Source organism: Pseudorhizobium xiangyangii, assembly GCF_020531965.1.
GTDB lineage: Bacteria > Pseudomonadota > Alphaproteobacteria > Rhizobiales > Rhizobiaceae > Neorhizobium > Neorhizobium xiangyangii.
The window spans coordinates 1-95,621 of the sequence record NZ_JAJAWH010000018.1; the positions used below are offsets into that span (position 1 = coordinate 1).

Genomic DNA, 95,621 nt, shown 5'->3' on the forward strand with positions numbered 1-95,621 from the left:
AACAAATATCGCATAAGATAGATTATGGAACATGTGCGTATCATTTGTATCCCAGCGGCTTGCAGACGGCTTCTCATGCTATGCATCAGATACTGACCGGTACTTCGATCTCGACCTCGAAGCTCATACCGTCATAGGCCGGCTGCACGTGGCTCGGCGTAGCCTCCATGACGGCATCATAGTCCAGCGGAATGTGCATGTGCGTCAGAACCGCCTGTCGTGGCACCAGTCTGCCGATCCACTCAAGCGCCTGATCGAGCGAAAGATGGCTCGGATGATGATGGTGCTGCAGCGCGTCGATGACCAGCACGTCGAGACCTTCAAGACGCGGCAGGCTTTCCGCCGGAAAGTCGCTCACGTCGCTGCAGTACGCGACACCGCCGAAACGGAAGCCGAGCGAATAGATGTCGCCGTGAACCTGGCGATGCGCCAGCACTGATATCGGACCGCCAGCGCCATCGATGATGGTCGGCTCGGCCATCGAACGGATCACGTGCGGCTCGACGATTGGCGGGTAATTGCCGCCGGGCGGCGTTTCCAGGCAATAGGCAAAGCCCTGGCGGATCCGCTCCATGGTCAACGCGTCCGCATAGATCGGTATGCGGTGACGCTGCTGAGTGTAATATCCCCGCAGATCGTCGATCCCGTGGACATGGTCCGCATGCGCATGCGTATAGAGAACCGCATCCACGCGCCGGACTTTTGCGGCGATCATCTGTTCGCGGAAGTCCGGGCCTGTATCGACGACGATGGTCGTGCAGCCGCCATCGGCTGCAAACTGTTCGACGAGGAATGCTGCCCGCGTGCGGCGGTTGCGCGGATTGTCGGGGTTGCAGGCACCCCAGTCTCCGTTGATCCGTGGAACGCCCGGAGATGACGCGCAGCCGACGATCGTGAAGCGGCGGCGATAACGCATGCCGATCAGAGCCTCGGCATCTTGCTGAAGAGCCTAAATGCGTTTTCTGTGGTTATCTGCGCCATCGCCTGGAAGCTCAATCCAAGCGTCTCGGCGAGAACTTCGGCCGTATTGACGACATAGGAAGGCTCGTTGCGCTTTCCGCGCCATGTCTTGGGCGCCAGATACGGCGCGTCGGTTTCCACCAGCAGTCGGTCGTGCGGGACAGTCTTGGCAATGTCGCGCAGTTCTTGCGACTTGGGGAATGTCAGTATCCCGGAGAAGGAAATGTAGCCGCCCAGTTCGACGCCGATGCGGGCCAGCTCAGGCCCCGACGAGAAGCAGTGCAGGATAAAGGGGAAGGCCCCCTTCCCGCTTTCTTCCCTCAGGATGGCCGCCATGTCCTCGTCGGCGCTACGGCTGTGGATCACCAACGGAAGCTGCGTCCGCCGCGATGCCTCAATGTGCCGCCGCAAGCCCGTCTGCTGATCCTCCGGCTTCTGCGTATCATAGAAATAGTCGAGCCCCGCTTCGCCGATCGCCACGATCTTCTCGTGGCTCTGGGCCAGCCTCACAAGCTCGTCGGCCGTGATATCCAGCTCCTCATCGGCATTGTTCGGATGCGTGCCGACGGAGCAGAAGACGGACGGATAGCGCTCGACAAGCGCCAGAAGACCTTCCAGCTTCCGGACGCGCGTCGATATCGTCACCATCTGCATGACGCCGGATCGATGGGCACGGGCGATCAACTCGTCGCGCTCGGCGTCGAAATCGGGGAAATCCAGATGGCAGTGGGTATCGATCAGCATGTCAGTACTTCAGTTTCAGGCGGTTGCCTCGGGGGCGACATAGCGTGGGAAAACCGGCGTCGGCGTCTCAAGCGGCGTTCCCGGCACGAGACGCCCGGCCTCGCCCAGCGCCGCGAAATCACGCTTGTCGGCAGGCGCTGCAACCAGGTCGAGCAGCTTCGCCGTTGACTGCGGCATGTAAGGCTGCAGCAGGATGGCGATCTGGCGGACGACTTCGGCTGTCACGTAGAGCACAGTGCCCATGCGTTCCGGGTCGGTCTTTTTCAGCGCCCAGGGCTCCTGGCCGGCAAAGTAGCGGTCGGTTTCCGACACGACAGCAATGATGGCTGCCAGCGCCTTGTGGATCATCTGCTTGTCCATCTCCTCGCGGGAGATCGCCAGCAGTCCGTCGGCGGCGGCCAGCATGGCCTTGTCCTCGTCGGTGAGTTCACCCGGCTGCGGGATCTGGCCGTCGCAATTCTTGACGATCATCGATAGCGACCGGCTGGCAAGATTGCCGATTCCGTTGGCGAGATCCGCATTGATGCGGATGCCGATACCTTCCTCGCTATAGCTGCCGTCCTGGCCAAACGACACTTCGCGCAGGAAGAAGTAGCGGACCTGGTCGAGCCCGAAATGGTTCACAAGATTGACCGGATCGACGACGTTGCCGAGCGACTTCGACATCTTCTCGCCCTTGTTGAGCAGGAAGCCATGGGCGAAGACGCGCTTGGGCAGCGGCAGTCCGGCTGACATCAGGAATGCAGGCCAGTAGACGGCGTGGAAGCGGATGATGTCCTTGCCGATGATGTGCACGTCGGCTGGCCAGTATTTCGCCCGCGGGCCGGTCTGGTCTTCCAGATAGCCGGTGGCGGTGATGTAGTTGGTCAGGGCGTCGACCCAAACATACATCACGTGCGCCGGATCGTTCGGAACCTTGATGCCCCAGTCGAAAGTGGTGCGGGAAATCGACAGGTCCTTCAAGCCCGACTTCACGAACGAGATCACCTCGTTGCGGCGTTCGGCAGGCCCGATGAAATCCGGCTGCTCTTCGTAGAGCTTGAGGAGCTTGTCCTCATAGGCGGAGAGCTTGAAGAAGTAGCTCTCCTCCTGCACCCACTCGACAGGCGTTCCCTGCGGCCCATAACGCACACCGTCCCCGCGAAGCTCGGTTTCGCCTTCCTGGTAGTAGGCCTCGTCCCGGACCGAATACCATCCGGCATAGCTGTCCTTGTAGACGTCGCCATTGGCGGCCATGCGGTTCCAGATGTCCTTGGACGCCTCATGGTGCCGCGGCTCCGTCGTGCGGATGAAGTCGTCGTTCGATGCATTGAGCAGCTTGCCCATCTCGCGGAATTCGTTGGAATTGCGCTCGGCCAGCGCCTCCGGCGCAATGCCTTCCGCCTTCGCCGTCTGCTGCATCTTCTGGCCGTGTTCGTCGGTGCCTGTCAGGAAGAAGACATCCTTCCCGTCGAGACGCTGGAAGCGCGCCATCGCATCGGTCGCGATCAGTTCATAGGCATGGCCGATATGCGGCTTGCCGTTCGGGTAGGAGATCGCGGTCGTGATGTAATAGGGCGTCTTGTTCGGCATCGGCGGGCACTCAAAATTGTAAAATTTGTCAAGCCGCTCTTAGCGCATGTTTGCCACCAGCGAAACCCACAGTTCGAATACCCTGCCCCGCGCACCAGCCTCGGCTTCAGGCGCGCGCCGCCTGCAGAATGGATAGAATGGTCTGTTTGCGATCCAGGTTGTAGGCCTGCGAGACGTTGATCTTCTCGGTGATTTCGCCGGCCACCCGCGCCAGCCGGTCGGCGGTTGGGAGATCACCCGAGAGCGCGGTCTGCCGCGCGCGTTCCATCAGGTGGTCGCCGAGATGGTTGAGGAAGAACCCGAAGACGACGTCGCTGTCTTTCGCGGACAGGACATCCGCCAGGCGATGCATCGCCTTGCGTGCGGCAGGTCCATCCGCCGTCAACACCTCGTTGAAGGCGGTGACTATGTCTGCCCCACCGTAGTTCAGAAGCTTGAGCGCCTGGGAAACGCTGCCCTTGGACATCGCCAGCACCGTTTCCTGTGTCTTTCCCCCATCGATAGGAATCCTCAATGCTTCAAGGGAGCACAGGAGATCAGCGTCTGCGAGCGGTGACAGGCGCAGCGGCTGGCAACGGGAACGGATGGTCGGCAGCAGTTTCCCCGGAGCATGGGAGAGGACGAGGAACATTGCCCTCTTCGGGGGCTCTTCGAGGATCTTGAGGATTGCGTTCGCGGCGTTCCGGTTGAGGTCGTCGGCCGGGTCGATGATAACGATACGCCAATTTCCGGTGCCCGACGTCTGCGAGAAAAAGTGTCCCGCGCGCCTCACCTCGTCGATTGTGATTGCCGTCTTTGTCCGGCCGGTCTTCTCGTCCACCGGTCTCGCGAGATGCAGCAAGTTGTGCGAGGCGCCGGAAGCGATCTGACGGCTGACGGTGGATTCTGGATCCGGCGGAGCAAGGTGGTCAGGCGCTGTCGCAGGATCGGGATGCGACAGCACGTGATTGGCGAAACGAAATGCAAGCGTCGCCTTGCCGATCCCTTCAGGACCTTCGATCAGAATGGCGTGGTGGCCCTTCCCGGAGCGATAGCTGCGGGCGAGGAAGGCTTCCGCCTGCTGGTGCCCGAAGAGATGCGTGTTGCGCGCCGGCGCGATGGCACCGTCCAGCACATGCGCTTCTTCACTCATTCGACCGTTTCCACGTCATTGGGAACGCTGGAGCTTTCCGGACCAGCAAGAGGCTCGACGATCGCAAGGATGTCCTTCGCAATATCATCGGAAGCGCGGTCGGCATCCACGACATGACACCGGCCCGGATCGGCTGCTGCAATCTCGAGATAGGCCTCTCTGCGTTTCTCGTGCGTCTGCACCTCTTCCCTTTCGAATCGATCGGGAGCCGCATCGCCACCGCGGCTTCTGGCACGCGCAAGGCCCTTTTCGGCGGACAGGTCCATGATGATCGTGCAGTCAGGGACAACGCCGGCCACTGCGACCCTTTGCAAGGCTTCCAGATAGTCTGCCTCGAGATTGCCGGTTACCCCCTGGTAGACACGGGAGGAATCCATGAAGCGATCGCAAAGCACGATGACGCCTGCCTGGAGAGCGGGACGAATGACCTCTTCCACATGATCGTTGCGGGCAGCCGCAAACAGGATCGCCTCCATGCGCACGCCGAACTCCTCGGCCGCACCCGAAAGAATCACATGGCGCACGGCCTCGGCACCCGGCGAACCGCCCGGTTCCCGGGTCACGAGAACGTCGTGTCCGCGACGACGCAGCGAATCTGCCAGGTGACGAATCTGGGTGGACTTCCCTGCCCCTTCGCCGCCTTCGAACGTTACAAACAATCCTGGTCGTTTTGCCAAACCGGTTAAGCTCTTCACGCTTATGGAGCTATTTTTGCTCATCACATTGATGGACGTATCCGAAGATGGTCCCGAGGCCATCGCTTTACCGCAAGTGGCCGCGGCATGGAACCGTCAAGAGTTTACAGCCAGAAGAACATGAGCTCCAGCAATGCGTCTGTGGCTCGCGAGCTAAGGCTGCCTGTCCCGATCTGCTGAGAGGTCACCAATTCAACTTCACGAACAAGCCTGTCGCCGGAAAGGATCCGCAGCGTACCAACCTGCTGCCCCTCGGAAACGGGAGCCCGCAACGGCCAGTGGTAGACGATCCGGCCGGTCAGCCTTTCCGGGTTGTTGGTGGGAAGATAGATATCGATCGGTTCCCTGGCGATGAGATCGACGTACCGGTGATCGCCGCCGTAGACGCTCGCCTGCCCGACGACCTCCCCTGCCCTAAACAGGACCTTGGTTTCGAACGAAGACAAGCCCCATTCGAGGATACGGCGGCTTTCCTCAAGTCTCTCCTTGTCGCTGGCAAGCCCGCCGAGAGCCAGGAACAAGCGAGTTCCATCGTGCGCGACCGAGGCCGTCAACGCATAGCCGGTGCCTTCCGCAAATCCCGCGCCCAGTCCATCAACGCCCATGTTGAGGCCCAGCAACGGGTTCTTGTTGCGTTGGAATATCTTGTTCCACTCGAAGTCGGGCTGTGAATACAGCGGATAATATTCCGGATATTCCCGGTGAATATGCCGTGCCAGCTCGACGAGATCGCGTGCCGTGGTGACGCTCTTCGCGTCAGGAAGGCCTGTCGCATTGCCGAAGTTCGAGCGCCCGAAGCCGAGGTCCTTGGCACGTGCGGTCATGCGTGCCGCAAACTCGCCTTCCGAACCGCTGATCCCTTCGGCAAGGATGATGCAGGCATCATTGGCATTCTGGATGATGACGCCACGGACAAGGTCGTCCACCCGCATCCGCGAGTTGAGCGCTGCGAACATCGTGGTCGTGCCTGAGGGAGCGCCGCCTGTACGCCAGGCATGTTCGCTCACCGGAAACACTGTTTCCCCGCTGATATCGCCCCGTTTCAGGGCACTGAAGACGACTTCCATGGCCATCAGCTTGGCAAGCGATGCCGGAGGAAATGCCTGGTTCTCGTTGACCGCCAGCAGAACGGTGCCGGTCTTCGCCTCAACCAGATATGCCTGCCTGGCCTTGGTCGCGAAAGCGACGGCAGCATGCTGCGTCTGGGCGGCTGTTTGAGCCACCCCCATTTGCAGAACGGCCAGAAAAACAAAGAACAAGAACTTCATGATCGCCCCATGCACGATGAAGCGTCAGGCGTATCAATATGGGACAGGACCGACAATCGCGTTTCGGTCACTGTCCTGTTTTTTTGGCTGCCTGCCGCTCCGCATAGGAAAGGATCGACCGTTCCGTCAACCCGTCGTTTCGCACCATGACGGCATCGAACACGAGATCGATGGACGATACAGGCTCTACCACGTAGGCGGAAGACAGGCTGCCTGTCGTTCCAGCCAGGCCGTAGCCCGGCCGCTCTGCGGGCATCGGCCCGACTTCCGGCAGGACCGCGAATTCCGTTAGCACACCGAGTGCCTGAAAAGCCTGACCGGATGGCACTGCCGGGCCACTTGGCGTCGATCCATTGAGGGCAATCGGCGTCGGAACGCGGGATCCATAGTTTTGAAGCTGGTCTCCAAGTGGCTCGTTCGAAGCCACCATCACGCCCGTGGCGATCTGCCCTTCCGGCTGAACCGAAGGCATGCGGTCGCCCTTGCGAAGGTAGGAAGCCATCAGATACGGCATGTCGTGGCCGTCCATGCGGGCCCTGCCGACATATTGCACGTTCACGTTCGCGGTACCGGTGCGCTTCATGTCCAGAAGGTCGGCGGTCTTCGACGAGACGTCTATGATACGACCAGGATGAAACGGACCGCGGTCGTTGACGCGCACGATGACCGATGAGCCGGTCTCGACATTCGTCACGCGCGCGTAGCTGGGAAGCGGGAATGTCGGATGCGCGGCGGACAGATGTCCCTTGTCATAGACTTCGCCGTTGGCGGTCACCCGGCCATGGAAGGCGGAGCCATACCACGACGCCAGGCCGCTTTTGTTATAGTCAGGATCTTCCGACGGAACGTAGGTCTTGCCTTTAACCTGGTAAGGCTTGCCGACCATGAATCGGCCGCCACCCTTCGGCACGGGCTTGCCCTCGGAAACCATGCGAGGGCTGGCTTTGACGCCGTATTCCTTCTCTGAGAAATATTCCTTGCTCCGTGGCTTCGATTTGGGTTCCGGCGTGCTGGCGCAGGATGCCACGCTCACGCATACCATAGTCAACCCGAGCCATCTTGCCGGACGCGAAAGCTTGCCACCGCTAAATTTCAAACTCGTATGCCCCTAACAATCACCGGCTGCGCGCATCCGCCTTTCGCAGCCATTGCCTTCCGCCGACGCCCACTCAGCGATCGACCCCGCAATGCTGCCGACTTTTCTTTTCAAAATGGCGAAAATGCGAACAATTTCTGGGGGTTATTTTGAATTCTTCCCGGCGTGGTTAATGCTTCGTAAAGCGCGGCACCGCCTGCTGTCACCATCCGGTCCGGAAGTCGAGGGAGCCACCGAGCACAGGTTGCAGCTGCTCCTCGCGGACATCGACGCCGATTCGCCCTCGACCGGTAAGGGCGCTCCTCGCGCATGAACGATCTGCCCATGTCGTTCACCGTCCGATCAAGGCAACCTTGTTCCCTGCTTGGGTGTTGTGTTGGGTAAGGTTGCCGACGACCGTGTCCGGAAGAGTGGACCCAACGGCGAGCCAGGAAGGAATACTGAGTGATCGATCCTCTCTTTAAGAACCTTGAGCACAGAGATGTTCTATCGGCAGACGAAAGAACCCTGCTGCAGAAAGTGCTGAGGAAGGAACGACGCTTCGCCAAGGGTGAAGACATCGTGGCGGATGGGTCACGTCCCGGAACCAGCACGCTGATCGTCGAGGGCTTTGCCGCTCGCTACAAGCTCACCGAAGATGGTACTCGCCAAATAACAGCGCTTCACGTGCCTGGTGACTTCGTCGACCTTCACGCCTTCATGATGAAGACCATGGACCATGGCATTGTCGCCCTCTCCCCTTGCCGCGTCGCGCTTGCCGAGCATCCTGAACTCAAGGCCATCACGGAGAATGCGCCGCACCTTTCCCGAATGCTGTGGCTCGATACGCTCATACACGGCTCAATCACCCGGTCATGGATTGTCGCCATGGGGCGTCGTTCGAAGTCGTCACATCTCGCCCACATCCTGTGCGAGCTTTACTCGCGCCTGAAAGTGGTCGATCGCGTTGATGGACAGAGCTTTGCCTTCCCCCTTTCACAAGGGGAGATGGCTGACGTCATGGGATTGTCGCTGGTCCATATGAATCGCGTTATTCAGACCATGCGGCGCGAGGGACTGATCTCCTGGGTGAACCAGATCATCACAATCCTTGACTGGGACCGGTTGAGCAGCCTGGCGGAGTTCGATCCGCTCTATCTCAATCTCTGGGTCGAGCCGCGCTAGAGGCTGTCGCTAGGCGCGGTGATGCCTCGTCGCAAGAGGAGCGATCAGGCTGGGACCAAATCCCGAGCCATCTCCTGCTGCTGATCTGCCGCGAAAATTTCTTTCACCATAGGCAAGCCTAGTCTGAGACTTTGACCGTCTGCCCAGAAATACGCCTGCCCCTCGACCGTGAATATTTTTTCGCTGGAGACGCCGTTCTCCACGACACGAACGATGAAATTGTCGTTTTGCTGATTTACTTCAACGAAGTCCATCTTCATCGCCCTACTCCCATTGTTCCCGATGGTTAAACATAACCACTTTTAGCGGCGGCAATAGTGCGAGATTTAGTAACGGCTGATGGATGTGCTTTGGCGGACTGAGCCTCCAAGCACCACCAGAGCTTTGCTGGCGCATCCTATGTCCCTGCATGGTGAAATCGCGGCGCTGTGCCCTGCTGAAACAAAGCGCGCGACTGCACGGGCTTGGTCACCCGCCCAGTGCGGACGCTATGGCAACCAGCACCAACCCGGCGGCGACCATTGAAAAGCCGACACGGAACGGGTGGCCATAGTGACGCCCCAGGGAGTACCCCGTCAAAAACAACAGCCCGCAAGCAATCGTGTTGGAGACACTGACCGCAAGCATGGCGTCCGTTATGATGATGAATGGAGCCACGACAGGAAAGGTGCACAAGAATACAAGAAGAAATACACCGAGCGCGCCGGCAAGATCCATTGCGTTAACCCGCGCACGCACTTTGTCTTCAGGCAAACCCACCAAGTACAACCTGATACGATCCAGGTCATCGGCCGAAAGCGCAGGCAGCACAATGCTGGGCAGCGCCTCCGCCACAATGCCGCGCCCGGTGCCCGGATTGTCAGCGGCCCGCGCCAGATGAACTGTTCGCTCGTTCAGCTTGCGCTCAGCCATGGAATTCATGAGGAACATCACCGCATCGATGATTCCCCACGCAAGATTGCAGCCGAGAGCGCCAATCAGCATGACCCGAACGTCCGCGCGTTCGGCTTCTGTAGCGCTGAGGGAGTTCGTGAATGTCATGACCATGATCAATCCGAACAGGATCTCGCTCGAGCGGTCGACGGGGTTGAGAATTGCGCGGAATAGCCGCTTTGCACCCTGATCGTCGGCCCGCGTGTGGTTCATTGCGCCGCTCCGGGTGGCAGCAGAAACAGGGTAAGGCCAAAAATGGCATAGACCGCCAGGGCCATGACGCCCGCATACCATGCTGCTTGCCCACTATTGGACAGCATGGACGCCGACATCGTGGCGATCAGCATCATCGTGACCGCCCCGGGCCAGAATTGCAGGGACATCGGTTCCGGCCCTAAAAAATAGCTGACAAGCACCATTACCGGGGCAACGAAAAGAGCGATTTGCGCCGCACTGCCCAACGCAATGCCGACGCTGAGATCAAGGCGGTTTGAGCGCGCGGCAGAGAAGGCACTTGTCATCTCCGCGGCCCCTCCCACAAGAGCGACGACAATAAAGCCGACGAACGCGGGCGTCATCCCAAGATGTTGAGCGGCAATCTGGACGGAGCCCACGAAGATCTCACTCACCATCGCGACCAGGAGCGTGATGACAATCAACAAGGTAACACCCACCGAAACGGGCCATGATTTTTCTTCCGCTGTCGCGTGATTGACGCTGGTAAACAGCTCCTTGTGGGTCTTCAGGGAAAACAGCATGCCGAGTCCGTAGACGGCGATGAGCAAGATCGCCAAGCCCAGGCTAAGCTGCTGGGAAAGTGCTGCGGCAGACGCACTCTCCCCCTCACTGACAAGCGAGGGCACCAGAATGGCTATCGTTGCCAGGAACAGAAGGCTCGCCTGAAAACGCGCATTGACCCTGTTGAACTCCTGCAGATGATGTTTGAGCCCGCCAAGAAGAAACGACCCACCCAGCATGAAAAGGGTATTGGTGACGATCGCGCCCGCGATCGAAGCCTTGACCAGCAGGTATTGTCCGGCCTGCAGTGCAGCGAGCGAGATAACGAGCTCAGTCAGATTACCGAGCGTGGCGTTGAGGAGGCCTCCAACGGCATCCCCGGTCTTCGCTGCCACCGATTCGGTCGCGCGGCTCAGTAGCGCTGCCAGCGGAACGATGGCGGCCACCGAGAGGAAAAACAACCAGGTATGCGCCTCTGGCGAGACCTGTTCCAAGACGATAACGAGAGGCACGAAGACTATGAGGGCAAAGAGGGGGTTTCGTCGCACCTCGGCCAAGACAACTTCGATTCCAGCACGCGGGGACGCGATGGAACTCTCCTCCTCAAGGTTTCGCATCGGATCCTCCTCCTCAGCAGGAGAGCAGATCTGTAGATCACCGCCTCAATCTACGAGCCCCGATTGGCGGCAGCATCGTGCAAAATCTACTCTGGCAGGGCCGTCTGTCGGAAAAAGGTTACGATCGCATCGTCCGGCGGACCGAACCAGGTCGTGAAGAACAACCGAAAACCCGGTGACCGATACATCTCACTCAAGGCGCGATCGACGGTCAACCGGAAGTCCTCGTCTCCGCGGGACAATTCCAAGCCAAGCGGCTCGTAGGTGAAATGGCGTTTCAGAACAACCAGATTGCCCGAGTTTTCACTACGAGCTGATGCGTCCATGAGCACAGGCATATCCCCGAACAGCGCGGCCGAACTGCCATCGATCACACCGTCGATGCCTTGCTGGTAGCCATCCACCGACTTGGCTGTCGCCGCGAGATGGAAAGTATTGATCCTCTCCGACAGCCATTGCTCGCTTGTTGTGCCGGCAACTGCTGAGAACGTCTTGTTCTCAAGGACGGTGCGTGCCGGAGAACCGCGCCAGACGGGCCGGATTGATGGCTCCCCGAACTCCAGAACCTCAAGGAGAGCCAGTGGCGCACTCGTGCTCAACAATGCACCAGTTCCACTGGGGAAAATCGAGATGGAAAACGAGACTTCCTGTCTTCGCGTAAGCGTTACAGGCTCTGCGCCACAGACAAGATCGACCACTCCATCCTGGACTGCACGGTGCCGGGCTTCGCCGACCGAGATCCACTCCACCTTCAGCTGCGGGACATCCTTTTTCAAGTTGTCGGCTATTTGGTTGCAGAGGGCCACCGCGTATCCATCGGGTGTCCCCTGGTCATTCGCAAACGAGAACGGTCTCGCGTCCGGCTCGTAGCCGAACTTCACCATGCCGGAGCTACGGATACGATCCAATGTCTGCGCGTAACTGGGCGTCCACATAGCTTGTGCGAGCACTGCGGCCAGCGCTGTAACCGCGACGCCGATCCATGGGTTTCTTGTACTTGGCATGGCGGGTCCTCCTGGAGCATCCTCTTCAAGCGACAGGCTGTCGGCTCACGCCGCCCGTAAAGCGCGGCGAAATCCAGCCGTAAATGATGAAACCAATCCCTGTCACCATCATGCCGCCGAGGACAGCATCCTTACCCGAGGCGTAGATGGCAAAGACGCTGTAGAGCATGCCAACCGTCGCCACGAAGGCAGTCAGGCGATACTTCGCCTGGGATACGCCTGCGGTCTTCATCATGACGAACAGCGCTGAGAGCGCGATGATGTAAGGCAGCACGTTCGTCACGACAGCGAGGTTAACCAGGGCTGAAAACTGCTCGTTCAAGGTCGGTGAAATGGTCATGAGCGCCAGGCATGTCTGGACGATGCCGAGGATAATCATGCCGTGGACGGGCGCGCCCATCTCGTTCACGCGAGAGAACACCGCAGGGAACATCCTTTCCTGCGCCGCCGTGCGTGCGGTTTGCGCAATGGTGAACTGCCAGCCCAGAAGGGAGCCGAGGCAGGCAAGCACGGCCAGTGCCATAATCACCGAGCCAATCGTCGAATTGAACATGGTCGCATAAGCGAGCGCGAATGGCCCTGTCGACACAGCGAGATCGGCATTTGGCACGATCCCCTGAATGACCGTCGTCGACAGGATGTAGATTACTGCGGCCCCCAGTGTGCCGAACATGCACGCGAGGGGGACGTCACGCTTCGGATTTTCCACTGCGTCCGAATTCTGAGCCGCCGACTCCATGCCGAGAAAGGCCCAGAGTGTCAAAGAAATGCTGGATCCCATCCCCTGCCCCAGCGTGAGCCCATTGGGATTCCAGGCAGCGGCAAACGTGCTGGAACTGAACCAGAACCAACCGATGATCGACAGCAACCCGACAGGGATGATGACACCCCACACCGTGATCGATCCAATCCGGCCGGTAATGCGCGGTCCACCGAAATTTGCTGCTGTCGTCAGCCAGAGCAGAACAATCAACGCCAGGCAAGTCATGATAGGCGTCGAAGTCAAAGCCGGAAAAAACCCGGCCAGATAGCCTACCGCAGAGATGCCAATGGCGACATTGCCGATTGCGAGCGACAGGAAGTAGAGGAAGAACACCAGGAAGTAACCATCCTTCCCGTAGGCGTCTTCCGCATAGGCGGACATTCCGCCAGGACGTTGATTGAATAGTCCAGCCTGAGCAAAACCATAGGCGATCGCCATCGAACCGAGAGCCGTTACCAGCCAGGAAAGTAGCGAAATCGCGCCGACCTGAGCCATGTTGGCTGGCAGCATAATAATCCCAGACCCCATCATATTCACGGCAACGATGAAGGTCAGCTGCATCAAGTTCATCTTTTTCTTGCCGGAGGCCTCTTTCGCGAGATGCATGGTGTTATCGGTCATGACGAGATCCTCTCATCTTGCTCGCGTACGACATACGTGTGGAATTTTACCCGCCCATCAACGCGCTCCTGGAAGACGCCCTGCACCTCGTAGTTGAAGCCGGGGAAGCGGTTGAACGACTCTTCGAAAGCCAGGAAGTACTCACGCATCGCGCGCGCCCGATCGTCCCAGCGTTCGCCCGGAACAATCACGCCGATACCCGGCGGATATATCAGTGCCAGGGTAGCAGAGATGCGACCTGCGGCTTCCGAGAGCGGCACGTAGTCGACATTGTTGGCAACCAGCGCTTCATAGGCAAGCTTGGGTGACATCGCCGGTTCCGGAAAACTTTCTGAACGGAAGCACAGTCGCTGAAGTTGTTTGACACCAGCGGTCCGGTAGAAGGAGTGCATCTCGTTGCAAACCTGCCGCAATGTATAGCCGGCATAACGCTCGCGGTTTGCAGCGAAGACGGTTGGCAACACCTCCTGCAATGAGGCATCCCGATCCCAGAGGTTCTTGAACTTCACCAGCTTCGCCACAAGCGTATTCAGCTTGCTTTCGTCTTCTGCTGGCGTGAGGAGGAAGAGCAGGCTGTTAAGGTCGCACTTTTCCGGCACCACCCGCTGCTCACGTAGATAGTTTGCGACGACCGTCGCGGGGATGCCGAAGTTACGATACTCGCCCGTCTTCCGGTCGATACCGGGTGTTAGCAGCGTCAGCTTGTTGGGATCCACCATGGTGTAGCCGGAAGCATAACCTGTGTAGCCATGCCATTTAGCGTCCGGATCGAAATGCCAGCACTGCGGCTCTTTCTTCAGCACATCGGTGGAGATATCCTCCCAAGGCATATCAACGACATCGCTGACATGGGGTGAGCCCGTCACTGTAACTGTATCCGGCACGAAGGGATCGAAGAACCACTGATCCTCAGGATCTGCTGCATTGGTTTCGTAGTGCTTCACGAAGCTTCGGAACTTCTTGCGCACCTCAATGCCCAATGCGATACAGCGATCCCAGAGCATCTCCCCTGCCTTGCCCTCGTGAATCTTGGCGTTGACGTCAAGCGAAGCAAACAGCGGATAAAAGGGGGACGTCGACACATTCATCAACAGGGATTCGTTGAAGCGCTTGTGCTCGATAAATCTGCTCTGATCCCGGATGTGTTCGTCCCGTTTGTGAATCTGGGACGCCTGTGAAAAACCCGCGCCCTGCTTGTGAACCGACTGGGTTGAGAACAGGCCGGGCATGTCTGCCGACAGATCATCGAGCCGCATGGGGCTGCGGCCCTCGAAAAGGGGATGAAACGCGTTGTATCCGATCCATGCCTCATCCCAGAGCACGTAGTCACAGAGATGGCCGATCTTCTCCATCACCTGACGCACGTTGTAGATAGTTCCGTCATAGGTGGCGAGCTGGATGCAAGCGAGGCGGAAGGGTCTGTGGACTTTGGCGCGATCCTTGTCGGCAATCAGCGGATGCGTCGCGATCTTCTCGCGCAACCAGTTCTCATCCCAGGCGTCCCAGTCCACCGCACCAATCATCCCGAAAGCATTGCGGGCGGTCGGAAGAAAAATGGGAATAGCGCCAGCTTGCACGAGAGCACCCTGGTGCAATGACTTGTGATTGTTGCGGTCGAAGAGCACGAGATCGCCAGCTCGTAGCACAGCGTTGGTCACCACTTTGTTGGAGGTACTCGTGCCGTTCAGAATGAAGTAGGTTCGATCGGCACCAAAGATGCGCGCCGCCTGTTTCTGGGCATCGACCGCGGGACCCTCGTGGATAAGCAGATCGCCAAGATCCACATCCGCATTGCACAGGTCGTTTCGGAAGATGCTTTCTCCGAAATACTTAAAAAAGAGCTGTCCCGCCGGGGACTTTCGATAGAATTGCCCCCCTTGATGGCCGGGGCAATCGAAGGCGATGTTGGCCTCACCGTCGTAAGCCATCATTCCCCCAAAAAATGGAGGCAACAGCGACTTTCCGTAACTGATCAGGCTGGAAATGATCTGCTTCGCGTAGAAAGTCGGCGTCTGCTGGCCCAGATATACGAAACCATCAACTTCACCGGCCATTTCAACGACATCGAGATCCGCAATCGTCACAGTGTCCGCCATCGCCCAGATCGGGGTGCGAAAGCCAATTTCACGAACGGAACGAAGAAAGGTGCGTGCGTTCTCCAGCCGCCCGCCTTCGACGGAGCCGATATAGGCTCCGACGGACGCGTCTTCCGACACATCCGCCGTGTAGTCCTCGCGCAGTTCGACCTCGAACTTTTCAGCTGCGATCTGCGCGAGCAACTCATCGATCTGCGGATTGTCGCGGTCCACGACGGCGACAACCTTCAGCATCTTGTGGAACGGGATGGCGACGGTGGGAGACTTCACATCGCGCGGGATCATCGTCACGGTCCCTCCGCAACGCAGTCCACAAGGTAGCGACGCCCTCCGTCCCCGGGCGCAAATCGCAATCCGTGAACGTCGGTCTCGAAACCGGGGAATCTCCGGTCGAACTCACGGGCGTAGAGCAGATAGTCCTGGATCGATCTGGTAGCCTCAGTGATCCGCTCGCCGGGCATTATCAAAGGAATACCAGGCGGATAGGGAACGATCATCACAGCAAGGGTGCGGTTCATGAGATTGTCGATCTCGACGCTCTCGATCTGACCTTTGACCAGATGATCGTACGCATCCGCCGGCCGCAATGCCATTTCAGGGAGCACGGTGTACATCTCACGCTGGGCCTTGGGCACATCGTCCTTGAGGTAGACCTCGTGGATGCGCTCGCACAAGTCTCGCAGTCCCATCCCTGCATAGGCGTCCGGATGGGCTTGCGCGATTGCGGGCAGTGCGCGTGTCAGCGGGGCATTGGCGTCATAGAGATCCTTGAAATTGATGAGTTCGGTGACGAGAGTGCTCCACTTGCCGCGGGTGGTCCCCATCGAGAAAAGGACAAGGAAGGAGTACAGTCCGGTCTTTTCGATTTCGATGCGGCGTGAGGAGAGGAACCTCGTGACGACGGCGGCGGGAATTCCGTGTTCCTGAAGAGTGCCATTCGCCGACAATCCCGGAGAAAGGATCGTCACCTTGATCGGATCGACCATGACATGGTTTTCAGCGAGATCCGCGAAGCCGTGCCACGCATCATCCGGTTTCAGAACCCAGTCGTCATGGCTGTCGCTTGGCGTTGCTTCAGCGACGGTTGGTTCCCAAATGTCGAACCACCAGGATCCGTCCATCTGCTTTCGTACCGAGTTCATCGCACGGCGGAAGCTGATCGCCTCGTCGATCATCTCCTGCACCAAAGCGCGTCCGGCTGGCTGCTCCATCATGGCAGCCGCGACATCGCACGAGGCAATGATGCCATATTGAGGTGATGTCGAGGTGTGCATCATGAAAGCTTCGTTGAAGCGCGTGATGTCGAGGTGCTTGTTCTCCGCATGCTGGATGTGGATCATCGATGCTTGGGAGAATGCCGCCAACAGCTTGTGCGTCGAGTGCGTCGCGAAGGTAATGGCATTCTGCGAGCGTGCCGGCTGAGTTGAAGAGATCCCATGGAAGCCATCGTAGAACTCGTGGAAGTTCGCGTAGGCGTACCAGGCCTCGTCGAAATGCAGTACTTCGACCGCATCACCAAGCGACGTCTTGATGGCATCGACATTGTAGCAAAGCCCGTCATAGGTGGAATTGGTTATGACCATCAGGCGCACCTTGCCGCTGGTTTGACCGGCAAAGGGACTTGCAGCGATCTTTCGTCCGATGGCTTGCGGCGTGAACTGGTCCTTCGAAATCGGGCCGATGATGCCGAGGCCGTTGCGTGACGGAATGAGGTATATCGGGGTCGCCCCGGTCATGATCAGCGAGTGCAGGATCGATTTGTGGCAATTGCGATCGCAAAGCACGAGATCCCCTCGCCCGACCATGCCGTGCCAGACGATCTTGTTTGCGGTTGACGTGCCGCCGACAACGAACAGTGTCTCATCGGTACCGAAGATGCGTGCAGCATTTCGCTCGCCATCGGCTATCGGACCGACATGATCGAGCAATGAACCGACGCTGCCGACTGATACCGAAATGTCGGACCTGAGCGTGTTTTCGCCGAAGAAGGTATAAAAGAGCTGTCCGACGGGGCTTTTGCGGAAGGCAACGCCGCCGCCATGACCCGGCGTATGCCAGGAATATGCACCCTCAAGCGTATAGGCCATCAAGGCCTTGAACATCGGCGGCGGGAGCCTGTCGAGGTAGTTCCTCGCAGCCTGCACGATTGCGCGGGCCATGAATTCCGCAGAATCCTCAAACAAGCGCAGGAAGGCATTGGCGTGGCGCAGCACACCGGACGGTACATCTTCGGCCGTGGTCTCATCACCGAAGAGAAATATTGGCAGCCTGTCGTTCTTCCGACGCTTTGCACTCAAGACCTCTTCAAGCACTTGCCAGCGAGTGGCTTTGTCCTCCACACCATCCACGGAAACCAGCCAACAGGATTCCGTATTGAAAATATGCACCAGACGACTTGCGTCATCGTAGGAGAGGCCGGAAACGACGCGGAACCCCTCTCTCTCGATAGCTGCCGCCAGATCGCGCATTCCACGCCCGGCAGCGCTCTTGCCGTCAAAATCCTCGTCAATGACTGCAATCGGAAATGCCTTTAGGAACTCCATTCGTCCCTCCAGAACCCGCCGTTGTCCCCAGGCGGCGACAGGGCTGCCTCGTGCGTCTCAGATTGGTAATCCTACACTCTGGGTAAGGCGTCGTCGTTGATTGCAATCAACGTAACCGATGAGGCGTCCCGAACGGTGCGCAGGCTCCTATTCTCGCGGACCGGGAAGACGTCCAGGCGATCTCTGTCTACGCATTAAACCGGATTGCGACGCTCATTCCTTGGATGGAAGATGGCGCGCCTGAAAGGTTGGCCAGCAGCACCTGGGAGACAAGTCTCGGAGGCGGATTCATGACCACGTCGCCGAACGGCAAAAGTCTGGGATTAGCCGCATGTACCGCCATCGTGGTCGGTAACATGGTAGGTTCCGGTTTCTACCTTTCGCCTGCAGCGGTCGCCCCTTACGGAAATCTTGCGATCATCGTCTGGATCGTCATGGGACTGGGCGCGATCTGTCTTGGCCTGACATTCGCGCGACTTGCCAGCCTGGTGCCTGCCGTCGGTGGACCCTACGCGTACACACGGCTGGCCTATGGTGACTTTGCGGGGTTCCTGATCGCCTGGGGTTACTGGATTTCCATCTGGACATCACTCCCCGTCATCGCGATAGCCTTCGCGGGAGTGGTAGTCGATCTCGTTCCCACGTTTGGAAACCGCTTTGCCGCAACCATGCTGACGCTCGGGGTGATTTGGACGGTCGTGCTTGTGAACCTTCGTGGTGTTCATGCGGCAGGCCTTTTTTCCCAGATCACGACCTATGCCAAGCTCATTCCGTTCGGTGCGGTTGCCATCGTCGGACTGTTTTTCATCGACATGTCGCATTTTTCCGAATTCAATCCCAGCGGCCAGCCACTGTTCCAGTCCGTTGCAGCTTTGGCGCCGTTGACCATGTTTGCTTACCTCGGACTGGAATCCGCAACTGTCCCCGCGGGCGATGTCCGCGACGCACGGCGTACAATCCCGCGTTCAACGGTGCTCGGCATCTCCATCGCCGCGGCTCTTTATGTGCTCGGCACGGTTGTGGTCATGGGCATCGTTCCCCGGGAGCAACTCGTGCATTCCGTCGCCCCCTTTTCCGATGTGGCCAGGATCATGTGGGGACGAGCCGGAGAGCTTGCGATCTCGATCGCGGTCGTGCTTTCTTCGATTGGCGCCCTCAATGGCTGGACGCTTCTGATGGGGCAGGTTCCGATGGCGGCCGCTCGAGATGGGCTGTTTCCGCCACTCTTCGCACAGCTTTCCTCACGCGGCGTGCCGGCGGTGGGCATGATAGTCTCGGCCTCGCTCGCCACCCTGTTGGTCGTCGTCCAGGCTGTCGGGTCGGAAGGTTTTGCGGCCGTCTATCGGTTGATGGTCGGCCTAAGCACAATGACGGCCGTCGTCCCCTACGCGTTCTGCTCGCTTGCCCGAAGCCTTGTCGCCGCCCGCGTCACCGACGGACAAAAAGTGGAACGGGTGACCGCTGTCGAACTTGTCGCATTCGCTTTCGCAATATTCACGCTTTACGGCTCGGGTGCCGACCCGGTGCTTTACGGTCTGGTTCTTCTCATGCTCGGGATCCCCGTCTACGTCTGGCAGAGACGGAATGCTGCCGTGTCGATGGTTGAAGACACGCAAGCCGCAGGGGGTGCCGATGCTCGCCCTGCCGTTTCCAATACTTGATCAACTCCGGACGACAGCCATGTCATGCATGCCAGGTCAACCCGGGAAAGCCGCTGTTGATCACCGTACCGCGCTCACCACTGACGAGACCTGCAATATCGGCCAGGGCACCGATTGCTGCCGTTTTTCCGGTTGTCTGAGCAAAACGGCAAGCCGCATCCACCTTCGGCCCCATGGAGCCGGCCGGAAAATTGAACTGTTCGAGATCTTCGGGGCGAGCCTTGTTGATCGCCTTCTGGGACGGCTTGCCCCAATCGACGCAGACAGCCGGGGCGTCGGTCGCCATGATGAGGAGATCGGCATCGAGTTCTCGTGCCAACAGCTCCGAGCACAAGTCCTTGTCGATCACCGCCTCCACGCCAATCAGCTTCCGATCGCTGTTCTTTTCGTACATCGTCGGAATACCGCCGCCACCTGCGCAAATAACGATGGTACCTTGTTCCAGCAGCCACCTTACGGGGCGGATCTCGAAGATGCGCTTGGGGATAGGCGAAGCAACGACCCGCCGCCATTTCTCACCATCTTGCTTGAAGACCCACCCTTTTTCCGCGCGAATACGATCGGCGTCTGCTCGCTCATAGACGGGACCGACAAACTTGCTGGGATCGAGGAAGCCGGGATCGTCGGCATCGACTTCGACCATGGTCAGCAATGTTGCCAGGGGCTGTTCGAAAGGCAGCAGATTTCCAAGCTCCTGCTCGAGCATATACCCGATCATGCCCTCAGTTTCGGCACCCAGGATATCGAGCGGATAGGCCTCGTCTGGTTTGTAAGACGCTCCTTGAAGGGCGAGTAATCCGACCTGCGGGCCGTTGCCATGGGTTATTATCAACTGATGCTCCGCGGCCAGGGGTGCAATCGCTTCCGCCGCTACGCGCGTATTCCGCCTTTGAACATCTGCAGTCATTGCCTCTCCACGCCGAAGAAGCGCGTTCCCGCCAAGTGCGATCACCACACGCATGTCAATCTCCCAGGGTGGCCACCAGCAGCGCCTTGATCGTATGCAGACGATTTTCTGCCTGCTCGAAGGCAATATTGACCTCGGACTCGAAGACTTCGTCAGTGACTTCAAGCCCGTTACCCATGCCGTAATCCTGTTCGATCTGCTTGCCCAAGGTCGTCTCGGTGTCATGGAAGGCCGGCAGGCAATGCATGAACTTTGCCTGAGGATTCCCCGTGGCCTTCATTAGATCCCCATTCACTTGATACGGCGTGAGCAGATTGATGCGTTCGCGCCAGACATCCTTGGGTTCACCCATCGAGACCCACACGTCCGTGTGTACGAAATCCACGCCTTGAACTGCCTCCTTGGGATCGTCCGTGACCAAGAGACGCGCTCCGGACCTCTCCTGCAGCTCCTTGGCGATCTTCAGGTACTCCTCCGCAGGCCAGAGAGACTTCGGACCGCAGATGCGCACATCCATGCCCATCAGGGAGCCGGCGATCAGCAACGAGTGCCCCATGTTGGAGCGCGTGTCGCCTACATAGGCATATTTGATGTCAGCCACGGGCTTGTCGCTGTGCTCGCGCATCGTCATTACGTCAGCAAGCATCTGCGTCGGATGGTACTCGTCAGTAAGTCCATTGTAGACGGGCACGCCGGCAAAACGCGCCAGGGTTTCCACTCCGTGCTGGGCGGAGCCGCGGTATTCAATCGCATCGTACATGCGCCCCAAGACCCGCGCGGTGTCCTTGAAGGACTCCTTGTGTCCTATCTGCGAGCCTGACGGATCCAGATATGTCACGTTGGCACCTTGATCGGAGCAGGCGACCTCGAATGCACATCGTGTCCGGGTCGAGGTCTTCTCGAAGATGAGGCAGATCTCTTTGCCCTTCAGATGCTGCTGTTCGGTGCGAGCATACTTGGCGCGCTTCAGGTCACGAGCGAGATCGAGAAGGTACCTGAATTCTCTCGGCGTATAATCCTGGACGGTAAGAAGAGAACGATTGCGCAGATTGAAGCTCATTGTCTCACTCCGTAAAGTCAGTTGCAGGGCAAGTCGCGTCAGTACGCCGGGTCACGCCAAATGGGGCACGTCATGCAGTGTCCACCACCACGACCTCGTCCAAGTTCGGACCCGCGAATGGTTATGACCTCAACACCCGCCTTGCGAAGAAGGGTGTTCGTGTAGGTGTTGCGGTCGTAGGCGACGACAACTCCCGGCTCGAGCGCCACGACATTGTTGCCGTCATCCCACTGCTCGCGTTCGGCCTGGTAAGAGTTGCCTCCCGTCTGCACGGTGCGCAAATGCGGTATTCCCAGTGCTTCGCGGACGACCTCAAGCATCGGCTGCTTTTCGGGATGAACCTCGAAATCTCCATCATCATCCTTCGGATGCATGCTATAGCAGCGGACCTGATCGACGACCTCCGAGAACAGAGTGGCCAGGTCGCGATCGCAGAAGCTGAAGACTGTGTCGAGATGCATGGCAGCGCGGCTCTTTGGCATCAGGCACCCGATCACCCTGGTCGCCGCCTTGCTCCTGAAGAGCGCGCGCGCCAGTTGCCCGACGGCCTGATAGGTCGTGCGCTCTCCCATCCCGATCAGCACGGTTCCGTTGCCAATAGGCATCACGTCGCCCCCTTCCATCGAAGCGTTCGCGAACTGCTCGTCGGAATCGCCCCACCAGATCTCAAAATCTCCGGATTGGAACACAGGGTGGAATTTGTAGATGGCACGCTGGAGCAAGGTTTCTGCGCGTCTCGCCTGCCAGAACATGGGGTTGCATGTGACGCCGTTATAGATCCAGCAGGACGGATCACGCTGAAACAAGGTGTTTGGAAGAGGCGGGATAACGAATTCCGTCGGCGCCAAGGCACTCAACATCAGCGACTTGCTCTTGCCGTCCGGAAGATCGGCTATTGCGATTCCGCCAATCAAGAAAGTCGCAAGCTGCACCGCAGGCATCTCGTCAAGCCAAGGTCGTATCGCTTCTGCGACCTGTGATCCGAGTACGTGGGGCGTGACCTGACGGTCGAGAACGAAATCGCGCGCTGCCACATCTGTGAGCGTTTGGCCAAGCAGATCATGGAGCTCTAGTACCTCAACGCCTCTCTCCTGCATCTTCAGGACCATGTCGTGATGGTCTCTTTGTGCCTCCTGAACCCAGATGACATCATCGAAGAGCAGGTCATGACAGTTTCCGGGCGTCAGACGCTGATGAGCCAGAGATGGCTTGCACACCATGACGGTTCGAAGCTTTCCCACTTCCGAATGGACACCGAAGCCGCGCACGCCTCTCTCCCCACCGTTGTTTGTCGCCAGATACGTCGCCGCCGGCGAGTCAAAGAAAAAAGGCCCGTTCCGGTACCTCCGCACATGCCGGATTATGCCGGGCTGTGTGGCGATGTCATTGATTGCAAGCAATGGGCTATGCACTGAATCTACGGACGACCGGGCAACCCAATTGCGTTGCTAGCTGTCAAAATTACGCGGAGGTGCGTCCCGCCAGATGCGCCAGTGTGTGGGGTGAACATCCAGGAGTTCGCCCGTCTTGGCATTCACCCAACCGTTGGAACTCTTTTTGCAGGGGAATATCAGAGCATGGACACCTCCCCCGTCGATTACCGCGAGTTCGATATCTTGTGCGATAGGAGCTTCGGCGATTGGCTGCCACATCCCTGACACCCTTACTACGACGCTAGTTGATGCCCGACGACCTGAGCGTCTTGAGGGCTGTTCGGCATCAGGCAACCGCGCTGGTCACGAGACATTTTCTGCTCTCAGGTTTCGTTCGTTGGAATTCCGCGCACCAGCAAGGTATCCGAAGTCATCGTCTCCGGCATTGAACACGATCAATCAAGGCCAAGCACCGGAAGGCCTCCCCATACAACCAGCCATCTGCCGGCAGTCCCGCCAACCCTCCCCTGAGTTCGAAACCCGCGGACCGAGGCGAGGAAATCTGCGCGCGATAGATAATACGTGATGCTACGCGAATTACTCGCACGCTGGTGGTAATCTAGCTGCATATCCAAACCGCCAACTGCATTACCCCCGTTCCGGAGGGACGGCGTGAGGCGGCGGCCAGTGTCGGGAGGAGTTGAAATGTTCTTCCAGCCACGATCCACATTCTTGGCAGGGCCGGCCTGATGTCCGCCCGTCATCACGAATCCTATCCTCGGCTGCCCACATCGACCTTTGTCGCGGATCAGGACCGACTACATCACATCAAGCGGATATTCGATCTCGTTCCAAATGCCCTTCTGCTTCTTGATCAAGCCGGAAATATTGCTGCCTGCAATGCAGCGGCGCTGGCATTCTTCGGCTACAGCGAGCATGAGCTGGTTGGCAGAGATGTCGATTTCGTTTGGCAGGCGACGGCAACGGACCGTCACGCCAAACCCCACGTGGCCGCCTGCAGCGAGTTGCTCACAGGTATTGCCCGGCCGAAGAACGGAGAGATTTTCCCCGCAGCCTTGTCCTTTGTAGCAGACACGGCCGCGATCGCACCCTTCACCTCAGCAATGCTTCAGAAGCTACCTCGCGAGTCGGATTCCGTGCATCAGGTTCGGCAACTTCAGGCCGAGCTTGCCCACATGGCTCGTGTAACGGAACTCGGAGAAATGGCAGCAACGCTGGCTCATGAGCTTACGCAGCCGCTTGCAGCGATCGCAAACTATTCCCAGGGATGTACCCGTTTGATGGCCACCACTGGCGACACTTCCTCCACGCAGGTGCAGGAGGTGCTGTCAGAAATCACCCGCCATGCCCTGCGAGCCGGAGATATCATAAACCGTCTCCGAGACTTCGTTGCCCGCACAGCGGGCGACAAGTCAGTGGAGCACGTCCATCAACTAATCGACGAGGCGATGGAAATCACACTTTTGGGGACCGGTTCTTCTCGATTGAGCACAGAGTATCTCCTGGAGGCAAAGCGCGACCGTGTTCTGGTCGACCGGATCCAGATCGAGCAAGTCGTAATGAACCTGGTTCGAAATGCCGTTGAGGCGATGGAAGGTGCGCAGCGTCGGAATTTACGTATCTCAACAAAAAACGGGACTGATGACACCATTGTCGTGGAGATATCCGACACGGGAGCTGGAATCGAATGGGACGAAACTCTGTTTCACCCATTCGTTAGCAATAAGCCGCGCGGTATTGGCGTAGGCTTGGCAATGTCAAAGCGCATCATAGAAGCGCATGGGGGGAACATATCGGCTCGGCCGGGTGCCGGGGTGGGATCGATCTTTTCGTTCACGCTCCCCCTCTTGGAGAGGCCAGATGCCAAATGATGTGATTGTCCATGTCGTGGACGACGATGAGACATTTCGCAAATCTTTGACGTTTCTACTGGCGTCAGCCGGCTATTCCGTTTGCGCATACGAATCCGCTCTTACGTTTCTCGCCTTGCTGCCATTGCCTGAAAAGGCATGCCTGGTGACAGACCTCAGGATGCCGCAGATCAATGGTATTGATCTCCTTCTGCGGTTGCGTGCGCTGGACATAGAGATCCCCACCATTATCATTACGTGCCACGGCGACGTCTCCATGGCCGTCCAAGCCATGAAGGCGGGCGCTGCCGACTTTATCGAGAAACCCTTCAAGGACGACGTCCTTATCCGCGCGATAAACCGAGTTGCCTCACAAGGTGATCCAATCGCGACCACCGCTGAACGGAACACGGTCAAGGCGCGGCTTCGTCAACTGACGGAACGTGAACAACAGGTTTTGGCGGGTGTCGTCGAGGGGCTTCAGAATAAGGCTATCGCCTTCGATTTAGGCATCAGTGCGAGAACGGTGGAAGTCCACCGCGCCAACATGATGGCTAAGATGGGAGCCCACAATATTGCCGACTTGGTCCGCATGGTATTGAGTTACAACGGCGTGGCGCGCCCCCGTATAAACCCTTAGTGGTCGTTCCCGATTCCCCTACCCTCCGACATTTCGTAGTGGTTCACTGGGGAGGATCTCCACATGACAGCTACGAGCTATGTCGCGGAACAGGACTTCAAGCGGCTCAATCCCGTTACGGTCCCCAGTACGAGCAGTTTTGGACCGGTTGGCACCAGGACGTTCTTCGCGGGCGATGTCATCTATAGGCGGGGTGACAAGGCGATGAAGATATACAGGATCGATACGGGAGCGGTGCGCGTTTATCGAGTCTCGCCGAGCGGATGCCGGAATATATTGGCGTTCCACAGTGCGGGTGAGTGGTTCGGACTTGAGGCCAGTGGCCACCACGAAGACTATGCGGAGGCAATCTGTGAAACCCGCCTGCGTCCGTTCTCCACGTCGGGATCCATGCCTTTGCCTGTTAGCCTGCTGGACCTATGTCTGCGCAACCTGAGTTTCGCCTACGTGCGACAGTCGCTCATCGTGCGTCCGACCGCCGTGGCGCGTGTCGCAGGCTTTATCGAGGAAGAAGCGTGCAAGAGCGCCGGTGGCGGACCCGAATTCGAGCTTCTGATGTCTCGGGCGGATATTGCGGACTACCTGGGGCTGACGGTTGAATCCGTAGCTCGCGCTTTTACCAGGCTGAGTTCACGCCGGATCATTCGTCTCGACGGGCGACTTCATCGACGGGTTCGTATCCTCGACCCCTCAAGGCTGATCGTCGCCAGTCTATAGACAGGAGTTCGTTTCTACAGGAAGGCCACGGAGCACCCGATCCGTTGATACTTTCTGATCGCCATACACCAATGCGCATACACCAAAAGCGTTCAAGCCTGGCGTGGGAAAGGGCCTTGGTAAGAAGGCGAAAGGGGCCGCAAGAAAGTGCCTGATCCGTCAGCCGGCTGGTCAGCCAACGCAACCATTTTCTACCTTGCATGGAACGCCCGGGATAGTTCGAACACATATCGAGTGGGAGATCGCACCCGGATATTTATTGGGCCACGACAAAGCGCAAGTTACCGTAAGTTACTTGAAGGGGCGCCTATGTTGTTGCCAAATGCGGCTCGCATACAGCTTACAGGAGAATGTTGGAGGAGCGGCAATGACTGTGACCGAGACACCCCCTTCGGGATCCATGATGAGTGCTCAGGAGCTGCGCAAGCAAGCGCTTGAGCTTCAGCTCCAGGAAATGGAGAGAGAAGACAAGATCAAGGCACTCGACGCCAAGAAACATGCCGAATTCGTTGATGACTTTTTCAAGAAGCACATCGGAGAGCATGAACGCGCCGTGATAAAGCGGCTGGTGATGAAGGCCGCTACGGACGGAAAGTTCGAGGCTATGATCTACAGTTTCCCTTCCAGCTTCTGCTCGGACAGCGGCCGCGCCATCAACAACAACCTTGACGGCTGGCAGGACACGCTGGAGGGCAAGGCGAAAGAGCTCTACGAGCTCTTTAAGCAGATAGCGAAGCCGCAAGGCTATGGCCTAAAGGCGGCGATCATCAATTTTCCGGACGGCATGCCCGGAGATGTCGGATTCTTCCTGACATGGGAACGTCCGTTGGAATAGTCTTCATCACACTCCGGTCGGCGCCCAGCACAACCTTGCGAGGGACTCTCATGAAGACCGTCGAGATCGAGCGCAAGTTCCTGGTCCGCAACGACGCGTGGCGAGGCGAAATCACGGATTCGCACCAGTTTTTGCAGGGGTATCTTGCGTCCCGCGGCGCAAACTCGGTGCGGGTGCGGATCGTCGATGGCATAACCGGGCGGCTGGCCATCAAGCTACGCAGGCACGGACTGTGCAGGCAGGAGTATGAGTACGAAATCCCCGTTGAGGAGGCGCAGGAGCTTCTCGCCCACGCCGCAGGGCGCATATTGGAAAAGACACGATACAACGTTCATCACCAAGGCTCGATCTGGGAAGTGGATGTTTTCGAAGGTCCTCATGAAGGCCTGACAATCGCGGAAATCGAAATGTCGAGCGAGAGCGACAGCCCGGCGCTACCTCGGTGGATCGGATCGGAAGTAACCGGCGACAAGAGATATTCCAATCGCACGCTGGCCGCAGTATCCGCCGAATTTCGTTTCGACATGGGGAGGATCAACGGGGGTTCGGTCAGCAAGCCTCAAGCCGGGTCGAACGTGCCGATGCCCCATGCCTGTCGGACCACCGTGCCTTGAACGTTTGAATCGGTTGTCTTGGCCGCGCAACTCCTCGCATCAAGGCAAATTTCACGATGCGGCGTCGTCCAGATCAATGGGATCTCGGTACACGACATCCAGCTGTGAGACCGGGCACCTCCCCGTCATTGTCGCCAGGATTGTGAACGGCGTACTATCGCCGACCACCGCCGCCGCGTCCTCCGCCACCTCGCGGGATGGGACGAGAGTGATGTTGGGCCACGCGCGGCGCCCCACGTTGTCCCCCTCCCATGCTATGCCGACCCCGGTTGGACGCGACCGCTTCGCGGCGGCCCGACTGTACATTGCCAAGCGCGTTCTTCTGGCGCGGCTGGTTCTGAGGGCGAGCAGCCATTTTCTTTGAGCCCGACTTCTTTTTGGCACCTGCCGCCGGTTTAGTGTTGGGACGATTGGCAGCCTGGCTCGGACGCGTTTTGGCCCGGTCGGCATTTGGACGGTTCGCTGCATTGTTCGCCTGCGGTTTCGGGCGGGATTTCAAGCCTTCGACCGTGCTCTTGCGAATATCCTCTGCGCGCGGGCGCGCGTTCTGTGCCGATACCCCGCGGCTTGACCGTTCCGCTGCAGCCTTGTTCTTCAGCTGGTTGCGATTATCGGCCTGCAGGCTGTTCTTGATCGTCGAGCGATCCAATTTCGCAAGCTGGTCCTTTCCGACATTCAGCTTGCTCCTGTCGACGTTGTTCCAGTCGATATCGTTCAATTTGACTTTGCCGTTGAAGTCCCGGTTCTTGAAGCAGTCGTTGCAGTCGATATCGACGTCGCCGTCCCAATCACCGCCCCATACCCCCCAGTCATCCCAATTGACGACAGCGGCCCAGGCGGCCCCTGTGACGGCTCCTGCGAAGAAAGTCGCGCCCGGATAATAATAGCTCTCGTAGTAATCCGGGTAGTAGGAGATCGGCGCAGGTTGATAATCCTCCGCATAAAGCATTTCGGGCGGATATTGCGGGATATAGACTTTCTGCGGATCTGTGGGACGAATGATGACGTTCTCGTTCTCCGTAACAACCGTGACCTTGTCATCCGTCTTGATGATATCCTTGGCAACCGCCTCGTCACGAAGCTGCTGGATGGCAATTAGCACATCCTTCTGCTGAGTGGTCAGTGCTTCCGCCAGCGACTGTGTCCAGTCGAGGTCATCACTCATCATTTCGACGATGTCCGGGTAATTGAGCAGCGAAACAACGCTGCCATCCCATTCCTTTTTGGGCTTGAGATCGGAATTCTTTTCCTTGGACTTCAGGAAGCGCTCCGCCTCCACGATCTGCAGGGGAAAGAGCGATGCCGATGAGATGGCAGCAACCAGTTCGTCCGGATACAAAGCGATAGGCGCAACAAGCACTTCAAGCTCATCATCCGAAAGCAGATCGGCCTCCGCCTCGTCACTGGTCGGCGAGACAGGCTTCGGTATGGGGATGGGCGTTTGAGATACAGCAGCGGAGCCTGGGAGAATCCAGAACGCGGCGGCCAACAGGCCCGTAAGCAGCTTGAAAGATCTACAGTTTGTCACCGGGATTACTCCTTGCGCGAGTTCGGTCACTTCCGCTTCGGCGAGGTCGGCAAACGTCTGAGGCAGCACTCGATCAAGCGCAGACGTGGGCCGCAAACATGGGCCGATGTTACGTTACGGCGTCGAGATCCTCTTGCGAGCTTTTCGACAAAATCCATGGAACAGAAAACGTCGCTCCAGCATCGATCACGTCTCAAGTTATCTGTCGGAAGCCCGCACATTCCTCAAAGTGGCTCCGTCGGAGCCAATTGTAGTTCGGAAATCTATCTGCATGGCGCAACTTACGAGATGCTACGTGATGTTACAGGCATCCACTGTCTCGCTGGCCTAATATTCCTCCGAAATCGGCAAAGGCCAGATCTGCAACAGCCAGGTCTGCACCGGCCGAGACCAGGGAGGGGCGGCATTGCTCGAACATCCTGCCTTGCGCGCGCTGATGTTTTCGAAGGGGCGCATTCCGGGCGGCCACTACTTTCCACGTCATTTTGCAACATGCGCATTGGTATGCGCACCGATTTGCAAGACGGCTTCGAGAACGGTCACGCCCCGTTTCGTGTTCACCTTGACAGCGCCCACAGTCCCGGCCGCGCAGTTCAGGCTCATGCGGACGGCAGACCGCAAATATCAGCGCAACAGCATTACCGCAGTGCCCCCCGTCATCCTTCGCCACACTCGGCATCGTGGAGCAGCATGAATATTTCCAACCACCGATCGGACACATGACAGGAGTAGTCAAAGGAGCGCGAAGTGACAGGCAAACTACCGCTGCCGCGGGGTCTCTCTGGTTTTGGTCGAGACTGGCTTCGGAAGGATATTCCGGCCGGGTTGTCTATAGCCGCAGTCGGCCTGCCGAGCGCCATCGCCTATCCAGCCATTGCCGGCCTGCCGCCGGAGACAGGCATCTACGCCAGCATTGTCGCTCCTATCGCCTATGCGATCTTCGGCCCATCCCGCCTGCTGGTCGTCGGCCCAGACGCGGCAACAATGACTGTTCTCGCCGCCGCCATGGCAGCCATCATTGCTGCTGAGCCCGCAGCAGCAGGCATCGATCGGGTCGCTATCGCCTCGTCGCTGGCGCTGGGGGTCGGCCTCTTCTGCATCGTGGCGAAACTGCTGCGGCTTGGGGTCCTGGCAAGCTTTCTCTCCCGCCCCATCCTCGTCGGCTTTTTCGCAGGCGTGTCACTTTCGATTTTGGTCGGCCAGATCGGCCGCCTGACCGGCGTCAAGATCGAATCGGACGGGCTGCTACCCCCCGTTCTCGAAATCCTGGCGAAGAGCGCCTCGATCCACCTGCCTTCCCTCGCTGTCGGCCTGTCAATGTTTGCGCTGCTGTCAGCAGTCAAAGCTTTCAATCTCAAGCTTCCCGGCCCGGTTCTCGTGGTTGTCGTGTCCGTTGTTCTCTCAGCCGTTTTCAATTTCGAGGGAAACGGCATCGCGGTCGTCGGCGACATCCCCCGCGGCCTGCCGGTGTTCTCCCTGCCAGCGCTTCACCAGTTGCCCCTCGACAAGATCGTGCTCGGCTCTGCAGCCGTATTTCTCGTCAGTTTCGGTGCAGGCATCGTGACAGCGCGGAGCTTCGGCTCACGCACAGGCCAGGACGTGGACGCCAACCAGGAACTTGTCGGTCTCGGCGCGGCCAACATCGTGCCCGGGCTGTTCGGCTCATTTCCAATTAGCTTTTCGGACTCGCGAACGGCTATCAACTTATCCGCCGGTGGGGTCTCTCAGGTAGCCGGGCTGGTTTCTGCAGGGGCGCTCATCGTGGCTCTTGTGTTTTTCCATAGTGCCCTGCGCATATTGCCCCTACCCGCGCTCGCAGCCATCCTCGTCAGCGCGGCCATCAGCCTCATAGACGTCCGTGAGCTGAAAAAGATCTGGAACATCAGTCGCATCGAATTCATTTTCGCACTGATTGCCATGTGGGGAGCCATCAGCTTCGGCGTATTGAATGGCGTCATCGTCGCGGTGGCAGCAACACTTGTCTACCTGCTCCGCAAGACGATGTTTCCCGACGACGGCTTTCTTGGCCGCATCGAAGGAAGAGAGGGTCTTTTCGACCTGGCTCGGTTCCCAGAGGCCCAGCCTCTCGAAGGCGTGTCCATTTTCACGATACGCGGCAATATTCTGTTTTACAGCGCCGACCATGTCAGGATGCGGTTGATGACCGTCGCCAAGGAACTCCCGGAGTCTACCCGGTGCCTTGTGCTTGACGCCGGCGCCATCGCTCATATCGACAGTACCGGAGCAGCCGCTCTCGATGACGTTGTTCAAAGCCTTGCCGAGCGGGATATCCTCATCGCGATTGCGGATCTCAATGAAGAGAGCCGGGACATTCTGGACCGTGCCGGCGTCATTAGAGCCATGGGCGTCCAAAATCTTTTCAACGATCGCGAAGAAGCGCTGCAGGCCCTGAGCGGCGGAACCGCGGAGATGTGGCGCGCGCCAATAAACGTGAGCCGGACAACATGATGGAGGACGTTATGGACGAGATGTACGATCCAAAGAACGAAATCGAAACAGTGGACGGCAAGGAAAAGCGAAAGAAGAAGTCGTTTGACTACGACAAGGAGCTTCACCGCCTGCAGGTAGAATTGGCCCACCTTCAGGCGTGGGTGAAGAAATCCGGTGCCCGGATCGTTATCGTGTTCGAGGGACGCGACGCTGCGGGCAAAGGGGGTATGATCAAGCGCATTACCGAAAAGGTAAGCCCGCGCGTCTTTCGAGTAGCAGCTCTTCCAGCTCCCACCGATCGCGAGAAATCGCAGATCTACATGCAACGGTACATCGCCCATCTACCGGCCGCCGGCGAGGTCGTTATCTTCGACCGTAGCTGGTACAATCGCGCGGGCGTCGATCGGGTCATGGGCTTTTGCAGCGACAAGAAGGCCGATCGGTTTATCGAGCTGGCCCCCCGCTTCGAAGCGGCTATCGTTGAAAGCGGTATCGTCCTCCTCAAATACTTCCTCACGGTCAGCGAAGAGGAACAGGGGCGGCGTTTCAAGCGCAGGATCGATGACCCGCTCCGGCAGTGGAAGCTCAGCCCCATGGATGTTGAATCCTATCAACGCTGGTGGGACTACTCACGCGCCTATGATGTGATGTTGCGCATGACCGATAGCAGCCACGCCCCCTGGTGGATTGTGCCTTCCGACGACAAGAAGCGAGCCAGGATCAACTGCATTTCACACATCCTTGGCTCTATCCCGTACGAACGCGTGAAATTCGATGTCCCGGATCTCGGAAAAAGACAGAAGCGGCCGTCGAGTTACGTTGAAGACCAGAGTATCCGCAACATCGTTCCGGATGTGACCCAGTAAGATATGCGCTTTGCAGTGAGACGGCACATGGAGTCCGGGGAGGATCAGCTAATGCCCTATCATCGAGTACACACGCGGTTGGCCAGGTCGTTGTTCATTTTCTCGATAACAGCGGCGTCGCTTCAACTTTTCCCCACTGCGCCGGTTCTGGCGCAAGACAACCCGTTTTCTCAGTTTCCAATCGTGATCGCTTGCAAGTTCAAGGACACCTACCACGCGTACTATTTTTCGAGGATAGGACCAGACGGCGTCGCAACCTACGTGGCATCGGACAGGATTGCTGGCACGATCTCCATAAAGGGACGCGCAGCGGCAATTGGAAGCGATGGCGGAGGCAATTGCGAAGGAAGGACGCTGCAAGAGCTGCGAGAATCCGGCCAAGCTCACGACTTGCCGGCCGAAAAGGCACCATAGCTTCAGTTTTCGCAGGCGACTTAGGTAAAGATCAGGCCCTTAGGCACGCTCAATAACTCTTCGGGAGGCATGGAGTTCAGAATATGGGCTTGTGGCGGAAGAGGTGGGATTCGAACCCACGGTACGGTCTCCCGCACGCCGGTTTTCAAGACCGGTTCCTTAAACCACTCGGACACTCTTCCAACGTCATCGCCAGACAGCTCATTCGAGTGTCGCCGCGATGATTGACAGACGAAAGGGCTTTAGCGTTTGGCTCTCACAGCGTCAACTGCAGCGCGCACCTGAAGCGTGATGATTCCGTCGTTCATGACTCCTCACCGCGGCTTCGGATGTGAAACACGCTTGTCCTGGCGGTGGCTTCGCGAGAACGGCGGCAGTTCTATTTTCTCTTGACGTCGGCCGTATATGAGCGCCTCCTGATCTTGGGAGGAGACGGTGATGAAACAGATCGGCAATCGTCAAATCAGGGCGCCCGGCCCGCCCCGCGACCACTGCGTCGAAGCCACCTGCCAGAAGCATGGGTTGAGCCCGAAGGAGGCAAAGCGAATGCTTCAGCTGCTCGGAAAGCGAGCGTCGATGCACGAGCTGGCGACCAACATGTCTGCGCGCCCTCCGAAGTTCAGGTGAAGCGGTTTCGGGTTGCAGAGATGAACAGGAGATAGGGCGGTGCCCGTTCTCGGGCATCGCAAAGCCACGATGGATAAGGCCACGATGGAGCCAGGACTTAGTGCCCGGGACTTCCCAATGAGCCCTGCTCGTCTGCGAAGGTACTCCATGCAGAGATAAACAGTGCGGCGACCAGCGGGCCGATGACGAACCCGTTGATACCCAGCAGCGAGAGACCCCCGATCGTCGAGATCAACACAACGTAGTCAGGCAATTTGGTCTCCTTGCCCACCAGCGGCGGCCGCAGTAGGTTGTCAACCAAGCCGATGACCAGGACCCCGACCGCAACCAGTATTGCCGCCTTCAGCCAGTACCCCATCAATGCGAGATAGAGAGCGGCCGGCACCCAGACCACGGCCGCTCCCACTGCCGGGAGCAGCGACAGGAACGACATCAGCACACCCAACAACATTGCCGGCGCCACGCCCAGCGCCCAGAATGTGACGCCGCCGATGGCTCCCTGCACCAGAGCGATAATGATGTTGCCGCGAACGCTTGCCCGCACCACCGATGCGAACTTCGATGTGAAAAGCCGTGTATGGGCGTCACTGAGCGGTGAAGCGCGCCTGATCGTCTTTGCAAGCCAGCGGCCGTCCCGGAAGAGGAAGAACATCAGATAGAGCATCACACCGAAGGCCACGAAGAACTGCAACGTGTTTTGTCCGAAGGTGAGTGCGCGCCCGGCAAAGAAGCGCCCGCCTTCCATGATCGCCGAGGACAGGCGCTCGCGTAGTTCCGCGAAGCCGGAAAGCTCGAGCGATTGCAGCCATTTCTGCATGAACGCCGGCAGCGCATCCTGCAACTGCTGAAGCAGCCGACGAATATCGATCTGTCCCGTATCGATCTGTTGGTAGAGATTGTTCGCCTCGCGCACGAGCGAGCTCAGGATGATCATGCCGGGAATGATGACCAGGCACACGCAGATGGCCACCGAGAGGAGGGCTGCCGTATTGCGGCGGTTACCAAGAGCGGCTTCCAGCCTCGAATGCAGGGGAAAGAAGATAATCGCGAACACCACCGCCCAGAAGATCGCCGAATAGAACGGCAGCACGATTGCGACGAATGCCAGCGTCACCAGGGCGAGCAACACATAGAAACTTACACGCTGCGATAGCATGGGCACCTTCCTTTTCGCGGACAAATCGGCACGTGCTGCATGGAATTCCCTCCTCATGCCCTGGTCGACAGACGCTGCTCGACGGCAGAAAGCCCGTCATAAATCAGCATAGCCAGCGCCCCGACGATCAGACCGCCTTGCAAGACGAAAGCAAGATTGTTTGTCTGCAGGCCCGCGATGATGACCTCCCCGAGCGTCTTGGCCGCTACCGTCGATCCTATGGTTGCAGTCGCCAGGCTGATGACCACTGAAAGGCGTATGCCGGCAAGAATGACAGGCATGGCCAGAGGAACTTCTATCTTTAGCAGCCTTTGCAAGCCGGTCATTCCCGTGCCGCGCGCCGCTTCCATCACAGCTGGCGGCAGCGTCGTCAGGCCGGTCAGTGTGTTCTCGAAGATCGGCAGAAGTCCATAGAGAAAGAGCGCGACCAACGTGGGCTTCTCACCGAAGCCCAGCACCGGCACCGCAAGTGCCAGCACTGCCACGGGTGGAAAGGTCTGCCCTATATTGACGAGGCTGCGGGACAGGGGAAGAAATTCCGCACCGATCGGGCGGCTGACGAGGATTGCCAGACTGACCGCCACGATCGTCGCGGCAAGCGTCGCGACAAGGACGATCGTGAGGTGCTGGATCGTCAGAGAAAGCAGGCTGCCTTGATTGTAGATTGCCGGCGCATTGGCTTGCACAAGCGGTTTCAACAGTGGCTCGAATGTCTGTGGCGTGAGTAGAAATGCAAGGAGCAGCGCAAGCAAGCCGGCGCGCAGGACATGGGGTATCCCCTTGCTCATGCTTCGGCCCGCTTCATCAAACCATCCAACGTCACGCGGCCGATTGGATTGCCCTCCGCCGTGACGACTGGCATCGCATGGCGCCCTGTCCACATCATCTGCGCCAGCGCGTCCTTTTGGCTCGTTTGTTCCGGCAAGGGCGGTCCGTCCGCACCACCCGGCTCCACCGCCTCTCCCACGGTTTTGAGCGAAAGTATGCGGAAGGGGCGCTCGCTTGCTCCGATCAAGGCTTCTACGAACGGCGTTGCCGGCTGTCGAATGAGCTCGTCCGGCCGACCGTATTGCAGGAGCCGCCCGCCATCCATCACCGCGATCTTGTCGGCGAGCCGAAATGCCTCCTCCATGTCATGGGTAACGAGGATGATCGTCGTGGAGAAATGCTTCTGTATGGCGAGCAGGTCTTCCTGCGCCTTGGCACGGATGATCGGATCGAGAGCTCCAAACGGCTCGTCCATCAACAGGACATTGGGTTCGGCGGCAAGCGCCCGCGCCACACCGACGCGCTGCTGTTCGCCGCCGGACAGTTCGTGCGGGTAACGTGTCCCGAACACGTCCGGATCGAGCTGGAACAACGACAGGAGCTCCCTCACCTTGTCGTTTACGCGCGGCCTGTCCCAGCCGAGCAAAGTCGGGACCGTGGCGATATTGTCAGCCACTGTCTTGTGCGGAAACAGTCCATGCCCCTGTATCGCGTAACCGATGCGGCGCCTCAACTCGTAACCGGCGATCGAGCGATTGTCAGCGCCATCCAGGCGGATTGCACCGGCATCCCCCTCGACCAATCGGTTGATCATCCGCAGCAGCGTCGTCTTTCCCGACCCAGACGTCCCGACGATGACGGCGATACTACGTGGCTCGACGACCATGGAGACATCATCGACCACTGGTCTTCCGTCATAGAGCTTTGAGACGGATTCGATCTCGATCATGCGGCCCTCTTGTTCACGGCAACAGTTCTGTTCATTTCGATCAGCGCATCGAGAATGACCGCGGAGACAAAGGCCAGCGCCACCGTCGGCAAGGCTCCCAGCAACACGAGATCGGTCGCGGTCTGCCCGAGTCCCTGGAAGACGAAGGTGCCGAAGCCTCCACCGCCAATCAGGGCGGCGATGGTGGCAAGCCCGATGTTCTGGACCAGAACTATTCGGATACCGGTCAGGATCACGGGCAGTGCGAGCGGGAGTTCCACCCGGAAAAGACGCTGCGCCGAGGTCATCCCGATCCCCCGGGCCGCCTCCCGCGTGGCCCCCGGCACCCCATTCAGTCCAGCCACCGTGTTGGCGACAACTGGCAGGAGGGAATAGAGGAACAGTGCCACGAAGGCCGGCGCCATGCCGATTCCGCGGATGCCGATCGCCGACGCCCCCGGCACATTGACCGCCACCCAGCCGAGCGGCCCTATCAGAATGCCAAAAAGCGCAATGGACGGTATGGTCTGGATGAGATTGAGCGTGTTGAGGACCCCTGCCCGTAGCGCCGGGACGCGCTCGCAGAGCACGCCGAGAGGCAAGCCCGCCAACATAGCGGCGAAAAGGGAACCCAGCGCCAGAGCCAGGTGACGGGACGCCTCCGTCCAGAAGACATCCGCACGTGCGGAATATTCCTTCATGACGGAAAGGCCGTCCCAGATACCGGACACAAGGGTGAGGTATACGAGACCCACTGCGGTGGCCAGATACACGAGCCGCAGGACGGGACTTGGCCGCATGCGGGTGATCGAATCGGTCGCCAGAAGGGAGAAGGTGAAAAGCAGCAACCAGAACCCGGACGCGGGCGAGATCCGCGCATAGGCGTTGTCGGCGGGCGCCAGAAACGTCCCGGACAGTCCGACGCAGACGATGAGCATGGCCAGCGCCAGTGCAGCCGCCAGGAACCTGGCGACCGCGGGGCTTCTTGAAAGGGCGACGGATGCAGCCCCCAGAACCGTAAAAGCAAGAAGCCATCCTGCCCACGTCGGCAGGGCCGAAAGCATTCCGAGTGACTCGCCACGGACGATGCGGTTAGCCCGCATCGTCGCGAAGGGAGACAATGCCCCATAGACCGCAAGAAGGGCTATGGCGACGCCAAGCTTGTCTGGGCGAAAAGTCAAATGGCGTCCCCACCGCAATTCCCCGGAGGCCGTCAACTTGCCATTCAGGGAGCCGTCAAACAACTACTTCAGCAAGCCGTTCTTCTTCAGGAAATCCTCGGCAACCGTCTTGGCGGGCTCTCCGCCAAGTTGAACACGGCCATTCAGACCCTGGAGCGTCACCAGGTCCAGCTTTTCAAATACCGGCTTGAGCAGATCGGCGATCTCCGGATGCTGCTTGAGCGCATCTTCCCGGATGATCGGCGCCGGCTGGTACACGGGCTGGACGCCCTTGTCGTCCTCGAGAACCACGAGTCCCGAGGGCGCAATGCCGCCATCCGTACCATAGACCATTGCCGCATTGGCGCCGTTGGTCTGGTTGGCGGCGGCGGCGATAGTGGCCGCGGTATCACCGCCCGAAAGCGTGATGAGCTGCTCCGGTTTCATCTTGAAGCCATAGGTCGTCTGGAACGCAGGCAGGGCGGCGGCCGAGTTCACGAATTCTGACGATGCGGCAAGCACAACCTCGCCGCCCCCGGCGACATACTTGCCGAAATCGGTAAGGGTCGCGAGACTGTTTTCATCCGCGACATCCTTCCGGAGAGCGATCGCCCAGGTATTGTTGGCCGGTGACGGCGTCAGCCACACGATCTTGTTGGCATCGTAGTCGAGCGTTTTTGCCTGTTCATATGCCTGCGCTGCATTCTTCCAGGCCGGGTCGTCCGCCTTTTCGAAGAAGTAGGCAGCGTTGCCGGTGTACTCCGGGTAGATATCGATTTCTCCGGCGGTGATCGCCGTACGAACGACGGGTGTCGCTCCCAGTTGCAAGCGGTCCGTCGTCGCAATGCCGTTGGCATTGAGAATACTCAGGATGATGTTGCCCAACACCCCACCCTCGGTGTCGATCTTGGATGACACCACCACCTGGGCATTGGCGACACCGGCAGAAAATGCGCAGGCGACCGCCACGGCCGCAACTTTCCTTAGAACATGCATGGTTCTGACCCTCCGTCTTGATCCCCGGCACCATGACTTTCCGTGCCTTGGCACTCGTATATGGGGCAGTCCTCCCGCAAGGGGAGAATGCGGCCTCCCATTTTTCTGACGCATCGGCGACGGAATGGTGACGGAAATCGGAAAGGGGCCGGCGCAAACAAGACAGTGCTGGCGCACAACCCTGCAAAACTGGAGAGCATAAAGGGCAAAAAGACCCTTTCGCATTGAGCATGTTGGTGACGTGGAGGAAACGTCGCCAGAAATCCGCCCGCCGGACGCTTATAACCAGGGGAACATTAAATGAAAAAGCTGCTTGCTTCCACATGTCTCGCCTTAGGCTTCGTGACCTTCGGCGCCAGTGCCTCACTGGCCGAATGCGGTGACGTCACCATCGCCAGCATGAACTGGCAGAGCGCCGAAGTGCTTGCTGCCCTCGATCAACTCGTCCTCAATGAAGGCTTCGGCTGCAACGCCGAAATTATCGTCGGCGACACAGTGCCTACCCTCACCTCCATGGTGGAAAAGGGTGAGCCCGACCTTGCACCGGAAGGCTGGATCGACCTGCTGCCCGAAATCGTCGGGCGCGGCGTGTCCGAAGGCAAGCTCGTGGGTGCAGCAGTTGCCCTGTCCGACGGAGCAGTCCAGGGATGGTGGATCCCGAAATATCTCGCGGATGCCAATCCCGAGGTCAAGACCATAGAGGATGTGCTGAAACATCCGGAACTGTTTCCCGATCCGGAGGATAAGTCCAAGGGCGCGATCCATAATGGCCCGGCCGGCTGGGGCGGCACGGTCGCGACGGCGCAACTCTTCAAGGCCTTTGGCGGCGAAGATGCCGGGTTCACGTTGGTCGATACCGGGTCTGCGGCCGGTTTGGACGGCTCGATCTCCAAGGCCTACGAAAGCAAGCAGGGCTGGGTCGGGTATTACTGGGCGCCCACCGCTCTCCTCGGCAAGTACGAGATGGTGAAGATCGAGCACGGCGTGCCTTACGACGCGGCGGAGTGGAAGCGCTGCAATACGGTCGCGGACTGCCCCGATCCGAAGAAGAACGACTGGCCCAAGGATACCGTCCAGACCATGCTCACCAAGAGCTTTGCCGATCGCGCCGGTCCGGACGTGATGGACTATCTCAACAAGCGTGCCTGGAGCAATGCGACGGTCAATGCACTGATGGCCTGGATGACCGACAACCAGGCGACCGGCGAGGACGGCGCAAAGCACTTCCTCAAGGAAAACGAGGACATCTGGACCACCTGGGTCTCGCCTGAAGTCGCCGAAAAGATCAAGGCTGCACTCTAAACAGATGTGCGGACCGGTGCTGCGGCGCATCACCGGTCCTTGATCTTGTCGGTCATTCAGACGCTCTGGCTCTATCGGAGGACCGTCATGGACTGGTTGACCCGTTTCCCGCATATGAACGACGGCATGTTGCGCGACCTGAAAAAGTCCATCGACGATGGATTCCGCTCTTTCACGCGCGCTTATGGCGATACGATCGAATCGTTTTTCGAGCCATTGCAGTTCTTCCTGATCTATTCGGAGCGGCTCCTCACGCGCACCCCATGGCCGATCATACTGATCGTCATCGCGTTGATTGCCTGGTTTGCCAGCCGTAGTTGGAAGATCGTCATTGGCTGCGTCATCACACTCCTGCTCATCGGCTGGTTCGACATGTGGGACGATACGATGAAGACAATCTCGATGATCTTCGTCTGCACCGTGCTGTCGATCGTCATCGGCATACCGATCGGCATCGCGATGTCCCGCTCCAACCGATTGCAGAGCATCATCAATCCGGTGCTTGACGTCATGCAAACCATGCCAAGCTTCGTCTATCTGATACCGGTCGTGATGCTGCTCGGTATAGGCAAGGTGCCTGGCTTGATCGCGGTGGTGATCTACGCACTTCCGCCGATGATAAGGCTGACCAATCTCGGCATCCGCCTGGTCGACCGGGACGTGCTGGAAGCTGCCGACGCCTTCGGGTCATCGAGCTGGCAAAAGCTCAAGGACGTTCAGATGCCGCTGGCGCTTCCGACGATCATGGCCGGCATCAACCAGACGATCATGATGGCACTCGCCATGGTGGTCATTGCGTCCATGATCGGGGTTCAAGGGCTCGGACAACCGGTGCTGAGGGCAATCTCCAACCAATATTTCACGCTCGGCGTCTTCAACGGTCTCGCCATTGTCGGGATCGCGATCATCTTCGACCGGATCAGCCAGGCCTACGGAAAACGGCTCCAGCGTCACCTGGAGATCGTCCACGGATAGGGGCAACTAGTCGTCGGTCGTGTCTATCACCCCAACATTCACGTACCGGGCCCGACCGGCGAGCCAGCCGTTGATCGCGGCGCCAACGCCAAGAGCGACGAACAAGACGGACGTGGCGGCAAAACTTCCCGTCCAGCCTCTGATCAGGCCAACAATCAAAGGACCTATGGAGGCAAGCAGGTAGCCGACACATTGGGCCATGCCGGAAAGGTGCGAGGCGACCAGTGGATCTCGCGACCGCAGGACGATGTTGGTCATCGCTGCGGCGATCAAGCCGCCCTGCCCGATACCCTGCAACACGGCCCAGATCCATACCGTTGACAAGGGCGCGAACAGCAGGCCCAGCAGGGCGCCCACGGAGATGACGCAGAGCACCGCATTGATGATACTCTGATCCCTGCCCCTCACGGAGATATGCGGTATCACCAGGCAGGCGGCAGCCTGGACCATCACAGAAACCGAGACGATACCGCCGGCGGCTATTCCGTCGAGCCCTCTCTCGCGCAGGATCGGAACCAGCCAGCCGAAGACGCAGTATGCGAGAGCGGACTGAAGCCCCATGAAGAGCGTGACCTGCCACGCAAGCCTGTCCCTCCAGAGGCCGACAACGCGTTTGCTGCTCCGTCCCCCCTTGTGGGCCGCCCCGGTTACCTGCGGCAGCCAGATTAAAGCTGCGATTGCCGCGGGTACGGCCCACACGGCAAGAGTTGCGCCGAGCGAGCCGCCCAAGGCTTGCTTGATCGGGAGTGTCAGTCCGGCGGCGGCCGCAGCACCGCCGCACAGGGCCATCGTGTAGAGGCCTGTCAGGAGTGCCATACGGTCCGGAAAGTCACGTTTCACCAGACCGGGCAAGAGCACGTTGCTGACCGCAATGCAGGCGCCTGCGATCGCCGTCCCGAGAAACAGCATGGGGACGTAAGGAAGCCCGCGAAGTGCCGTGCCGAACGCCAGGAGCAGGACCACCAGAAGGAGCGTCCGCTCTGTTCCGATTCGCTGCGCCAGGCGCGGCGCAAGTGGCGAAAAGGCGCCGAGGCATACGACCGGCAGCGTCGTCAGAAAACCGGCGCCGATGTCGCCAAGGCCGAGCTCGGAACGGATTTCCGGCAGAAGTGCCGAGACGCTCGAGAAAACCGGGCGAAGGTTGAAGGCTATGAGGACAAGGCTCGCACCAAGCAGCAGGCGCGAGATTGGCGACCGCTTGGCATCCACGCCGCCCGCAACCCCTTGGAGGCCGCGATCCGCCTTGTCGGCGCGATGAGAGAGATCATCCACGACGGAAATCCGTGACTTGCCTTACTGGTTGTCCGCCGGTGTCACCGGAAACACGTTCGGGCCATGCATACCGAAATGAGCTGCTATCAGGTGGGAACAATGGAAACAATATCAGATGGCTCCCCGGCGGTACGCTTCATCTGTTGTAAAGCGAGATTGCGATCCTCTTGTATTTCGCGGCGGGACGTGATTGCGGTTGCGTATTGCACTCACCGGAATCCCCCCGTCCATGTCCCCCACTGCCATCCCCTTCGTCACCGTCGGCCTGCTTGTCCTGTCCAACATCTTCATGACCTTTGCCTGGTATGGCCATCTGAAGTTCAAGACCGAAGCGCTTTACCTCGTCATCCTGGTAAGCTGGGGCATCGCGCTGCTGGAATATTGCTTCCAGGTGCCCGCCAACCGCATCGGGCACGGCTACTTCAACGCAGCCCAGTTGAAGACCATCCAGGAAATCATCACTCTGTCCGTTTTCGTGGTCTTCTCGGTATTCTACCTCGGCGAGGCGTTTCACTGGAAACAGGGGGTGGGGTTTGCCTTCATCGCGCTGGGCGCCTTCTTCATCTTCTCAAAATAGCGCCTGTAGCCCGGCATGGAGCTTTCCGTTCCATGCCACCGGCTTGCTGACAGGGCATGACGCAGACCATTTTTGCGCGGATCGGACGAAACAACTCCGAAGTCGCGGCGCTTTTGCATGCGGATGCCTTCATTTCCTTGAAGGATTGTTCTAGAGACAATTCACCATGCCGCCCAACGGCGGCCCGACATTTCGCAAGGTATCGTAGGCAATGCTCAATTCCCTTAGAAACGCTTCCCGCTCCTGGGTCTCCAAGGCGCTCCTTCTGCTGTTGGTCGCATCCTTCGGTGTGTGGGGTGTTTCAACCTCCCTGGTGACCACTGACGCGAACACCGTGATGACTGTCGGCGACCAGGAAGTGTCGGCGCAGGAATTCGCCCTCGCCTATCAGCGTCAGATGGCAGGACTGGGACGGCAGTTTGGAATGCAGCTGACTACCGAGCAGGCCCGCGCCTTCGGCATCGAACAGCAGGTCTTCTCCCAACTTGCAGCCGGAGCAGCTCTGGACCAGCTTTCGCAGGACATGGGGCTCGGGCTGTCGCACGACCGCCTCGCAATGCTGATCGCCGAAGATCCGGCCTTCCAGGGATCGAACGGCCAGTTCGATCGCAACCTCTTCACCTCGCGTCTGAGCAATGCAGGTCTTCGCGAAGACGACTATATCACGGAGCGCAGCAAGGTTGCGGTCCGCAGCCAGATTGTTGAAGCTGTTTCCGACGGGTTCAAGCCGCCGCAGGTCATGCTGGATGCCCTCAAGCAGTATCGAGACGAGACGAGAAGCGTCGAATACCTGCTGCTGTCGAATGCAAACATCGATCCGGTCAAGGCACCGACGGACGACGTCCTTTCCGCATGGTTCGAAGGCGCGAAGGCGCGCTACCGTGCACCGGAATTCCGTCGCTTCACCTATGTAACTCTGCAGCCCACCGATATTGCCGATGCGTCCGCCATCACGGATGAAGAGGCCCGTGCGGAATACGATCGCCGCAAGGAAAGCTTTACGACGCGCGGCACGCGCACCATCGAGCAGTTGACCTACTCTGACCGGGAGATGGCCGAGGCAGCGGCAGCTCAGCTCAAGGATCAGACGACGACCTTCGATCAACTGATCACGGACCAGGGGAAGACGGCCTCCGACGTCCAGCTCGGCAATTTCACCAAAGACAACATGCCGGACCAGAGCCTTGCGGAGGCTGCATTCTCGGTCACCACGGAAGGCGGCACTACGCCGGTCATCGACGGCTCGTTCGGTCCCGTGATCCTGCGCGTGACGAACATCACGCCTGAAGCCACGAAGTCGTTCGACGAAGTCAAGGAGGAGGTTCGCCAGCAGCTGGCTCTTTCTGCCGCATCCCAGGAAGTCCTGAACGCGCACGATCGGTTTGAAGAAATCCGCGCGACCGGCGCCACGCTGGAGGAGGCCGGGAAGGAACTGAAACTCAACGTCGCCACCGTGACCACCGATACCTCCGGCAACGACCAGCAGGGCAACAAGATCAGCACCCTGCCGCCCGCCGAAACACTGCTGGGCGATGTCTTCCGGACAGAACCTGGAGCACAGCCGCTGCCCGTTTCGCTCGGTAACTACGGCTACGTCTGGTTCGAAGTCGCAGAAATCATTCCCGAGCGCGAACAGACGCTCGACGAAATCCGCGAAAAGGTTGTTGCCGACTGGACCGCAGAACAGCAGCGCGAGGCATTGGCCGCTCGTGCGACGGAGCTCAAGGAGCGGCTCGAGAAGGGCGAAACGATTGCTGCGATTGCGGAAGATCTGGGCGTTGCCGTCGAGACGAAGCAGGGTCTACGCCGGACTGGCGAGGATGCGATCTTCGGACCGGAAGCGACAACTGCGCTCTTTGCGGGTCCGGTCGATCTCGTGACGACCGCGACGGCAGCCGACGGCGAAAGCCGCATGTTGATCAAGGTTACCGCGTCCGAGCAGGCGACAGCCGATGCGCTTGCATCCAACGAGCCGCTGCTGCGGATGGCAGAATCGGCAGGCGACGACATGCTCGACCAGATGGTGAACCGCCTGCAGAACGACTATGGCGTCTCGATCAACCAGGCCGTTGCCGATCAGGTGACCGGCACGATCCGCTGACGCTGTGAGGAAGGTGACGCGACATGGCTGAATTGAAGCCGCTGATTGCGAAGGTGGCAAACGGCGAGAGCCTGACCAGAAACGAAGCCCGCGACGCGTTCGAGATCCTGATGTCGGGCGCAGCGACGCCCTCACAGATCGGCGGCTTCCTCATGGCGCTGCGTGTGCGGGGTGAAACGGTTGACGAAATCGCCGGCGCGGTGAGCACCATGCGGGCGAAGATGTTGCCCGTCAGCGCGCCTGCCGACGCGGTCGACATCGTCGGTACCGGCGGCGACGGCACGGGCACTTACAACATCTCCACCCTCGCCTCGCTCATCGTTGCTGGCTGCGGTGTTCCGGTGGCCAAGCACGGCAATCGCGCGTTGAGTTCCAAGTCCGGCGCCGCGGATGCGCTGTCGGCCTTGGGAGTGAACCTCGAGATAGACGCAGAGCATATCGGCCGCTGCATCCGGGAAGCCGGGATCGGCTTCATGTTCGCCTCGATGCACCATTCCGCCATGCGGCATGTCGGTCCAAGCCGCGTCGAACTTGGAACGCGAACGATCTTCAACATCCTCGGACCGTTGTCCAACCCGGCAGGTGCAAAGCGCCAGCTGCTCGGCGTCTTCTCGCCGCGCTGGTTGATGCCGATCGCCGAGGTGTTGCGCGATCTCGGCTCGGAGCGGGTCTGGGTCGTCTATGGCGACGGCATGGATGAAGTCACCACGACCGGCACGACCAATGTCGTCGCGCTGGAGAATGGTGAAATACGCAGCTTCGAACTGACGCCGGCCGACTTCGGCGTGCCGCAAGCGGTCCTTGCAGATTTGAAGGGCGGGGATGGCGTCGCCAATGCTGCTGCCTTGCGCGCCGTTTTGAGTGGTGCCAAGAATGCCTACCGCGACATATCGCTGTGCAACGCCGCCGCAGCACTCGTCGTCGCCGGCAAGGCGAGCGATATCATGGAAGGCATGCACCTCGCCTCACGCGCCCTCGATAGTGGCGCGGCAGCAGCAGCGCTCGATCGTCTGGTCGCTGTTTCCAACGAAGAACACTGAGACTGCCCGATGACCGACATCCTGAAGAAGATCGAAGCCTACAAGCTCAAGGAAATCGAGGCCGCCAAGGCACGGATCCCGCTGGCGGACCTCAAGGCGATGGCCGCCGGTCAGACCGCGCCTCGCGGATTCTATCAGGCGCTCAAGGCAAAGCAGGACAAGGGTGAGTTCGGACTGATCGCCGAGATCAAGAAGGCAAGCCCGTCAAAGGGACTGATCCGGCCCGACTTCGATCCCCCTGCCCTGGCGGCGGCCTACGCGGACGGTGGCGCCACATGTCTCTCGGTACTGACGGACGCGCCCAGCTTCCAGGGCGCTTCGGAGTTCCTGACGGCCGCCCGCAATGCCTGCGCCCTGCCTGCGCTCCGCAAGGATTTCATGTTCGACACCTACCAGGTCCACGAGGCACGCGCCTGGGGAGCAGATTGCATCCTGCTGATCATGGCGTCGCTTACCGATGACGAGGCGCGCAGGCTGGAAGACGAAACGCTGGCGCTCGGCATGGATGTTCTCGTCGAGGTCCATGACGCGGAAGAGACCGAACGCGCGCTGAAGCTGACGTCACCACTCCTCGGCATCAACAATCGAAACCTGCGCACCTTCGAGGTTAGCCTCGACACGTCCGAGAAGCTCGCCGCGATGGTCCCCGACGACCGCGTGCTCATCGGCGAAAGCGGTATCTTCACCCATGCGGATTGCCTGCGCCTGCAGAAATCGGGCATCAGCACTTTCCTCGTCGGCGAAAGCCTGATGCGGCAAGAGGACGTTGCGGCGGCGACGCGCTCCCTGTTGCGGGGTGACGCAAAGTCGGTGGCGGCCGAGTGATGGCGGAACCACGCCTCACCCACATCGGCACCTCCGGCGAGGCAAACATGGTGGACGTGGGCGCCAAGGCAGAAACGCCGCGCTCCGCGACCGCCGAGGGCTATGTGCGGATGCTGCCGGAGACCCTGGCGCTCATCCGCGAGGGAAACGCCAAGAAGGGCGATGTCATCGGCACTGCCCGGCTTGCGGGCATCATGGCCGCAAAGAAGACCGCCGACCTCATCCCGCTCTGCCACCCGCTGATGCTGACCAAGGTTGCCCTGGAGATCACCGAAGACACGTCTCTTCCCGGTCTACGGGTCACGGCCACCGCCAAGCTCACCGGCAGGACCGGCGTCGAGATGGAAGCACTGACCGCCGTCTCGGTTGCTTGCCTGACGATCTACGACATGGCCAAGGCTGCCGACAAAGGCATGGAGATCGGTGGCATCCAACTCATCGAAAAGACAGGCGGCAAGTCTGGCACTTACCACCGAAAAGGTGACTGATCATGGCGCTTCTGCCCGTTGCCGATGCAAAGGCAAGGCTGCTCGACCGGGCGCGCCCGGTGCACGAGACCGAAGAACTGCCGTTGGCTGATGCGAACGGACGTGTACTTGCGACGCCGCTCCATGCACGGCTCACGCAACCGCCCTTCGACGCCTCCGCCATGGACGGTTACGCATTGCGGGCAGCCGATGCGCCGGAGATCGGATCGGAACTGACCGTAGCTGGCACGGCAGCGGCCGGCCATCCCTTTGCAGGAAGTGTCGGTGCGCGCGAGGTGGTGCGGATATTCACCGGCGCACCCGTTCCCGCAGAGGCCGACACTATCCTTATCCAGGAAGACGCGGAGGTGCTGGACGGCAATCGCATCCGGACCAAATTCGCTGTCGCCATTGGAAGACATATCCGGCCACGCGGCCAGGACTTTGTGAAAGATGAAGCCGTTCTCTCCGCAGGCACGCTGCTCGACTTTTCGAATTTGACCGTCGCAGCCGCCATGAACCATCCGTCGCTTTCGGTCTTTCGCCGTCCCAAGGTCGCCATACTCGCCACCGGCGACGAGCTTCTCCCACCGGGAAGTGAGCCGGCTGCAGGACAAATCATCGCCTCCAACACCTTTGGCGTGCGCGCAATCATCTGCGACAATGGAGGCGATGTCGTCGATCTCGGCATCGTGCCGGATCGTCCTGAGGAAATCACCCGCGCGATCGGCGCTGTGCGTGAAGCCGGCGTCGACGTTCTCGTGACGCTGGGCGGCGCTTCGGTGGGCGACCATGACATCGTCCAGGCAACGCTCAAGGATGCGGGAATGGAGCTGGACTTCTGGCGGATCGCCATGCGCCCCGGCAAGCCGCTGATGGTCGGTACTCTGGACAGGATGCAGGTGATCGGCCTGCCGGGAAATCCGGTGGCCAGCCTCGTCTGCAGCCTTTTATTCCTCGAACCTCTCCTGCGCAAGCTTGCGCACCTGCCCGAACGAAACCGCCAGGCTCAGGCACTGGCCGCGCATGGCCTTGCCGCCAATGACAAGCGCCAGGACTACATGCGTGCAACACTGCGGCGGGACGCTGACGGTAATCTGATCGTGGACGCCTATCAGAAGCAGGACTCTTCGATGATGAAGATCTTGGCTCGTTCGGACGCACTCATCGTCCGGCCGCCGCATGCGGCGGAGCTACCAGCGGGCTCGCTCTGCCCTATATTGCTCCTTCGCCCCTGAATCCTGACTGAGCCTCCGTAAAATTCGCAGCTTGAAGCACTTGTGTGCCGAGGAGAACGCGTGTCCGAACAGCAGACAACCCCCAGCATCCTCTGGTTCCGGAAAGACCTGCGCCTGGACGATAATCCGGCCCTGCATGCGGCCATCGACGCCGGTGGTCCGGTCATCCCGATCTACATCCGCGAGCCGGACGAGCTGAATATCGGGCCACTCGGCGCGGCACAGTCCTGGTGGCTGCATCATTCGCTGGAAAGCCTGAAATCTGCTCTGAAGTCTCTGGGCAGCGAACTGGTTCTGGCCTCCGGTAAGGCCGACGACGTGCTGGCCGATATTGCCCGCAAGGCCGGCGTGAAGACCGTATTCGTCAACCGCGCCTACGAGCGCACCGCCTATGATCGTGACATCGCCATCGCGCTGAAGGAGAGCGGAATAGCGATCCGCGCCCTGCACGGCCAATTGCTGCATGAGCCGAAGAGGATTCGTACAGGTTCCGGCACGCCCTTCAAGGTCTTCACGCCGTTCTGGAACGCGATGCAGAAGCTTGGCGAGCCACATGATCCGATCGACCCGCCGAAAGCCATCCCTGCGCCTGATCACCTTCCGCGATCCGAAAGCCTGGACAGCTGGCAGCTCCTGCCAACAAAACCGAACTGGGCGACCGACTTTCCGACGATGTGGGCACCCGGAGAGGATGGCGCACGAGAACGCTTGTCCGATTTCATCGATCGGGAGCTGCATGATTACAAGCGCGGGCGCGACCTGCCATCCGTCGATGCGACATCGCTTCTGTCTGCGCATCTTGCCCACGGCGAAATTTCCCCTGCCCGGCTCTGGCATTCGACAAGGGGGCTATCGGGCAAGTCATCCGAGAATGTCGCCCACTTCCGACGTGAACTGGCCTGGCGCGATTTCTGCTACAGCCTGCTGATCGAATTCCCCGCCCTCGACCGTGACAACTGGGATGACAAGTTCGATGGCTTCAAATGGCAATATGACGCAAAGGAATTCCACGCCTGGACGAGAGGCCTGACCGGTTATCCGATCGTCGATGCAGGCATGCGCCAGCTGTGGAAATACGGCTTCATGCACAACCGCGTGCGAATGATTGCGGCCTCCTTCCTCATCAAGGACCTGATGATCGACTGGCGAAAGGGCGAACAATGGTTCCGCGACACGCTGGTGGACGCGGACCCGGCCAACAACCCGGCCAACTGGCAATGGGTGGCGGGCTCCGGTGCGGATGCCTCGCCCTTTTTCCGTATCTTCAACCCGATCCTGCAGGGGGAGAAGTTCGATCCCGACGGCGACTACGTGCGCGAGCACGTGCCCGAACTGGAGAAGCTGGAAAAGAAATACGTCCACCGCCCGTTCGAGGCACCGGATCATGTTTTGGAAAAGGCAGGTATCCAGCTCGGCAAGACCTATCCAAAGCCGATCATCGACCATGGTTTCGCGCGCGACCGTGCACTGGCGGCCTATAAGGCTCTGAAAGGATAATGCCGCGAGCGATCGGTTCGTAGCGCCTGGCGCACTTTCATTCCCCCGAGCAGAAACTAAAGTCTCCTGCAAGCAGGATGAAGACGGAGGCGGATCAATGGGGCAAAGCAAGGTTGCAGTCGTCGGACTGGGCGGGATCGGCGGCGTTGCAGCCGCCTGCCTGAGCCTGTCTGCAGACAACGAGGTCACGGTTTGTGCCCGCAGGCCGATAGACGCTCTTACCTTCGATCACAAGGATGACAGCGTCAGCATTCCCTTGCGGACGCTCACCGACCCGCAACAGGCCGAACCGGTCGATTGGGTGCTACTCTGCACCAAGGCGCAGGATACGGCTTCGGCCGCGCCGTGGCTCTCCAGGCTCTGCGGTCCGGAGACGGCGATCGCGGTCCTGCAGAACGGCATAGGTCACACGGAACGCGTCGCGCCCTTTGTGCGCGGAGCAGCGGTCCTGCCGGCGATCGTCTACTATAACGGCGAGCGGCTTGCGCCCGACCATATACGGCTTCGCAAGATCGTCGGCCACGATCTGCTCGTGCCGAGCGGGCCGCTGGCCGACGCCTTCACGGCCCTGTTCGAGGGCACGCCGATCGAGGTCGGTAGAAGCGATTCTTTCCTCACCCTGCAATGGCGCAAGCTGCTGATCAACGTCATCGCCAATCCGGTGACCGCGCTGACACGGCAGAGGTTGGGTGTTTTTCATCGCGCCGATATTCAGGAACTCTCCCTCGGCATCCTGCGCGAGGCCGTCTCGGTGGGTCGCGCCGAGGGGGCCGAGTTAGCCGAAGACGAGGCGGATACCATACTGGCGACGTTTCTCGGCTATCCCGCAGAGGCCGGCACCTCGATGTATTTCGATTGCATTGCCGGGAGACCGCTCGAAATCGAGGCGCTGAACGGCGCGGTCGTTGCAGCCGGTCGCCGCCATGGCATTGCCACACCGCTGAACGGGGCCATGCTGGCGCTGCTCAACACCGTCAGCGACGCCAATGCTGCGGCATTCGAACAACCATAAAAAAAACCCGGTCGAAACCGGGTTTTTTGAACCTGTGTCAGACGAGGCGGCTCTGTTCAAGTGCCGCTTCGATGAAGCTCGCAAACAGCGGATGCGGATCGAGCGGACGGCTCTTGAGTTCCGGGTGATACTGGACGCCGATGAACCACGGATGGTCCGCGTATTCGATCGTCTCCGGCAGCAGGCCGTCCGGCGACATGCCGGAGAAGACCAGGCCGCAGTCTTCCAGGCGATCCTTGTAGTCGACATTCACCTCGTAGCGGTGGCGGTGACGCTCGGAAATATCCGTCGAGCCGTAGATGTCGGCGATCTTCGTGTCCTTCTTGAGCGATGCGTTATAGGCGCCAAGCCGCATGGTCCCACCGAGGTCACCAGCTGCCGCACGCTTCTCCAGCGCATTGCCCTTGACCCATTCGGTCATCAGGCCGACGACCGGCTCCTGGGAAGGGCCGAACTCAGTCGAGGAAGCCTTCTCGATGCCGGCAAGGTTGCGCGCGGCTTCGATCACCGCCATCTGCATGCCGAAGCAGATTCCGAAGTACGGAACCTTGCGCTCACGGGCGAAGCGGGCGGCATTGATCTTGCCCTGTGCGCCTCGCTCGCCGAAACCACCGGGCACGAGAATGCCGTGGACCTTCTCCAGGTAAGGCGACGGGTCTTCCTTCTCGAAGACCTCGGACTCGATCCATTCCAGCTTGACCTTGACGTGGTTTGCGATGCCGCCGTGGTGCAGCGCCTCGATCAACGACTTGTACGCGTCCTTGAGGCCCGTGTACTTGCCAACGATCGCGATCGTCACCTCGCCTTCCGGCGTGTGGATGCGGTTGCAGACATCTTCCCACAGCTGCAGGCGCGGCTTGGGGGCCGGCTCGATGCCGAACGCCGCCAGCACTTCCGAATCGAGGCCTTCCTTGTGGTAGGCCATCGGCACGTCGTAGATGTTGGCAACGTCGAGCGCCTGGATGACGGCTGACGGCCGAACATTGCAGAACAACGAAAGCTTACGGCGTTCCGCTTCCGGGATTTCCCGGTCAGCACGGACCAAGAGGATATCGGGAGCAATGCCGAGCGCCTGCAGTTCCTTGACGGAATGCTGCGTGGGCTTGGTCTTCAACTCGCCGGCTGCCGGAATGTACGGCATCAGCGTCAGATGGAGATAGACGGCGTTGCCGCGGGGAAGCTCGTTACCGAGCTGGCGGATCGCCTCGACGAAGGGCATCGCCTCGATGTCGCCCACCGTGCCGCCGATTTCGCAGATCACGAAATCGAAGTCTTCGTTGCCTTCGACGACGAAGTCCTTGATCTCGTTGGTGACGTGCGGAATGACCTGAACAGTGGCACCGAGGTAGTCGCCGCGGCGTTCCTTGTCGATGATGTTCTTGTAGATCCGGCCGGTGGTAATGTTGTCGGTCTTGCTGGCCGAGCGGCCTGTGAACCGCTCGTAATGGCCAAGGTCAAGGTCCGTCTCCGCACCGTCGTCGGTCACAAAGACCTCGCCGTGCTGCGTCGGGCTCATAGTGCCAGGATCGACGTTCAGATAAGGGTCAAGTTTGCGAATGCGAACCCGATAACCACGGGCCTGCAGCAACGCTCCGAGTGCCGCGGCCGCAATTCCTTTTCCGAGAGAAGAAACCACGCCGCCTGTTATAAATACATATCGCGCCATGGGAGTCACCGGATACCTTTTCATGAGCGATTCCGCTAGCCCTAATATTCACAAAATGAACACGGCCCACGGAATCTGGACAAAAGAAAACCGGCAGGCTTTTGGCCTGCCGGAGAATGCTGCGAGGACCGCGCTTATTGGCCGGTCGGAACGCCAGTCGAATTGGCTGGCGCTGCAGGTGCCGGCGCTGCTGCACCGCCCTGCACGGGAGCCTGGCCGCCAGCGGGCGCTTCGCCGCCGGTGGGCACGCCACCTTCAGCCGGAGCGTCGGAAGACGGAGCCGGGCCGAGCGAGTCGAGAATGCCGCTGCCTGTGCCCTGGGTCGCTGGAATGCGATCGAGGATATCGGTCGGGCGGGATTCGTAGCGTCCCAGGATGCCGAGCGTCATCGACGTGACGAAGAACAGCGTCGCCAGGATGGCTGTCGTACGGGTCAACGCGTTGGCCGTACCGCGTGCCGACATAAAGCCGGACCCGCCGCCGACGCCAAGTCCGCCGCCTTCAGAACGCTGGATCAGCACGACGCCGACAAGCGCGAGCACGATCATGAGGTGGATGACGATCAAAACGGTCTGCATGATAAAATCCCTGCCCTCAGCAAAGGGCAATATTGGAAAGATTGCGGCTCTTTACATGAGGCTGCCGCGCATTCCAAGCCCTAGCGGCAAGGTTTACGCTATCAGTTCTTCATAGGCACCGTAGATGGCGAGGAAATCGGCAGCTTTCAAGCTTGCGCCGCCGATCAGCGCTCCATCGACATTCGCGACCGCCATGAGTTCCCTGGCATTGGAGGGCTTGACCGATCCACCATAGAGGATGCGCATCTTCTTGCCTTCAGCCCCAAACCGGGCGACCAGCTCCTCGCGCATGAATGCGTGGGCTTCCTCGACGTCGTTCACCGTCGGCGTCAAGCCGCTGCCGATTGCCCAGACCGGTTCATAGGCGATCACCGTGTTTTCGGCGGTCGCGCCATCCGGGACAGAACCGGCAAGCTGCCGTTTGAGGACGTCGAGCGTCTGGCCGGACTTCCTTTCCTCGGCGGTTTCACCGATGCAAATGATCGCCGTCAGTTCTGCTTCATAGGCGGCCTCCGCTTTGGCACGGATCAGCGAATCGGTTTCGTCATGGTCTGTCCGGCGTTCCGAATGACCGACGATGACATAGGTCCCGAAGCAGTCTGCGATCATCGCGGCGGAGATGTCGCCCGTATGGGCACCTGAGGCATTCTGGTGGCAGTCCTGCGCGCCGATCATCAGCGGACTATCCGTGCAGAGCGCCGTTGCGACGTAGAGAAGCGTCGCTGGCGGGCAAAGCAAGGTCTCCACCTTGTCCGAGAGCTTGCCTTTGACGCCGTCGCCAATCGCCTTGATCTGGTCGAGCGACTCGCGCGTCCCGTTCATCTTCCAGTTTCCCGCCACAAGCGGCCGTACATCGGGTGTCATCAGTTCAGCTCCTTCCCTGCGGGCTCAGGTCCCGCGCATTTCAAGTCTGTGACGGTTTTAGTTCGATCGGACAGAAAATCCACGAGAAACCGTGAAATCGTCCCAGGTGCGTTCGCGATGAAGAGTGCGTTCGCGATGAAGTCAGCCGGCGGACAGCAGAAAATTCAGGACCCCGCGCCAGTCGGCCATCCGGATCGGCGTTCCGTGGCCGCCGGTGTTGAAGATCGACATGCGGACGGGATAGCCGGATGCATGCAGCGCCTTATAGACGGAAACCTGCGCCTCGGCAGGATAAACGCTGTCTGCGCTGCCATGGGTCAGATAGAGCGGCACCCTTCTTTTGGCCGCGGCCGTTCCGTCGAACCCGGTATCCGGCGGACCTCCGAGCAGGGCCATGCCGCCCAGATGCCGGACCGCCTCGCTGTCGCGGCTTATACCCGAGCAGATAATCCCGCCCATCGAGGCGCAGGCCAGGAGCACGGGTTTGCCTCCCGACTGTTCGGATGCAAAGCGGATCAGCGCGGCGGTGTCGGCCGTCCCATTGGCGTCGAAAGAGGCTACACTCGGGGAATAGTAGGTGCCGCCGTTCATGACCGCGATGTTCTTCAGCCGGTTGAAGTTGCCGCCGAAACTATGGTCGTTGACACCAAGGCGGCGATCCCCTCCCCGGCCATGAATGAAGATCACCGTGAAGGCTGCGTTGCGCTCCGGTCCGACGCGAGAGACGTCGATCCGGCGGTCGCCGAGCTTGAGCGTCTCGTTCACCTGATGGCGCTTCACTCCCATCGACACGTAACGGGACTTGACGCGCCGCTCCGGCACCTGGTCACGCCCGTTGATATCGCGCATTTCCTGATAATCGATGATTTCGAAGTCACCGCCGTCGGAACTCTCAAGCACGGAAAACCCGGAAAAAAGATCGTCTTTATAGGGCTTCAGTGGCCCTTCTCCGGCAAGCACCTGGGAGCTGGCGCCCGCCACAGTAAGCGCAAAAACTGTGGCTAAAGCAAAATCAACTGTGGACATGGACCACCCAACGCGATTCTTCCGGTCCGTCCACCTTGCCTTCGCGGACTGTGCGACGCATTGCTCACTGAGCATTGTTCCCCTGCAGCATCGCGAAAACGCCGCCTTTCTGGCAGAATTGCCGGTGATTCGAAACATCATGAGATGGGTATGGCCTCCTCTTCCGCCCCTCGACAGGTAGTACCGACAGACCCGATGGATGACAATAACGACCTTTTTGCAGACCTGCCTCTTGCCAAGCCCGTAGAGGCGGCGCCCCAACCGGCAGCGCGCGTCGCGAAAGCCGCAGAGCAGCAGCCTGCCCCTCCGGCTTCCGCCAGCGGCGATGAGTACGGCGCCTCCTCGATCCGCGTGCTCGAAGGACTCGAGCCGGTGCGCATGCGCCCGGGCATGTATATCGGCGGCACCGATGAAAAAGCCCTTCACCACCTGTTTGCGGAAGTCATCGACAACTCGATGGACGAAGCGGTTGCCGGCCACGCCAACTTCATCGAGGTCCATCTCGACACCGAAGGCTTCCTGACCGTCACTGACAACGGCCGCGGCATTCCGGTGGAAAACCACCCGCAGGTGCCAGGCAAGTCGACGCTTGAAGTCATCATGACCAAACTGCATGCCGGCGGTAAATTCGACGGCAAGGCATACGAAACCTCCGGCGGTCTGCATGGTGTGGGCGTGTCCGTCGTCAACGCGCTTTCCGACTTGCTCGAAGTCGAGGTTGCCCGCAACCGGAAGCTTTACCGACAGCGCTTCTCCCGCGGCGTTCCGCAGGGCGGACTGGAGGAACTGGGCGACGTTCACAATCGTCGCGGAACCCGGGTCCGCTTCCATCCCGATCCGCAGATCTTCGGCGAGCACGCGCGCTTCGATGCCGGTCGCCTGTTCCGCATGGCTCGTTCCAAGGCCTACCTATTCGGCGGCGTCGAAATCCGCTGGAGCTGCGACCCGGGCATCGTGGCACCGGGTGGCGACATCCCGGAAAAAGCGGTCTTTCACTTCCCCGGCGGACTGAAGGACTACCTGTCCGCGACACTCGGCAAGGACTTTACCGTCACGCGCGAGATCTTCTCTGGACGGACCGAGAAGACAGGCGGCCACGGCGCTATGGAATGGGCTGTGACCTGGTATGGCGGCGATCCGCAACTGCATTCCTATTGCAACACCATTCCGACGCCTGACGGCGGCACGCATGAAGCCGGTCTGCGCATCGCGCTGACCAAGGGCCTCAAGAACTACGCCGACCTGACGCAGAACAAGCGCGCCAAGGACATCACCACCGACGACGTGATGATTTCGGCGGTCGGGATGCTGTCCGTCTTCATACGCGAACCGGAATTCGTCGGCCAGACGAAGGACAAGCTGGCAACCGTCGAAGCACAGCGCCTCGTCGAGAATACGCTCCGTGATCCTTTCGACCACTACCTCACCGGCAACCCGGCGGAAGCCGCAAAGCTGCTCGAATGGGTCATAGAGCGTGCTGAAGAGCGCCTGCGTCGTCGCAAGGAAAAAGAAGTCAACCGCAAGACGGCGGTTCGCAAGCTTCGCCTTCCTGGCAAGCTCGCTGATTGCTCGCAGAACACCGCGGAAGGCGCCGAACTCTTCATCGTCGAGGGCGATTCGGCAGGTGGATCGGCCAAACAGGCACGCAGCCGCTCAAACCAGGCCATCCTGCCGCTTCGAGGCAAGATCCTCAACGTCGGCAGTGCCAGCCGCGAAAAGCTCTCTGCCAACCAGCAGATTGCCGATCTGGTGCAAGCTCTCGGCTGCGGCACGCGGACAAAATACCGTGAGGAGGACCTTCGCTACGAGCGCGTCATCATCATGACAGATGCCGACGTCGATGGCGCTCACATTGCATCGCTGCTGATCACCTTCTTCTATCAGGAGATGCCGGAGCTTATCCGCGGCAGCCACCTCTATCTCGCGGTGCCGCCGCTGTATGTCATCCGTCAGGGTGCGAAAACTGTCTATGCACGGGACGATGCCCATCGAGCCGAACTGATGGAAACCGTCTTCAAGGGCAAGAAGGTCGAGATCGGCCGGTTCAAAGGCCTCGGTGAAATGATGCCAGCGCAGTTGAAGGAAACCACCATGGATCCGGCCAAGCGTACGTTGCTGAAGGTATCAATCGACGAAGTCGATTTCGAGGGCACGCGCGAGGCGGTCGACAACCTGATGGGCACGAAGCCCGAAGCCCGCTTCCGCTTCATCCAGGAACGTGCGGTCTTCGCCGACAACCTGGACATCTGAGCCGCGGACAAGGTTGGCGGGCGGATATATCGCCCACCCGCTATCGCTCTGAAAGCATCTTTGCCAACGTCCCAATCAGGGCGGAGACCTCATAGGGCTTTCGTAGTACCGGCACATCGAGGTTGGCGGGGATGATTGAGCGGTCAGTGTAGCCCGTCGCAAACACAAGCGGGATGCCGCGTCGTATCAGTTCCTGCGCGACCGGGAGTGACGTGCCGGTTCCAAGGTTGACGTCGAGGATGGCAATGTCGGGCGTAAACTTCTCGAGCTTGCGCAATGCTTCGGCCACCGACGGGCTTGTCGTCACCTTGTGAAGCCCGTGTGCGGCCAGCATCGCCTCGACATCCGCGGCAATCAGCATCTGATCCTCGACCAGCAGCAGTTCGACATCCGTGAAGTCGAGCTGCTCGGCACCGAGCGTCGGCAGCTCCACGTCCTCGATCGCTCTACCTGCCTCAGATCCCTCATCAGCTTGTATGCTCGCCGACGGGATGCGGAAATAGCCTTCCAGCCCCGTTGGCGGATACCCGATGCTACTTTCACCACCCAGTTCATAGGCGACGCTGCGGCCGATAAGGATGCTGCCGAAGCCAGATCTGGACGGCTGGGCCACAGGTGGTCCCCCTCGTTCGGTCCATCGTATCTCGCAGTCGCCGTTTTCAATGCGGCGCCATTGTACCGCAAGTGTGCCGCCATCCGACGAAAGCGCACCGTACTTGGCCGCGTTGGTTGTCATTTCATGAAGGATCAGCGCCATGACCGAGAAGGACCGTGCGTCCAGCCAAACGGATGGCCCGTCCAGCTGGATATTGCTGTTTTCCCCATTCCGGTACGGCCGCAACTCGGCCACGAGAAGGTCGCGCAGCATACCTCCGTCGCCACTCCGGACGATCTGGTCATGGGCCAGCGCAAGGGCCTGGATGCGCCCCTTGAGAGCGTCCACATAGCTGCCGATATCCTGCGCTGCATCGATCGGCTGACCGACAAGCGACTTGATGACCGACAGGATGTTCTTGACCCGGTGGTTCAGTTCCTCGTTCAACATCCGCTGGCGGACGTCGGCCTTGCCTCTTTCATCGGCGATAAGCTCGTTGTGGTGCAGCACGATCTCCACAAGAACGGCGCGGATGGCATCGGCCACCTCCACATCGGATGGGCTCCAAGGCTGCGCCTGATCGCGGACCGTCTCCTTCCAGATGGCAAAGCTCTTGCGCGGCGTCAGACGATCGCCCAAAGGTCCTGTTTCGTAAGACTTCTCCGGATTTCCCGCCCAGTTGAGGGTCTGCACCATCTCCTTGCGGAAGAAAAACAGATAGTCGCGCGAACGCTGGGAGAGCGGTATCGCAATGACGCCTGCGATCTGGACCGACGAGAGATCCAAGGCAGGAAGATCGGCAGCAAGCTGACGAGTGGACCACACTTTGCCGGCCGTTTTGTCCGCGACGATCTCAGCCAGTCTTGCTGCATCCATCTGCGAGGGACCGGCTCCGACAACCGTCCAAACGCCGCCAAGCCATAGACCTGCGCCGTCCGTAGGAAGCATCCGCCAGAAATCTTCGAGCGACGACCGAAGCAATTGTCGGATGTCCTGATGATAGGCCGCCTGCTGCAGGAAGCGGTCGAGCGAGCGGCGCACCGCACGGCTCTTCTCCACGATCTCCTTCTGGCGCAAGGCGCTCAGGTGCAGGGAGAAGAATTCACCAAAGGTTTCGGCGGCAATCCGTTGCGGCATCGAAAGCGCCTTGGGGGAGTAGTGGTGACAGGCGATCAAGCCCCACAGCTCTCCTTCTACGATAATGGAGATCGACATTGACGCACCGACCCCCATGTTGCGCAGGTACTCACAGTGAACTGGAGACACGCTTCTCAGGTGCGCAAATGAAAGGTCGATAGGGCTATGCGCTTCCTCGAGTTCCGGAAGGATTGGAACCCGGACATCATTCGCATCGGATATGACGCGGATCGTATTCTTCACATAGAGAATACGCGCCTGCCTGGGGATGTCGCTTGCAGGAAAATACTGGCCCTTGAAGCTTTCCAGGTCGCGCCGCTTGTGCTCGCTGATCACCTTGCCTGCCCCATCCTGCTCGAACTGGTAGATCATCACACGATCGTAGCCGAGGAGCGCGTGGATCAGGCGGGCAGAGCGCTCCAGAAGCTCATCGACATTACCGATGTTCCTGATGCGGCTGATAAGCATGCGCGCCACTTCCAAAGGCTGGTCGTTGGCCGCAACCACGGGCTCGAACTCAAAGATGGCGTGGGATTCGAACGTGTGAATGGAGACGTCGAAACGCCCGCCGGACGGAAGCTGAAGACCATGACGCAGAGCCGGTCGTGCAGGATCGCCCGCTGTTGCGATCGCATTGCGCAGGGTGTGGGCCAATTCGCGGCCAAAGACCTCGTCCAGTCGTACCCCGACCATCTCGCCCGAAACGGACAACATGTCCGCAGCATTGGCCGAGTGCCGTTCGATTGTGGCGCCTGCCTTGTCGCACGCAATCAGACATCCGTGGGGCTGGATGCTGCCGGGGACATGGATCGGCTCGCGGTCGCAATTGGTCAGATTGACGGTGACCGTATCAGCCATCCAGAAATTCCTTATACGCCCGACCAACCGTGAGGTGGTCAGCACCACATTCTGCTAATTCGGGGTGGCAGCCGACGGCGGCCTCAAACTTGGCATGGGCCTGCAATGTTCGATCCCGGAGAAGGAACTGACGTGGCGAAACATTCATCAGATTAGTTCAGTAAGTTGGATATTCGTCATATTTAGCCCTTAAGCCTGTTGGAGCAAGTGATCAGCAAACGATTTTAACGGGTTGAAGTAAAACTTGCACCATAATAGCCACGGCTCCATATGTGGGGCCGTGCAAAGGGAGTTGGAACGACGGTGAGTAGATCTCCTAAAATTCAGGATGGTCCGCGGTGGCTGGGGCCGGTAGCCCATAGCCGTACGGCGCTCATTCCGCCGATTTCAGCCGCGCGCTGGCTGCTGGTTCTGATCGTGATCGCCGGCATCTACTTCTTTCATGGCTTCGTCGTTCCGGTCCTTGCCGCGCTCGTTATCGGGTTCGCGAGTTGGCCATTATATCGCAGGATGTTGAATCACATCGGCGGCAATACGACGGTGGGAGCGACGCTCGCCATCATCTTCATCCTGATTTTCCTGATCGTCCCAATCGGCATCGCAGTCTCATACACAATCGGCGAAGTCCGCGAATGGGTCGCCTGGGTGTTGGACGTAAACCGTGACGGCGCGCCCGTTCCCGTCTGGATTGCCAACCTTCCAGGTCTGGGAGAATGGCTCACCGAGCAATGGGATCGAAGGATTGGAGCGCCGGGCGCCATCGGCGAACTTGTCCAGATTGTCAGTGGCGCCAATATCGGCAACATCTACAGGGCCGTCATCGCCGCCGGCGACGGCGCCTTCCATCTGCTCCTGACATTGCTCTTCATGATGATTGCCCTGTTCTTCGTCTATCGTGACGGGGCGTCCTTCAGCCGCCAGATCGATCTTCTGGGAGAACGTATCCTGCCGGTTCGCTGGGAGCGGATGTCTCGCGTGGTACCCGCAACGATCAGTTCGACGGTCACGGGGATGACCCTGATCGCGATTGGCGAAGGTATCGTCCTCGGCATCGCATACTGGATCGCCGGCGTTCCGTCCCCTGTAACCTTGGGCGTACTGACCGGCGTCATGGCGCTTATTCCCGGCGGCGCGCCCCTCTCCTTCACCCTGGTTTCGATCTATCTGGCCGCAAGCGGGTCCTACTTCGCCGGCATAGGCCTTCTGATCTGGGGATCAGTGGAACTGTTCATCGTCGACAAGACGGTCCGGCCACGGCTCGTCGGCGGCCCCATCAAGCTCCCATTCCTTCCGACATTCTTCGGCCTCGTCGGCGGCGTGAAGACGATGGGATTCCTCGGCTTGTTCCTTGGCCCTGTCCTTATGGCGCTGATGGTCTCCATCTGGAGAGAGTGGATTCGCGAGGTCAAGCTGGCCGATCCGCTTGATATTGAATCGGCCGCCCTTGCGACCAATCAGGAAGACTATGACGCGGAGGTCGCTCCGGTCAGAACAGTTTCTTCTCCATGAAAAGGCTCAGCGGATCTGGCTTGTAGGATCCGAACGGCGCAATATCCTCAAAACCATACGCCCGGTAGAGACCGATGGCTTCTGGCTGGTGGATGCCGGTTTCCAGTCTGATTGCGGTCGTGGAGCGCGACCGCGCCTGATTTACGATCTCGTCCAGAAGACGCTTTCCGATCCGCAATCCGCGCGCGGCGGGGTCAACGAACATGCGTTTGATTTCGGCGGTGCCATCGCCCGCATCGACCAGAGCGCAACATCCCACGATAGCTGCCTCGTTTCGCGCAACGAGGAACAGGACCGATGGCTTCTCCAGGGTTGAAATGTCGACGAGATGATTGCTCTCCGCCGGATAGAGCGAGGCAGCATAGGCGTCGGAGAGTTCAAGGAGACGGATGACTTCCGGCTGGCGTGGTGGCTCCACGGCAATGGTGACAGTCATTCGCATCTCTCTCTTGGTTCTTCCGGACATCATCAATTGCCATCACGCTTATTGTAAATGCCGACGACGTGAAAGCACTCCGTGACCGCTGATCTGCCACGGCAAATGCGGCTGATGCAGCCATGCAACGCTCAAAAACATTCGTGGAACCGCGCGGGAACCTCTTGGAGGCTTCGGGGTTTTTGTGCCCGAAGGAGTTACGCATGCGCATTATTTTCGTTGTTATGCTCGCATCGGTGTTGAGCATTCTCGCATTCAAGTACGTAGATCGCTCGATTGGAGAAACCGAGATCATGGCATCCCCCATGGAAATGTCGGCCGAGAATTGATTTGCGTTGACGAGGGCGTGACCGCAGCACGAGGAACGAAAATATTCGGAACGGGTTGTGGAGAGCAGGAGAAGCCATGACCCGAAGATCAATCATTCAGGCGTTCGTCCTTGGGATGTCGGTCTATGTGTTGGCCGTATTCCTCTGGCCGTCGAACAGTGGTCCATCCAACAAGACCACCCGCTTGGCGGGACAGACCCACGAATCGGCATTCCTCCCGGAGCGTTTCGGCGTGCCCGCCCCAGCGGAGCAGATTACTCCTGGATAGGAAAAAGATGCCCCGCATTGCAGGGCATTTTCGTCAGTGCACGGCGCTTCCGCCTTCTTCTTCCTCAAACGAGACCGCGACATCGCCGTTGGCGCTGAGCCGCACCGTGTCGCCTTCGATATCAGCCACCAGTTCCAGCGGAATGAAGTGATGGTGGCCTTGGTGGCCTCCTTCACCGCTATCGGCTTTCGTGAGCTTGATACGGCTGCCTTCGACACGATCGACGGTGCCAACGGGAGCGCCATCGGCACCGATGACCTTGGCGTGTTCCTTGATTCGTCCTGCATCTATCATGGCGTTCTCCTTTTCGCAGTGCTCTAACGTGCGAGAGGATGATTGGATGCAGGGCGTCGGGAAATCACTCGTGAATTTCGTAAGAACCCATCTCGCAGAGGTTCTGGGAATCTTCAGTGGTGTCGAGATCGGAATCTTCCGAGAACTCGAAGCGCATATCGTACTCGCAAACGGTGCGGCCGTCGGCGATGGTGATTTCGATGCTCTCGCCGGGCTCGAGTACGTCATCGCCGAAGACATCATCTTCCCAGTCGTTCACGCCGACCGGCGACGTATGGAAGCGCTCAAGTGTGGAGTTTGTCGTATTCTTGAGGGTGAAGACGAGGTCTTCCGCGGAAGAGGTACCTGCAGATGCAAAAAGAGCCGCCAGCACGCTGACGGCAGCAATGATTTTCCGGTTCACTGAGATTCTCCATGTCCACAATTGGACGCAGAATCCTTAGCACAACCGTAGAGGGCATCAATCTCTTTGGCTGGTTATGGTTTCCGGCTGAGTAGCCGCGACCTTACCGAAGTTTAAGTTGGATTTGAGGGGCTTACATGTCATGCCGGAGGTGATCATGGCTCTTGATCTGGAGACGAAACAGGCTTCAGCATGAGGACCATCGAAGGTGAGATGCAAAGGAATGGGAATTGAAGGCTGAGAAAGACATCGGTGGCAGCAAGTCAAGCACAGTTCCCGACCTTGGCGCAATCCTGACCAATGGAGGAAAGCGGCCGCCACGTCGCAAGGCGGTGTGGGCGCTGGCGTCGGTCGCCGTCATCGTCGTGGGCGTCGGCGGCTATGTCTTCCTGCAGGGCAATGGCCCGTCTTACAGCTACACGACCTTGCCGGCCCAGCGTGGTAGCCTTGAGGTTATCGTCACGGCAACAGGCTCGGTTCAGCCCACCGACCAGGTGGACATCTCCAGCGAGTTGTCCGGAACCATCCGTGCTGTCAACGTCACCTACAATTCCTTCGTCAGTGCTGGCGACGTGCTCGCTGAACTGGACACGAGCAAGCTGCAGGCCGACCTCGAGAATTCCAGAGCGCAACTGGCCTCTGCCGGCGCCAACCTGCTGAAGGCCGAAACCGACGTCGCATCCACCAAGACGACCTTCGATCGCCTGACGGGATTGGCCAGCCGTAACATCACCAGTCAGCAGGAGCTGGATGTAGCACGCTACGCCCATGAAGCAGCCATCGCCACCAAAGCGGTGAGTGAAGCATCCGTCCTGTCTGCGCAAGCCAGCCTGCGGCTAGCCGAGGTCAATCTCGGCAAATCAAAGATCGTATCTCCAATAGGCGGAGTGATCCTCACCCGCGGAGCAGAGCCCGGCCAGACGGTCGCGTCCTCCCTGAATGCCCCGGTTCTTTTCACCATCGCCGGAGATCTCCGGCGTATGGAGCTTCAGGTGGCCGTGGACGAGGCCGATGTCGGGCAGGTGCAGGAAGGACAGGAGGCAAGCTTCTCCGTCGATGCCTACCCTGACCGCAGCTTTCCCGCCAGGATCCAGACCGTGCGCTTCGCCTCCGAGACGGTCAATAACGTGGTCACCTACAAGGCAATCCTCAGCGTCGACAACGACGATCTCCTGTTGCGGCCGGGAATGACCGCCACGGCCGATGTCGTGGTGGAATCGGTCGAGGATGCCCTTCTCGTGCCGAATGCGGCATTGCGCTACTCGCCTCCGGCCGAATCCCGTCGTGGCGGTGGCAGCATCCTGACGCAGCTGTTCCGCCCTCCCCGCATGGGTCGTGACCGGCAGGCTGCAGGTCAGGGCTCCGCCGCGGAACGCAGCGTTTGGGTTCTGCGCGATGGCGCCCCCCAGCGCGCAAGCGTACAGACGGGTCCTTCCGACGGACAATCCACGGTTGTCCGCTCCGGCAAATTGCAGGAAGGCGACCTGTTGATCACCGATGCTGTCGCCCGCAATGGCTGACCGTGAGATGACCCAGGCGCCGCTGATCGAGTTCCGCCAGGTTTCAAAGTTCTATGGACGCGGAGAGGCGACGATCCGTGCGCTCGATCATGTCGACCTGCAGATCGCCGCAGGAGAGTTCGTTTCCATCATGGGGCCTTCCGGTTCCGGCAAGTCGACAACGATGAACATCATCGGCGGCCTGGATGTGCCCTCTTCCGGCGACTACCTGTTCCAAGGCATTTCCACAAGCGACTTCAGTCGGACACAGCTCACGATGCTGCGCCGGCACATGCTGGGCTTCGTTTTCCAGGGGTTCAACCTGCTGGCCCGCACCTCGGCCGTCGAGAATGTCGAACTGCCGCTGGTCTACCGCGGAGTGCCGGCTGCCGCGCGACGGACGCTCGCCCTGCAGGCCCTTGAGCAAGTTGGACTGAAAGGCCGAGAAGGTCACACCACCCAGGAATTGTCCGGTGGTCAGCAGCAGCGCGTCGCAATCGCCCGCGCCATCGTCACCAGTCCGGCTGTCCTGCTTGCCGACGAACCCACGGGCAACCTCGACACCAAGACCAGCCGCGAGATCATGGAGTTGATTTCCCGTCTCAACAGCGAGCACGGCATCACTGTCATCATGGTCACGCACGAAGAGGGCATCGCGGCATATGGCAAGCGCCTGCTCCGCTTCATCGACGGGCGTCTGGCCAGCGATCATGCCCATGTGAAGGAGCCGGATCATGTTTCTTGAGACGTCCAAGCTCGCCTGGCGCGCCATTCGCCGCAACCTTCTGCGCTCCTTCCTGACTATCCTCGGCGTCGTGATCGGCGTTGCTGCCGTGATCGCCATGGTCACGATCGGCAACGGTACCACCGCACAGGTCCAGTCCGAGCTTTCCCGCCTCGGCACCAACACCCTCTTCGTTCGCCCCGGGCAATGGGGACCGGGCCGGGCCAGCGCAGAAGCCAAGCGGTTCGAAGATCGCGACGTTGAGGCCATGCGCAATCAGGTTTCCGGTCTGCGTGCAGTCGCTCCGCTCAACCGCGGCACAGCGACCGTCATTGCCGGCGGCGCAAACCGCTCGACGAGCGTCATCGGCACCACCAACGACTACATGATCGCTCAGGACTGGGATCTTTCGTCCGGGCGCAACTTCGTGCCGGCGGAAGAACGCGGACAGGCCGCCTGCATCATCGGCCAGACGGTGAGCCGCGAGCTTTTCGGCGCAATCGATCCTGTCGGACAGACAATCCGCGTCAGCAACATCTCGTGCCCGGTCATCGGCCTGCTCCAGGCCAAGGGCCAATCCGGAATGGGCGACGATCAGGACGATACGATCATCATGCCACTCAAGCTGCATCAGCGGCGGATCGGCGGGACGAACACCATATCCAGCATCATCCTGTCGGCACAGGACGGCGTGCCCACCGCCAAGGTACAGTCGGACGTCGAAAGCCTTCTGCGCGAGCGCCGCCGGATTGCTATCGGCCGCGACGACGATTTCTCGGTCAGTGACATGTCGCAGATGGCCGCTGCAATGACGGGTACGACAACGCTTCTCACCGGCCTTCTGGGAGCGGTAGCGGCCGTGAGCCTGCTCGTCGGCGGCATCGGCATCATGAACATCATGCTGGTCTCGGTCACTGAACGGACGCGGGAGATCGGCATACGGCTGGCTATCGGGGCGCTGGAAAAACAGGTCCTGACGCAGTTCCTCGTGGAAGCGGTGATGCTGTCGGTGTTCGGCGGCGTGACCGGCATCATGGTGGGCCTCGCTCTCGCCTACGGCGCCGTCGGATTTCTCGGCGTGCCGTTTGTCACAAGTCCTTCGATTATCATCGTCGCTTTCGCATTCTCAGCGATAATCGGTGTCGTGTTCGGCTATTTTCCGGCGCGCCGGGCCGCACAGCTGAACCCGATCGACGCACTGCGCCATGAATAGAAAACGAAAAAGGGCCACGATGGCCCTTTCCTTACCTGCCGGATGTCGTCCCACTTGCCTGCTTAGCCGGCGTGCGCCTGGGCCTCGCGCTCCTTGGCAAGTGCGGCAAGATCCGCAGGTTTCAATTCAACGGATTCACCGCAACCGCATGCGGACGTTTGGTTCGGGTTCACGAAGGTGAAGCCGGAGCGCATCTTGCCCGTCTCGAAGTCCATCTGCGTGCCGAGAAGATAGAGAACGGCAGACGGCTCGATCCAGACCTTGGCACCGGCATGCTCGATCAGGTCGTCCTTCAGGTTCGGCTCGGTGACGAGATCGACGGTATATTCCATGCCCGCGCAGCCGCCCTTCTTGATGCCGACGCGCACGCCCTTGGCATCAGGTCCGGAATTGCCGACGATCGCCTTCACGCGGTTCGCTGCCGACTCGGTCATGGTCATAACTGCAAAGCCCATGGGCTCTTCTCCTTGCGCACACGGATTGAAGGTCCGGTGGTGTTGGATAGAATGTAAGGTCCGTGTGTAAACGGATCAATACCAGCCGACGGCGACCTGCGCCTCTTCGGACATCCGCTCCGGCGTCCACGGTGGGTCGAACGTCATCGATACATCGACGCCCGAGACGCCTTCGACGGCACCGACGGCGTTCTCGACCCAGCCCGGCATCTCGCCGGCAACCGGGCAACCGGGAGCGGTCAGCGTCATGACGATCTTGACCATGCGGTCGTCCTCGATGTCGATCTTGTAGATAAGACCGAGCTCGAAAATATCCGACGGGATTTCCGGGTCGTAGACCGTTTTCAGCGCAGCAATGATGTCGTCGCTCAGGCGCGCGATCTCTTCATGAGGTATCGCCGACTGGACGATGCCTTCGCGGGCATCCCATTTTAGTTCGCTGTCTTCCACGGCCATGGTCATTTCCTTAGGCAAAGAATGTACGCGCATAGTCGAGCGCATCGGCAAGAGCATCCACCTCGGCGCGCGTATTGTACATGCCGAACGATGCTCGGCATGTGGAGGTGACGCCGAACCGCTTCAAGAGGGGCATAGCGCAATGCGTGCCGGCGCGCACCGCAATACCGCGACGGTCTATCAGCATGGACACGTCATGGGCGTGGATGCCGGCAAGCTCGAAGGCGAAGATGCTGCCCTTGTCCGGGGCCTCGCCGATGATACGCAACGAGTTGACCGAACGAAGACGCTCGGCGGCGTAGGCCGCAAGGTCTGCCTCATGCCGGGCAATCGCCGAACGACCGATCTTCTCCATGTAATCGAGAGCGTGACCCAGGCCGATGGCCTGCACGATCGGCGGCGTGCCGGCTTCGAAGCGATGCGGCGGGTCGTTATAGGTAACGTTGTCCTCAGAGACATCGACGATCATCTCGCCGCCGCCTTGGAACGGACGCATCTCCTTCAGACGATCCATCTTGCCGTAGAGCACGCCGATCCCCGAGGGGCCATAAAGCTTGTGGCCGGTCATCACGTACCAGTCGCAGTCGATATCCTGCACGTCCACGGGCATGTGCACGGCGCCCTGGCTGCCATCGACGAGAACCGGGACACCGCGCTCGCGGGCAATGCGGCACACTTCCTTGACCGGAACGATCGTGCCGAGCGCATTCGACATATGCGTGATGGCAATGAGCTTGGTCTTTTCCGTCAGGGACTTCTCGAAGTCCTCGATGTGGAAGGCGCCTTCATCGTCCACGGGCACCCAGACCAGCTTGGCACCCTGATGCTCACGGATGAAATGCCATGGCACGATATTGGAGTGGTGCTCCATGATCGTGACAACGATCTCGTCGTCTTCGCCGATGTTCGGCATGCCCCAGCCGTAGGCGACCGTGTTGATCGCTTCGGTCGACGATTTGGTGAAGACGATCTCGTCGAGTGATCCGGCATTCAGGAAGCCGCGCACTTTCTCGCGCGCCCCTTCATAAGCGTCCGTGGCCGCATTCGAGAGAAAATGCAGACCCCGATGCACGTTCGCATACTCGTTGGCATAGGCATGCGCGACAGCGTCAATAACGACCTGGGGCTTCTGCGCGGAAGCCCCACTGTCCAGATACACCAGCGGCTTGCCATAGACCTCCCGCGACAGGATCGGAAAATCCCGGCGGATTGCCTCTACGTCATATGCGGTCGCTGGTGTGATCTGGTCCATGTCAGGCGTGCTTTTCCAACCAGGCCGAGATCACGCCTTCCAGCGCCTCGACCAGCTTTTCATCTTCCAGTTCCTCGACAATCTCGGCGACGAAGGCGTTGACGAGCATGGCGCGTGCCTTCCTCTCCGGGATGCCTCGGGATTCAAGATAGTAGAGATGGTTCTTGTCGATATCAGCAACGGTCGCGCCGTGGCCGCAGATCACGTCGTCGGCGAAGATCTCCAGCTCCGGCTTCACTGCAAACTCGCCGTCGTCGGTGAGCAGCAACGTGTTGCAGGCCATCTTGGCGTCTGTCTTCTGCGCATCTGGCGCGACGCGGATCATCCCCTGGAAGACACCCTTGGCACGATCGAAGACCACGTTGCGGAAGGTTTCCGTGGAATTGGTATGCGGCACATTGTGGCCAAGCACCAGCGTCACGTCCGTATGGGTTTCCTGGCCAAGCAGGTTGACGCCGCGAAGCGTCAGCTCGCTGCCCTCGCCTTCGACATCGATCCGCAGTTCCTGGCGAACCAGCTTGCCACCGACATTGACGACGAAGAGCTTGAGCTTGGCGTTTCTTCCGAGCTTGACCCGGACCTGGCCGAGATGCGTGTCGTCGGCACCCTGCTGCTGCAGGATGATAAAGACGGCTTCGGCACCCTCTTCGAGCACCAGTTCGCTGATCGTCGAAACGAACGCTGCCTCGCCTGTCGCCGACTGGTGACGCTCGATGATCGTGGCGTTGCTGCCAGCGCCGAAAGTCACGGGGAAACGGGTGTGCACCTGTCCTGCCCCATGCACGGCCTGAATCTCGATCGGTGCATCAACCGAAGTGCCGGCCGGTACATTGATGCTGTAGCCGTCGCGAACGAAGCTGCCGTTGATCTTGCCGATGGCATCATCCTTGTCGAGCGCCACGAGGCCGGCAGCGGCACTGCCGTCACTGAGCGCCGCTGCAAACGGTGCAATCTCCACGCCGTCGATCGCGACGAACTCACTCGCCGTGCCCTGAAGCACGGAAAGCAACTGTGCGTCCCCGACAAGCGGCGCGATGGCATCGACCGATACGGTCGGAGCGGCCGCCGGAACGTTTCGCAACAGCGACTTCAGGTCGGTATAGTGCCAGGCCTCGACGCGTCGCGTCGGTAGACCGGATTTTTTCAGGTCGTCCAGCAGGCGGTCGCGGGTGCCGATGACAGCACCATCGCCCGGCAACTCACCGACCTGCGCCGTATAGGCTTCCACCAATGCCGTTTCGGCTGGTGTCAGGCGATTGATCGTCTGAATGTTCATTGCCACATCCTTTCCGGGAAATCAGGCTGCTTCCCCGATGATGTCCGCATAGCCATTGGCTTCAAGCTCAAGCGCAAGGTCCTTGTCGCCGGATCGGATGACCTGGCCCTTATAGAGGACGTGAACAGTGTCCGGCACGATGTATTCGAGCAGGCGCTGGTAGTGGGTGATGACGATAACCGCGCGATCCGGCGTCTTCAGCGCGTTGACGCCGTCGGCCACGATCTTCAGCGCGTCGATGTCGAGACCGCTGTCGGTTTCGTCGAGGATGCACAACTGAGGCTCGAGCAATGCCATCTGCAGGATTTCCGCGCGCTTCTTCTCACCGCCGGAGAAGCCAACGTTCAGCGGACGGCGCAGCATGGCCGGATCGATCTTGAGCTTTGCTGCAGCCTCCTTGACGCGGCGCATGAAGTCCGGCGTCGTCAGTTCGTCTTCGCCGCGCGCCTTGCGCTGTTCGTTCATGGCGATCTTCAGGAACTGCATGGTTGCAACGCCCGGAATTTCAACCGGGTACTGGAACGCCAGGAAGATACCCTTGGACGCACGCTCGGCGGGGTCGAGTTCGAGAATGCTCTCGCCGTTGTAAAGGATGTCCCCTTCGGTGACTTCGTAGTCCGCGCGGCCGGACAGGATGTACGACAGCGTCGACTTTCCGGAACCGTTCGGGCCCATGATGGCGGCGACTTCGCCGGCCTTCACCGTCAGGTTCAGGCCGCGAATGATCTCGGTGCCGTCTTCGGCGATACGAGCGTGCAGGTTCTTGATTTCAAGCATCTTATATCCTCTCGGATGATTGTGTTCGTGCAATGCACGTAATGTCTAAACTGGCGGCCTTAACCGACGGAGCCTTCAAGCGAAATGCCAATCAGCTTCTGGGCTTCGACGGCAAATTCCATCGGCAGTTGCTGGATGACGTCCTTGACAAAGCCGTTGACGATGAGCGCGATGGCTTCCTCTTCGGGAATGCCGCGCTGCATGACGTAGAACTTGTGGTCGTCGGAAATCTTCGACGTCGTCGCCTCATGCTCCACCTGGGCCGAGGAGTTCTTCACCTCGATATAAGGGACGGTGTGCGCACCGCATTTGTCGCCGATCAGCAGTGAGTCGCAGTTGGTGAAGTTGCGCGCATTCTCGGCCCGGCGATTGATCGAGACCTGACCGCGATAGGTATTCTGCGACACGCCGGCCGAGATCCCCTTCGAAATGATGCGGCTCGACGTGTTCTTGCCGAGATGGATCATCTTGGTGCCTGAATCGATCTGCTGGTGACCGTTGGAGACGGCAATCGAGTAGAACTCACCGCGAGACTCATCACCGCGCAGGATGCAGGACGGGTATTTCCAGGTGATCGCCGAACCGGTCTCCACCTGTGTCCAGGAAATCTTCGAACGGTGACCACGGCAATCGCCGCGCTTGGTCACGAAGTTGTAGATGCCACCCTTGCCCTGGGCATCGCCCGGGTACCAGTTCTGGACCGTCGAGTACTTGATCTCTGCATCATCCATCGCAACGAGTTCGACGACGGCAGCATGAAGCTGGTTCTCATCGCGCTGCGGCGCCGTGCAACCCTCGAGATAGGAAACGTAAGCGCCTTCCTCGGCGATGATCAGCGTGCGCTCGAACTGGCCGGTGTTCTTCTCGTTGATGCGGAAGTAGGTGGACAATTCCATTGGGCATCGCACGCCCTTCGGAATGAACACGAACGAGCCGTCGGTAAAGACGGCAGCGTTCAGCGTCGCGTAATAATTGTCGGTCGTCGGGACGACGGATCCGAGATACTGCTTGATCAGCTCGGGATGTTCGCGGATCGCCTCGGAGATCGACATGAAGATCACGCCGGCCTTCTTCAATTCTTCCTTGAACGTGGTGACCACTGAGACCGAATCGAACACGGCGTCGACGGCGACCTTGGAGGTCTGCACGCCAGCCAGGATCTCCTGTTCGCGCAGCGGAATGCCGAGCTTTTCATAGGTCCTCAGCAGCTCCGGATCGACTTCGTCCAGCGAAACCGGACCGGTGATGTTTTTCGGAGCCGCGTAGTAGTAGACGTCGTTGAAATCGATCTTCGGATACGCGACACGCGCCCAGGTGGGCTCTTCCATCGTCAGCCAGCGGCGATAGGCATCGAGTCGCCACTCCAGCATCCACTCCGGCTCCCGCTTCTTGGCCGAAATGAACCGGATGATGTCTTCGGAAAGACCCTTGGGGGCCTTGTCCACTTCGATGACGGTCTCGAAACCGTATTTGTACTGGTCCACATCGATCTGTCGAACCTGATCGATTGTCTCCTGCACCGCAGCCATGCGCGTTCTCCAAAACTCTCGCCGGCCGCTTGGCCGGTATCTCTTTTATCTGGGCGGGAAGTTCCGCTCTTATGTAGTGGCCAAAAGGCGTGTTTCCCACCTTTGGGCAAGCGGAAAGTTGTCTTTCCGCAAGTTTCTTGCTGTTTACGCAGCCTCGCCGGCCGAGCGTCGCCGGCCGGAAATTTTCGCGAATGCCGCAAGCGTGGCATTGACGTCATCCATTGTGGTCGTCAGGCCGAGGGAAATCCTCAGGGCACCGAGATCAGGATCGAACCCCATCGCCGTCAGGACGTGGCTTTGCCCGACCTTGCCCGACGAGCAAGCCGATCCAGCCGAAAGGGCAATGCCTTCCAGATCAAAAGCGATCTGACCGGTTTCAGACTTCAAGCCAGGCAGCGTGAAGAAGCAAGTATTACTGACCCGCGCGACGTCTTGTCCGTGGATAACGAGGTCGGGCGCGACATTTCGCATGCCGCGCTCCAGCTCTTCACGCAGCGCCGAGATGTCCGCATTGCGCTCCGCGAGCTGACCGAGGGCCGCTTCGCTTGCCGCACCGAAGCCGACGACGGCGTGAAAGTTCTCTGTCCCCGAACGGTGACCCTTTTCCTGTCCGCCCCCACGAATCAGGGGTGCAGGCATAAGCGCCTCACCGCGCAAGACCAACGCGCCGACGCCCTTCGGACCGCCGACCTTATGGGATGACAGGATGACGAAGTCGGCATCCAGTTCGGCAATGTCGACCCCAATCCGCCCGGCCGCCTGCACCGCATCGACGACCATCAGGCCACCAGCCTGATGCACAAGTCGAGCCGCTTCGGCAACGGGCTGAACAATACCGGTCTCGTTGTTCACGAGCATGACGGCAACCATCGGCAAGCCGGCAGCGCGATCATGGGCAGCCAACGCAGTTTCCAGCGCCGCAAGATCAACGATACCCGAGCGCCCAACCGGAATTTCTGACACCTGCTCTTTGTTAAAGCGTCCGCCTTCCCGCACAGATGGGTGTTCGATCGCGGACACATAGAGGTGACTGACAGTCAGGCGCGAGCGCCCCATCCGGTAGTCTGGCGTCAACACATGGTTGGCCGCTTCGGTTGCGCCGCTGGTGAAGAACACATGCGCAGGCTCTGCGCCAACCAGAGCGGCAACGTGTCTCCTCGCCTTCTCGACCGCCGCCCGTGCGGCACGTCCCTCGCTATGGACGGATGAAGCGTTGCCCGGCAGGCGCAAGGCGTCCAGCATGGCAAGCCGTGCCGGTTCGCTGAGGGGCGCGGTCGCATTCCAGTCCATGTAGGTGCGCTTCAGTACCATTGTCCGATCCGCTTGCCTTCCTAGATATCCGTCGAGTCGAATGCGGTTCGAGCAGGCGTCCCGCATTTTTCTTGAAATTTCGGATGGCCTTGCCTTAAGAGACAACAACCGGGCCATCAACGCCCAAGTTTCGAATAGTTCTAAACTGAGTTTTAGAAAAGCTGACAGGCTTCGTCAAGTCTTGACTTGGCACTCAGTTCCGAACTGAACAATATGACCGGAGTACCTATGCCCGAAGTCATCTTCAACGGCCCTGCGGGCCGCCTCGAAGGACGTTATCAGCCCTCGAAGGAGAAGAGCGCGCCGATAGCGATCATCCTACATCCGCACCCGCAGTTCGGCGGCACGATGAACAACCAGATCGTGTACCAGCTCTTTTATATGTTCCAGAAGCGTGGCTTTACGACCTTGCGGTTCAACTTCCGGAGCATCGGTCGCAGCCAGGGTGAATTCGACCATGGTGCTGGCGAGCTTTCGGATGCCGCGTCTGCCCTCGATTGGGTTCAGAGCCTGCATCCCGACTCCAAAAGCTGCTGGGTCGCCGGTTATTCCTTCGGCGCCTGGATCGGCATGCAGTTGCTGATGCGTCGGCCGGAGATCGAGGGCTTCATGTCCATCGCTCCTCAGCCGAACACCTATGACTTCTCCTTCCTGGCGCCTTGCCCCTCCTCCGGACTCATCATCCACGGAAACGGCGACAAGGTGGCGCCCGAAAAGGACGTCCAGGTTCTGGTCGAAAAGCTGAAGACGCAGAAGGGCATCCTCATCACCCACAAGACGATCGAAGGTGCCAACCACTTCTTCAACGGCCAGGTCGATACGCTGATGGCAGAGTGCGAGGACTATCTCGATCGTCGCTTGGACGGAGAACTCGTTCCGGAGCCCGCGGCCAAACGCATCCGCTGATCGGCGGCGCAACCGGCACACAGACGGTCGTCGCCAGCACTATTTGATGTCGCGGGCGACGATCGACAATGACGGCGGGGTGGGCGAAGCGCGACGCACACAGTTTCGCCCCGCTCCCTTCGCCTGATAGAGCGCCATGTCGGCATTTCGCATCGCCGTCGACAAGTTCGCTTCACCGTCAAATGCCGCGACACCGAAGCTGGCACTCGCCCTGAAACCTGCCGGCAGGTCAGAAACGGTCTCGGCAGCAACAGCGGCACGAAGCGTCTCGGCCAGAAGCATGGCGGCATCGATGGACGTTCGCGGAAGAAAAGTGGCGAACTCCTCGCCTCCCAGGCGCCCCACAACCGCCGCGGACGGCACGTTCGCACGAAGCAATTGCCCAACCACCTGGATCACGGCATCACCACAGTGGTGACCATAGGTGTCGTTGATGCTCTTGAAGTGATCCAGATCGCACATAATGACGGCGTGCGGCCCTCTTGACCCCTCGCGAAGCAGGGTCGAGACCCGGTTCTCGAACCCCCGGCGATTGAGCAGCAGTGACAACGCGTCCACTTCGGAATTGACGCGCTCGTCAGCCATGATCTCCAGGACCAGGACAGCAAGCAGCATCAAGCCGGCCATGACGACTATGACGCCCGTCGAGCTTTGCGAGATGATGGCATAATCGGTTTTGATGTAGTCCGCAGCAGTCGATCCGGCCCCGACGAGCACGGCAAGCGCGGCCTTGACCATGAAATGAACGGCGGTGAATACCAGAAGTGCCGCAAGCGCCCAATCTATTGCCAGTTTCCGCCTCGACCTCAGCACGGAAATGGCACTGGCGAGCGCGCAAAGCGCGAAAGGCGCCTGATAAGTGAACGCATGCAGAAGCGTGCTACGGGGACGGTCGTAGATCAGGAAGTCAACGACACAGCAGACGACAAAAAACAGGCCCGCACGGACAAGGCTGACGGGATCGTCATAGAGCCTCGCGACACCGATGCGCAGCAGCAGCAATCCCGCCAGAACCGACGCGAAAGCCAGGATCGCCGACAGCTTGACCCATTCCGTATGTGCGACCAGCAGTTCGAAGATGGTGGACAGCGAAGCAACGGCAAAGCCGAAGGCGATCCAGCGCGCAGCGATCCGCGAGCGGCTTCGCGTAGAAACCGCGAGAAAGACCACGCAGAATGACATTGTGACGATGAAATTAACCGCCAGAAAGAAGTTCGTGCCGTTCATTCATTTAATGTCGCGACTCGGCGCAACGTCCCCATGATGGGAAGAAGCTTAGATCCAACCGCCAAAGTAAGTGTTAACCGAAAGATGAACTATAAGCGCTGGCGCATTTATCCGTTTTTTCTGGCGGATCCGTAAAGCGAGCCGCCGGTCATGGCGCGAGCCACTCCCGTCGTACATGGATACGTCAGTGGCAGGCCGAGCATCGACCGTACCGCAAGATAACCCCACGCCTCCGCCTCCATGGCGTCTCCGTCAAACCCTGCGTCTTCGGCCGTCAGGATGCGAGCCTCCTGTCCTGCGGCAAGATTGGCAATATCGTTCATCAGGATCTTGTTCAGCCGCCCGCCGCCACAGATGACGTACAGCGCCGGTCTCGCCGGCAGGTGCTTGGCCGACTGCAGGATCGACGCCGCCGCAACATATGCGAGCGTTCGCGCGCCGTCCGCCAGCTCGGCCTTGTCGCTGCTTGGCGGAAGAAAGTCGTTGCGATCCAGCGACCGGCGGACCTTGTCGGTAAAGAATGGATGGCCGAGATAGCTGTCCGCGAGTTCTGGAACCACCCGGCCTTCCGATGCAATCATGCCGCCTTGATCGAATGGTATTCCCGCATGGGTCTCGACCCACTGATCGATAAGGGCGTTGCCCGGCCCGCTGTCGTAGGCAATGAGCGCGCCGTCAGTGCCGATGTAGGTCAAATTGGAAATGCCGCCGATATTGACGAAGCACACGGGGCCTTCCCCTGCGGGCAGGGTTTTCGCCAAAGCAGCATGATAGGCAGGCACGAGAGGAGCTCCCTGCCCGCCGTGCCGCATGTCGTTTGCCCGCATGTCGTAGACCACCGGAATACCGGTTCGGTCTCCGAGAAGCGCACCGTCGCCGATCTGAACCGTCAGGTTCCGGTCAGGGCGATGGAGCACGGTCTGCCCATGAAAGCCGATGACGTCGATGGCTTCGGCGGCCATACTATTCCGCTCCAGGAATATCCGGACCGCATCGGCATGCCGAAGCGTCAACTCACGCTCTACGTCGCCCAGGGCGCCCGGTCTCTCCGAACGCTCACCAATGTCTTTCGCCTCGACGAGCGCCTGTTTCAGCCGGTCGCGAAATGCGGCCTCATAGGGCACGCCCATAAAGGGGCCACGTACGACCGTTCCGCTTCCGTCCGTCCTGACGAGAGCGACATCGATGCCGTCCATCGACGTGCCGCTCATCAGTCCGATTGCAGTTTTCATTTCACCCATTGATGGCACCCAGAATCAATTTTGAAGTGATTATGCTCAAAAACAGTGCTAGACGCCCGGCGATATCGAAATTTCCCTTCCAGAGATCCATCATGTCCAGGTTCAAGTCCGATTTCCTCCACACGCTCGACGAGCGCGGCTTCATTCACCAGATCTCCGACGAGGCAGGTCTCGACGAACTGTTCGCCAAGGAAACCGTGACGGCCTATATCGGCTTCGACCCGACGGCGCCAAGCCTCCATGCCGGCGGCCTCATCCAGATCATGATGCTGCACTGGATGCAGCAGACCGGTCATCGCCCGATCTCCCTGATGGGCGGCGGCACCGGCATGGTCGGCGATCCGTCCTTCAAGGACGACGCCCGCCAGCTGATGACGATCGACACGATCGAAAGCAACATCGCCTCCATCAAGCGCGTCTTCTCCAACTACCTGAGCTACGGCGACGGTACGAAGGACGCCATGATGATCAACAATGGCGACTGGCTGCGCGATCTCAACTACCTGGAATTCCTGCGCGATGTCGGCCGCCATTTCTCGGTCAACCGCATGTTGTCCTTCGATAGCGTCAAGACGCGCCTGGACCGCGAGCAGTCGCTGTCCTTCCTCGAATTCAACTACATGATCCTGCAGGCCTACGACTTCGTGGAGCTTAACCAGCGCTACGGCTGCCGCCTGCAGATGGGCGGTTCCGACCAGTGGGGCAACATCGTCAACGGTATCGACCTCGGCCACCGCATGGGCACGCCGCAGCTTTACGCCCTGACCTCGCCGCTTTTGACGACGTCATCAGGCGCGAAAATGGGCAAGTCGCTAAACGGCGCAGTCTGGCTCAACCCGGATATGCTGTCCGCCTACGATTTCTGGCAGTACTGGCGTAATACCGAGGATGCCGACGTATCGCGCTTCCTGAAGCTCTACACGACGCTGCCGATGGACGAGATCTCCCGTCTGGCCGCTCTCGGCGGTTCGGAAATCAACGAGGTCAAGAAGATCCTCGCCACAGAAGTCACGGCGATGCTGCATGGTCGCTCGGATGCCGAGCAGGCTGCCGAGACGGCCCGCAAGACCTTCGAGGAAGGCGCGCTGGCCGATAACCTGCCGTCTATCGAGGTTCCGACCGCAGAACTGGATGCAGGCCTCGGCCTGCTGGCGCTGATCGTCAAGGCCGGCCTTGCCACTTCCAACGGCGAAGCGCGCCGACATGTCCAGGGTGGTGCCGTGCGTATCAACGACGTGGCAATTTCGGACGAGCGAAAGGTCATCGGTTCAGCCGAAGTGACCGGCGATGGCGTCATCAAGCTGTCGCTCGGAAAGAAGAAGCATATTCTGGTTCGCCCGGCCTGAGGGACGAGGCACACCCACCGCATTTGAAGAGGCCGCCCTGTGCGGCCTTTTTCATGTCCTGCGCAATTACTGGAACTCGAAGATCTGCCGGAATATGCCCGGTGCAATCAGCGATAGTGGATTGACCGTCAGACGAGGCTTGTCGAAGGGCCCTTCCAGCTTGAACGTGATCCCAAGCAGGCCGCGGTCCCGCCCGTTCCCCAAAATCACGCCGATGATCGGCAGTTCTGCGAACAGGCGATTGAGGCCGTAGGCTGGCATGAAGGTCCCGGTCATATCCATGTTGCCAGCGGCGTCGCGCACCACACCTTGGAAACTCGCGCCGATCTGTTCGCCTCGCACCACGCCGTTTTCGACCGACAATCGACCGTTCCTGTAGACCATCCGGGCAAAGCCGCGTTGGAACCGGGCCGAGCTTACGTCGATATCGCGCTTCACCGCCGAGTTTAGGCTGCGACCGTCCTTGCCGACCGGCGTGGAAACGAGCGACTGTAGGCGAGCCTCGTTCAACAGCGCAAAGTTGCGGACATCGATCGCGCCGCTCCAGGCTCCGCCTTTCTGCGCCCTGAGCGAAACGTTCAGCAGGCCGCCGCCCATTTTGTTGTAGAGATTGGTGAAGCGTGCAACCGCTCCGGCATCGCCGCTGGTGATCGAGATCGTATTGCCCGCGTTCATCCGGCTCACCACCGCTTCACCGCGTCCGGTCACGGCAGAAAAGTCTGCAGCCGAGATCCCCCCATTCTGCGTTGAAAACAGCATGGAAACGTTGGAAAGCCGTTCGTCGCCGAACCCGATTGCCTGGTCGAGCTTCACCTTCACCGTGGCGTCGCCATCGTCGTCGCTTTTGGCACCTCCTCCCGACTTCAGGCGCGTCAGGATCGGCCGAAAGTCCGCCGAAGATCCAGCGACGGAAATCTGCATCCCGCCCCGCTGACGAGCGAGGCTGACGCTGTAGCTGTCGCCCGGCGACAGTTGCATGCGTGAAAACTGCGCGGACTGAAGCGACCCATCACGCAGGCTCAGTTCCCCGCGGGCGCCGAACCCCTCTCCGTCTAGCTCGAAGTCCCGGACCTCATCGGTACCGTCTACCCTTGTGACCTCCAGGGAAGCCTTTGCAGGAATGCCGCTCCCCTTGGTCCAGCCGACCCACGGCACGGACAAGGCGGACCGCGTCAGGTCGAGGGATATGTTCTGCCGGTTGCCATCCAGCAATCGCACCTCGGCGCGCACGGTGCCATCGATAACCTCATCCAGTCCCGGCACCAGCTTCTGGCGTTGTGCATTGTTCAGGTTCGCGACGATGGTCCGCTCACGCGTAACCTTGGATTGCCGCCCGACCGGCTCCACCAGGCTGATGTCGGCAGGCACGTCGTCGATCGATGCTTTCGCCTCAAGTCGCGCCGCGTCCGGCACGACACCCAGCCGTCCAGTAACATTGGTTATCTTCCTGCCCGCAAATTCGGTCTTGAGATCCACGCCATCAAGATCCAGCTCGGCTTTCCAGATTGGCGCAGGCGGATCTTGAGCGGCGATCAGCCCCATGCGGGCGGTCACCTTGGCGCTTGCCTTTCCGGTAAAATCATCCGGCTTGAACTCGGTGTCCTTCAGCGCGTTCAGTGGCCGAAAACTGGCCAGCTCCGCGACTGCGTCTGCCGCACCTGAAACACTCAGCGCAAGATCGGCCATCAATGGCTTGCTGTAGGTGGAGGGTATCGTGAAGCTGGAAGCTGCCACAGCAACCGAGCGCCCGGATGGGAAATACGACGTTGCCCGCTTGACGCCGACCTTCATCACCTCGCCTCGAAGATCGAACCTGCCGTGCAGATCCCTGAGTGGCGGGAGGTCACCCGGAAGGCTCAGGCGGGTATCCTGAACGTCGAACGCAATCTGCAGCTCGTCATCGTCAAGCTCCATCGGGCGCCCCGGCCCCTTCATCCTGCCGGCAGGAATGAAGACCGCGATCGACCCGTCGATCACTGTTCCGCCGAACAGGTTGTCAAGCACCCAGTCCCGTGGCTTGCGCGCCATCCAGAACGGCCAGAGCTGCTTCACGCCGGCGACCTGCATCGTCGGCAATTGAGCGCCGAAGCTGATTTCAGGGGAAGCATCCCCAAAGCGAACCTTGAGCGAGGCAGCCATATTCCCCAGCGGGCTCGACACCAGCATGTCGTCGAATTGAAGTTCCCGGTCGACGGAAAGATACCGACCCGATGCCCTGAGATCGAATACCGCAGGCGCCTCGCTCGCCCCTTCGGCCGTCGCACTCCCGCCGCTGACAAGCAAGTTCAGGCAAAAGCCGGGACGCGTCTCGGAAGGGTCCAGGCGGTTCAGGTCAGTGACCGCGCCAACGAGAGGAAGGCGCGTCGGGCCGAACTGCAGTTCCGACTGAAGGATCTCCAGCGAGTTCTTCGCGAAATCGAAGGCGGCGTTGATAGAGCCGCCGGAAAGTTCCTGATTGACGCCGTCGAAATAGAACAGTCCTGGTGATTGCTTCAAGGTAGCGGTAATAGCTGGCGTGGTCGATGCACGGGCGCGAACCGCCGACAGGTCGAGATCGGCGGATCCCTGAATGCCGTCCCGCGGAGCCCCCTCAGCGTCACGCCGTAACAGAAACGGCGTCATTTCGATGCCGCTGATGTTGGCCGTCAGCGCCGACGTCACGCCGCGCACGACGGATGCCTTGGCCACAAGCGCCGCCGCCTGCCCCTCGATATTGATCTGGCCTGTTACGTTGATCTCTCCGGGACCCGATCGCGTTAGAGCCAATTCAGTAACTGCCAGAGAAATCGGCTTTCGCCCGGGGGCCGCTGGCAAAAGAATCTCGACGCCGGAGATGTCGATCGAGCTCGTACCCGTCCGCTCCATGAGCCCGCGCGCCTCATCCAGCCTTTGAAACGATTGCTCCAGCAGGTGGGGCAGCTTATCGATGCGGACTCTCGACAGACCTGCCGCTTCGCCCGTGGGCAGCGCCCCGGTGTCGAGATGGATGCCACTGGCCTCCATATGTCGGATATTGATGCGCCCTGCCAGCAGCGCAAGCGGATCGACCGCCATGCGCATCGCTTCGGTGCGGCTGAGATGGAGGCCCGTCGCCTGCTCGACGATATCGACCTCCTGCGCCTCGAGCGCCAATCGGAAATTCGAATCGAACCGGATTGCGGCTGACCCCACTGTCGCAGCGTAGCGTGGACCGATTGCATCATTGAGCGCATCATTGGCGCGGGAGGCAAGTGTGCCGTCGACCACGCCGCCTTCGATGGCAAGGAACGCGCTGCCGATGGCCGCCAGCACCAGCATCGCGAACAGAATGGCCATCCGGCCGACGCTGCGCATGCGCGAACGAGGCGGCGGGCAGTGTACGATGATTCGGTCCTCGGCCTGGGACGAGGGCAAGGTGTGCAGCGGCTGAATGTCCTTCCTGCTGAAGCTGACCTTTTCGCCGCGGATTTCCGACATTAATGGAAGCGCTCACATTTGCGCCGGCCACTGATTTGTTCGCCGGTCGGGATAGTATACACGATCTCCGGCCTCTTCCCTCAAGATACTGGCGAAAGAAAGGAAAAACATGGGCAGTCTGAAAGTCGGTGACATCGCACCTGATTTCGAGGTTCAGAGAGACGGCGGCGGCACTATTTCGCTGGCGGAGTTCCGCGATCGCCTTGTCGTCCTCTACTTCTATCCCAAGGACGACACCACCGGCTGCACCGCCGAAGCTGTCGCCTTCACCAACCTTCTGCCGCAGTTCATTGCAGCCGGGGCCGTTGTGATCGGCGTCTCGCCCGATACTGCAGCCAGGCACGACAAGTTCATGAAAAAGCACGACCTCGGCATCATCCTGGCGTCCGATGAAACGACCGATGTTGCCCAGGCCTATGGCGTCTGGAAGGAAAAGAGCATGTATGGCCGGACCTTCATGGGTATCGAGCGGTCTACGTTTCTCATAGGGACCGACGGTCGCATCCGGGCGCATTGGCCGAAGGTCAAGGTAGCGGGACACGCCGAAAACGTGCTCCAGGCGGTAACCGGAAGTTGAAACCGGTCGGCACGCGAACGCCAAGCCCTCAACCATAAAGGCTCCATTAACCTTAACTGTGTGTAATCCCCGTTATCGAATGGGGTTGTTCGATAACGGGGGTAAGCACAGTGGCAAGGCGTGACCATGGGCGAGCGTTTGAGCGCAAGCCCGCAGAACACCTCGTGATTTTCGCGAGCGGCGACAAAATTCGCCATATGACCGTTCGCCCCTGGATGACTGCCCTCGCCGTCTGCTTTGTTGCAGTTTTCTCCATCGGCTACCTGGTGGCGACGAGCTATCTCATTATACGCGACGACCTGATCGGCGCGACTATCGCCCGACAGGCGCGGATGCAGCACGACTACGAAGATCGCATTGCGGCGCTTCGCGCTCAGCTGGACCGCGTGACCTCTCGGCAACTGATGGACCAGCAACTCGTCGAGCAAAAGGTAGAGAAGCTGCTCGAGCAGCAGAGCGCCCTGTTTTCTCGCCACGGGAAGGTAGGAACCCTGCTGGATCGCGCCGAAGAGTCCGGGTTGAAGTCCTCGCCCGCCGTCGTTCAAGACACAGATGAAAATCGCAAGGCGTCGCTCGGAGACGGGATCAACGCCATCGAAACCCTCCTCGGTCGTAGTCATTCCGTTTCCGAACCATCCGCATTTGGCCTTGCCTATGCGCCATCACGGGAAAACATGACGGACCGCGCCGACCGGATCTTTTCCAAGGTAACCCTGTCGCTGAAGAACCTGGAGCAAGATCAGCTGGCAAGGATCTCCGATCTCACCATCGACGCCTCCGAGACGGCATCCGTGATCGCCGAGATCATGAAAAAAACCGGCATCGATGTGAAAGCCCTTGTCGATCAGGAAGGCAATGCCCTGGGAGGTCCCTTCGTCGAGCCAGAAACTGGCCTGAACGTCTTCGACAATTCGCTCAGCGAACTGGATGCGGCGCTCAACCGGCTGGAGGTCGTCCGTGATACGGCAAAGGCCCTCCCCTACGGCAATCCTGCCCCAGGCCGTAAGGTTACCAGCAAATACGGCAATCGCGTCGACCCGTTTCTCGGTCGCCTCGCGCTGCATGCCGGCATCGATTTCCAGGCGGATACCGGCACAAAGGTGCTGAGCACGGGGGCCGGCAAAGTCGTCACCGCTGAATTTAGCGGCGGATACGGCAATCTGGTGGAAATCGACCACGGACATGGAATCACCACGCGCTACGGCCATCTTTCCCGCATCCTGGTGTCCAAGGGTGACACGATAGAATCCGGCGACGTTCTCGGCCGCGCTGGCTCGACCGGCCGATCAACCGGACCTCATGTCCACTACGAGGTTCGTCGCGAAGGAGCGGCCATAAACCCTGTGCATTTCCTGAACGCGGGAATGAAACTGACCTCCTATCTCGAATAGGAAAATCATGCGCAAGACGGCATTCACCGCCTTTTGTTGGTAGCCGTTCACCACATCCGCTGCGATCAGCCGCGTTTCCTTGACTTTCTGGCCGTTTCCGCTTATCAGGCCCGCGTCGGTCGGACACATACTGTGTACCGGCCATTGTGTTCTATCAAGAACCGGAACGGAAACAGATTTCCCTTTGACAACATTTGCTGATCTTGGCCTGAGCCCGAAAGTCCTCTCTGCAGTCACCGACGCTGGTTACACCACGCCGACACCGATTCAGTTGGGCGCTATTCCTCCAGCATTGCAGCGCCGCGACATCTGCGGCATCGCGCAGACGGGCACCGGCAAGACCGCATCCTTCGTGCTGCCGATGTTGACCCTTCTGGAGAAGGGCCGTGCGCGAGCGCGCATGCCGCGCACGCTGATCCTCGAACCGACGCGCGAACTAGCAGCGCAGGTTGCCGAGAACTTCGAAAAGTACGGCAAGAACCACAAGCTTAACATCGCGCTGCTTATCGGCGGCGTGTCCTTCGACGACCAGGAACGCAAGCTGGAACGCGGCGCGGACGTGCTGATCTGCACGCCCGGCCGCCTGCTCGACCACTGTGAGCGCGGCAAGCTGCTGATGACTGGCGTCGAGATCTTGGTCATTGACGAAGCCGACCGCATGCTCGACATGGGCTTCATCCCGGATATCGAGCGGATCGCCAAGATGATCCCGTTCACCCGGCAGACCCTGTTTTTCTCGGCAACCATGCCTCCGGAAATCCAGAAGCTGGCCGACCGTTTCCTGCAGAATCCCGAGCGTATCGAGGTTGCAAAGCCTTCCTCCACCGCCAAGACCGTGGCGCAGCGCCTCGTCGCATCGCACAACAAGGATTACGAGAAGCGCGCTGTGCTGCGCGATCTCATCAAGTCTCAGGACGAGCTGAAGAACGCCATCATCTTCTGCAATCGCAAGAAGGATGTCGCCGATCTCTTCCGTTCGCTGGAGCGTCACGGCTTTTCGGTCGGCGCCCTGCATGGCGATATGGATCAGCGTTCGCGCACGACCATGCTGGCGGGATTCAAGGATAACCAGATCACGCTGCTCGTCGCGTCCGACGTCGCGGCTCGCGGTCTTGATATCCCGGACGTCAGCCATGTCTTCAATTTCGACGTACCGATCCACGCCGAAGACTATGTGCATCGCATCGGCCGTACCGGCCGCGCGGGCCGCTCCGGCAAGGCGTTCACACTCGTGACACGCGCGGATACTAAGTATCTCGACGCGATCGAAAAGCTCATCGGCGAAAAGATCGAATGGGCGAACGGCGATATTTCAGCCCTTCCTGCACCGATGGAAAGTCATGAAAGTGACCGCGGACGCAAGGGTCGTGGCAAGGACAAGGACAAGGACCGCAGTCGCGGCAAGCGGGCAGAACCCGTTTCCAGTCCCGAACCGGTCGTGGAAAATGAAGCAATCGAAGAGGTCGTTGTGGAAGTCAGGGCAGAACAGGTGAGACCGGAACGTAAGGCAGAGAGAGCACCGCATTCCAGCAATCGCGGTGATCGGTCGGGCGACCGTGGTGGCAACCGAGGCGGCCGCGCTCCTGCCAACGACGATCGTAGCGAACGGCGTGTCCGCCATCATCGCGATCATGACGATGGCCCGACACCTGTTGGCTTCGGCGATGATATTCCCGCCTTCATGCTGATCGTCGCAAACGCGGGCAAGGCCTGACGTTTCGTGACTGTCGCAAAACCTGGAATCGATTTTCCCGGTGTCGGTGCGGGTCTCGTCATCCTGCGCGATGACGGCAAGGTACTGCTGTGCCGTCGACTGAAGGCGCCCGAAGCGGGATGCTGGAACATTGTCGGCGGCAAGGTGGATCCCATGGAGCCGGCTGCCGAGGCGGCCCGCCGCGAGGCCGAGGAAGAAACCGGCCTGCGGATTTCAGGCGCAATCGAACCGCTCTGCACCACAGAACAGATCATTCAGGCCGATGGCCAGCATTGGGTCTCGCTGATCTATCTGGCCACTGAGTTTTCCGGGGAACCGCAATTGACGGAACCGGACAAGCTGTCGGAACTCGGTTGGTTCGACCCCGATAGCCCGCCTGCGCCGCTTTCGGAATTTGCCGCAACAGCGTTCGCGGCGCTCAAGGCCCGCTAAGTCGAAAAATCCTGCTTCTTCGAACGCATGGCGGCCTCGTACGCAAGCCGCAGCCACTTCACCATGATATCGGGATCGTCGAGCGCTTCATCCGGCACCGTCCAGTAGGGCATGGCCACAGGCTTTCCCTTCTTTCCCTCATATGTCCATTGCCGCGACCCGGCCCCCTGAAATTCGGGCGCACTGACTGAGTCGGCTTTCAGCAGGATCTCCTCATCCGAGAATTCCAGCGCGATGATCAGGCCTCTATGGTAGATGCCCTTGCCGCCGAACATCCGGCGCACACTGACCGGGCCGAGCGGCTCGAATATTTCCTCGATCGCGGCCGTATCCATCGTCACCCTTTCAGTACACCGCCGGCAGCGACCACCGCCTCCGGCGTATCGACATCCAGATGCGCCGCCAGCCCGATCTCCACTTCGAGGATCGGCAGCCCGCAGGTCTCCACGACAGCGCGCGCGCCAACATCTCCCTGCAATTTCCGGACAGCGTCGAAGGTCGAATGCGGAAGAATGATCGGATTGCCCCGCTTGCCGTTATGCACCGCGCGCACGACCGCGCCCCCTCCCGCCCGCTGAAAGGCGTCGATCATTTCACCCACATGCACCGCCGTCACCGCCGGCATGTCCGCCAGCATGACAAGAACGCCGCAGCAGCCACTCAAGGCCGGCAGCGATAGTCCCAGAACGAGCGAGCTCGCCATGCCGGAGGGATAATCCGCATTGAATCTGGTGGAGAGGTCGAGCCCCGCGAGGGCAGCCTCGATCTCGTCGTGGCGATGTCCCGAGATGGCGACAATTGGCTCGATCTTCGCCGCAATCAATGTTTCGGCGCTTCGCCTCACCAGCGGCACGCCATCGAATGCTGCCAGCAGCTTGTGGGGGCCATCCTTTCCCATGCGGCTCGCCTCGCCAGCGGCCAGCAGGAGGGCTCCGACCGAGACCTTGTCACCCGGCCCTGTCGGGACTTCGCGCGGCCGTGGCCGGTCCGGGATCTCCTTCAACAATCCTCCCACCCCCATGCCAGTCAGGTCGAATGCGGTGGGATGTTCACCAGCCAGAATACGATTGAGGACCCAGTCGAAGCCGTTCTCCCTTGGCGACCGTGCACAGCCGGGTGCCCCCAGCACGGCCACCTCGCCGATGCTCCCTAGAACCAGAAGGTTTCCCGGATCCACCGGCATGCCGACGTGCTCGACGCTTCCACCAGCAGCACGGATCGCCGCCGGGATAACATCCTGCGAATCGGCGACGGCCGAGGCACCGAAAATGACGATCAGTTGTGGTCCATCATTTACATTGCCAAGCGCTTCAAGCAGCGCCTTCGCTAGTTCTTCCGTGTCGTGGCCGACGCGGACTTCGCGATTGAGAGCGCTGCCCGAGGGCACCAGTCTCTGCTCCAGCGATCTCGCCGTCCGGTCCATGACCGAGACTTTCAGGGTAGGCAGTTCGGTCGCGATCAGCGTGACGCGGTGCGGCAGATAGGGCTTCACGGTAAAAGCCCGGGCGTCACTCACCAGTGATATGGCGGCATCAACCTTCAGGCGGTCCACGGCCAATGGGATGATCTTCACCGTCGCCACCATATCCCCGTCCTTCACGGCGGCATGATCGGCAAGCGTTGCAAACGTGATGGCGGGATCAATCCGGTTCAACGCGTCGACAGTGGCTCGGTCGACCGTGAACACACCATTGGCCTCGGCATAGATGTTTACCCGCCCGGTCGCGGCGTCGGACCGCCGCGTATTGCCGTCGCGAAAGGCCGAGGCGATTGCATCAGCAGCTTCGTCCTCAAGCATATCTCCCGGCTCCAGCCGGACCGCCGTCACTTCCGTGACCCCCTCGGCGGTCAAGGCGTCGATATCTTCTGCCGTAAGTATCCTGCCTTTGGGAAGTCTGCCGGACGACAGACGCAGGCTGTGTACCAGCACGCATCCCCCAGCCTCTACCACTGCGAAAGTCCCGAAACGCACAATCACCCTCCGGTGACAATGTCGCGCCGGCGGAATGCCTGCACGATCTGAGCCAATGTCGCCACGGCAATTTCAGCCGGGCTTGCGGCGCCGATGTCGAGCCCTATGGGAGCCGCGATACGAGCGATCTCTCCGTCGCTCAGCCCCTGCTGTTTCAAGCGATCCATCCGTTTGGCGTGCGTCTTTCGGCTTCCGAGAGCCCCGACATAGAAGCAGCCACACCGCAGCGCCTCGCCGATTGCAAAATCGTCTATCTTCGGGTCGTGCGTCACGGCAGCCAGCGCCGTATAGGCATCCAGAGGCCGCTTCGACAACGCATCTTCCGGCCAGTCCGCAATGAGATCGACGCCGGAAAAACGCTCAGGCGTGGCAAAGGCGGTGCGCGGATCGATGATCGTCAGGTCGTAACCCGCCACCGGCGCAAGCCGCGCCAGTGCCTGGCTGATGTGAACCGCGCCTATGACCACGATGCGCGGCGGCGGCAGATGGACGTTGAGGAAGACCTCTCGGCCGGCAATATCGACCAGCGTCGCCTTGCCCGTCCTGAAGGACGCATGAACCGCCTCACCAAGCCCGCCTGCCACGGGTTCGCCTTCAAGGATCACCTGTTCACCCTGCCCGTCGACGTCGGTCACGAGGATGGCGGCCTTGCGGGCGTGACGAGCAAGGTTGAGCGCGTGCAGGGTTTCGATCCGCATCAGCCGAGCCTTTCGACATAGACGCGGATGGTGCCGCCGCAGGAAAGACCGACGCGCCACGCGGTCTCGTCGGCGACGCCGAACTCCAGCATTTTAGGTTTGCCGTCGGCTATGACGTCCTGTGCCTCGCCGATGACAGCTCCTTCCACGCAACCGCCGGAGACGGATCCTTCGAAATTGCCCTCCCCGTCAATCACGAGATGGCTTCCCGCCGGGCGCGGCGCCGAGCCCCAGGTCTGGATGACAGTGGCGATCGCGACCGTGCGGCCTGCGGCCTTCCAGTGCTCGGCGGTCATCAATGGATCCGCAAGTTCGGTCTCGCTCATGCCGTAGCCCTCCCGGGAAGAAAGCGGCGGGGATCGCCTGATCTGGAGAGGCCGCCGCTCAATGCTTGCGCCAGATCGGAGACGGATTGCAGGTTGTGGATCGATCGCAGATCATCGACATGCGGCAGCATGGCCCTGACGCCCCGCGCCCGTGCCTCGAAGCCATCGAAGCGCAGCAACGGGTTGAGCCATATCAGGCGCCGACAGGACCGATGCAGGCGGTCGGTTTCCTTCTCCAGCTCTTCTATTCCTTCCCGCTCAAGGCCATCGGTGATGAGCAGAACGATGGCGCCCTGCCCCAGCACGCGGCGTGACCAGAGCCGGTTGAACTCCGCCAGCGTCGCGCCAATCCGGGTTCCTCCCGACCAGTCGGCGACCGCGTTCGAACAGGCCGCAAGTGCCTCGTCGGGATCTCGCCGGCGCATGTGACGCGTAACATTGGTCAGGCGCGTCCCGAAAAGGAAGGTCTGCACACGCGCACGCTTTTCGGTCAGCGCGTGCAGGAAATGGAGGAAGACGCGGGTATATTGGCTCATCGACCCGGAGATGTCGGCAAGGACAACCAGCGGCGGCGGTGCCCTTTTGCGCTCCCTGAAACGCGGCAGGATAAGGTCCCCACCGCTTCGCATCGCGTTGCGCATGGTGGCTCGGGCGTCGATGCGGGACGACGAGGTCGATCGGCGAAAGCGACGCGTCGGAAACGTATCAAACGGCATTGCGAGCCGGGTCATTTCGCGCCGTGCCAAGGCCACCTCGGCCGCAGACATCTGCGCGAAATCCATGCGTTTCAGAACCTCACGCGCCGAGGTCGTCAGCCGTGCATCGACGTCCACCTCGGGCAAGTTTTTTCTTCCCGGCGCTTGGCCCCGGTCCGCCGACAAGGCATCCGCCACCCGGCTCTGGCCCGGCTTCGGTTTATCCCGCCCGCCTGCTGCCTTGGGCGACATCAGGGCGATCATCTTGCTGACCAGATCACGGCTTCGCCAGAACAGGTCGAAGGCTTCGTCGAAGACCGGCTGGTCCTCGTGTCGCTTGACGAAAACTGCGGAAAGCGCGGCGTGAAATTCCAGCCGTGAGCCGATGCCGATAGCATCGACGGCCACGATCGCATCGGCGGAATCCCCGGGACCGGTCTTCAATCCGGCGCGGCGCAGCGCGCGCGAAAAATATACTATGTTTTCGGCCAGCCGGCCCTCGCCCCTGGTGGCTCGCCCTGTGCTTGTATCTTCCGTTTCCGTTACCTGCATGGGTTCAACCTGTGGCCAACAGTTCAGCTTTCACGTCCGAAAGCAGTGTCTGCCCCTCGCTGCCCTGTATGCGGGCGATATCGTCCTGATACTTCAACAACGTTCCAAGTGTGTCGGCGATCGTCTCCGGATCGAGCGCCAGCTTGTCGAGTTCCGTGAGCGCCGTGGCCCAATCGATGGATTCGGCAATGCCCGGGTTCTTGAAGAGATCCAGCCTGCGCAACTTCTGCACGTAGGCCACCACCTGTTGCGAAAGGGCGTCAGCACAGTGAGGCACCTTTCGGCGGATGATCTCCAGCTCCTGCGCCGCGTCCGGGTAGTTCACCCAATGGTAGAGGCACCGTCGCTTCAACGCGTCGTGTATTTCACGGGTGCGGTTCGTGGTGATGATCACGATTGGCGGCTCGTGCGCCTTGATCGTTCCAAATTCGGGGATCGTCACCTGAAAATCGGACAGCACTTCCAGGAGAAACGCCTCGAATGCCTCATCCGTGCGGTCGAGTTCGTCGATAAGGAACACAGGAGCTGCCGAACCCGGCTCTCCCAGTGCCTGCAGCACCGGACGGCGGATCAGATGCCGCTCGGAGAAGATGTCGGCTTCCAGCCTCTCCCGGTCGCGAACACCAGCCGCTTCGGACAGACGGATATCCAGCATCTGCGCCGGGTAGTTCCATTCGTAAACCGCCGAGGCGACATCCAGGCCTTCGTAGCACTGCAGCCGGATCAGGCGACGATCGAGCGCCTTGGCGAGCGTCTTGGCGATCTCCGTCTTGCCGACACCAGCCTCACCTTCGAGGAAGAGCGGTCGCTTCATCCGCAGCGCGAGGAATATCACCGTCGCCAGCTGGCGACCGGCGAGATAGTCCTGATCCTCCAGAAGCGTGATCGTCTCGTCTATTGAGGACGGGATGCGGGATGCTTTCGGTTCGGTCATGGATCCTCCATGAAACGAAATCTAGAGCGTGCGGAAGCCCCGGTCCAGATAGATCAGCGAGGAGCTCGACGAACCGAAATGCATTGCCACCACTTCGCCGAAAAGGACGAAATGGGTGGAGGCCTGCTTGACGTCGGTAAGGCGGCAATCGAAGGAGACCACGGCATCGGAAAGAACCGGCGCGCCGGTGACGAGCGTTTGCCATTCACCCGATGCAAAACGGTCTTCGGCAGCGACGGCAGACAAGCCGGCAAAACCGATCGCAAGGCTCTGATGATGGGCAGCAAGCGAATTCAATGCGAAAACGCCGCTCTTGAGAAAGATCTCGTTGTTGGCGTTGCTGCTGTTGAGGCAGACGAGCAGGCTGGGAGGGTTATCCGAGACCGAGCAAGCAGCGGTAACGGTGACGCCGCGCTTTACCCCTTCGTATTCCGTCGTCACCACCTGAACATGGCCCGCGTACCGAGCCATCCCGTTGCGATAGACCACAGGGTCAAGCTGCTGCTGCTCTGTCAAATGCTTCTCCGAGAGGATGCCGGTCGCTGCCATCGAGCCGGTTATGGAGACCCCGCCGCGTATTGTCTACGTCTTTCCGGCTTTCATGGATCGTACTGTCTATATCCGATTCTCTTTGACGCTGGCGACCAGCCAGCTAAATGTGAGGCCGACAAACGGATAACGGGACAACGATGCGCATCTGGCTGCTCGCAACCACGACCGCCCTGACCACACTCTTCGCGACGGCAATGGCCACGGCGGCGACGATCGCGGTGGTCGCGCCCCAAACCGGACCCTATGCGCTGCTGGGCAAGCAGGTCTTTGACGGCGCGCGTGCGGCAGCAGAAGCCTCCGGACATTCGATCGTCGAACTCCCGGAAAGCTGCGAAGCGGGCGGCAACGCCAAGCTCGCAAAGCAGATGATCGATGCCGAGGCCGTCGCGGCGGTCGGTTTCCTCTGCACCGAAACCCTGTCGGATATCCTGCCGGGCCTCGCAGCAGCGAATATTCCCGCCATCACCGTTGGCGTCCGCTCCAGGATACTGATGGAGGACGCGCTGCGCGAGGGCTGGCCGCTTTTCCGCCTGGCGCCCGCGGAGGGTGACGAAGCCCAGAAGATGGGCGAGGTCATCCTGGCGCGATGGCAAGCGGAGCCTATCGCCATCATCGATGACGGCACTATCTACGGCCGCGAGTTGGCAAGCTCCGTCAGGCAGATCATCGAGGCGGGTGGCATCTCGCCGGTCTTCGTCGACACCTATCGGCCGGGGCAGGAACAACAGGTAGCGCTTGTTCGCCGGTTGCAAAAGGCCGGAGCTACCCATGTGGTCGTCGGGGGGGACCGCAACGACGTGGCGATCGTTGCCCGCGATGCAGGAGAGGAGAACATTCCCCTCAACCTTCTCGCCGGTGACACCATGCGTGCCCCCGATCGTCCCGTGCCTCTGCGCCAGGGCGTCATGGCGGTCGCCCTGCCCGATTACGCGGCAATTGCACCGGCTGCCGACGCGACGGCCTTGCTGCGCAGTCGCAACATCGAGCCGGATGGCTATGTGCTGCCCTCCTACGCTGCCGTGCAGGTTGTCGGCCAGGCTGTCGAGCGGGCCGGAACAGAGGTATTGCCGGATGCAATTCCCGGCACTCCCTTTCAGACGGTGCTTGGCCCCGTTGCGCTGACGGAACGGCACGAACTGTCGGACAGTCCACTGCGGCTGCAGGAATGGCGGGATGGCCGCTTTGTTGTCGCCGATATCCCCACGGAATGATTGTTCCTGCCGGGAAGCGGTGGTACAGCGGGCCCAAATAGACCGGAGACCCCATCATGACGCTGCCGATCCGCATCACGCCCTCCATTCTTGCCGCAGACTTCGCCAGACTCGGGCAGGAAGTCCGTGACGTGACCGAGGCGGGAGCGGACTGGATCCATCTCGATGTGATGGATGGTCATTTCGTGCCGAACATTTCCTTCGGGCCGGACGTCATCAAGTCGCTGCGCCCGCATACAAAGGCGTTCTTTGATTGCCACCTGATGATCGCGCCCGCAGACCCCTACCTCGAAGCCTTTGCCAAGGCAGGATGCGACAGCATTACCGTTCATGCGGAAGCAGGCCCTCATCTTCATCGCTCGCTGCAGACGATCCGCTCTCTGGGCAAGAAGGTCGGTGTAACGCTCAATCCTGCCACGCCTCTTTCCGTGCTTGAGAACGTGCTCGACGATGTCGACCTGATCCTCATCATGAGCGTCAACCCCGGCTTTGGCGGCCAGAAGTTGATCCCCGCCATGGTGGACAAGATCAAGGCGGCCAAGGCGTTGATCGGCAGCCGCCCGATCGAGTTACAGGTCGATGGCGGCATCACGGTCGAGACGATCGGTGCGGCAACGATCGCCGGCGCCAACGTCTTTGTTGCCGGTTCTGCCGTCTTCCAGGGCAACAGCGTCGAATCCTATTGTCAGCGCATATCCGCACTGCGTTCCGCTGCAACTGCCTGATACGGCAGTCCCATACGTTGAGCTTCATTCCGCTTCTTGCTAAAGCGGCCCCATACCCGTTGTCGATGGAAGGCAAACGCCCATGATCTCCCGCTATTCCCGACCAGAAATGGTCGCCATCTGGTCGCCGGAAACAAAGTTCCGCATCTGGTTCGAAATCGAGGCGCATGCCTGCGACGCTCTCGCCGCAATCGGTGTCATCCCGAAGAGCGCAGCCGAAACGATCTGGGAAAAAGGCGGCTCGGCCACCTTCGACGTCGCCCGTATCGATGAGATCGAGGCTGTTACGAAGCATGACGTCATCGCCTTCCTCACCCACCTTGCCGAGTTCATCGGTCCGGACAGCCGCTTCGTGCATCAGGGCATGACGTCTTCAGACGTGTTGGACACCTGTTTCAACATCCAGCTGGTGAGAGCGACCGATCTCCTTCTCGCCGACATGGAGAAGCTGCTTGAGGCGTTGAAGCGGCGCGCATTCGAGCACAAGGACACGGTCACCATCGGCCGCAGCCACGGAATCCATGCCGAGCCGACGACTTTCGGCGTGAAGCTGGCGCTGGCCTATGCGGAATTCGATCGCAACAAGACCCGTCTGATGGCGGCTCGCGAGGAAATCGCGACTTGCGCGATTTCCGGTGCGGTCGGCACTTTCGCCAACATCGATCCGCGAGTGGAAGAGCATGTCGCTGCGGCCCTTGGCTTGAAGGCCGAGCCGGTGTCGACCCAGGTCATTCCGCGTGACCGTCACGCGATGTATTTCGCGACCCTCGGTGTCATCGCCTCCTCTATCGAGCGCGTCGCCACCGAAATCCGGCATCTGCAGCGCACGGAGGTGCTGGAAGCGGAGGAGTACTTCTCGCCGGGCCAGAAGGGCTCGTCGGCAATGCCCCACAAGCGCAATCCGGTACTCACGGAAAACCTGACGGGTCTCGCCCGCATGGTCCGTTCGTACGCGTTCCCCGCGATGGAGAACGTCGCACTCTGGCACGAACGGGACATCTCGCATTCTTCGGTCGAGCGGATGATTGGCCCGGACGCCACGGTCACTCTCGACTTTGCGCTCGCACGCCTCACCGTGGTGATCGACAAGCTTCTGATTTATCCGGAGAACATGATCAACAATATGAACAAGTTCCGCGGACTTGTTCATTCACAACGCGTACTCCTGGCGCTGACGCAGGCCGGTGTTTCGCGTGAGGACGCCTATCGCCTCGTCCAGCGCAACGCCATGAAGGTGTGGGAACAGGGCAAGGATTTTCTCGAGGAACTGCTTGCCGACGACGAAGTGCGTGCAGCACTTTCCGAAGAAGACATCCGCGAGAAGTTCGACCTCGGCTACCACACCAAGCACGTGGACACGATCTTCCAGCGCGTATTCGGCTGAACCAGGCCTACACGACAAGGAAAATGCCGCCGCATCGGCGGCATTTTTTGTTTGAGTTGATGCGGTGGAGCTCCCAGCCCATAGAATTTGCCGCATATATTGCCTCCTCCCTTGACTTCCGGGCCTCGATTTCTCAAATCGGCGCCATCATGAAAGCATCCGAAGCCGATATTCTGATCATTCCGGGCTACACGAACTCCGGACCCGGCCATTGGCAGAGCCGGTGGCAGGAAAAACTTTCGACCGCGCGTCGGGTTGAACAGGCCGAATGGTCTAAACCGGTCCGCGAGGATTGGGTCGCACGGGTCGCCGAGGAAGTGAATGCGGCCACGCGGCCGGTTGTCCTGGTCGCGCATTCCCTGGGTATCCCGGCGGCGATCCATGCCATCCCGCTTTTCAGGACGCGCGTGGTGGGAGCATTTTTCGTCGCCCCGCCCGAACTGGACAATCCGGCCATTCGGCCGAAGCACCTGATGACGTTCGGGCCCTATCCGCGAGATCCCCTGCCGTTTCCGGCGCTGACCGTGGCAAGCCGTAACGATTCGTTCGGGTCGTACGAACACGCCGGCGATATCACCAGCGCCTGGGGCTCATCGCTTGTCGATGCGGGAGAGTCCGGTCACATCAATACGGAGAGCGGCCATGGGCCTTGGCCTGAGGGCACGATGGTGTTCGCACAGTTCCTCTCTCAGCTGAAGGCCTGAAGACCACAATGCGCCAGACGCATCAATAAAAAAAAGCCGCGTCGGCCGA

General features: G+C 59.9%; 86 protein-coding genes, 1 tRNA gene and 1 pseudogene. 38 read left to right on the forward strand and 50 right to left on the reverse strand.

The features are described from left to right. Window positions 1–85: 85 nt before the first annotated feature. The 7 genes from LH464_RS16470 to LH464_RS16500 form a co-directional block, all read right to left on the reverse strand. Window positions 86–916, reverse strand: coding sequence for an MBL fold metallo-hydrolase (locus tag LH464_RS16470; protein ID WP_226787493.1), 831 nt, complete (start codon window positions 914–916; stop codon window positions 86–88). A gap of 5 nt (window positions 917–921) precedes the next feature. Then, window positions 922–1,704, reverse strand: a complete 783-nt coding sequence (locus LH464_RS16475; protein WP_226787494.1) for a TatD family hydrolase — start codon at window positions 1,702–1,704, stop codon at window positions 922–924. A gap of 15 nt (window positions 1,705–1,719) precedes the next feature. Beyond that, window positions 1,720–3,276: a methionine--tRNA ligase gene (gene metG, locus LH464_RS16480; RefSeq protein WP_226787495.1), complete on the reverse strand. Its 1,557-nt coding sequence runs from the start codon at window positions 3,274–3,276 to the stop codon at window positions 1,720–1,722. A gap of 106 nt (window positions 3,277–3,382) precedes the next feature. Then, entirely contained in the window at window positions 3,383–4,408 is a 1,026-nt protein-coding gene (locus LH464_RS16485; protein ID WP_226787496.1) for a DNA polymerase III subunit delta', read from the reverse strand. After that, the gene (tmk, locus tag LH464_RS16490) at window positions 4,405–5,085 is read right to left on the reverse strand and encodes a dTMP kinase (protein WP_226787497.1); all 681 of its coding nucleotides are present in this window, start codon (window positions 5,083–5,085) and stop codon (window positions 4,405–4,407) included. Before tmk ends, LH464_RS16485 begins: the two co-directional genes overlap by 4 nt. A 122-nt stretch (window positions 5,086–5,207) precedes the next feature. Then, window positions 5,208–6,371, reverse strand: coding sequence for a D-alanyl-D-alanine carboxypeptidase family protein (locus LH464_RS16495; protein WP_390624998.1), 1,164 nt, complete (start codon window positions 6,369–6,371; stop codon window positions 5,208–5,210). 67 nt (window positions 6,372–6,438) lie between these two features. Beyond that, window positions 6,439–7,413: a septal ring lytic transglycosylase RlpA family protein gene (locus LH464_RS16500; protein ID WP_226787573.1), complete on the reverse strand. Its 975-nt coding sequence runs from the start codon at window positions 7,411–7,413 to the stop codon at window positions 6,439–6,441. A gap of 498 nt (window positions 7,414–7,911) precedes the next feature. Here LH464_RS16500 and LH464_RS16505 point away from each other — a divergent pair, with 498 nt between their 5' ends. Next, complete coding sequence (locus tag LH464_RS16505; protein ID WP_226787498.1) at window positions 7,912–8,631, forward strand: Crp/Fnr family transcriptional regulator; 720 nt, start codon at window positions 7,912–7,914, stop codon at window positions 8,629–8,631. 44 nt (window positions 8,632–8,675) lie between these two features. Here the strand turns inward: LH464_RS16505 and LH464_RS16510 are convergent, their stop codons facing one another. The 7 genes from LH464_RS16510 to LH464_RS16540 all read right to left on the reverse strand — a co-directional run bounded on the left by LH464_RS16510 (window position 8,676) and on the right by LH464_RS16540 (window position 17,946). Further along, a complete protein-coding gene (locus tag LH464_RS16510) occupies window positions 8,676–8,891 on the reverse strand; it encodes a hypothetical protein (RefSeq protein ID WP_226787499.1) in 216 nt (71 codons plus the stop codon). Window positions 8,892–9,099: 208 nt separating this feature from the next. Then, window positions 9,100–9,678, reverse strand: coding sequence for a VIT family protein (locus LH464_RS16515; protein ID WP_226787500.1), 579 nt, complete (start codon window positions 9,676–9,678; stop codon window positions 9,100–9,102). A 95-nt stretch (window positions 9,679–9,773) separates the two neighbouring features. Beyond that, window positions 9,774–10,919, reverse strand: a complete 1,146-nt coding sequence (gene cax / locus LH464_RS16520; protein ID WP_226787501.1) for a calcium/proton exchanger — start codon at window positions 10,917–10,919, stop codon at window positions 9,774–9,776. Window positions 10,920–11,005: 86 nt separating this feature from the next. Continuing rightward, entirely contained in the window at window positions 11,006–11,923 is a 918-nt protein-coding gene (locus LH464_RS16525) for an amino acid ABC transporter substrate-binding protein (protein WP_226787502.1), read from the reverse strand. A gap of 25 nt (window positions 11,924–11,948) precedes the next feature. Beyond that, entirely contained in the window at window positions 11,949–13,307 is a 1,359-nt protein-coding gene (gene potE / locus LH464_RS16530) for a putrescine-ornithine antiporter (RefSeq protein WP_226787503.1), read from the reverse strand. Beyond that, window positions 13,304–15,688, reverse strand: a complete 2,385-nt coding sequence (gene speC, locus LH464_RS16535; RefSeq protein WP_226787574.1) for an ornithine decarboxylase — start codon at window positions 15,686–15,688, stop codon at window positions 13,304–13,306. The genes potE and speC overlap by 4 nt, the downstream gene beginning before the upstream one ends. A 2-nt stretch (window positions 15,689–15,690) precedes the next feature. Next, window positions 15,691–17,946, reverse strand: a complete 2,256-nt coding sequence (locus tag LH464_RS16540; protein ID WP_226787504.1) for an arginine/lysine/ornithine decarboxylase — start codon at window positions 17,944–17,946, stop codon at window positions 15,691–15,693. 290 nt (window positions 17,947–18,236) lie between these two features. Between LH464_RS16540 and LH464_RS16545 the strand changes: the two genes are divergently transcribed. After that, window positions 18,237–19,607: an amino acid permease gene (locus LH464_RS16545; protein ID WP_226787505.1), complete on the forward strand. Its 1,371-nt coding sequence runs from the start codon at window positions 18,237–18,239 to the stop codon at window positions 19,605–19,607. Between the two features lie 22 nt (window positions 19,608–19,629). Here LH464_RS16545 and arcC read toward each other — a convergent pair whose 3' ends face one another. Genes arcC through LH464_RS16560 form a run of 3 tightly spaced genes read right to left on the reverse strand, consistent with a single transcriptional unit; the run spans window position 19,630 to window position 22,842 of the window. Next, a complete protein-coding gene (gene arcC / locus LH464_RS16550) occupies window positions 19,630–20,568 on the reverse strand; it encodes a carbamate kinase (protein WP_226787506.1) in 939 nt (312 codons plus the stop codon). Between the two features lies 1 nt (window position 20,569). Further along, the gene (locus LH464_RS16555) at window positions 20,570–21,574 is read right to left on the reverse strand and encodes an ornithine carbamoyltransferase (RefSeq protein ID WP_226787507.1); all 1,005 of its coding nucleotides are present in this window, start codon (window positions 21,572–21,574) and stop codon (window positions 20,570–20,572) included. A gap of 38 nt (window positions 21,575–21,612) precedes the next feature. Then, window positions 21,613–22,842 carry an arginine deiminase gene (locus LH464_RS16560; RefSeq protein ID WP_226787508.1) on the reverse strand — a complete coding sequence of 410 codons (1,230 nt, stop codon included), beginning with the start codon at window positions 22,840–22,842 and terminating at the stop codon, window positions 21,613–21,615. An 854-nt stretch (window positions 22,843–23,696) separates the two neighbouring features. On the opposite strand from LH464_RS16560, the pseudogene LH464_RS24875 reads away from it, so the two are divergent. From LH464_RS24875 to LH464_RS16595, 6 genes and pseudogenes are all read left to right on the forward strand, one after another. Beyond that, window positions 23,697–23,885 (forward strand): annotated as a pseudogene (locus LH464_RS24875) (PAS domain-containing protein); the annotation flags it as partial. A gap of 69 nt (window positions 23,886–23,954) precedes the next feature. Beyond that, the gene (locus LH464_RS16575) at window positions 23,955–24,839 is read left to right on the forward strand and encodes a sensor histidine kinase (RefSeq protein WP_226787575.1); all 885 of its coding nucleotides are present in this window, start codon (window positions 23,955–23,957) and stop codon (window positions 24,837–24,839) included. Next, window positions 24,829–25,458 carry a response regulator FixJ gene (gene fixJ / locus LH464_RS16580; protein ID WP_226787510.1) on the forward strand — a complete coding sequence of 210 codons (630 nt, stop codon included), beginning with the start codon at window positions 24,829–24,831 and terminating at the stop codon, window positions 25,456–25,458. Before LH464_RS16575 ends, fixJ begins: the two co-directional genes overlap by 11 nt. 63 nt (window positions 25,459–25,521) lie before the next feature. Next, the gene (locus tag LH464_RS16585; RefSeq protein WP_226787511.1) at window positions 25,522–26,175 is read left to right on the forward strand and encodes a helix-turn-helix domain-containing protein; all 654 of its coding nucleotides are present in this window, start codon (window positions 25,522–25,524) and stop codon (window positions 26,173–26,175) included. Between the two features lie 367 nt (window positions 26,176–26,542). Beyond that, a complete protein-coding gene (locus LH464_RS16590) occupies window positions 26,543–27,010 on the forward strand; it encodes a hypothetical protein (RefSeq protein ID WP_226787512.1) in 468 nt (155 codons plus the stop codon). A gap of 50 nt (window positions 27,011–27,060) precedes the next feature. After that, window positions 27,061–27,624 (forward strand): CYTH domain-containing protein, encoded by a 564-nt coding sequence (locus tag LH464_RS16595; protein ID WP_226787513.1) that lies wholly within the window; start codon window positions 27,061–27,063, stop codon window positions 27,622–27,624. Window positions 27,625–27,778: 154 nt separating this feature from the next. Here LH464_RS16595 and LH464_RS16600 read toward each other — a convergent pair whose 3' ends face one another. Continuing rightward, complete coding sequence (locus tag LH464_RS16600) at window positions 27,779–29,152, reverse strand: DUF3300 domain-containing protein (protein WP_226787514.1); 1,374 nt, start codon at window positions 29,150–29,152, stop codon at window positions 27,779–27,781. Between the two features lie 747 nt (window positions 29,153–29,899). On the opposite strand from LH464_RS16600, the gene LH464_RS16605 reads away from it, so the two are divergent. Both LH464_RS16605 and ppk2 read left to right on the forward strand, forming a co-directional pair. Further along, window positions 29,900–31,621 (forward strand): SulP family inorganic anion transporter, encoded by a 1,722-nt coding sequence (locus tag LH464_RS16605; RefSeq protein ID WP_226787515.1) that lies wholly within the window; start codon window positions 29,900–29,902, stop codon window positions 31,619–31,621. An 11-nt stretch (window positions 31,622–31,632) separates the two neighbouring features. After that, complete coding sequence (gene ppk2, locus LH464_RS16610; RefSeq protein ID WP_226787576.1) at window positions 31,633–32,469, forward strand: polyphosphate kinase 2; 837 nt, start codon at window positions 31,633–31,635, stop codon at window positions 32,467–32,469. Window positions 32,470–32,975: 506 nt separating this feature from the next. Here ppk2 and LH464_RS16620 read toward each other — a convergent pair. Then, a tRNA-Ser gene (locus LH464_RS16620) sits at window positions 32,976–33,065 on the reverse strand. Between the two features lie 256 nt (window positions 33,066–33,321). Between LH464_RS16620 and LH464_RS16625 the strand changes: the two genes are divergently transcribed. After that, window positions 33,322–33,510 carry a hypothetical protein gene (locus LH464_RS16625; protein WP_226787517.1) on the forward strand — a complete coding sequence of 63 codons (189 nt, stop codon included), beginning with the start codon at window positions 33,322–33,324 and terminating at the stop codon, window positions 33,508–33,510. Window positions 33,511–33,607: 97 nt separating this feature from the next. Here the strand turns inward: LH464_RS16625 and LH464_RS16630 are convergent, their stop codons facing one another. From LH464_RS16630 to osmF, 5 genes are all read right to left on the reverse strand, one after another. Next, window positions 33,608–34,666 carry an AI-2E family transporter gene (locus tag LH464_RS16630; protein WP_226787518.1) on the reverse strand — a complete coding sequence of 353 codons (1,059 nt, stop codon included), beginning with the start codon at window positions 34,664–34,666 and terminating at the stop codon, window positions 33,608–33,610. Between the two features lie 53 nt (window positions 34,667–34,719). Further along, the gene (locus tag LH464_RS16635; RefSeq protein WP_226787519.1) at window positions 34,720–35,454 is read right to left on the reverse strand and encodes an ABC transporter permease; all 735 of its coding nucleotides are present in this window, start codon (window positions 35,452–35,454) and stop codon (window positions 34,720–34,722) included. Next, the gene (locus LH464_RS16640; RefSeq protein ID WP_226787520.1) at window positions 35,451–36,383 is read right to left on the reverse strand and encodes an ABC transporter ATP-binding protein; all 933 of its coding nucleotides are present in this window, start codon (window positions 36,381–36,383) and stop codon (window positions 35,451–35,453) included. The genes LH464_RS16635 and LH464_RS16640 overlap by 4 nt, the downstream gene beginning before the upstream one ends. Next, window positions 36,380–37,543: an ABC transporter permease gene (locus LH464_RS16645; RefSeq protein WP_226787521.1), complete on the reverse strand. Its 1,164-nt coding sequence runs from the start codon at window positions 37,541–37,543 to the stop codon at window positions 36,380–36,382. The genes LH464_RS16640 and LH464_RS16645 overlap by 4 nt, the downstream gene beginning before the upstream one ends. 63 nt (window positions 37,544–37,606) lie before the next feature. Next, window positions 37,607–38,518 carry a glycine betaine ABC transporter substrate-binding protein OsmF gene (gene osmF / locus LH464_RS16650; RefSeq protein ID WP_226787522.1) on the reverse strand — a complete coding sequence of 304 codons (912 nt, stop codon included), beginning with the start codon at window positions 38,516–38,518 and terminating at the stop codon, window positions 37,607–37,609. Between the two features lie 300 nt (window positions 38,519–38,818). Here osmF and LH464_RS16655 point away from each other — a divergent pair, with 300 nt between their 5' ends. Then, window positions 38,819–39,820, forward strand: a complete 1,002-nt coding sequence (locus LH464_RS16655; RefSeq protein WP_226787523.1) for an ABC transporter substrate-binding protein — start codon at window positions 38,819–38,821, stop codon at window positions 39,818–39,820. Window positions 39,821–39,907: 87 nt separating this feature from the next. Then, complete coding sequence (locus LH464_RS16660; RefSeq protein WP_226787524.1) at window positions 39,908–40,795, forward strand: ABC transporter permease; 888 nt, start codon at window positions 39,908–39,910, stop codon at window positions 40,793–40,795. 6 nt (window positions 40,796–40,801) lie between these two features. Here the strand turns inward: LH464_RS16660 and LH464_RS16665 are convergent, their stop codons facing one another. After that, complete coding sequence (locus LH464_RS16665; protein ID WP_226787577.1) at window positions 40,802–42,004, reverse strand: CynX/NimT family MFS transporter; 1,203 nt, start codon at window positions 42,002–42,004, stop codon at window positions 40,802–40,804. A 292-nt stretch (window positions 42,005–42,296) separates the two neighbouring features. Between LH464_RS16665 and LH464_RS16670 the strand changes: the two genes are divergently transcribed. The 8 genes from LH464_RS16670 (at window position 42,297) to LH464_RS16705 (ending at window position 50,824) form a co-directional block, all read left to right on the forward strand. Beyond that, entirely contained in the window at window positions 42,297–42,644 is a 348-nt protein-coding gene (locus LH464_RS16670; protein WP_255648435.1) for a DMT family protein, read from the forward strand. Window positions 42,645–42,855: 211 nt separating this feature from the next. Continuing rightward, window positions 42,856–44,745, forward strand: a complete 1,890-nt coding sequence (locus LH464_RS16675) for a peptidylprolyl isomerase (RefSeq protein ID WP_226787525.1) — start codon at window positions 42,856–42,858, stop codon at window positions 44,743–44,745. 23 nt (window positions 44,746–44,768) lie between these two features. Beyond that, window positions 44,769–45,785, forward strand: a complete 1,017-nt coding sequence (trpD, locus tag LH464_RS16680; protein ID WP_226787526.1) for an anthranilate phosphoribosyltransferase — start codon at window positions 44,769–44,771, stop codon at window positions 45,783–45,785. A 9-nt stretch (window positions 45,786–45,794) separates the two neighbouring features. After that, on the forward strand, window positions 45,795–46,610 hold the full coding sequence (gene trpC, locus LH464_RS16685; RefSeq protein ID WP_226787527.1) for an indole-3-glycerol phosphate synthase TrpC: 816 nt from the start codon (window positions 45,795–45,797) through the stop codon (window positions 46,608–46,610). After that, a complete protein-coding gene (gene moaC, locus LH464_RS16690) occupies window positions 46,610–47,098 on the forward strand; it encodes a cyclic pyranopterin monophosphate synthase MoaC (RefSeq protein ID WP_226787528.1) in 489 nt (162 codons plus the stop codon). Before trpC ends, moaC begins: the two co-directional genes overlap by 1 nt. A gap of 2 nt (window positions 47,099–47,100) precedes the next feature. Continuing rightward, window positions 47,101–48,315, forward strand: a complete 1,215-nt coding sequence (locus LH464_RS16695; RefSeq protein ID WP_226787529.1) for a molybdopterin molybdotransferase MoeA — start codon at window positions 47,101–47,103, stop codon at window positions 48,313–48,315. A 60-nt stretch (window positions 48,316–48,375) separates the two neighbouring features. Further along, window positions 48,376–49,812, forward strand: a complete 1,437-nt coding sequence (locus LH464_RS16700; RefSeq protein ID WP_226787530.1) for a cryptochrome/photolyase family protein — start codon at window positions 48,376–48,378, stop codon at window positions 49,810–49,812. A gap of 97 nt (window positions 49,813–49,909) precedes the next feature. Continuing rightward, a complete protein-coding gene (locus LH464_RS16705) occupies window positions 49,910–50,824 on the forward strand; it encodes a 2-dehydropantoate 2-reductase (protein ID WP_226787531.1) in 915 nt (304 codons plus the stop codon). Between the two features lie 37 nt (window positions 50,825–50,861). Here LH464_RS16705 and LH464_RS16710 read toward each other — a convergent pair whose 3' ends face one another. From LH464_RS16710 to LH464_RS16725, 4 genes are all read right to left on the reverse strand, one after another. Next, window positions 50,862–52,499 (reverse strand): CTP synthase, encoded by a 1,638-nt coding sequence (locus LH464_RS16710; RefSeq protein ID WP_315859674.1) that lies wholly within the window; start codon window positions 52,497–52,499, stop codon window positions 50,862–50,864. Window positions 52,500–52,624: 125 nt separating this feature from the next. After that, the gene (secG, locus tag LH464_RS16715; RefSeq protein WP_226787533.1) at window positions 52,625–53,068 is read right to left on the reverse strand and encodes a preprotein translocase subunit SecG; all 444 of its coding nucleotides are present in this window, start codon (window positions 53,066–53,068) and stop codon (window positions 52,625–52,627) included. 93 nt (window positions 53,069–53,161) lie between these two features. Beyond that, window positions 53,162–53,932, reverse strand: coding sequence for a triose-phosphate isomerase (gene tpiA, locus LH464_RS16720; RefSeq protein ID WP_226787534.1), 771 nt, complete (start codon window positions 53,930–53,932; stop codon window positions 53,162–53,164). A 141-nt stretch (window positions 53,933–54,073) separates the two neighbouring features. Next, on the reverse strand, window positions 54,074–54,958 hold the full coding sequence (locus LH464_RS16725; protein ID WP_226787535.1) for an alpha/beta hydrolase: 885 nt from the start codon (window positions 54,956–54,958) through the stop codon (window positions 54,074–54,076). Between the two features lie 195 nt (window positions 54,959–55,153). On the opposite strand from LH464_RS16725, the gene parE reads away from it, so the two are divergent. Beyond that, window positions 55,154–57,208, forward strand: coding sequence for a DNA topoisomerase IV subunit B (gene parE / locus LH464_RS16730; RefSeq protein ID WP_226787536.1), 2,055 nt, complete (start codon window positions 55,154–55,156; stop codon window positions 57,206–57,208). A gap of 40 nt (window positions 57,209–57,248) precedes the next feature. On the opposite strand, the gene LH464_RS16735 is transcribed toward parE, so the two are convergent. Beyond that, window positions 57,249–59,798, reverse strand: coding sequence for an HWE histidine kinase domain-containing protein (locus LH464_RS16735; protein ID WP_226787537.1), 2,550 nt, complete (start codon window positions 59,796–59,798; stop codon window positions 57,249–57,251). Window positions 59,799–60,068: 270 nt separating this feature from the next. On the opposite strand from LH464_RS16735, the gene LH464_RS16740 reads away from it, so the two are divergent. Next, the gene (locus LH464_RS16740) at window positions 60,069–61,307 is read left to right on the forward strand and encodes an AI-2E family transporter (RefSeq protein WP_390624999.1); all 1,239 of its coding nucleotides are present in this window, start codon (window positions 60,069–60,071) and stop codon (window positions 61,305–61,307) included. Here the strand turns inward: LH464_RS16740 and LH464_RS16745 are convergent. Then, window positions 61,285–61,743: a GNAT family N-acetyltransferase gene (locus tag LH464_RS16745; RefSeq protein ID WP_226787539.1), complete on the reverse strand. Its 459-nt coding sequence runs from the start codon at window positions 61,741–61,743 to the stop codon at window positions 61,285–61,287. The two genes, LH464_RS16740 and LH464_RS16745, sit on opposite strands and share 23 nt — an antisense overlap. Before the next feature lie 203 nt (window positions 61,744–61,946). Between LH464_RS16745 and LH464_RS24580 the strand changes: the two genes are divergently transcribed. Next, window positions 61,947–62,072 (forward strand): hypothetical protein, encoded by a 126-nt coding sequence (locus LH464_RS24580; protein WP_255648437.1) that lies wholly within the window; start codon window positions 61,947–61,949, stop codon window positions 62,070–62,072. A gap of 76 nt (window positions 62,073–62,148) precedes the next feature. Beyond that, window positions 62,149–62,340: a hypothetical protein gene (locus LH464_RS16750; protein WP_226787540.1), complete on the forward strand. Its 192-nt coding sequence runs from the start codon at window positions 62,149–62,151 to the stop codon at window positions 62,338–62,340. A gap of 33 nt (window positions 62,341–62,373) precedes the next feature. Here LH464_RS16750 and LH464_RS16755 read toward each other — a convergent pair whose 3' ends face one another. After that, window positions 62,374–62,634: a DUF2171 domain-containing protein gene (locus LH464_RS16755; protein WP_226787541.1), complete on the reverse strand. Its 261-nt coding sequence runs from the start codon at window positions 62,632–62,634 to the stop codon at window positions 62,374–62,376. 64 nt (window positions 62,635–62,698) lie between these two features. Further along, window positions 62,699–63,025: a hypothetical protein gene (locus tag LH464_RS16760; RefSeq protein WP_390625001.1), complete on the reverse strand. Its 327-nt coding sequence runs from the start codon at window positions 63,023–63,025 to the stop codon at window positions 62,699–62,701. A 242-nt stretch (window positions 63,026–63,267) separates the two neighbouring features. Here LH464_RS16760 and LH464_RS16765 point away from each other — a divergent pair, with 242 nt between their 5' ends. Genes LH464_RS16765 through LH464_RS16775 form a run of 3 tightly spaced genes read left to right on the forward strand, consistent with a single transcriptional unit; the run spans window position 63,268 to window position 66,473 of the window. Beyond that, the gene (locus LH464_RS16765) at window positions 63,268–64,557 is read left to right on the forward strand and encodes an efflux RND transporter periplasmic adaptor subunit (protein ID WP_226787543.1); all 1,290 of its coding nucleotides are present in this window, start codon (window positions 63,268–63,270) and stop codon (window positions 64,555–64,557) included. A gap of 7 nt (window positions 64,558–64,564) precedes the next feature. Further along, entirely contained in the window at window positions 64,565–65,281 is a 717-nt protein-coding gene (locus LH464_RS16770; RefSeq protein WP_226787579.1) for an ABC transporter ATP-binding protein, read from the forward strand. Beyond that, window positions 65,271–66,473, forward strand: a complete 1,203-nt coding sequence (locus tag LH464_RS16775) for an ABC transporter permease (protein ID WP_226787544.1) — start codon at window positions 65,271–65,273, stop codon at window positions 66,471–66,473. Before LH464_RS16770 ends, LH464_RS16775 begins: the two co-directional genes overlap by 11 nt. Before the next feature lie 62 nt (window positions 66,474–66,535). Here the strand turns inward: LH464_RS16775 and sufA are convergent, their stop codons facing one another. From sufA to LH464_RS16810, 7 genes are all read right to left on the reverse strand, one after another. Then, window positions 66,536–66,928 carry a Fe-S cluster assembly scaffold SufA gene (sufA, locus tag LH464_RS16780; protein WP_226787545.1) on the reverse strand — a complete coding sequence of 131 codons (393 nt, stop codon included), beginning with the start codon at window positions 66,926–66,928 and terminating at the stop codon, window positions 66,536–66,538. A 75-nt stretch (window positions 66,929–67,003) separates the two neighbouring features. After that, on the reverse strand, window positions 67,004–67,384 hold the full coding sequence (locus tag LH464_RS16785) for an SUF system Fe-S cluster assembly protein (protein WP_226787546.1): 381 nt from the start codon (window positions 67,382–67,384) through the stop codon (window positions 67,004–67,006). 10 nt (window positions 67,385–67,394) lie between these two features. Beyond that, window positions 67,395–68,636, reverse strand: a complete 1,242-nt coding sequence (locus LH464_RS16790; protein WP_226787547.1) for a cysteine desulfurase — start codon at window positions 68,634–68,636, stop codon at window positions 67,395–67,397. A gap of 1 nt (window position 68,637) precedes the next feature. Next, the gene (sufD, locus tag LH464_RS16795; RefSeq protein ID WP_226787548.1) at window positions 68,638–69,912 is read right to left on the reverse strand and encodes a Fe-S cluster assembly protein SufD; all 1,275 of its coding nucleotides are present in this window, start codon (window positions 69,910–69,912) and stop codon (window positions 68,638–68,640) included. 21 nt (window positions 69,913–69,933) lie between these two features. Further along, on the reverse strand, window positions 69,934–70,689 hold the full coding sequence (gene sufC / locus LH464_RS16800; RefSeq protein WP_226787549.1) for a Fe-S cluster assembly ATPase SufC: 756 nt from the start codon (window positions 70,687–70,689) through the stop codon (window positions 69,934–69,936). A 59-nt stretch (window positions 70,690–70,748) separates the two neighbouring features. Beyond that, window positions 70,749–72,218, reverse strand: coding sequence for a Fe-S cluster assembly protein SufB (sufB, locus tag LH464_RS16805; protein WP_226787550.1), 1,470 nt, complete (start codon window positions 72,216–72,218; stop codon window positions 70,749–70,751). 144 nt (window positions 72,219–72,362) lie between these two features. Continuing rightward, window positions 72,363–73,529, reverse strand: a complete 1,167-nt coding sequence (locus LH464_RS16810) for a cysteine desulfurase family protein (protein WP_226787551.1) — start codon at window positions 73,527–73,529, stop codon at window positions 72,363–72,365. Between the two features lie 228 nt (window positions 73,530–73,757). On the opposite strand from LH464_RS16810, the gene LH464_RS16815 reads away from it, so the two are divergent. Further along, window positions 73,758–74,435, forward strand: a complete 678-nt coding sequence (locus tag LH464_RS16815) for an alpha/beta hydrolase (protein WP_226787552.1) — start codon at window positions 73,758–73,760, stop codon at window positions 74,433–74,435. Window positions 74,436–74,474: 39 nt separating this feature from the next. Here the strand turns inward: LH464_RS16815 and LH464_RS16820 are convergent, their stop codons facing one another. Both LH464_RS16820 and LH464_RS16825 read right to left on the reverse strand, forming a co-directional pair. After that, on the reverse strand, window positions 74,475–75,662 hold the full coding sequence (locus LH464_RS16820; protein ID WP_226787553.1) for a GGDEF domain-containing protein: 1,188 nt from the start codon (window positions 75,660–75,662) through the stop codon (window positions 74,475–74,477). Between the two features lie 107 nt (window positions 75,663–75,769). After that, complete coding sequence (locus LH464_RS16825) at window positions 75,770–76,903, reverse strand: anhydro-N-acetylmuramic acid kinase (protein ID WP_226787554.1); 1,134 nt, start codon at window positions 76,901–76,903, stop codon at window positions 75,770–75,772. Between the two features lie 92 nt (window positions 76,904–76,995). Here LH464_RS16825 and tyrS point away from each other — a divergent pair, with 92 nt between their 5' ends. Further along, window positions 76,996–78,249: a tyrosine--tRNA ligase gene (gene tyrS / locus LH464_RS16830; RefSeq protein ID WP_226787555.1), complete on the forward strand. Its 1,254-nt coding sequence runs from the start codon at window positions 76,996–76,998 to the stop codon at window positions 78,247–78,249. Between the two features lie 66 nt (window positions 78,250–78,315). Here the strand turns inward: tyrS and LH464_RS16835 are convergent, their stop codons facing one another. Beyond that, a complete protein-coding gene (locus tag LH464_RS16835; protein WP_226787556.1) occupies window positions 78,316–81,705 on the reverse strand; it encodes a DUF3971 domain-containing protein in 3,390 nt (1,129 codons plus the stop codon). Window positions 81,706–81,814: 109 nt separating this feature from the next. Between LH464_RS16835 and LH464_RS16840 the strand changes: the two genes are divergently transcribed. From LH464_RS16840 to LH464_RS16855, 4 genes are all read left to right on the forward strand, one after another. Beyond that, on the forward strand, window positions 81,815–82,282 hold the full coding sequence (locus LH464_RS16840) for a peroxiredoxin (RefSeq protein WP_226787557.1): 468 nt from the start codon (window positions 81,815–81,817) through the stop codon (window positions 82,280–82,282). 110 nt (window positions 82,283–82,392) lie between these two features. Beyond that, window positions 82,393–83,673, forward strand: coding sequence for a M23 family metallopeptidase (locus tag LH464_RS16845; RefSeq protein WP_390625000.1), 1,281 nt, complete (start codon window positions 82,393–82,395; stop codon window positions 83,671–83,673). A 184-nt stretch (window positions 83,674–83,857) separates the two neighbouring features. Next, window positions 83,858–85,387: a DEAD/DEAH box helicase gene (locus tag LH464_RS16850; protein WP_226787559.1), complete on the forward strand. Its 1,530-nt coding sequence runs from the start codon at window positions 83,858–83,860 to the stop codon at window positions 85,385–85,387. A gap of 6 nt (window positions 85,388–85,393) precedes the next feature. Continuing rightward, entirely contained in the window at window positions 85,394–85,819 is a 426-nt protein-coding gene (locus LH464_RS16855) for an NUDIX domain-containing protein (RefSeq protein ID WP_226787560.1), read from the forward strand. Here the strand turns inward: LH464_RS16855 and LH464_RS16860 are convergent. Genes LH464_RS16860 through LH464_RS16890 form a run of 7 tightly spaced genes read right to left on the reverse strand, consistent with a single transcriptional unit; the run spans window position 85,816 to window position 91,512 of the window. Continuing rightward, window positions 85,816–86,154 carry a TfoX/Sxy family protein gene (locus LH464_RS16860; RefSeq protein ID WP_226787561.1) on the reverse strand — a complete coding sequence of 113 codons (339 nt, stop codon included), beginning with the start codon at window positions 86,152–86,154 and terminating at the stop codon, window positions 85,816–85,818. The genes LH464_RS16855 and LH464_RS16860 overlap by 4 nt on opposite strands. 2 nt (window positions 86,155–86,156) lie before the next feature. Next, window positions 86,157–87,791 (reverse strand): NTP transferase domain-containing protein, encoded by a 1,635-nt coding sequence (locus LH464_RS16865; RefSeq protein WP_226787562.1) that lies wholly within the window; start codon window positions 87,789–87,791, stop codon window positions 86,157–86,159. 2 nt (window positions 87,792–87,793) lie between these two features. Continuing rightward, window positions 87,794–88,489, reverse strand: coding sequence for an XdhC family protein (locus tag LH464_RS16870; RefSeq protein WP_226787563.1), 696 nt, complete (start codon window positions 88,487–88,489; stop codon window positions 87,794–87,796). Continuing rightward, complete coding sequence (locus LH464_RS16875) at window positions 88,489–88,815, reverse strand: XdhC family protein (RefSeq protein WP_226787564.1); 327 nt, start codon at window positions 88,813–88,815, stop codon at window positions 88,489–88,491. The genes LH464_RS16870 and LH464_RS16875 overlap by 1 nt, the downstream gene beginning before the upstream one ends. Continuing rightward, window positions 88,812–90,062: a vWA domain-containing protein gene (locus LH464_RS16880; RefSeq protein WP_226787565.1), complete on the reverse strand. Its 1,251-nt coding sequence runs from the start codon at window positions 90,060–90,062 to the stop codon at window positions 88,812–88,814. Before LH464_RS16880 ends, LH464_RS16875 begins: the two co-directional genes overlap by 4 nt. A gap of 4 nt (window positions 90,063–90,066) precedes the next feature. After that, window positions 90,067–90,996 carry an AAA family ATPase gene (locus tag LH464_RS16885; RefSeq protein WP_226787566.1) on the reverse strand — a complete coding sequence of 310 codons (930 nt, stop codon included), beginning with the start codon at window positions 90,994–90,996 and terminating at the stop codon, window positions 90,067–90,069. A gap of 21 nt (window positions 90,997–91,017) precedes the next feature. Further along, entirely contained in the window at window positions 91,018–91,512 is a 495-nt protein-coding gene (locus LH464_RS16890) for a flavin reductase (RefSeq protein ID WP_315859673.1), read from the reverse strand. Window positions 91,513–91,685: 173 nt separating this feature from the next. Between LH464_RS16890 and LH464_RS16895 the strand changes: the two genes are divergently transcribed. The 4 genes from LH464_RS16895 to LH464_RS16910 all read left to right on the forward strand — a co-directional run bounded on the left by LH464_RS16895 (window position 91,686) and on the right by LH464_RS16910 (window position 95,572). Then, window positions 91,686–92,759 carry a branched-chain amino acid ABC transporter substrate-binding protein gene (locus LH464_RS16895; RefSeq protein ID WP_226787568.1) on the forward strand — a complete coding sequence of 358 codons (1,074 nt, stop codon included), beginning with the start codon at window positions 91,686–91,688 and terminating at the stop codon, window positions 92,757–92,759. Between the two features lie 56 nt (window positions 92,760–92,815). After that, entirely contained in the window at window positions 92,816–93,484 is a 669-nt protein-coding gene (rpe, locus tag LH464_RS16900; RefSeq protein WP_226787569.1) for a ribulose-phosphate 3-epimerase, read from the forward strand. An 82-nt stretch (window positions 93,485–93,566) separates the two neighbouring features. Continuing rightward, window positions 93,567–94,868, forward strand: coding sequence for an adenylosuccinate lyase (gene purB / locus LH464_RS16905; protein ID WP_226787570.1), 1,302 nt, complete (start codon window positions 93,567–93,569; stop codon window positions 94,866–94,868). Between the two features lie 149 nt (window positions 94,869–95,017). Then, entirely contained in the window at window positions 95,018–95,572 is a 555-nt protein-coding gene (locus LH464_RS16910) for an RBBP9/YdeN family alpha/beta hydrolase (protein WP_226787571.1), read from the forward strand. Window positions 95,573–95,621: the final 49 nt, after the last annotated feature.

Bases quoted from the DNA above. Each gene is read 5' to 3' on its own strand.
- trpC (WP_226787527.1), top strand. From the start codon at position 45,795: ATGACCGACATCCTGAAGAAGATCGAAGCCTACAAGCTCAAGGAAATC.
- LH464_RS16590 (WP_226787512.1), top strand. From the start codon at position 26,543: ATGACTGTGACCGAGACACCCCCTTCGGGATCCATGATGAGTGCTCAG.
- LH464_RS16555 (WP_226787507.1), bottom strand. From the start codon at position 21,574: ATGAGCTTCAATCTGCGCAATCGTTCTCTTCTTACCGTCCAGGATTAT.
- fixJ (WP_226787510.1), top strand. From the start codon at position 24,829: ATGCCAAATGATGTGATTGTCCATGTCGTGGACGACGATGAGACATTT.
- tyrS (WP_226787555.1), top strand. From the start codon at position 76,996: ATGTCCAGGTTCAAGTCCGATTTCCTCCACACGCTCGACGAGCGCGGC.
- LH464_RS16810 (WP_226787551.1), bottom strand. From the start codon at position 73,529: ATGGTACTGAAGCGCACCTACATGGACTGGAATGCGACCGCGCCCCTC.
- speC (WP_226787574.1), bottom strand. From the start codon at position 15,688: ATGATCCCGCGCGATGTGAAGTCTCCCACCGTCGCCATCCCGTTCCAC.
- LH464_RS16515 (WP_226787500.1), bottom strand. From the start codon at position 9,678: ATGGTCATGACATTCACGAACTCCCTCAGCGCTACAGAAGCCGAACGC.
- LH464_RS16545 (WP_226787505.1), top strand. From the start codon at position 18,237: ATGACCACGTCGCCGAACGGCAAAAGTCTGGGATTAGCCGCATGTACC.
- metG (WP_226787495.1), bottom strand. From the start codon at position 3,276: ATGCCGAACAAGACGCCCTATTACATCACGACCGCGATCTCCTACCCG.
- trpD (WP_226787526.1), top strand. From the start codon at position 44,769: ATGGCTGAATTGAAGCCGCTGATTGCGAAGGTGGCAAACGGCGAGAGC.
- LH464_RS16815 (WP_226787552.1), top strand. From the start codon at position 73,758: ATGCCCGAAGTCATCTTCAACGGCCCTGCGGGCCGCCTCGAAGGACGT.
- LH464_RS16695 (WP_226787529.1), top strand. From the start codon at position 47,101: ATGGCGCTTCTGCCCGTTGCCGATGCAAAGGCAAGGCTGCTCGACCGG.
- LH464_RS16825 (WP_226787554.1), bottom strand. From the start codon at position 76,903: ATGGGTGAAATGAAAACTGCAATCGGACTGATGAGCGGCACGTCGATG.
- cax (WP_226787501.1), bottom strand. From the start codon at position 10,919: ATGCGAAACCTTGAGGAGGAGAGTTCCATCGCGTCCCCGCGTGCTGGA.
- rpe (WP_226787569.1), top strand. From the start codon at position 92,816: ATGACGCTGCCGATCCGCATCACGCCCTCCATTCTTGCCGCAGACTTC.
- potE (WP_226787503.1), bottom strand. From the start codon at position 13,307: ATGACCGATAACACCATGCATCTCGCGAAAGAGGCCTCCGGCAAGAAA.
- LH464_RS16625 (WP_226787517.1), top strand. From the start codon at position 33,322: ATGAAACAGATCGGCAATCGTCAAATCAGGGCGCCCGGCCCGCCCCGC.
- LH464_RS16785 (WP_226787546.1), bottom strand. From the start codon at position 67,384: ATGGCCGTGGAAGACAGCGAACTAAAATGGGATGCCCGCGAAGGCATC.
- LH464_RS16860 (WP_226787561.1), bottom strand. From the start codon at position 86,154: ATGGATACGGCCGCGATCGAGGAAATATTCGAGCCGCTCGGCCCGGTC.
- sufB (WP_226787550.1), bottom strand. From the start codon at position 72,218: ATGGCTGCGGTGCAGGAGACAATCGATCAGGTTCGACAGATCGATGTG.
- LH464_RS16870 (WP_226787563.1), bottom strand. From the start codon at position 88,489: ATGCGGATCGAAACCCTGCACGCGCTCAACCTTGCTCGTCACGCCCGC.
- LH464_RS16725 (WP_226787535.1), bottom strand. From the start codon at position 54,958: ATGTCCACAGTTGATTTTGCTTTAGCCACAGTTTTTGCGCTTACTGTG.
- LH464_RS16470 (WP_226787493.1), bottom strand. From the start codon at position 916: ATGCGTTATCGCCGCCGCTTCACGATCGTCGGCTGCGCGTCATCTCCG.
- LH464_RS16740 (WP_390624999.1), top strand. From the start codon at position 60,069: ATGTGGGGCCGTGCAAAGGGAGTTGGAACGACGGTGAGTAGATCTCCT.
- LH464_RS16675 (WP_226787525.1), top strand. From the start codon at position 42,856: ATGCTCAATTCCCTTAGAAACGCTTCCCGCTCCTGGGTCTCCAAGGCG.
- LH464_RS16495 (WP_390624998.1), bottom strand. From the start codon at position 6,371: ATGAAGTTCTTGTTCTTTGTTTTTCTGGCCGTTCTGCAAATGGGGGTG.
- LH464_RS16910 (WP_226787571.1), top strand. From the start codon at position 95,018: ATGAAAGCATCCGAAGCCGATATTCTGATCATTCCGGGCTACACGAAC.
- secG (WP_226787533.1), bottom strand. From the start codon at position 53,068: ATGCAGACCGTTTTGATCGTCATCCACCTCATGATCGTGCTCGCGCTT.
- LH464_RS16770 (WP_226787579.1), top strand. From the start codon at position 64,565: ATGACCCAGGCGCCGCTGATCGAGTTCCGCCAGGTTTCAAAGTTCTAT.
- LH464_RS16525 (WP_226787502.1), bottom strand. From the start codon at position 11,923: ATGCCAAGTACAAGAAACCCATGGATCGGCGTCGCGGTTACAGCGCTG.
- LH464_RS16705 (WP_226787531.1), top strand. From the start codon at position 49,910: ATGGGGCAAAGCAAGGTTGCAGTCGTCGGACTGGGCGGGATCGGCGGC.
- LH464_RS16735 (WP_226787537.1), bottom strand. From the start codon at position 59,798: ATGGCTGATACGGTCACCGTCAATCTGACCAATTGCGACCGCGAGCCG.
- LH464_RS16635 (WP_226787519.1), bottom strand. From the start codon at position 35,454: ATGAGCAAGGGGATACCCCATGTCCTGCGCGCCGGCTTGCTTGCGCTG.
- LH464_RS16755 (WP_226787541.1), bottom strand. From the start codon at position 62,634: ATGATAGATGCAGGACGAATCAAGGAACACGCCAAGGTCATCGGTGCC.
- arcC (WP_226787506.1), bottom strand. From the start codon at position 20,568: ATGCGTGTGGTGATCGCACTTGGCGGGAACGCGCTTCTTCGGCGTGGA.
- LH464_RS16875 (WP_226787564.1), bottom strand. From the start codon at position 88,815: ATGAGCGAGACCGAACTTGCGGATCCATTGATGACCGCCGAGCACTGG.
- LH464_RS16880 (WP_226787565.1), bottom strand. From the start codon at position 90,062: ATGCAGGTAACGGAAACGGAAGATACAAGCACAGGGCGAGCCACCAGG.
- LH464_RS16775 (WP_226787544.1), top strand. From the start codon at position 65,271: ATGTTTCTTGAGACGTCCAAGCTCGCCTGGCGCGCCATTCGCCGCAAC.
- LH464_RS16885 (WP_226787566.1), bottom strand. From the start codon at position 90,996: ATGACCGAACCGAAAGCATCCCGCATCCCGTCCTCAATAGACGAGACG.
- LH464_RS16585 (WP_226787511.1), top strand. From the start codon at position 25,522: ATGACAGCTACGAGCTATGTCGCGGAACAGGACTTCAAGCGGCTCAAT.
- LH464_RS16500 (WP_226787573.1), bottom strand. From the start codon at position 7,413: ATGGTATGCGTGAGCGTGGCATCCTGCGCCAGCACGCCGGAACCCAAA.
- LH464_RS16750 (WP_226787540.1), top strand. From the start codon at position 62,149: ATGACCCGAAGATCAATCATTCAGGCGTTCGTCCTTGGGATGTCGGTC.
- LH464_RS16835 (WP_226787556.1), bottom strand. From the start codon at position 81,705: ATGTCGGAAATCCGCGGCGAAAAGGTCAGCTTCAGCAGGAAGGACATT.
- LH464_RS16660 (WP_226787524.1), top strand. From the start codon at position 39,908: ATGGACTGGTTGACCCGTTTCCCGCATATGAACGACGGCATGTTGCGC.
- parE (WP_226787536.1), top strand. From the start codon at position 55,154: ATGGATGACAATAACGACCTTTTTGCAGACCTGCCTCTTGCCAAGCCC.
- LH464_RS16820 (WP_226787553.1), bottom strand. From the start codon at position 75,662: ATGAACGGCACGAACTTCTTTCTGGCGGTTAATTTCATCGTCACAATG.
- LH464_RS16745 (WP_226787539.1), bottom strand. From the start codon at position 61,743: ATGACTGTCACCATTGCCGTGGAGCCACCACGCCAGCCGGAAGTCATC.
- LH464_RS16895 (WP_226787568.1), top strand. From the start codon at position 91,686: ATGCGCATCTGGCTGCTCGCAACCACGACCGCCCTGACCACACTCTTC.
- LH464_RS16485 (WP_226787496.1), bottom strand. From the start codon at position 4,408: ATGAGTGAAGAAGCGCATGTGCTGGACGGTGCCATCGCGCCGGCGCGC.
- LH464_RS16655 (WP_226787523.1), top strand. From the start codon at position 38,819: ATGAAAAAGCTGCTTGCTTCCACATGTCTCGCCTTAGGCTTCGTGACC.
- LH464_RS16670 (WP_255648435.1), top strand. From the start codon at position 42,297: ATGTCCCCCACTGCCATCCCCTTCGTCACCGTCGGCCTGCTTGTCCTG.
- LH464_RS16640 (WP_226787520.1), bottom strand. From the start codon at position 36,383: ATGATCGAGATCGAATCCGTCTCAAAGCTCTATGACGGAAGACCAGTG.
- moaC (WP_226787528.1), top strand. From the start codon at position 46,610: ATGGCGGAACCACGCCTCACCCACATCGGCACCTCCGGCGAGGCAAAC.
- ppk2 (WP_226787576.1), top strand. From the start codon at position 31,633: ATGGACGAGATGTACGATCCAAAGAACGAAATCGAAACAGTGGACGGC.
- LH464_RS16475 (WP_226787494.1), bottom strand. From the start codon at position 1,704: ATGCTGATCGATACCCACTGCCATCTGGATTTCCCCGATTTCGACGCC.
- LH464_RS16540 (WP_226787504.1), bottom strand. From the start codon at position 17,946: ATGGAGTTCCTAAAGGCATTTCCGATTGCAGTCATTGACGAGGATTTT.
- LH464_RS16595 (WP_226787513.1), top strand. From the start codon at position 27,061: ATGAAGACCGTCGAGATCGAGCGCAAGTTCCTGGTCCGCAACGACGCG.
- osmF (WP_226787522.1), bottom strand. From the start codon at position 38,518: ATGCATGTTCTAAGGAAAGTTGCGGCCGTGGCGGTCGCCTGCGCATTT.
- tpiA (WP_226787534.1), bottom strand. From the start codon at position 53,932: ATGACACCCGATGTACGGCCGCTTGTGGCGGGAAACTGGAAGATGAAC.
- LH464_RS16510 (WP_226787499.1), bottom strand. From the start codon at position 8,891: ATGAAGATGGACTTCGTTGAAGTAAATCAGCAAAACGACAATTTCATC.
- purB (WP_226787570.1), top strand. From the start codon at position 93,567: ATGATCTCCCGCTATTCCCGACCAGAAATGGTCGCCATCTGGTCGCCG.
- LH464_RS24580 (WP_255648437.1), top strand. From the start codon at position 61,947: ATGCGCATTATTTTCGTTGTTATGCTCGCATCGGTGTTGAGCATTCTC.
- LH464_RS16790 (WP_226787547.1), bottom strand. From the start codon at position 68,636: ATGGACCAGATCACACCAGCGACCGCATATGACGTAGAGGCAATCCGC.
- sufC (WP_226787549.1), bottom strand. From the start codon at position 70,689: ATGCTTGAAATCAAGAACCTGCACGCTCGTATCGCCGAAGACGGCACC.
- sufD (WP_226787548.1), bottom strand. From the start codon at position 69,912: ATGAACATTCAGACGATCAATCGCCTGACACCAGCCGAAACGGCATTG.
- sufA (WP_226787545.1), bottom strand. From the start codon at position 66,928: ATGGGCTTTGCAGTTATGACCATGACCGAGTCGGCAGCGAACCGCGTG.
- LH464_RS16840 (WP_226787557.1), top strand. From the start codon at position 81,815: ATGGGCAGTCTGAAAGTCGGTGACATCGCACCTGATTTCGAGGTTCAG.
- LH464_RS16630 (WP_226787518.1), bottom strand. From the start codon at position 34,666: ATGCTATCGCAGCGTGTAAGTTTCTATGTGTTGCTCGCCCTGGTGACG.